General features: G+C 38.8%; 102 protein-coding genes and 1 tRNA gene (2 of these 103 only partly in view). 35 read left to right on the top strand and 68 right to left on the bottom strand.

Annotated features, from left to right (window positions below; genetic code table 11):
- From FFJ24_RS03430 to FFJ24_RS03410, 5 genes are all read right to left on the bottom strand, one after another.
- Nucleotides 1–802 carry the 5' portion of a SusE domain-containing protein gene (locus tag FFJ24_RS03430; protein WP_138822574.1) on the bottom strand. It extends 326 nt beyond the left edge of the window, so only the first 802 of its 1,128 coding nucleotides appear in the window; it begins with the start codon at nucleotides 800–802; its stop codon lies beyond the left edge, outside the window.
- Between the two features lie 13 nt (nucleotides 803–815).
- On the bottom strand, nucleotides 816–2,438 hold the full coding sequence (locus FFJ24_RS03425; RefSeq protein ID WP_138822572.1) for a RagB/SusD family nutrient uptake outer membrane protein: 1,623 nt from the start codon (nucleotides 2,436–2,438) through the stop codon (nucleotides 816–818).
- A 23-nt stretch (nucleotides 2,439–2,461) separates the two neighbouring features.
- Entirely contained in the window at nucleotides 2,462–5,614 is a 3,153-nt protein-coding gene (locus FFJ24_RS03420; RefSeq protein WP_168202373.1) for a TonB-dependent receptor, read from the bottom strand.
- Nucleotides 5,615–5,681: 67 nt separating this feature from the next.
- Nucleotides 5,682–7,100, bottom strand: coding sequence for a sugar porter family MFS transporter (locus tag FFJ24_RS03415; protein ID WP_138822570.1), 1,419 nt, complete (start codon nucleotides 7,098–7,100; stop codon nucleotides 5,682–5,684).
- 6 nt (nucleotides 7,101–7,106) lie between these two features.
- Nucleotides 7,107–8,882, bottom strand: a complete 1,776-nt coding sequence (locus FFJ24_RS03410) for a class I mannose-6-phosphate isomerase (RefSeq protein WP_138822568.1) — start codon at nucleotides 8,880–8,882, stop codon at nucleotides 7,107–7,109.
- 418 nt (nucleotides 8,883–9,300) lie between these two features.
- Between FFJ24_RS03410 and FFJ24_RS03405 the strand changes: the two genes are divergently transcribed.
- Entirely contained in the window at nucleotides 9,301–10,035 is a 735-nt protein-coding gene (locus FFJ24_RS03405) for a GntR family transcriptional regulator (protein ID WP_138822566.1), read from the top strand.
- 173 nt (nucleotides 10,036–10,208) lie between these two features.
- Here FFJ24_RS03405 and FFJ24_RS03400 read toward each other — a convergent pair whose 3' ends face one another.
- From FFJ24_RS03400 to FFJ24_RS03360, 9 genes are all read right to left on the bottom strand, one after another.
- Nucleotides 10,209–12,134: a TlpA disulfide reductase family protein gene (locus FFJ24_RS03400; RefSeq protein WP_138822564.1), complete on the bottom strand. Its 1,926-nt coding sequence runs from the start codon at nucleotides 12,132–12,134 to the stop codon at nucleotides 10,209–10,211.
- Nucleotides 12,135–12,143: 9 nt separating this feature from the next.
- A complete protein-coding gene (locus FFJ24_RS03395; protein WP_138822562.1) occupies nucleotides 12,144–13,595 on the bottom strand; it encodes a RagB/SusD family nutrient uptake outer membrane protein in 1,452 nt (483 codons plus the stop codon).
- 16 nt (nucleotides 13,596–13,611) lie between these two features.
- A complete protein-coding gene (locus tag FFJ24_RS03390) occupies nucleotides 13,612–16,929 on the bottom strand; it encodes a TonB-dependent receptor (protein WP_138822560.1) in 3,318 nt (1,105 codons plus the stop codon).
- Between the two features lie 136 nt (nucleotides 16,930–17,065).
- Complete coding sequence (locus FFJ24_RS03385; RefSeq protein ID WP_168202372.1) at nucleotides 17,066–18,067, bottom strand: FecR family protein; 1,002 nt, start codon at nucleotides 18,065–18,067, stop codon at nucleotides 17,066–17,068.
- Nucleotides 18,068–18,188: 121 nt separating this feature from the next.
- Nucleotides 18,189–18,761, bottom strand: a complete 573-nt coding sequence (locus FFJ24_RS03380; RefSeq protein ID WP_138822556.1) for an RNA polymerase sigma factor — start codon at nucleotides 18,759–18,761, stop codon at nucleotides 18,189–18,191.
- Nucleotides 18,762–19,470: 709 nt separating this feature from the next.
- A complete protein-coding gene (locus FFJ24_RS03375; RefSeq protein WP_138822554.1) occupies nucleotides 19,471–20,577 on the bottom strand; it encodes a glycoside hydrolase family 105 protein in 1,107 nt (368 codons plus the stop codon).
- A gap of 222 nt (nucleotides 20,578–20,799) precedes the next feature.
- Entirely contained in the window at nucleotides 20,800–22,467 is a 1,668-nt protein-coding gene (locus FFJ24_RS03370; protein ID WP_138822552.1) for a RagB/SusD family nutrient uptake outer membrane protein, read from the bottom strand.
- 9 nt (nucleotides 22,468–22,476) lie between these two features.
- Entirely contained in the window at nucleotides 22,477–25,542 is a 3,066-nt protein-coding gene (locus FFJ24_RS03365) for a TonB-dependent receptor (protein WP_138822550.1), read from the bottom strand.
- 217 nt (nucleotides 25,543–25,759) lie between these two features.
- Nucleotides 25,760–27,331, bottom strand: a complete 1,572-nt coding sequence (locus FFJ24_RS03360) for a family 43 glycosylhydrolase (protein ID WP_138822548.1) — start codon at nucleotides 27,329–27,331, stop codon at nucleotides 25,760–25,762.
- A gap of 261 nt (nucleotides 27,332–27,592) precedes the next feature.
- On the opposite strand from FFJ24_RS03360, the gene FFJ24_RS03355 reads away from it, so the two are divergent.
- Entirely contained in the window at nucleotides 27,593–30,787 is a 3,195-nt protein-coding gene (locus tag FFJ24_RS03355; RefSeq protein WP_246862730.1) for a two-component regulator propeller domain-containing protein, read from the top strand.
- Nucleotides 30,788–30,790: 3 nt separating this feature from the next.
- Nucleotides 30,791–31,582 (top strand): DNA-binding response regulator, encoded by a 792-nt coding sequence (locus tag FFJ24_RS03350; protein WP_138822546.1) that lies wholly within the window; start codon nucleotides 30,791–30,793, stop codon nucleotides 31,580–31,582.
- Nucleotides 31,583–31,842: 260 nt separating this feature from the next.
- On the opposite strand, the gene FFJ24_RS03345 is transcribed toward FFJ24_RS03350, so the two are convergent.
- Together FFJ24_RS03345 and FFJ24_RS03340 are read right to left on the bottom strand one after the other, a co-directional pair.
- On the bottom strand, nucleotides 31,843–33,198 hold the full coding sequence (locus FFJ24_RS03345) for a Gfo/Idh/MocA family protein (RefSeq protein WP_138822544.1): 1,356 nt from the start codon (nucleotides 33,196–33,198) through the stop codon (nucleotides 31,843–31,845).
- 8 nt (nucleotides 33,199–33,206) lie between these two features.
- Nucleotides 33,207–33,944 carry a DUF1080 domain-containing protein gene (locus tag FFJ24_RS03340; RefSeq protein ID WP_138822542.1) on the bottom strand — a complete coding sequence of 246 codons (738 nt, stop codon included), beginning with the start codon at nucleotides 33,942–33,944 and terminating at the stop codon, nucleotides 33,207–33,209.
- Between the two features lie 730 nt (nucleotides 33,945–34,674).
- On the opposite strand from FFJ24_RS03340, the gene FFJ24_RS03335 reads away from it, so the two are divergent.
- Nucleotides 34,675–36,186: a glycoside hydrolase family 43 protein gene (locus tag FFJ24_RS03335; protein ID WP_168202371.1), complete on the top strand. Its 1,512-nt coding sequence runs from the start codon at nucleotides 34,675–34,677 to the stop codon at nucleotides 36,184–36,186.
- Between the two features lie 151 nt (nucleotides 36,187–36,337).
- On the opposite strand, the gene FFJ24_RS03330 is transcribed toward FFJ24_RS03335, so the two are convergent.
- From FFJ24_RS03330 to FFJ24_RS03315, 4 genes are read right to left on the bottom strand one after another with little or no spacing between them, the layout of a single operon-like run.
- Nucleotides 36,338–37,339: a DUF4973 domain-containing protein gene (locus tag FFJ24_RS03330; RefSeq protein ID WP_138822538.1), complete on the bottom strand. Its 1,002-nt coding sequence runs from the start codon at nucleotides 37,337–37,339 to the stop codon at nucleotides 36,338–36,340.
- A gap of 17 nt (nucleotides 37,340–37,356) precedes the next feature.
- The gene (locus tag FFJ24_RS03325; protein ID WP_138822536.1) at nucleotides 37,357–39,444 is read right to left on the bottom strand and encodes a RagB/SusD family nutrient uptake outer membrane protein; all 2,088 of its coding nucleotides are present in this window, start codon (nucleotides 39,442–39,444) and stop codon (nucleotides 37,357–37,359) included.
- 3 nt (nucleotides 39,445–39,447) lie between these two features.
- Nucleotides 39,448–42,528, bottom strand: coding sequence for a TonB-dependent receptor (locus FFJ24_RS03320; RefSeq protein WP_138822534.1), 3,081 nt, complete (start codon nucleotides 42,526–42,528; stop codon nucleotides 39,448–39,450).
- Nucleotides 42,529–42,549: 21 nt separating this feature from the next.
- The gene (locus FFJ24_RS03315) at nucleotides 42,550–43,935 is read right to left on the bottom strand and encodes an IPT/TIG domain-containing protein (RefSeq protein ID WP_138822532.1); all 1,386 of its coding nucleotides are present in this window, start codon (nucleotides 43,933–43,935) and stop codon (nucleotides 42,550–42,552) included.
- A 118-nt stretch (nucleotides 43,936–44,053) separates the two neighbouring features.
- On the opposite strand from FFJ24_RS03315, the gene FFJ24_RS25955 reads away from it, so the two are divergent.
- Nucleotides 44,054–44,212, top strand: coding sequence for a hypothetical protein (locus FFJ24_RS25955; protein WP_168202370.1), 159 nt, complete (start codon nucleotides 44,054–44,056; stop codon nucleotides 44,210–44,212).
- Between the two features lie 762 nt (nucleotides 44,213–44,974).
- Here FFJ24_RS25955 and FFJ24_RS03310 read toward each other — a convergent pair.
- The 11 genes from FFJ24_RS03310 to FFJ24_RS25950 form a co-directional block, all read right to left on the bottom strand.
- Nucleotides 44,975–45,054 (bottom strand) — tRNA-Leu (locus FFJ24_RS03310).
- A gap of 88 nt (nucleotides 45,055–45,142) precedes the next feature.
- A complete protein-coding gene (locus FFJ24_RS03305) occupies nucleotides 45,143–45,436 on the bottom strand; it encodes a DUF3817 domain-containing protein (RefSeq protein ID WP_138822530.1) in 294 nt (97 codons plus the stop codon).
- A 220-nt stretch (nucleotides 45,437–45,656) separates the two neighbouring features.
- Nucleotides 45,657–46,196, bottom strand: a complete 540-nt coding sequence (locus tag FFJ24_RS03300; RefSeq protein WP_138822528.1) for an iron-sulfur cluster co-chaperone HscB C-terminal domain-containing protein — start codon at nucleotides 46,194–46,196, stop codon at nucleotides 45,657–45,659.
- An 83-nt stretch (nucleotides 46,197–46,279) separates the two neighbouring features.
- Nucleotides 46,280–47,668 carry an RIP metalloprotease RseP gene (gene rseP, locus FFJ24_RS03295; RefSeq protein WP_138822526.1) on the bottom strand — a complete coding sequence of 463 codons (1,389 nt, stop codon included), beginning with the start codon at nucleotides 47,666–47,668 and terminating at the stop codon, nucleotides 46,280–46,282.
- Between the two features lie 29 nt (nucleotides 47,669–47,697).
- The gene (locus tag FFJ24_RS03290) at nucleotides 47,698–48,885 is read right to left on the bottom strand and encodes a 1-deoxy-D-xylulose-5-phosphate reductoisomerase (RefSeq protein ID WP_246862729.1); all 1,188 of its coding nucleotides are present in this window, start codon (nucleotides 48,883–48,885) and stop codon (nucleotides 47,698–47,700) included.
- Nucleotides 48,886–48,935: 50 nt separating this feature from the next.
- Nucleotides 48,936–49,313 carry a four helix bundle protein gene (locus tag FFJ24_RS03285; protein WP_138822524.1) on the bottom strand — a complete coding sequence of 126 codons (378 nt, stop codon included), beginning with the start codon at nucleotides 49,311–49,313 and terminating at the stop codon, nucleotides 48,936–48,938.
- A 121-nt stretch (nucleotides 49,314–49,434) separates the two neighbouring features.
- A complete protein-coding gene (locus FFJ24_RS03280; RefSeq protein WP_138822522.1) occupies nucleotides 49,435–50,982 on the bottom strand; it encodes a GH3 auxin-responsive promoter family protein in 1,548 nt (515 codons plus the stop codon).
- A 40-nt stretch (nucleotides 50,983–51,022) separates the two neighbouring features.
- The gene (locus tag FFJ24_RS03275; RefSeq protein WP_138822520.1) at nucleotides 51,023–51,811 is read right to left on the bottom strand and encodes a hypothetical protein; all 789 of its coding nucleotides are present in this window, start codon (nucleotides 51,809–51,811) and stop codon (nucleotides 51,023–51,025) included.
- Complete coding sequence (locus tag FFJ24_RS03270) at nucleotides 51,808–52,776, bottom strand: glycosyltransferase family 2 protein (protein ID WP_138822518.1); 969 nt, start codon at nucleotides 52,774–52,776, stop codon at nucleotides 51,808–51,810. Before FFJ24_RS03270 ends, FFJ24_RS03275 begins: the two co-directional genes overlap by 4 nt.
- A 68-nt stretch (nucleotides 52,777–52,844) precedes the next feature.
- On the bottom strand, nucleotides 52,845–53,798 hold the full coding sequence (locus FFJ24_RS03265; protein ID WP_138822516.1) for a glycosyltransferase family 2 protein: 954 nt from the start codon (nucleotides 53,796–53,798) through the stop codon (nucleotides 52,845–52,847).
- 117 nt (nucleotides 53,799–53,915) lie between these two features.
- A complete protein-coding gene (locus FFJ24_RS25950; protein WP_168202369.1) occupies nucleotides 53,916–54,077 on the bottom strand; it encodes a hypothetical protein in 162 nt (53 codons plus the stop codon).
- Nucleotides 54,078–54,591: 514 nt separating this feature from the next.
- Here FFJ24_RS25950 and FFJ24_RS03260 point away from each other — a divergent pair.
- Nucleotides 54,592–55,614, top strand: coding sequence for an IS110 family transposase (locus tag FFJ24_RS03260; RefSeq protein ID WP_138817962.1), 1,023 nt, complete (start codon nucleotides 54,592–54,594; stop codon nucleotides 55,612–55,614).
- 231 nt (nucleotides 55,615–55,845) lie between these two features.
- Here FFJ24_RS03260 and FFJ24_RS03255 read toward each other — a convergent pair whose 3' ends face one another.
- From FFJ24_RS03255 to FFJ24_RS03180, 16 genes are all read right to left on the bottom strand, one after another.
- Nucleotides 55,846–56,367 carry a DUF4199 domain-containing protein gene (locus FFJ24_RS03255; RefSeq protein ID WP_246862728.1) on the bottom strand — a complete coding sequence of 174 codons (522 nt, stop codon included), beginning with the start codon at nucleotides 56,365–56,367 and terminating at the stop codon, nucleotides 55,846–55,848.
- Nucleotides 56,368–56,431: 64 nt separating this feature from the next.
- Nucleotides 56,432–57,100, bottom strand: coding sequence for a hypothetical protein (locus tag FFJ24_RS03250; protein WP_138822512.1), 669 nt, complete (start codon nucleotides 57,098–57,100; stop codon nucleotides 56,432–56,434).
- Nucleotides 57,101–57,314: 214 nt separating this feature from the next.
- Nucleotides 57,315–58,571 (bottom strand): dihydroorotase, encoded by a 1,257-nt coding sequence (locus FFJ24_RS03245; protein ID WP_138822510.1) that lies wholly within the window; start codon nucleotides 58,569–58,571, stop codon nucleotides 57,315–57,317.
- Complete coding sequence (locus tag FFJ24_RS03240; protein WP_138822508.1) at nucleotides 58,568–60,607, bottom strand: BatA domain-containing protein; 2,040 nt, start codon at nucleotides 60,605–60,607, stop codon at nucleotides 58,568–58,570. Before FFJ24_RS03240 ends, FFJ24_RS03245 begins: the two co-directional genes overlap by 4 nt.
- A 215-nt stretch (nucleotides 60,608–60,822) precedes the next feature.
- Nucleotides 60,823–61,074 (bottom strand): DUF6036 family nucleotidyltransferase, encoded by a 252-nt coding sequence (locus FFJ24_RS03235; protein ID WP_138822506.1) that lies wholly within the window; start codon nucleotides 61,072–61,074, stop codon nucleotides 60,823–60,825.
- Nucleotides 61,075–61,297: 223 nt separating this feature from the next.
- Complete coding sequence (locus FFJ24_RS03230) at nucleotides 61,298–61,702, bottom strand: hypothetical protein (protein ID WP_138822504.1); 405 nt, start codon at nucleotides 61,700–61,702, stop codon at nucleotides 61,298–61,300.
- Between the two features lie 141 nt (nucleotides 61,703–61,843).
- Entirely contained in the window at nucleotides 61,844–63,301 is a 1,458-nt protein-coding gene (locus tag FFJ24_RS03225) for a nicotinate phosphoribosyltransferase (protein WP_138822502.1), read from the bottom strand.
- 20 nt (nucleotides 63,302–63,321) lie between these two features.
- The gene (locus tag FFJ24_RS03220; protein ID WP_138822500.1) at nucleotides 63,322–64,053 is read right to left on the bottom strand and encodes a metallophosphoesterase family protein; all 732 of its coding nucleotides are present in this window, start codon (nucleotides 64,051–64,053) and stop codon (nucleotides 63,322–63,324) included.
- Between the two features lies 1 nt (nucleotide 64,054).
- Nucleotides 64,055–64,597, bottom strand: coding sequence for an RNA 2'-phosphotransferase (locus tag FFJ24_RS03215; RefSeq protein WP_138822498.1), 543 nt, complete (start codon nucleotides 64,595–64,597; stop codon nucleotides 64,055–64,057).
- Nucleotides 64,587–65,243, bottom strand: a complete 657-nt coding sequence (locus tag FFJ24_RS03210; protein WP_138822496.1) for a DUF4291 domain-containing protein — start codon at nucleotides 65,241–65,243, stop codon at nucleotides 64,587–64,589. The genes FFJ24_RS03215 and FFJ24_RS03210 overlap by 11 nt, the downstream gene beginning before the upstream one ends.
- A gap of 28 nt (nucleotides 65,244–65,271) precedes the next feature.
- The gene (locus FFJ24_RS03205; RefSeq protein WP_138822494.1) at nucleotides 65,272–65,790 is read right to left on the bottom strand and encodes an O-acetyl-ADP-ribose deacetylase; all 519 of its coding nucleotides are present in this window, start codon (nucleotides 65,788–65,790) and stop codon (nucleotides 65,272–65,274) included.
- 182 nt (nucleotides 65,791–65,972) lie between these two features.
- Nucleotides 65,973–66,527 carry an NADAR family protein gene (locus FFJ24_RS03200; RefSeq protein WP_138822492.1) on the bottom strand — a complete coding sequence of 185 codons (555 nt, stop codon included), beginning with the start codon at nucleotides 66,525–66,527 and terminating at the stop codon, nucleotides 65,973–65,975.
- A 25-nt stretch (nucleotides 66,528–66,552) separates the two neighbouring features.
- Complete coding sequence (locus tag FFJ24_RS03195; protein ID WP_138822490.1) at nucleotides 66,553–67,038, bottom strand: nucleoside 2-deoxyribosyltransferase domain-containing protein; 486 nt, start codon at nucleotides 67,036–67,038, stop codon at nucleotides 66,553–66,555.
- Nucleotides 67,039–67,044: 6 nt separating this feature from the next.
- Nucleotides 67,045–67,878 (bottom strand): ribose-phosphate diphosphokinase, encoded by an 834-nt coding sequence (gene prs / locus FFJ24_RS03190; protein WP_138822488.1) that lies wholly within the window; start codon nucleotides 67,876–67,878, stop codon nucleotides 67,045–67,047.
- Nucleotides 67,879–67,946: 68 nt separating this feature from the next.
- Nucleotides 67,947–68,639, bottom strand: a complete 693-nt coding sequence (locus FFJ24_RS03185) for an NUDIX domain-containing protein (RefSeq protein ID WP_210419448.1) — start codon at nucleotides 68,637–68,639, stop codon at nucleotides 67,947–67,949.
- Nucleotides 68,640–68,712: 73 nt separating this feature from the next.
- Nucleotides 68,713–70,275: a L,D-transpeptidase family protein gene (locus tag FFJ24_RS03180; protein ID WP_138822486.1), complete on the bottom strand. Its 1,563-nt coding sequence runs from the start codon at nucleotides 70,273–70,275 to the stop codon at nucleotides 68,713–68,715.
- A 274-nt stretch (nucleotides 70,276–70,549) separates the two neighbouring features.
- Here FFJ24_RS03180 and hisG point away from each other — a divergent pair, with 274 nt between their 5' ends.
- The 11 genes from hisG (at nucleotide 70,550) to FFJ24_RS03125 (ending at nucleotide 80,063) form a co-directional block, all read left to right on the top strand.
- Nucleotides 70,550–71,401: an ATP phosphoribosyltransferase gene (gene hisG, locus FFJ24_RS03175; RefSeq protein WP_138822484.1), complete on the top strand. Its 852-nt coding sequence runs from the start codon at nucleotides 70,550–70,552 to the stop codon at nucleotides 71,399–71,401.
- A gap of 49 nt (nucleotides 71,402–71,450) precedes the next feature.
- Nucleotides 71,451–72,746 carry a histidinol dehydrogenase gene (gene hisD, locus FFJ24_RS03170; protein WP_138822482.1) on the top strand — a complete coding sequence of 432 codons (1,296 nt, stop codon included), beginning with the start codon at nucleotides 71,451–71,453 and terminating at the stop codon, nucleotides 72,744–72,746.
- 60 nt (nucleotides 72,747–72,806) lie between these two features.
- The gene (gene hisC / locus FFJ24_RS03165; protein WP_138822480.1) at nucleotides 72,807–73,847 is read left to right on the top strand and encodes a histidinol-phosphate transaminase; all 1,041 of its coding nucleotides are present in this window, start codon (nucleotides 72,807–72,809) and stop codon (nucleotides 73,845–73,847) included.
- A 1-nt stretch (nucleotide 73,848) separates the two neighbouring features.
- Nucleotides 73,849–74,982: a bifunctional histidinol-phosphatase/imidazoleglycerol-phosphate dehydratase HisB gene (gene hisB, locus FFJ24_RS03160; protein ID WP_138822478.1), complete on the top strand. Its 1,134-nt coding sequence runs from the start codon at nucleotides 73,849–73,851 to the stop codon at nucleotides 74,980–74,982.
- A gap of 188 nt (nucleotides 74,983–75,170) precedes the next feature.
- Nucleotides 75,171–75,764: an imidazole glycerol phosphate synthase subunit HisH gene (gene hisH / locus FFJ24_RS03155; RefSeq protein ID WP_138822476.1), complete on the top strand. Its 594-nt coding sequence runs from the start codon at nucleotides 75,171–75,173 to the stop codon at nucleotides 75,762–75,764.
- 1 nt (nucleotide 75,765) lies between these two features.
- Nucleotides 75,766–76,515 carry a 1-(5-phosphoribosyl)-5-[(5-phosphoribosylamino)methylideneamino]imidazole-4-carboxamide isomerase gene (gene hisA / locus FFJ24_RS03150; protein WP_138822474.1) on the top strand — a complete coding sequence of 250 codons (750 nt, stop codon included), beginning with the start codon at nucleotides 75,766–75,768 and terminating at the stop codon, nucleotides 76,513–76,515.
- 91 nt (nucleotides 76,516–76,606) lie between these two features.
- Nucleotides 76,607–77,362 (top strand): imidazole glycerol phosphate synthase subunit HisF, encoded by a 756-nt coding sequence (gene hisF, locus FFJ24_RS03145; protein WP_138822472.1) that lies wholly within the window; start codon nucleotides 76,607–76,609, stop codon nucleotides 77,360–77,362.
- A gap of 60 nt (nucleotides 77,363–77,422) precedes the next feature.
- Entirely contained in the window at nucleotides 77,423–78,025 is a 603-nt protein-coding gene (gene hisIE / locus FFJ24_RS03140) for a bifunctional phosphoribosyl-AMP cyclohydrolase/phosphoribosyl-ATP diphosphatase HisIE (protein ID WP_138822470.1), read from the top strand.
- A gap of 91 nt (nucleotides 78,026–78,116) precedes the next feature.
- Nucleotides 78,117–78,479, top strand: a complete 363-nt coding sequence (locus FFJ24_RS03135; protein WP_138822468.1) for a hypothetical protein — start codon at nucleotides 78,117–78,119, stop codon at nucleotides 78,477–78,479.
- 56 nt (nucleotides 78,480–78,535) lie between these two features.
- Nucleotides 78,536–79,060, top strand: a complete 525-nt coding sequence (locus FFJ24_RS03130; protein ID WP_138822466.1) for a hypothetical protein — start codon at nucleotides 78,536–78,538, stop codon at nucleotides 79,058–79,060.
- A gap of 106 nt (nucleotides 79,061–79,166) precedes the next feature.
- Nucleotides 79,167–80,063, top strand: coding sequence for a WD40 repeat domain-containing protein (locus FFJ24_RS03125; RefSeq protein ID WP_138822464.1), 897 nt, complete (start codon nucleotides 79,167–79,169; stop codon nucleotides 80,061–80,063).
- Between the two features lie 7 nt (nucleotides 80,064–80,070).
- Here the strand turns inward: FFJ24_RS03125 and FFJ24_RS03120 are convergent, their stop codons facing one another.
- Nucleotides 80,071–80,793 carry a carboxypeptidase-like regulatory domain-containing protein gene (locus FFJ24_RS03120; protein ID WP_138822462.1) on the bottom strand — a complete coding sequence of 241 codons (723 nt, stop codon included), beginning with the start codon at nucleotides 80,791–80,793 and terminating at the stop codon, nucleotides 80,071–80,073.
- A gap of 38 nt (nucleotides 80,794–80,831) precedes the next feature.
- The gene (locus tag FFJ24_RS03115) at nucleotides 80,832–81,617 is read right to left on the bottom strand and encodes a C40 family peptidase (RefSeq protein ID WP_138822460.1); all 786 of its coding nucleotides are present in this window, start codon (nucleotides 81,615–81,617) and stop codon (nucleotides 80,832–80,834) included.
- Nucleotides 81,618–81,726: 109 nt separating this feature from the next.
- Here FFJ24_RS03115 and FFJ24_RS03110 point away from each other — a divergent pair, with 109 nt between their 5' ends.
- Entirely contained in the window at nucleotides 81,727–82,179 is a 453-nt protein-coding gene (locus FFJ24_RS03110) for a universal stress protein (RefSeq protein ID WP_138822458.1), read from the top strand.
- A 63-nt stretch (nucleotides 82,180–82,242) separates the two neighbouring features.
- On the opposite strand, the gene FFJ24_RS03105 is transcribed toward FFJ24_RS03110, so the two are convergent.
- Both FFJ24_RS03105 and FFJ24_RS03100 read right to left on the bottom strand, forming a co-directional pair.
- Complete coding sequence (locus tag FFJ24_RS03105; RefSeq protein WP_138822456.1) at nucleotides 82,243–82,674, bottom strand: GNAT family N-acetyltransferase; 432 nt, start codon at nucleotides 82,672–82,674, stop codon at nucleotides 82,243–82,245.
- Nucleotides 82,675–82,762: 88 nt separating this feature from the next.
- Nucleotides 82,763–83,113, bottom strand: coding sequence for a 4Fe-4S dicluster domain-containing protein (locus tag FFJ24_RS03100; RefSeq protein WP_025143125.1), 351 nt, complete (start codon nucleotides 83,111–83,113; stop codon nucleotides 82,763–82,765).
- Between the two features lie 79 nt (nucleotides 83,114–83,192).
- On the opposite strand from FFJ24_RS03100, the gene FFJ24_RS03095 reads away from it, so the two are divergent.
- The 8 genes from FFJ24_RS03095 to FFJ24_RS03060 all read left to right on the top strand — a co-directional run bounded on the left by FFJ24_RS03095 (nucleotide 83,193) and on the right by FFJ24_RS03060 (nucleotide 90,256).
- On the top strand, nucleotides 83,193–84,209 hold the full coding sequence (locus FFJ24_RS03095) for an acyl-CoA reductase (protein ID WP_138822454.1): 1,017 nt from the start codon (nucleotides 83,193–83,195) through the stop codon (nucleotides 84,207–84,209).
- A gap of 69 nt (nucleotides 84,210–84,278) precedes the next feature.
- On the top strand, nucleotides 84,279–84,482 hold the full coding sequence (locus FFJ24_RS03090) for a hypothetical protein (protein WP_025143129.1): 204 nt from the start codon (nucleotides 84,279–84,281) through the stop codon (nucleotides 84,480–84,482).
- 1 nt (nucleotide 84,483) lies between these two features.
- Nucleotides 84,484–85,167: a cell division ATP-binding protein FtsE gene (locus FFJ24_RS03085; RefSeq protein ID WP_025143130.1), complete on the top strand. Its 684-nt coding sequence runs from the start codon at nucleotides 84,484–84,486 to the stop codon at nucleotides 85,165–85,167.
- 128 nt (nucleotides 85,168–85,295) lie between these two features.
- Nucleotides 85,296–85,877 (top strand): nucleotide exchange factor GrpE, encoded by a 582-nt coding sequence (locus FFJ24_RS03080; RefSeq protein ID WP_138822452.1) that lies wholly within the window; start codon nucleotides 85,296–85,298, stop codon nucleotides 85,875–85,877.
- 90 nt (nucleotides 85,878–85,967) lie between these two features.
- Nucleotides 85,968–87,131: a molecular chaperone DnaJ gene (gene dnaJ, locus FFJ24_RS03075; RefSeq protein ID WP_138822450.1), complete on the top strand. Its 1,164-nt coding sequence runs from the start codon at nucleotides 85,968–85,970 to the stop codon at nucleotides 87,129–87,131.
- A gap of 430 nt (nucleotides 87,132–87,561) precedes the next feature.
- Complete coding sequence (locus tag FFJ24_RS03070) at nucleotides 87,562–87,855, top strand: hypothetical protein (protein ID WP_138822448.1); 294 nt, start codon at nucleotides 87,562–87,564, stop codon at nucleotides 87,853–87,855.
- A 36-nt stretch (nucleotides 87,856–87,891) separates the two neighbouring features.
- The gene (locus FFJ24_RS03065) at nucleotides 87,892–88,608 is read left to right on the top strand and encodes a DUF72 domain-containing protein (RefSeq protein WP_138822446.1); all 717 of its coding nucleotides are present in this window, start codon (nucleotides 87,892–87,894) and stop codon (nucleotides 88,606–88,608) included.
- A gap of 733 nt (nucleotides 88,609–89,341) precedes the next feature.
- Entirely contained in the window at nucleotides 89,342–90,256 is a 915-nt protein-coding gene (locus FFJ24_RS03060; protein ID WP_138822444.1) for an exopolyphosphatase, read from the top strand.
- Nucleotides 90,257–90,314: 58 nt separating this feature from the next.
- Here FFJ24_RS03060 and FFJ24_RS03055 read toward each other — a convergent pair whose 3' ends face one another.
- The 11 genes from FFJ24_RS03055 to FFJ24_RS03005 form a co-directional block, all read right to left on the bottom strand.
- Nucleotides 90,315–90,992 carry a carboxypeptidase-like regulatory domain-containing protein gene (locus FFJ24_RS03055; RefSeq protein WP_138822442.1) on the bottom strand — a complete coding sequence of 226 codons (678 nt, stop codon included), beginning with the start codon at nucleotides 90,990–90,992 and terminating at the stop codon, nucleotides 90,315–90,317.
- A 58-nt stretch (nucleotides 90,993–91,050) separates the two neighbouring features.
- Nucleotides 91,051–92,529 (bottom strand): hypothetical protein, encoded by a 1,479-nt coding sequence (locus FFJ24_RS03050; protein WP_138822440.1) that lies wholly within the window; start codon nucleotides 92,527–92,529, stop codon nucleotides 91,051–91,053.
- Between the two features lie 76 nt (nucleotides 92,530–92,605).
- Nucleotides 92,606–93,172 carry a nucleoside triphosphate pyrophosphatase gene (locus FFJ24_RS03045; protein ID WP_138822438.1) on the bottom strand — a complete coding sequence of 189 codons (567 nt, stop codon included), beginning with the start codon at nucleotides 93,170–93,172 and terminating at the stop codon, nucleotides 92,606–92,608.
- A gap of 67 nt (nucleotides 93,173–93,239) precedes the next feature.
- Nucleotides 93,240–93,629, bottom strand: coding sequence for a hypothetical protein (locus FFJ24_RS03040; RefSeq protein ID WP_132394872.1), 390 nt, complete (start codon nucleotides 93,627–93,629; stop codon nucleotides 93,240–93,242).
- Nucleotides 93,630–93,734: 105 nt separating this feature from the next.
- Entirely contained in the window at nucleotides 93,735–94,565 is an 831-nt protein-coding gene (locus FFJ24_RS03035; RefSeq protein ID WP_138822436.1) for a universal stress protein, read from the bottom strand.
- Nucleotides 94,566–95,057: 492 nt separating this feature from the next.
- Complete coding sequence (locus tag FFJ24_RS03030; RefSeq protein ID WP_138822434.1) at nucleotides 95,058–95,585, bottom strand: HAD family hydrolase; 528 nt, start codon at nucleotides 95,583–95,585, stop codon at nucleotides 95,058–95,060.
- Nucleotides 95,586–95,656: 71 nt separating this feature from the next.
- Nucleotides 95,657–95,899: a Fe-S cluster assembly protein IscX gene (gene iscX, locus FFJ24_RS03025; RefSeq protein ID WP_138822432.1), complete on the bottom strand. Its 243-nt coding sequence runs from the start codon at nucleotides 95,897–95,899 to the stop codon at nucleotides 95,657–95,659.
- 70 nt (nucleotides 95,900–95,969) lie between these two features.
- Nucleotides 95,970–96,302, bottom strand: a complete 333-nt coding sequence (locus FFJ24_RS03020) for a 2Fe-2S iron-sulfur cluster-binding protein (protein ID WP_029275355.1) — start codon at nucleotides 96,300–96,302, stop codon at nucleotides 95,970–95,972.
- 40 nt (nucleotides 96,303–96,342) lie between these two features.
- The gene (locus tag FFJ24_RS03015; RefSeq protein ID WP_138822430.1) at nucleotides 96,343–97,107 is read right to left on the bottom strand and encodes a Rossmann-like and DUF2520 domain-containing protein; all 765 of its coding nucleotides are present in this window, start codon (nucleotides 97,105–97,107) and stop codon (nucleotides 96,343–96,345) included.
- A gap of 3 nt (nucleotides 97,108–97,110) precedes the next feature.
- Nucleotides 97,111–99,576 carry a heme lyase CcmF/NrfE family subunit gene (locus FFJ24_RS03010; RefSeq protein WP_138822428.1) on the bottom strand — a complete coding sequence of 822 codons (2,466 nt, stop codon included), beginning with the start codon at nucleotides 99,574–99,576 and terminating at the stop codon, nucleotides 97,111–97,113.
- An 8-nt stretch (nucleotides 99,577–99,584) separates the two neighbouring features.
- Nucleotides 99,585–100,019: a cytochrome c maturation protein CcmE gene (locus FFJ24_RS03005; protein ID WP_138822426.1), complete on the bottom strand. Its 435-nt coding sequence runs from the start codon at nucleotides 100,017–100,019 to the stop codon at nucleotides 99,585–99,587.
- Between the two features lie 254 nt (nucleotides 100,020–100,273).
- Between FFJ24_RS03005 and FFJ24_RS03000 the strand changes: the two genes are divergently transcribed.
- The 3 genes from FFJ24_RS03000 to FFJ24_RS02990 all read left to right on the top strand — a co-directional run bounded on the left by FFJ24_RS03000 (nucleotide 100,274) and on the right by FFJ24_RS02990 (nucleotide 104,586).
- Nucleotides 100,274–100,954, top strand: a complete 681-nt coding sequence (locus FFJ24_RS03000; protein WP_138822424.1) for a hypothetical protein — start codon at nucleotides 100,274–100,276, stop codon at nucleotides 100,952–100,954.
- Nucleotides 100,955–101,017: 63 nt separating this feature from the next.
- On the top strand, nucleotides 101,018–103,048 hold the full coding sequence (locus FFJ24_RS02995; RefSeq protein ID WP_138822422.1) for a hypothetical protein: 2,031 nt from the start codon (nucleotides 101,018–101,020) through the stop codon (nucleotides 103,046–103,048).
- Between the two features lie 143 nt (nucleotides 103,049–103,191).
- Nucleotides 103,192–104,586 (top strand): hypothetical protein, encoded by a 1,395-nt coding sequence (locus tag FFJ24_RS02990; RefSeq protein WP_138822420.1) that lies wholly within the window; start codon nucleotides 103,192–103,194, stop codon nucleotides 104,584–104,586.
- An 832-nt stretch (nucleotides 104,587–105,418) separates the two neighbouring features.
- Here FFJ24_RS02990 and FFJ24_RS02985 read toward each other — a convergent pair.
- The 4 genes from FFJ24_RS02985 to FFJ24_RS02970 all read right to left on the bottom strand — a co-directional run bounded on the left by FFJ24_RS02985 (nucleotide 105,419) and on the right by FFJ24_RS02970 (nucleotide 108,979).
- Nucleotides 105,419–106,840: a Glu/Leu/Phe/Val dehydrogenase gene (locus FFJ24_RS02985; protein ID WP_138822418.1), complete on the bottom strand. Its 1,422-nt coding sequence runs from the start codon at nucleotides 106,838–106,840 to the stop codon at nucleotides 105,419–105,421.
- Between the two features lie 433 nt (nucleotides 106,841–107,273).
- A complete protein-coding gene (locus FFJ24_RS02980) occupies nucleotides 107,274–107,492 on the bottom strand; it encodes a CcmD family protein (protein WP_138822416.1) in 219 nt (72 codons plus the stop codon).
- 1 nt (nucleotide 107,493) lies between these two features.
- The gene (ccsA, locus tag FFJ24_RS02975) at nucleotides 107,494–108,243 is read right to left on the bottom strand and encodes a cytochrome c biogenesis protein CcsA (RefSeq protein WP_246862727.1); all 750 of its coding nucleotides are present in this window, start codon (nucleotides 108,241–108,243) and stop codon (nucleotides 107,494–107,496) included.
- Nucleotides 108,244–108,313: 70 nt separating this feature from the next.
- Complete coding sequence (locus FFJ24_RS02970) at nucleotides 108,314–108,979, bottom strand: heme exporter protein CcmB (RefSeq protein ID WP_121282627.1); 666 nt, start codon at nucleotides 108,977–108,979, stop codon at nucleotides 108,314–108,316.
- Nucleotides 108,980–109,354: 375 nt separating this feature from the next.
- Between FFJ24_RS02970 and FFJ24_RS02965 the strand changes: the two genes are divergently transcribed.
- The 3 genes from FFJ24_RS02965 (at nucleotide 109,355) to FFJ24_RS02955 (ending at nucleotide 110,810) form a co-directional block, all read left to right on the top strand.
- Nucleotides 109,355–109,834 carry a methylated-DNA--[protein]-cysteine S-methyltransferase gene (locus tag FFJ24_RS02965; protein ID WP_138822414.1) on the top strand — a complete coding sequence of 160 codons (480 nt, stop codon included), beginning with the start codon at nucleotides 109,355–109,357 and terminating at the stop codon, nucleotides 109,832–109,834.
- A 16-nt stretch (nucleotides 109,835–109,850) separates the two neighbouring features.
- Nucleotides 109,851–110,240 carry a hypothetical protein gene (locus FFJ24_RS02960; RefSeq protein ID WP_138822412.1) on the top strand — a complete coding sequence of 130 codons (390 nt, stop codon included), beginning with the start codon at nucleotides 109,851–109,853 and terminating at the stop codon, nucleotides 110,238–110,240.
- Between the two features lie 105 nt (nucleotides 110,241–110,345).
- The gene (locus FFJ24_RS02955; protein ID WP_246862726.1) at nucleotides 110,346–110,810 is read left to right on the top strand and encodes a lipocalin family protein; all 465 of its coding nucleotides are present in this window, start codon (nucleotides 110,346–110,348) and stop codon (nucleotides 110,808–110,810) included.
- A 66-nt stretch (nucleotides 110,811–110,876) separates the two neighbouring features.
- Here FFJ24_RS02955 and FFJ24_RS02950 read toward each other — a convergent pair whose 3' ends face one another.
- Nucleotides 110,877–111,617 (bottom strand): LytTR family DNA-binding domain-containing protein, encoded by a 741-nt coding sequence (locus tag FFJ24_RS02950; RefSeq protein ID WP_138822409.1) that lies wholly within the window; start codon nucleotides 111,615–111,617, stop codon nucleotides 110,877–110,879.
- Nucleotides 111,618–111,657: 40 nt separating this feature from the next.
- Nucleotides 111,658–113,565, bottom strand: coding sequence for a sensor histidine kinase (locus FFJ24_RS02945; RefSeq protein ID WP_168202368.1), 1,908 nt, complete (start codon nucleotides 113,563–113,565; stop codon nucleotides 111,658–111,660).
- Nucleotides 113,566–113,943: 378 nt separating this feature from the next.
- Between FFJ24_RS02945 and FFJ24_RS02940 the strand changes: the two genes are divergently transcribed.
- From FFJ24_RS02940 to FFJ24_RS02930, 3 genes are all read left to right on the top strand, one after another.
- The gene (locus FFJ24_RS02940; RefSeq protein ID WP_138822405.1) at nucleotides 113,944–114,510 is read left to right on the top strand and encodes a hypothetical protein; all 567 of its coding nucleotides are present in this window, start codon (nucleotides 113,944–113,946) and stop codon (nucleotides 114,508–114,510) included.
- Nucleotides 114,507–115,040: a hypothetical protein gene (locus FFJ24_RS02935; protein WP_138822403.1), complete on the top strand. Its 534-nt coding sequence runs from the start codon at nucleotides 114,507–114,509 to the stop codon at nucleotides 115,038–115,040. Before FFJ24_RS02940 ends, FFJ24_RS02935 begins: the two co-directional genes overlap by 4 nt.
- Before the next feature lie 70 nt (nucleotides 115,041–115,110).
- Nucleotides 115,111–115,343, top strand: partial view of a hypothetical protein gene (locus FFJ24_RS02930; RefSeq protein WP_138822401.1) — the 5' portion only. 727 nt of this gene lie beyond the right edge of the window; only the first 233 of its 960 coding nucleotides appear in the window; it begins with the start codon at nucleotides 115,111–115,113; the stop codon falls past the right edge of the window.

Raw genomic sequence — 115,343 nt, 5'->3', positions numbered from 1 at the left:
CGCTGGCATACGCAGACATGTAAAGCCCTAAGCTCTGAATTTCGCTAACCTCTACAACACTTGCTACATTAAAATCGTATTTTAGGTAATAGACTTTCGTATTGCCGGTAACGGTAATAGTTGAAGCGCCTTCTTTTAGCAAATTGCCTTCAGCGTAAAATTTTCTTCCTGCTGCAACTGGTTTGTTTGTAAGCTGATAAGTTCCGGCTTTTAAGGAAGTATACAGCTCATATACACCGTCTTCAAGCTTTTTAAACCTGATTGCTTTGCTTACATCATCACCATTCTCTGTTGCCGAACCTGTTAGGTAAAGGTCGGTTGGCACCTCAGCGAATCCTGCCGGGCGTTCGAGTTGAAGTGTTCTGGTTTCCTGATTGGTTTTCTTGTTGCTGGCTTTTGAAGCGATTACCGTCCAGTTGACTTTGCCGGTAGAAGAGGAGTTAATACCACATAATGCAGCAATTTTGGTTAAGTCTTTGTGCGATATGGTAACCTGGGGTTGTATGCCTCCACCATCAGAAAGCACTTTGAAAACCGGGTTGGAGAAATTTCCACCCTCCTTGTCAAAGACCACCTCGTAAAGTATAAGTCCTCCATCTTCGGGACTTGCCACAGTCCACTTGAATTGCTGTGAGGCAGATGCGTTAGACGGGGTGAGTTTTATGTTCGCCATATTTGCCGGCAGGCTTAATGCTGCAGTTGTGCTAATGTTTTCGTTGAGTGATTTCTCATCCTTTTTACAGGAGATTGCAGCGGTACATACAACGATTACCATGGCGAATAATGTTTTGAGATTTTTCATATTCTAATAAGGGTTAGTAACCAGGGTTTTGTGTTAAATTTTTGTTCAGGCTTACCTCGCTTGACGGAATTGCCCATAAGTAATCCCTTTGCGGATTGAACTTGCGTTGTTGTGTTCTGATGTAGCCACCATCTACGTTTTGGTCAGTTGCAAATTTTGCACCGTGGGCAAAGCCATTCATGGTAACTTCCGCCACTCTCCAGCGTCTGATGTCATCAGTTCTTAAACCTTCCATTGCAAGCTCAGCCCTACGTTCACGACGAATAACAGCGGTTAAATCTCCGGATGGAAAACTTAAGGCTGCTGCATCGGTAAAACCAGCTCTCGACCGGAGCGCACCAATTGTTTTTGCCCATACGGTGGCATCCATCTGCCCTAAAGCGTTTTTCGCTTCTGCATAAGTGAGCAATACCTCCGCATAACGGAAAAGGTGCAAATTATTTCCGGATACAAAACTTGATAAAGCAATTGGATCGAAGTATTTTCGCCAATAATAACCTGTAGCAGAAGCACTTTGCGAACCTGGCGAATATTCATCCAAGCCTGGCTGAACGGGGTCTGAACCTGGCCTGATGTAAATCGTTTTGGTGCTATTGTTTGGATTTACCCATGTATACCGATCGTAAACCACTGTTGCGGTGAGCCTTGGATCGCGGTTTACATAAGGGTTACTTTCCACATACCCTGAACCTGCTTCTTTGATTCCTTTTCCGTTGAGCATGATGTAGTCATCTACCAGCTCCTGTGTCGGAGCCATCGCACTCACTCTTCCGCCAACTGTTCTTGGAGCGAAATCCCAGAAATTCTGCCAGGTCCTGACTGTTGGAACATATTGAAGGGATAGTATACTTTCGCTATTGGTTTTGTTGGTTGCAGGGTCGCTAAATAAAGCACTGTAATTTGGGGTTAATGAATAGGTGCCGTAGGTTGCCTGATTGTTAATTAACTTTTCGCAAACCGCCACTACTTCAGCCATTTTGTTTCCCTGGTAAAGCAATGTTCTCATCTCCAGGGCAAGTGCCGCAGCTTTTGTAATCCTACCGTTTTCACTGGCCGGGAGCTGATCTTTACTTGGAAGATTGGGTATAGCAGATTCAAGCTGAGCAATAATGTAGTCGCTTACCGCCGCCTTTGAGGTACGCGGAATCACCTGAGCCTCCTCTGGTGTAAGATCATGATCCGGAAGGGGCACATCGCCATACCATTTACTCAGGTTAAACAATGCAAAAGCCCTCATAAACTGGTTTTCAGCTTTCATCCTGGCAATCGTAGCCGCTGGGAGGGTTTTGTTTTGGTCTACATTTTCTAAAAATATGTTGACTGATTTTATGGTTTTATAATAACTTGTCCAGTCTCCGGCAAACTTTGCGGTAAGGGAAGTTGCATTTCCGCTTGCAATGAGGTTGAGGTCGCCTGAAGGAGAGTAAGCATTATCAGAGAGTGCCTCCGGCTCAAAGTACAATGAGCTGTTGTAAAGCAAGCTGTAATTATTGTTAAGGGCACTGCTTACGTTTACATCAACGGTCCAGAATGTTAAATCCGAAAACCGGTCCGTTGGCGCAATATCGAGCTTTTTACACCCTGCAAAAGCAAGAAGACTGAAAGCAATGATGAGGTTTTTATTTAAAAATTTCATATAAGTAATTCTAGCCGTGAATATTAAAAGGTGATGTCCAGACCTGCTCCGTAAAAAATCGGTAACGGATACTGACGGGCACTGTTCGAGGCGGAACCGGTACTCAGGTTATTCCCGAATTCTGAAGTTTCCGGATCGATAAATTTAAGTTTTGAAAGCGTAAACAAATTCTGCCCGATAAGGGAAACTCTCAGGCGCTGAATACCTGCTTTTTGAGTGAGTGCCTGTGGCAAGGTATAGCCGATGTTTACATTCTTCAAGCGTGCATAAGCAGCATCATATTTGTAAAGGTCAGACCCCGTTCTCCAGTTATTCGTATTCGATGGCGATCCGATGTTGGCAAAAATCGGGTAACGTGCATCAGGATTTCCCGGGCTCCAGTAATCGGTCATGTGTTCATATACTGTAGCACCATAACCGTAATGGAAAGGCTCAACAAGCTCTCCGCGAAGGAAAGTTTCGCGTTTCCCCACACCTTGAATGAACAGCTGAAGATCAAAGCCTTTTACAGCCAGCCGGTAAGTAAATCCAAAAGTATATCTCGGGAAAGGGTTGCCCAATACAGTTTTATCTTTTGCATCAATTACGCCATCGTTGTTCAGATCCTTAAATTTTACATCTCCGGGCACAACTGCGTTTCCGGCAATTTTCGGAGAGTTGTTGATGTCTGCCTGATTTTGAAAAAATCCATTGGTTTGATATCCGTAATACTGCGTAATTGGTTCGCCAACACGTCTGAGCAATTGGAATACATCCTGATTAATGATCTGTTCGGTTGCTCCTCCTGATAATTTAAGCAGCTTGTTCTGGTTATCGGCAACGTTAAGGCTAAAACTTTGAGTTACATTTTTTCCACGCAGGTTATAAGTAACAGACGCTTCCCAGCCTTTGCTCCTCACTTTTGCCACGTTAAAATCAGGTGTTGCTGCACCAAAGATTGCTGGAATATCCTGCCTTGGCTGAAGAATATCTCTGGTTACTTTATTGAAGTAATCAAAAGTAGCTGTTAATGAATTGTCAAAAAACCCTGCTTCTAAACCGATATTTAAAGTAGCTGCTTTTTCCCAGGTCAAATCCCGGTTAGATAACAACGTACCCGCCCCACCTACCGGAATGTTATTGAAGCCGTATGCACTTGCATAGTTAAAATAGGTGGTTTGATACTGGAAGTTACCCACATTCTGATTTCCTAAAACACCATAAGAGGCACGAAGTTTCAGATTGCTTACCGTACGCTTCAAGGATTCCATAAAAGACTCCTGAGAGATCAGCCAACCTGCACTCACCGATGGAAAGAAACTGCCGCGGTTGCCCCTGGCAAACTTTGAGGAAGCATCGTAACGTGCTGTTGCTTCGAGTAAATAACGGTCTTTAAAGGAATAATTTAGCCTGCCAAATAAAGACTGCAAACTATTGGAATTAATGGCTAAGCTGTTATTGGAATTGATGGGATCGACGATAGTTCCTGTTGTTGGTGTACCCAGCAATTGATCTGTTAATGTTTTTTGAAGCTGAAAGCCTCGTTGTGAATAATTTTCGCTCGAAGCCCCCAACTGAACCTTAAAATCGTGTGCTAAAATCTTTTTCCCGTATTCGAGATAAACTTTGGTATTGAACAGCTGCGATTTGCTATTGGCATCCAAAACCGAGCGGTCATCTCCATAAACACCTGAAGGAAGATAGTTTACCTGGGTACGGCGGAAAAATGTGCCATTGTTTTGCAGTGTTCCACCGAATTCGCCAGTTAGTTTTAAGTCTTTCGTAATGTTAAACTGGCCATTAAATGATCCGAAGATCTCATCATTATCTGCCTGGTTAAATCCGCCTTTTTCCAATACGCCGTATTCATTGTACTGTGAAGCAAAAGGATTGGTCAGGTAGTTGCCATTTTCGTCTTGCCAGTTGAAATTATGAGGAACCCTGTTTGCATCGGCGAAAATATTGTTGTCGCCAACGCTGTTGGTTTTATTTCTGGTTTTGGTGTAAAGCAAAATGAAATTCGTTCTTAATTTTCCGATAACATTGGTCTGGTTTAATCTCAAATTGTATTTCTGATATCCAAATTTTGATCCCTCACCCCCGTTGCCAATAAAATTACTTTGCTGATCCTGGAAACCTGCCGAAACGTAGAAAGCACTTTTTTCTCCACCACCGGCAATGTTTACATTGTGCGACTGTTGTGGCGCGGTGCGCAAAAGGTGTTCTATATCCCAGGTACCATCTCCCTGATCTTTTAATTGCTGAATCTGATCCGGAGAATAAGCCGGGCTTAAACCTGAATTGACCAAAGATTCGTTTTTATAATAGGCGTTTTGCCAGGCCGGAACTTTATGAACCAGCACATTGGCATCCTGAATACCATAACTTCCATTATAAGAAACTGTAGTTTTTTGATTAAGCTTACCCGCTTTCGTTGTAATCAATATTACTCCGTTTGCTGCTCTTGAACCGTAAATTGCAGCAGAACCTGCATCTTTTAGTACGGAAACGCTGGCAATATCATTTGGATTAATTGTATTTAAATTCCCTCCGACAATGCCATCCACAACCACCAGAGGCGTATTGTCTCCCAGGGTTCCAACTCCTCTGATGTTCACTGTAACATCACTTCCCGGATTGAGGTTGGTTTGCTGAATGATCAGGTTTGGCGCTTCGCCCTGCAATGCCTGGTAAGCATTCAGTACAGGCTTATTTTCGATATTCTTTGCATCAATAGTACTCACTGAACCGGTTATAGATACCCGTTTTTGTGTACCATACCCCACAACCACCACATCATTCAATTCGTTTCCAGATGAAGGAAGCAGCTTTACATTAATTGTTTTTCGTGAGCCAATGGCGATCTCCTGCCCTGCATAACCAATATAGGAAAAAGAGAGGCTTCCCGATACCAGATTATCAGGAACTGAGATGCTGTAGTTACCGTTGGCATCTGTAACAGTGCCAACTGATGTGCCTTTGATTTGTACGCTCACCCCAGGAAGGCCGATACCCTTCTCGTCTGATACTTTTCCGCCTACAGTAATGTTTTTAAAACCCTGCTCCGATGGCCTCAAAGCAAAGGGTTTGGCGGAGAGGTAACCGGGCATAAAAGGCATCAGTACCGCTACCAGCAAGGCTAGCTGACTGCGGGAGAGTCGCTTAAGTTTTGTTGATTGGTAAATTTTGAGTCTCATAACATTTTGGTTGATTAGGATGCTTTTTGGCATCTGAAATATATGGTTAGGTTCTTTTAGTGTTAATTTATTTGGCGATACGGTGACTTCGCTGCCAGTGTTCATCAATTTCTTCAAGCGAGCGTCCTTTGGTTTCCGGGATCAGCTTCCAGGTGAGGAGCAGTGCCGGAGAACAACAGATGGCAAAAATCCAGAAGGTCCAGGACGATCCGAGTCCCTGAAGCATTACAGGTGTAAGCTGACCAACAAAGAAATTACCGATCCAAAGGGTAAGCGTAGCCAGAGACATGGCTTTGCCCCGGATGCCGTTAGGAAAAATCTCTCCGATAACAACCCAACATACCGGCCCGAAAGAGAAAGCAAAACAAGCAATGAAAGCGAGTATAAAAATGAGGATCCACGGCCCTGAGATTATGCCAAACTGAAAAAGCATGCCAATAATAATCAGCGAGATTACCGCCCCCCCTACACCAACATAGAGCAGGGGTTTACGCCCCCATTTATCAACCGTAAAAATGGCCACAAACGTGAATATCACATTTACTATACCGATAGTTACCTGCCCACCCAGGGCATTATTCAGCGTAAAGCCTGCTTGTTCTAATATTCTTGGACCATAATAAATTACGGCATTAATGCCACAAACCTGAGAGAGAAATGGAAGCAAAAGGCCGATCCAAAGTGCCTTACGGTATACCGGGTTAAAAAGTATTTTTAATGAACCCTCTTCACCAGAAATTTTCTGACTGGAAAAAGTCTCGAGTTCTTTCCTTGCAGCTGCTTCTCCATCAATTTTGATGAGTATCCGCTCTGCTAAATCTTTGCGCCCCCTGGTGAGCAGCCATCTTGGCGATTCCGGGACAACGAAGAGTGCCAAAAGAAAAATAAGTGCAGGAAGAGCGCCCAGACCAAGCATGGCACGCCATACTTCTGCAGACAATATTTTCTGTGACTCTGCACTCGAATGCGCTTCGCCGGTGTGATTTGCCAGGTATGCATTCGTAAAATAGGCCACAACAATCCCGATGGTTAGGGCAAGCTGGTAGAGCGAAACCATGGTTCCTCTCAGTCTTGAAGGCGCAAACTCTGAAATATAAAGTGGTGATACCATTGAGGCCACACCGATTCCGATACCGCCAATCAGCCTGAAGGTAATCAAAGAAGAGAAAGATCCTGCATACATGCAGCCCAAAGCAGAAGTTAGAAAAAGAAATGCCGAAAGGATAAGGACGATTTTCCTTCCAAATCTATCGCTAAGTTTGCCTGAAATAGCCACCCCAATGATGCAGCCCAGAAGGGCACAACTCACAAACCATCCTTCACTAACTGCATCAAGGCCAAAGTCTTTTGTAACCAGGCTAATTGTACCGGATATTACGGCAGTATCAAAACCGAACAAAAAGCCTCCCAGGGCAGCAACCAGGCATACCAGGTATAAGTAGGAACGATTTTTTTTGAGATCGATATGTTTTTCTTGTATCGTCATGGTGAGTTATTTTAAAAAGGCTTTAATTACTTTTGCCTGCCGGTCCGAGTTATTCACAATACTATAGCTTCCGGCTGCTGCAGGGATTACAAAAGTTTCAGCATATTGAAAATTCATGGTCGAACCATCGGCAGTGGTTACACTAACCGAATCGCCTTCAACAAGCATCAGCACATGGCAAACATTTTCTGTTTCAACTTCAACGAATGAATCGAAGTCTAGGCGGTGCACATCGTAAAAATGCTCTTTGTGGGTAGGTAGGTGAAGACATGTGCAGCCATCCTTTTCAAAAAGAATACTTGGTTTAGAAATCAATTCCTGTTGTACCTTACTTCCTTTTCGGGAAAAATCGAGATTTTTAAAAGCATGTTCAATGTTAATTGGGCGTGGTTTGCCATTTAGGTCTAGTCTCAACCAATCATACATCTTAAAAGTGAAAATATATGGTGTTGCACTAATTTCAAGCACCAAATTTTGTGCACCTGCACTGTGAATGGTGCCATTCGGAATCAGAAATAAATCGTGCTTTTTTGCTTTATGGCACTGTACGTATTGCTCAATTTCTACCGCTACACCATTTAGGTTACTATCTTCAAGCACCTGTTTGAAAGCAAGCGGATTGATATCTTCCTGAAAGCCCAGGTACACGCCCGCATCATCATTACAATCCAGAATATAATAGGTTTCATCTTGAGTGATATTTTCTCCGAACTGTTCTTTGATGTATTCAAGACCTGGATGGCATTGTATCGAAAGATTGCCACCATCAAACGTGTCGAGAAAATCAAATCTTATCGGAAATTCATTTCCAAACCGTTCAAAGTGTTTACCCAATACATTTCCTGCCTGTGCAAACATGAGCAGATCAAAAGAAACCTCTAAAAGCAGCCCATCACTTTCGAATACCAATCCGTTTTCCGGAACGATAAGTTCAAAAGACCATGCATAATTAATCTCATTCTGATCGAGTTGCGGCATGCGTTGTTTCATCCACTGCCCTCCCCAGGCACCCGGGGCAAACCATGGCCTTGCACGAAATACGGATGCAGACATTTTCTTAAGCCCATCCCGAACAGCATCACCGTAGCCCCAGTTGATGTCTTCATCCCACTGCGCATCAACAAAAACGTCTACATTTTTTGCCAGTTGCTCTTTGTGGGCATTGAGTACAACCCAGTCTACAAAATAAAAACGCTTATACATTTCGGTCTGCTCCTGCGGACCAGACTTACCCAGATTGCAGATTGCACCGGCACTCATTCGATGCTGTAATTCATTTTTGGGCAAATCCACATAAATTAGGGAGGCATCCCACTCACTTAATGAAGCGCCGCAACCTATAATCAGGTTTACATCGCAATCTTCATTAACTTCTGAAGCCTTTAAAGCTTCGAGATCAAAAAAATCACCTAAGTTTAGTGTGGTCTTTTTTCCCCAAACGGCATCCTTCTCGCCAAGAAACTCTTCAACCATTTCATCGATCAAGTCTTCGTCTTTTAGAAAAGAAGCTGTATCTATGATGTTAACTTGCAGCCCTCTGGAAACAAGTTCTTTCTTAAGCGAGCTGATCAAAAGATTCCAGTACACCCCCACATAACCATCAATAATGACAGTTTTTTGTAAGGTAATGTGATGAGCAAGAGTCGCGTAACCATTGAAAATTTGTTTTTCCCCCAGCGCAAAGTATGGGTAGATATCGTAACCCTGCGGTTTGCTGATTTCTTTCCTAAATGCCGGCATAATTTCCTGCTCGGTCTTTCGCATCGGTTCTTCTATTGACATATCGATATGAGGATTCTGATAAATTATATTTTGAATTTGGTTCATGTTCATACAATGTTCTTACATCAGCAGATTTTATAGATACAAAAAGAAATCTTTCTGTTCCGGTAAAGAGGCTCCTATTTTAATTATAGGCACACCATTATATCGAAAATTGATACAAAAGGTATCTAGAAAAAGTATCCGGCTCAACATCATGCATTTTTTTTGAAATCAACTAATTATCTGGTTAGATTATACATTCTATAATATGTACATACAAATGTATTATTAAATTAATTACTTCCAAATTTTTATTTTAATTATTTTTTGCGGTGTATGCTTTGATTCGAATTAAATAGTGCAATGATCACAGAAAACAACAGAATGTATGTACATGATGTAAATGAGACGAAATTTTTATATTATTGTATCGAGTATGAAACTAACAATAGACCATAAAAGTCAGGTGCCATTACATGTACAGGCGGAAGCATTGTTAAGGAAATTAATTGAAAACCCCGAATATGTTGGTGGCAAACTGCTTCCCAACGAAGTAGAGTTATCAAAAGAATTAGGCATATCACGCACTACTTTACGCCAGTCGATAAATAAACTGGTTTACGACGGCTTGCTTATACGCAAAAAAGGGGTCGGCACTAAGGTGGCCGCATCAAAATCGCTGAGTTCAAAATCGAAGAACTGGATGAGTTTTTCTCAGGAAATGAGTGCCAGGGGAATTCCGATCCGAAATTTCGAATTACATGTAAGCTGGGTATATCCCGATAAAAGACTGGCAAGTTTTTTCCAGATCAAGGAAGACAAAAAAGTTTTAAAATTGGTTAGGCTAAGGGGCCGCCCTGAGGGTCCGTTCGTATATTTTGAATCATACTTCCATCCAGGTGTGGGTCTAACTGGCGAAGAGGATTACAAAGCTCCCCTTTATGAAATGCTGGAAAAGGAACATTCGGTCGTTGCGATGATCTCCAAAGAGGAAATCAGTGCCTTGCTCGCGGATGAATTCATCGCAGCCAAACTGGAGGCGAATGTAGGCTCGCCTATCTTATTCAGGAAGCGTTTTGTGTATGATATTGACGAAAAACCAATCGAATACAACCTCGGATTTTATAAGGCAGATAGCTTCATCTATACGGTTGAAAGCAGAAGAGATTAGCTATAATTGAACGCTGTGCTTTGTTAAACGGAGATTTCGGAAACCCTCACCAAGTGATTGGGCAGCGAATTGACCATTCTTAAGCAAAAGCGATAGAACATTAAAAATAAAATTAAAACATAAAATGACCGGCATAAGATGCAAGAAAAGCCATCCAATGCCGGTCGGTATCTTTATTCACCCTTCTGCTTTCTTTCAAGCAGAACAGCGATTTCAACATCAAGTTTTTTCTGAAGGATCTCACCTTCAAACCCAATGGTCCTGAACTGCATTTTTCCCTGCTGATCTAAAACAGCGATAGTAGGAATTACCGTAAAGCCTACTTTTTCTCCTATATTTTTATCGTTGTTGAAATAAATCGGAAACTGATATTGCGGGTTCTGTTTTGCCCATTTTTTAGCATCTTCGAGGGTATTGTTGGAACCACTGTTGACCACCATAAACATGATCTCCTTATTGTTGCGGTATTTTTCGAAAACCTTATGGAAATAAGGCATTTCCTGCATACAGGGAACACACCAGGTTGCCCAGAAATCAAGGATTACAATCTTTCCCTTCATCATTTCTGCGGTAACCGGCCGCCCTTCGAGGTCCACCAGGCCCGATAATTCCGGTCCGGGCTTATTCATCATCGATAATGTGGTTTTAGCAGTTAGCCGGGCGATTTCCAAAGCTTCCAGCTCCGCTACCTTTGACCGGAAACTGGCTTCGGACTGGTTATATCTTAAAAAATTGATTTTTGCGCTTTTCAGTACCGTTGAATCTGTCGGATTTTTAATCAGCAGCTTCCAGAGGATATTAAAAGCCTTCTGATTTTCATTTAACCTTGCAGATACCTGGGCACTGTTAATCAACCCCTCTCTTCCATCCGAAAGTTTTACTGCCCGGTCTGCCAGCAGTCTTGCTGAATCGATTTGGTGCAGCTCAAAATAATTGAGTGCTTTGATAGAAAGCAGCGCAGACCTTGCCTCTGCTATGGCCTGTTTTCTTGTGGTATCCGGTACATAGGAAGGAATATAACCGAACTCAGGGAAATAACGGATAATCCCTACCGGCCAGGTACCGGAAATTTGCAACGATCTGTCTGCATAAGCAATAGCCGCTGATGGGGCGATTTTATTTTCGGTCAGCCTGGCTGCAATATCCTTAAGTGCCTGAGGTGTGTAAGGGCTAACTTTTATGTTCAGCTTGGAAGCATGAAACAATGCCCTGGTAGAATCCTTGACCGATGCATAATAATCAAATAGCATTTTATGAATACCTTCAGACCCTTCTTCACCAGGCTTATCGCTTTTCTTTAGCATCGCTTCCAGCTTTGCAATTTTGGTGGCAGTATCCTGCTCTTTAGCGATAACTGCGGCGCGGAAGTCTTTGGAGATATCTGCATCCGGGAAGCGCTGCATAATTACTTTGCGCACCGAATCGAGCCTGCTCTTTTCGCCGATCATCAGATAGCCCATCGTAACCAGGTTCACATTTCCCGGCAGCGTAGGATTTTCTTCAAATTTCGCTGCAATGATTTTCCTGGCCTGCTCCCTTAACCGCAGTTTTTCTTGAGGGCTTTTTGCCATAATCATCATGGTGTTGAGCTGTGCTACCTTAGCCTCATAATGATCAGGATTATTTTTTAGTTCTTCGCCGAGCAGAATCAGCTTTTTAGCCTGAAGATCAGGAGATTTTGGCATTTGGGCAGAAAGGCTATAAGATTCGTGCAAAAAGCTGCTTTTTACTCTCCTTTCCCCATCAAAAACACGCAAAACATAGTGTTGATCGGCAGCAGGTTGCTGTATCTGCTCTCCGCTCTGGAGATAAAAAGCCGCAAAGGTTGCAAACCTGCCGGCTACAAAAGATGCTGTCCATATTTTGCCCTTTTTTACCATTGGCATTTTCCAAGGCAGGTCGTAAAAAGTAGAATAGGTGAAAACGATCGTTACGGAGGGTGCGTCAGGTGTTATTTTAGCATAGATAGCTGTAGGGTCGTAACTGATGGTAACGGTATCTCCTCTCTTTATTTTTTCGGGCTTAATGGTTACGCTTTGCCCACGCACCTGCACAATGGCAAGCACGAGGAGCATATAACTGAATACTATTTTTTTCATAGGAATTAATTAATTGTAACCTGGATTCTGAACCATATTGGGATTGGTACGCATGGCCTCTACCGGAATAGGAAAAAGTACTGCGGTAGGTTTCCAGAATGGCTTGCTCAGTGGCAGAATATCATCTGCGCGGGATTTTAAAGGATCCCCCGACACACTTTTCCACCGTTTAAGATCGAACCAGCGGTGTCCCCATTCCGAAAACAGCTCTACCCTTCTTTCCTGTTCAACCTGCGCCATGGCAACTGCCTGGCTTGCTGCAACAGCCAGAGGCGTTAGTCCGGCACGGGCGCGAAGTACATTAAGGTCATCTTTGGCCTCAGAAAATCTGCCCAGTCCTACCCTGGCCTCCGCACGGATCAGGTAAGCTTCGGCAAAACGGAGTATCATTGAATATTCGCTTACCGCAGCACCTGCTGCTCCAACCCTCACCTTATATTTAAAAGGATAATAATGCGTTACAATAGGGGTTGTAGTAGTGCTGTAGCTACCAACCCAATTGCTGAACCGCTTATCTCCCGCTTCGAAACCTGTCTCCAGGCCGTATATTCCTTTGGTAAGCCTGTAAAATGGTGAGGCTGTTGGAATAAGGGTATTCCCTTCCCAAGTGTTTCTTCCGCCAAGCGTATTCACAACCTGAAGCTGCCAAACAGCTTCGTTTGAGTTTTTCAAAAAAGTCTTGGTCATGCTTGCGGCATCATTTAGATCAGCATTTTTTAAAATCGAGTACTGTGTTGTATTCGCGATTACCTCATTGGCTTCAGACTCTGCCAAAGCGTTGTTCCCGGTATATAGATAGGCTCTCGATAGCAAAAGTGTAGCTGCTGTTTTATTTGGACGTGTACGCTCGCCGGCTCCAGGGTAAGCGGCTACCAATAAACTTTTGGCATCTTTTAAATCCCGGATAATCGCAGCATAAACCTCAGCCTTAGGACTTCTGGCTTTATTGCTATTGTTCAATACATCAGTATTAAGGATGAGCGGTACATCACCAAAGAAATTTACCAGATAGAAATGGCAGAAGGCACGCATAAACTTAGCCTCACCCAATAACTGGTTCTTAACTGCTGGTGTAAGTGTATTAGAAGCCGAAACGCCTTCTATAACGGCATTAGATCGGTAAATAAAATTATAGGGCGAAGACCACATAATCCCCACATAGGTATTTCCGGAGGTTAGGGCATTGTTCTTGAATTCGTCAAAATTGGCCAGTACAGAAGCATACACGAACTCATCAGCGGCCATAGCACAAGTAAAGCTGGTGAGTACATTAGCAAACTGGTAATTAGAAGCATTCATATCGCTGTAAATACCCACCATTGCGGCAGTTGCAGTAGCATCGGTGGTAAAAACGGTTCCAGTAGCCAACTGATCTTTTGGATCTTCGATTTCTACATATTTTTTGCATGACAGACCTGCGCTGATCAAGGCAAAGGACAATATATAATAGATAATTTTCATCGGAATTAATTTTAAGTTAAAATGATACCTGTAAACCTGCGGTGTAAACACTTATTGGAGGCATTGAATATCCTTTTGTTTCAGGGTCAAAGCCATCGTATGAAGTGATCGTAAAGAGGTTCTGTCCCAGAACATACATGGTGATATTGTTGAATTTCCAGCTTTTGAGCAAGTCTTTGAAGTTGTATTTCAAAGAAACATTTTTCAGTCTGATAAATGAAGCATCGCCCCAAACCGCATTCGACAGCCGGTAATTATTCTGGTATGCAGTATAGATCGGTTTACCGGCAGTTGCACTTGCTCCAGGTATCATCGACGGAATGCCCGGCATTGTCCATCTTTCAAGCGCACTGATGTCCTTATTTCTAAGTGCAGAACCATTGGAATAACTCAGATAACCATAGTTTAACAGTGGCCCCTCCTGCTTTACAAATTGAAAAAAGAAATCAAGACTGAAGTTTTTGTAGGTAAAACTGTTCTGGATACCTCCATAGAATTTAGGCATCGTATTTCCTATCACGATAAGATCTGCCGGATCGGTGATGGCTTTATCTCCGTTAAGATCCCTGAATTCGGGAACACCAGTTTGTGGATTTATTCCCAGAAAATCGAAACCCATCACGATCGATAAGGGCTGGCCGATAACGTACTTAGCTGCATTCGCCGAGTTTTTCAGGTCAGGGTATTTCAGTAATTTGGTTTTGGCCAGGCTAAGGTTAAAGGAAGTGTTCCATGAAAAATCTTTCTTTTTGATATTGATCGAACTCAGCTCAAATTCCCAGCCTTTATTTTCTACTTGGGCCGGTAAATTGGCCTGGTAGCTGGTAAATCCAGACTGCGAGGAAAGTGTGCTCCCGATCAACTGATTGTCTGAGCGGTTGCGGTAGAAATTTGTAGTAAGTAGCAACCTTTCATTAAAAAAACCAAGGTCTAAACCTGCTTCCAGCTTCCTGTTCACTTCCCAGCTGTAATCAGGGTTCGGGAAACGGCTAGGTGATATTCCCCCAATTCCGCCGTATGGATAAGAGGTTGGTGTCCAGCTGTCCAGGAACTGATAATCACCGATCTGGTCATTCCCTACCGTACCAAAACTTCCCCTTAATTTACCAAAACTCAGGAAGGGAAGATTTTCTTTTATAAAATTCTCATTGCTAAACAGCCAGGCTGCACCTACAGCGCCAAAATTTCCGAAACGGTTATTCGGACCAAACTTAGAAGACCCATCCCTGCGGAAGGTACCGTTTACGATATATTTTTCATCCCAGTTATAGGTAAGCCTTCCAAAAACTGATGTATAGCGGTACTTGGTATAACTGTAACTTCTTGGCGTGATCAGTGTAGCTGCCTTAATGTTATCCAATTGCAGATCGCTGATATAACCGCTTCCGGTCACACCTTGTCCTTCTCTCAGGCTGTGCTGCCAGGTGCCACCCACTAAAGCAGCTAAACTGCCCTTGCCCAGTTTAACATTATAATTTAGCTGGGGTTCTACGATGTACGAATTTAAGTTACTGGTTCCATAGTTTGCGCTGCTCCCCGTGTAGCTGACCGGGTTGAAGCCCAATTTTGGAAGCGTTTGGGTCTGTTTCATATCCATCTTGTTAAAACCGGCACTTACTTTGGCGGTAAGGCCCGTCAAAAACTGATAGCTTAAAGTGGTATTCCCAAAAATATTGTTAGTATTGCTCACATTTGTACGTTCAAAATAAGCCATGGGGTTCTGCTCATTTCCGATCCAGTAATAATTCCCTTGCGCATCGTAGATCGGGAAATTTGGTGCAAGGTTAAAAAAGCTGGTTACATCACTTTGTAAGGTGTTATTTTCATCGAGTGTATATTTTAAAGAACTGGTAAACTGAAATTTTTGATCAACCGAGCTATGGTTAAGCGACATATTCAATGCTCCTCTTTTAAAACCTAAATCACCGGGTAAAACTATTTTCTCGTCCCGGTAGGTCCCGCTGATCAGGTATTTAGTCTGCTCTGTACCGCCACTGAGACCCAACTGAAGTTCAGAAAGATTGGCTGAATTACCGATCAGCAGATCCTGCCAGTTCTGATCAAGATTCTGGTCCCATAATAACAGATCCGGCGCCTGTGCATCTGTCGGGGTAACCGCGTCATTTGCATAGGCCTCGCGCCTCATGGCCAGGTATTCTGAACCATTAAGCATCTTTACGCGTTTACTTACCGTAGAAATTCCGGTGTATACATTCGCCGTAAACGCTGGTTTTCCTGATTTTCCTTTTTTAGTGGTAATCAAAATCACGCCGTTTGCTCCCCTGGAGCCATATATTGCCGTTGCATCTGCATCTTTTAAGATATCAATCTGCTCGATATCGGCGGGATTGATACTGGCTAGCGGACTTTGGTTCCCATTTGCCCCGGAAAACTGGCTCAGACTTTCTGATATAAAGGGTACACCATCAACAATATATAGAGGTGCGGTACCTGCGGTAATCGAATTTTGGCCCCTCAGGCGTACATTGTAAGCTGACCCCGGATAACCAGTTACCGAAGAAATATCAAGGCCAGCAACTCTGCCCTGCAAGGCCGCAATCGGATCTCCTACAGGCTGGTTGGCAATCTGTTTTGCGCCTACCGTGGTTACAGAACCGGTATTGGTTCTTCTGGTAGTGGTTCCATACCCGATTACCACAACGGCATCTAATGTTCCGCTTTGCGGCTCCAGGAATATATTCATTGGTTTAGCACTCTGCACAGGTCTCTCTATAGTAGAATAACCTATGTAACTAAAGATCAGGATATCATCTGCCGAGGCCTGGATCTTAAACGCGCCGTTGCCATCTGTTATGGCGGCAATGGTTTTGCCTTTCACCTTAACAGAAACACCAGGCATTTCATTACCCTTTTCATCTTTTACTACACCATTAATTTCTTCCCTGTAATTATTGACCGGTGTAAGGGGAACCGGAGCCTTAAAAATAATAATGCTATTATTGAGCAGCTTATAGTTTAATCCGCTGCCCTGTAAAAGCGCATCAAGGATTTGTTTTACGCTACGCTGCCTGGCCTCAAGTTGTGGTACTTTTACACCTGAGATGACCTCTTTTTTATAAGCAAAACGAAAATCGGTCTGCTGTTCGATTTTTGCAAAAGCCTCCTGTAAATTTCCTTTCGAAAAGCCTAAGGATACAGTTACTTCCTGCAGGCCCTGGGCAGAACTGTTAACAGCATATAGGCTACTGACGGCAAATAATGAGATAACCAATAAGATCGCATTTACTTTCATGAAAAATCTTAATTTTTGGATAATAGTGTAGTGATAAGTCAATAGGGATTGACTTGCATAAAGTGTATTTTTATAATACATTGCAATGGTTTTAGGTTGTTCGATATATAATTTAAAACTATTGTAAGCCCCGGTGGCCGCCGGGGTTTACTTAATTCCGCTCCTATATCATGTTGGTGATACTTTTTTCTTCATCAAATTTTATGTTTTTGTTGGTTTATAAATTTTCACACCCTTCACCGTCAATCAGAAGTTGGTTCCCTTTGCGTTCAAAAGAAGCTCCGGTAATCGCGCTAAGCACTTCTGTAACCTGACTGATATTATTCCTGTTTAAAAAAGCAGCGGTAAAGCGGCACTTCTTTACTTTATCGCTTTTAAATAAAACTTCTATGCCGTAACGCTTTGCAATCAGCTCCGAAGCCTGCAAAAGTGTAATATCATCCATAATCAGATCCTGCGACTTCCAGGCGGTAGCAGTTTCGGTATTTACAGTCTGCTTGCTTTGATATTCCTGGCCGATTTTCCAGCTCAATTGCTGGTTTGAAGTTAATACGGCCAAAGTTTTATCTGCACGCTGAACCAAAACCCTACCTCTGGTAACCGTTACAGTTACCGCTTTCTGATGATCATAGGCAGAAATATTAAACGCGGTCCCCAGCACAGTTGTCGTGATTTTGCCCGTATGAATGATAAAAGGATGTGCTGCATCGTGAGCCACATCGAAAAAAGCTTCCCCATATAAGGTTACCTCTCTTTTTTGCTTTCCTTTAAAATCCTGGTCATACACCAAACGGCTATCGTTGTTCAATTGCACAGAGGTTCCATCTGGTAACTTAATCCATTTATGCCCCCCTGTCTTTTCAGCAGGTTTATCTGTCTTGTTTTTTGCAACGATAACAGGCTTATTTACCGGTTTAAGTAAAAAATATGCGATTGCCGATATCAATAGCACAGATGCAGCATAGCCAATCCAATGCAATGGCTTTTTTACCGTTTTTAAAGTTGCACGTTTTTTTATTTTTTGAAAAAGTGCCTGCTGATCAGCCAGCTCAGTTTCTTCCTTTCCGGCTTCAAATTCATACTGAAATTCCGTCAAAGCCTGTGCCCACTCTTCCTGATAGTTATCATTCTTCATCATCAAGAGCACCTGATCATTTTCCTGCTGTGATGTCAGGTTCCGTATGTACTTTAAAAAAAGTTGCTTTATCGATTGTTCCAAAATAGTGCTGCGTTTTATATCATAACACATAAAGCGTATGGAACATTTACCCGGGAAGAAAATATTTTTTATTTTTCCCGTATCTGTTAATAGGGGAAAACACATTGAAATTTAAACTGGACTAAAAAAATAACGACAAAAGCGCCCCGTGCCTGACGAGGTATCTTTTGATCGAGCGGATGGCTTTAACCATTTGGCTGTTGATGGTTGCATCTTTTAAACCAAGTTCTTCAGCTGCCTGCTTATAGCTATAGCCAGATCCATGGCAAAGCTCGTAGATTTTTCTGCGCTGCGGGGGCAACAGCTGAACAGCACGGGAAACAAATTCCTTTGTTTGCCTATACTGGGCGAAAGCGAGTCCGTCATCACCCTGATCCAGAGCATATCTAGCTATCTCTTCAGTAATTATTGTTTCTTTAGCAGCTTTTCGAATCACATTCAAAGATAAATTTCTGGCTATGGTAAACAGATAAGACTGAAGGGGTAAGTTGGGTTCCAATTTAGGAGCGGTTTCCCATAATTTCACAAATACTTCCTGAACGATGTCTTCTGCGAGCGCAGGGGATTTTAAAATCTTCAGTGCAAATGTGTAAATCCTTTTTACATGCAGTTCATAAAGAAGAGAAAAAGCAGTTTGGCTGCCATTTTTCAACTTTAGCACCAGTTCCGCCTCTGAATCTTTGACAACATTCATAGTCTACAAAAATAGTAGATTTCATTAATAAACATAATATTTTGAATGCTGATTTCCAAATTTGGAAATTTCACTTTAAATCCGTGGCATTTTAATTAAGGTCATACTAAGATCTAAGGCACGTGATCAGATCCTCAAAGCTAAAACTATTTAATAAGACACTAAAACGAAATTCTTTATAATTTCTGCAAGCGCCAGGTATTTTTTCTACCTCAATAATTTGCAATCAGGTTTTAGAACATATTTATTTTCAAACTCTTCCTTTAATTCTCCGGGTGGAAATAAAAAATTTTAAACTGCCTGTGTCCCTATTTTGTGAGAAAAAGTTAGTTTTCTTGCATTGCCAAGCCAATAGCAGCTGCCTTCCTGCAATTATTTAAAATGCCTGCAACACAGTGATAGGTTAAAGACTGATAAACAACCTGTTAAGATCGAAGCGTTTATGCCGGAAGATGAGCCCAATGCAGGAGAAGACAATTAACCTTGTCCTTTTACCAAAAATATGCTGCTATCCGGAATAGACAAAACCTAAGTTCTTATTTTACTCCCATTTGCTGACAGAAAACTCAATAAAACAGCAAATTAACTCATAAGGGGAGAAACGATGTAGATAACCTGGGGACAACAATTCCCCAGGGTTATCAGTAGTGTGCGCCTACCGGCTGTATGAGAGTAGCCGGTGCAATACCAAATACGGCACACAAAAACGTTATTTCTCCAGAAGGGCGAAAGTGCACCATAAATATGGAGATTGCCCATGCGAATCGCCTACACTCCTTGGACGGTCATAATAATACTGTTTATCATTTTTCTTGTTTGTCCCGACACACACTTCTGCGACATCGCCTTTTTCGTTAATATAAGGTACCAATGCCAACCAGGCTTTACGGGCAACCGGTGCATATTCATGCTGATCCAGCCATCCCTGTTTCACCCCGCTGATCAGCGCGTACGTAAACATGGCTGATCCGGATGTCTCGGCCCAACAATCAGGCTCATCGATTAACTGGTTCCACATGCCGCTGGGCCGCTGAAAATCCTTCAAACTTTTCATCATCGTTTCATAACCCTTAAGGATACGCGGTCGATCCTTGTTATCTTTGGGCAGCAGGCGCAACAGTTCCGTCATGCCCGCAGCCATCCAGCCATTACCACGCCCCCAGTAAAACGGTACATCTGGCGCATGGTAGAACAGGCCGTTCGGCCTTTGCAGTTCATCAAGGTAAAGCACCATTTCACTTGCAGCACGTTCTATATATTTCGGGTTTCCGGTTGCTTTATAGGCCTGCGCCTGCACAATGGTGATCATATACATATCATCAATCCATAAGCGGGTTTGCCACGAAAATCCTTTATTGGCCCATTCTTTTTGCTTTTTATCAGCATTTTGCGGAACGTCCCATTGGGTATCTGCATAGGGAATACCCAGGTCAAAATAATGCTTGTTTTTAGTAATCTGATAAAGTTCAAGGGGCAGGCTGCCAAACATGTTCAAATCAACATGGTTCATGATCGGCAAGAGCTGTTTTTCCTGCGAAGTGAGTTTCTCAAACCTTTCTTCCAAAAGCGATAAGAGCTTTTTATCTTTTGTTAATTTAGCATACCGAAGCGCTCCTGTCCAATTAAAGGTTTCAGGATAGCTGATCCATTTGCCGGCATGGAGCATGTGTTTTCTATCGAGAAAGCGATAAGCTAAACGTTTTCCCACTTCCTTTGGACCAAATCCTTCCGGAAAATCTTTAAGCATATTTTTCTGGGCAAACAGAAACTGACAGGGAATTAAGAATAAAAATAAGGCAATTAATTTTCTACACATATTGATTTATAATTTGGTTAAAGTTCTTTCACAGGAACAATTTTTTCTTTAAAAAATAATCAGATACCACATTTAGTGTGGCCTGATGCTGCAGACTATTGGCTACCGAGAATTCCGTAGCCCGCAAGATCAATCAGAACTTCTACTTTTTCTAGCACTTTACCGATCATATTCCCATATTATTCTCCTTAATGGCATTTTTCTGAAATGAGCTTGCAATGATTAATAGCCAGGATTCTGTTCCAATCTTGCACCATTGTTACGCTCAATTTCGGAAGCAGGAATGGGCCACAGGTTGTAAGTAGCTAACACATCGTTGTAATAGGGATTACATTTTTTTACACGATCGTAAACCAGGCCGAGCCTCATCAGGGTAATCCGTCTTTTTTCTTCCGACCCCAGCTCTCGCATCCGCTCGTCTAAAATGTAATCAATGTTTACATTGGCCGGCTGCACTGGAGATGCATTAGACCTGCTGCGTACCACATTAATATCGGCTGCAGCTTTATCGGGCTGGGTTAAACCCAAATAGGCTTCGGCCCTTAGCAAATAAGTTTCTGCCAACCGAAACATATACTGATCAGCATAAGTTCCGCCTGCACTTGCTTTAAGCAGCAGCTGCGATTTATCCTGGAACATGCCATCAGGATGGTCGCCTGGAGTAGTTACTTTTGATTGAAAAGCATAGAAATCTCTTCTTGGCACGGTTATACCCGCCGGTGGATTGATGGTAGATATGGTTTGACCGAAGCGTGGATGTGCAGGATTGGTTACTTTAAATTCGCGTACAAAATTAAAGGGTGCATTTCTAAGGTCGTTATTAAAATCACTCTGCCAGATGACGTCCGAAAAATATTTGGTGGGTATTGCCCAACCGATTCCCCTGCCACCGGTATAATCGCTTATAGGGTATAAAAACGGTTGAACACTGCTGCCAGCAAGCCTGAAAGTGAGAAATTGTGGTGCAAAATGCCTTTCCATCTGATAAGAACCACCAATACCTGTAGAAACGGCGCCACCGCCCGGTACATCTGTTTCGAACTGGATTACCCACAGGGCTTCCCTGTTGGTACCGTTTTTTCTGTTCTGGTTACCTCTTTGAAAAAGATCCCAATATACATTTTTAGTAACATCTGTTGATTTCACCCCAAACCTGGTGGTCATCAGACCAACATTGGGGTTACTGATTACAGTAGAGGCAGCATCTGCCGCATTTTGAAACTGCCCCGCCGCCAGGTAAACTTCCGATAAAAGATGGTAGGCAGCCAGGTTATTTACTTCTCCATCCTGAACCATGTTAATGGCCGGAAGATTCGTTGCTGCAAATTTCAGGTCGCTGATAGCCTGCTGAAGCACAGCTATTTTGGTGGCCCTCGTATAATCTGTTTTAGGATTAACAGCCTCTGTGATATTCAGGGGTACACCACCATATAAATAGGCCAGTGTACGGTAGGCCAGGCCTCTGAAAAATTTCGCCCTGGCTTCCATTAATATCTTTTCGGGAGGAGTTAGTGACGAGCCCGGAATACGATCGATAATGGTGTTCGATTCTGCTACTATTTTGTATAATGAAGTCCAGTGAATTAACGGAATTTCTGTACTTAAGGGCGAATATGCAGCAACCATATTGGTATGCCTTGTAGTGGCTGGCTGACCATCAAAAACCAGATCGCAGCCAAACACATAATCGAAAGGACGTTGTTCTCCACTGTTATAAAATTCGCTTCTTACCCGGTTATATTGGTTATTCAAGGCCGCTTCGTAATCCTTTGCGGTGGTATAAGCATTATCTGTGATTAAGAAATCAAGTGGTTTTTCGTTCAGAAAATCCTTTTTACAGGAGATAAACGAAATGGCAATAGCCACTATAATGAAGGTAATTTTTTTCATCGGTTTAATTTAAAATGTAACATTTAAGCCCACAGCATATCCTTTAAATACAGGTCTTCCATCATTAGTGAGGCCCTGATTGGTCTCCGGGTCCCAGCCTTCCCAATTGGTCCAGGTGGCCAGGTTACGTCCGCTTACAAACACATTCAGGTTCTGAAGGTTCATCTTTTCAATCAGTTTTCCGCTGAATTTATAAGAGAGTGATACATCCTGCAAACGCACGAAACTGCGGTTCTGGAAAAGTGGCGGATTTAACGTGGCTGATACAAATGACCGCGGATATTTACCATTTGGATTATCCGGGGACCAAAAATCTATCCCACTCAGGTAATTATTCCTGACAGAGTTATCATCTCTGATGAGCCTTGGCGTATTTCCGGCGAGATAAGATTTATCTCCTCCCTGGACAGCATTTAAGAAAATGCTCAAAGTAAAGTTCTTATACTGAAAGTTGTTTAACAGGCTCAACCGGTATGCAGGTGCAGATGATCCCAAAATGGCCCTGTCACTGGCATTGATTACTCCATCGCCATTCTGATCGACAATGCGGTATGTGCCCGGCGAATAGCCTGTGGGTATCTTTTCACCGATCTGGTAAATCCCGTTCACCTGATAGTCATAAATTACCGCAGTCGGCTGCCCGATAAAAAGTCCGCTTTGTGGGAGGTCGTCTTCTACACCATCGCCATTAAGATCTCCCAAAAGCTTAACTATTTTATTGTTATTATGGGAAAAACTCAATGTAGAATTCCATTGAAAGCCACCACTATTGATGTTTTTTGAATTTAAAGAAAGTTCGATCCCCTTGTTATTCAGCTGTCCGATATTAGTTAGGATATTATTAAAACCTGTTATTACCGGAATATTGACAGAATAAAGCAGGTCGGTAGTTTTCGTATTGTAATACTCCACTACGCCTGATAGCCTGTTTTTCAGTATACTAAATTCTAGACCGAGGTTAGCACCGGTGGTACGTTCCCATCTTAAGTCAGGATTAGGCAATGAATTAACCTGCTGCCCCAGTTGGGTTGAACCGCCATCGCCAAAAACATACGAAGCCCCTAAACCAACAGCGGCCAGTGATGAGTAACGGGAAGTTTGGTTCCCGGCCACACCATATCCTACCCTCAGTTTTAGGTTATCAACCCAGTTAACCTTAAAAAATGATTCTTTAGAAATATCCCAACCAGCTGATACCGAAGGAAAAATACCATATTTATTGTTTTCTGCAAAACCAGAAAACCCATCTCTCCTAATGGTACCGGTGAACAGGTACTTACTGTCGAAATTATAATTTAAGCGGAACATCTGGTAATTCAGAGTCTCTTTCCATGCATTGGATATCGCAAAGCGGTTAGTGCCCTGTTGCAGGTTGTTATAACCAAGCGTTAATCTCGAGAAACCTGTTGAGTAAGCCCGGGTATAGCTGTTATCGCGCTCTATGGCGCCATAAAGTAAAGTTCCGGTAAAGCTGTGCTTGCCTATAACTTTATTATAGGTTAAAAGGTTATCAAACGTATAATCGTAATAAGTGGTATTTTCTTTTGAAGCCTGCCCGGTAAGGTTAGCATCATACATATTAGAAATGTTTTTAAAATCGAGACGGTAATTGTTACCGAAACTTATTTTATAGCTCAAGCCTTTAACAGGCAGCTGTAAATTACCGTAAACATTGGCAAAGAAATAGTTGTGACGGTCGTAATCATCAGCCTGATAGTTTAACAGCGGATTGGTTACATTCGTATTAAATGGATTGATTTTCAGGTTTCCATTATTATCCCAGGGAAGGATTAACGGAGACATTAAATTGATATCAACGAAATTTGGCTCTACCCCGTCCTCATTCACAAAAGTCCCGAACGATTGCAGGCCAATGGCAAGCCAATCTGTAGCTTTCGTTTCGATGTTTGCCCTGATGGTTTTTCTTTTAAAAACATCATTTTTGATAAATCCTGAGTTTCTGGTTAAGCTGCCGGATAACAGGTAATTGATCTTATCGGTTCCGCCCGAAACGCTAAGCTGGTTATCTGTAATTGCTCCGGTTTTAGTCGCTTCATCATACCAGCTAAAATCATTTGGCAGCAGTTTTCCCTGCGCATCTTTCATCGATGCATCAACTTTGCTCACCAGATCGAATGCCGGATTTGGTTGTGTAAAATCAGGCGCTAAAAAAGCCTGATCATAGTATAAATATTTAATATGATCCAAATATTCATCTCTGGCCATTGGTTTTAAATCGATATTTGGTTTTTGAGTAGCATACTGAGAAGAAAAAGAGATTCTGGTTCTACCAATGGCACCTTTTCTACTGGTAATGAGAATAACACCATTTGCCGCCTGCGCCCCATACACGGCCGTAGCACTTGCATCTTTCAGCACATCTATCGAGGCAATATCATCCGGATTAATTGAAGTTAACGAGCCATTGTATTGCACTCCATCCAAAATAATCAGTACGTTTTGGTTCCCACCCAGCGTATTTTGCCCCCTGATACTAATTCCTGGCGTTGCGCCGGCGCGGTTAACTTGCCCCACATTTAAACCCGGAACCGTTCCCTGTAAAAGATTGGCCACGTTGGTGGTGGGTGAATTTCTAAAATCATCGAGATTTGCCCTCACCACAGAACCTGTTACATCGGCTTTTTTCTGTGTTCCGTAGCCTACCACCACCACCTCATCGAGATTGGCCTGGGAAGATTTTAAAATTACATTAACGTTTTTTAGATTGCCTACCGCTACTTCCTGTACATCGTAACCGATATAAGAAAACAAAAGAACCGTTTGCTCATTAGGTACACTAATTTTGTACACACCATTTTCGTCGGTTACAGCAGTGGTGGTACCATTTTTAACCTTAACCGAAACCCCGGGTATAGGAGATTTTGTTTTTTCATCCGTTACTTTACCGGTTATGCTAATGTCAGCCTGGTTAATGCTTGTAAATCGAGGTTTTTTATTCAGCACCATAGTTGCATTACCATTATTGCCGGCGCACGCTGTTATGGAAATGACCAATATCACGACCTGCAAAAAAGTTAAGGTTATAATTCTTTTGAGTAGAATTCTATATTTCATATTTGGTTAAATTATTGGATGCGCGAAACCTTATCGTAAATCGGCATGATTGGCTAAGCAGAATTTGCAAAGCGGTAATGCAGGATTTTATATTTGGTTTCCTGGTATCAAAGTAAAAAAATGCGGTTTACAAATACTGTTCATTCCTTTGTCGTTTTATCTCAAATTGAAATGAATGGCTTAACACGTTAAGCAATTGTAAACGGCTGCAATCCCATCATTCGCCTACAGGCACGGGAATATTAAGCCCTGTTGCAACGGCAATTCCAAAATTAGGCGAGCCATCCGCATTCCAGCTCAGCTTTTGCATCCTCGGCGTTCTCGATCCATTGGCGGTATTGGCTACGCTACGGGCATGGTAAATAAACCAGTTTTCGCTATGGAATACTCCATTCGCATCGGTATAACTACTGGTAAAAAACCCATTGTGGCCGGGGCCATACACCCCATTGGCATCACTTTTAACAAACACCTGCTTTTTATTGATCCAGTCGCCGGGCACCATGGGGTCACCACCGTCTTTTAACTGTATCTGAGCCAAACAATAATTATCGCTGCTATAGCGGCTGGCAGAATAAATAATAAAGACCGGACTGCTGGCATCTTTTCTGAGCATAATCGGTCCTTCGTTAACACCCGCCCCCAGAGAGCCGCTTGGTTCATATTTTTCCCAACTGTTGGTGGGTGATGATATTTTTACCCTGTCGCTGCTTATTGTCCATGGGTTAGACATTTGAGCGATGTAGATGTACTGTTTGTATTTGGTAGCCACGTTCTCCCATCCAGACCAGATAAAATAGTTTGTGGTGCCTATGGTCAATACCGACCCATCAATGGCCCATTGATCGCTGGGATCGCTGATTTTCCCTTTAAACGTCCATGTACCGGTGGTAGGATCTGCATTCGGGTTTTCAAGCACAAACATGCGGTGGGTTACATCGCCCCCATTATTTGCGGCAAAGTAAAGGTACCATTTACCAGAAAGGAAATGTAATTCGGGCGCCCAGATATTAGAAGAATAAGCAGCACCTGCAGGCGGTGTCCATACCACTGTTTCTATTGCTGTAGAAAGCAGAGACATCGATTTCGTTTTTCTCAGCCCGATATTACTCCCGCGGGTATACATAAAATAATAATAGCCATCTTTTTGGGCAACATAGGGATCGGCCCTGCTGGCATTAATAAGGGGATTCTGGAAATTGGTATCATAAAAATTAAACATCCCCTGCGTACCTGTTAGCGTAGTTTTCTGCCTGATTTTAGCGCCAGGGCTACTGCTTTCAGGGTCAACGGACATTTTCATCCCGGTAGCCTTGTTGGTAAGGGTGTATACATTGTTGCTGCCCGTATAATCGATAGCCCATTGTTGCGTGTCGCTGCCATCATCGGTACCCTGTTGCAAAATATCACCCGATGTAGCTGATGGCGATTTAAGGCATTTATTGCTGGTAATATTGATCAGTTTATAGTATGTGGCATCGGTTTTTATTAGCTTCCATTTTTGGCCATTGTTAGGGAACCACGACCATTGCTGTATAGTTGCATTTTCTGCAGTGGAGTTACCTGTAACTTCCACCACCGGACCATTGGGTAAAGACGAAATCCCCCGGATCCGGTATATTGCACCATCTATCAAGGTGCCTAAGGGAGGCGCTGCAGCAATTACATTTAAAGCGGCCAGTTTTCCAATCTTATCTACCTCGATACTTTCGGTTGATGGTGCCTTTTGACAGGAACCTGTTAAAACTACCAAAGCAGTTGCCAGATAAATCAATAATTTGTTTCTCATATAAAAATACTAAAACTGCAAAGGCGTGGTAAGGCCGATAGAAGAATTTGCAGCAGGGTTATTAATTTGGTTAACTTCAGATCAAAGTAAAGGAATGATGTTTGTAAAATTTGTTCATCTTTTTGTCGATATGTCTCAAACCACTACTTCAAAATCACACAAAACATTGATAATCAACAATTAAAAAACCATCATTTTATAACCCGACTAAAAGGCACCAAAACATAGATTACACAATAATGCGATTTATATATATTTGATATGAACTTGAATATGCGTTTTGTATTATTTTTTCTGTTACTGAGCCATTTTTTTGCAGTTTATACCTGCGAAGGGCAATCCCATTATTTTAAGCAGTACCAGGCCGATGATGGTTTGGCACATAATTCGGTAAATACGGTTATACAGGATAAAAAAGGCATGATCTGGGTGGGCACCCGGGGCGGTTTAAACCGTTTCGATGGTTATACTTTTAAAACCTTTAAAGACGAAAAAAGCAGGTTCGGCAACATCGGTAATAACATTATTGTTAGCCTTGCCGAAGATAAAAAGGGCATGTTGTGGGTGGGTACAGGTCGCGGTATTTTTAAATATGACCCCGTTAAAGAGGTATTTACGCCCCTAGGCCCCAACCTCAAAAAATACATCAATTCTATTCTGGTAGATCATGAAAACAACCTGTTCTTTTTAGCGAACAGGGCGCTTTTTAAATACGTACAACGAGACAATAAGGTAATAGACCTAAAAATTAGTGCGGCTTGTATTGCCATTGATGAGCACAGGAATATTTTAATAGGGAATGATGATGGAGAGCTCGTTACCTACAACCCAGAGGAGGGATCTAAAACAAGTGTAAAAATAATCGGTAAAAATGTCCCTGCAAACCTACGGTCGATCAGTAAAATATTTCCAACGGGAAACGATAATATACTGGTGGGATGCTTTAAACGGGGTTTGAAAAGTTACAATACCAAAACTGGTCTGATCAAACCACTGATCCTTAAAAACAGCGACAATACGGATATTTATGTACGAGACATTACTGCGGGCGAAAACCATGAGTATTGGATTGCCACAGAATCTGGTATTTATATTTACAATTTGGCCACCAATGCCAAAATCAACTTGCGTAAACGGCCTGGCGATCCTTATTCGATTCCAGATAATGCCGTTTATACGGTTTGTAAGGATAATGAAGGCGGCATGTGGGCCGGCACTTATTTTGGCGGACTGAGTTATTTCTCTAAAAATAATGCCCGGTTCGAAAAATATTATCCGCTAATAGGCACCAACTCCATTTCTGGAAATGCGGTAAGAGAAATCTGTCCTGATAATAAAGGCAATTTATGGATCGGTACCGAAGATGCTGGTGTAAATAAATTCAACCCTAAAACCGGGCTTTTCACCAATTATACAGCCAATGGCAAAGCCGGGAATGTATCCTACCCCAATATTCATGGGTTGCTTGCATTGGACAATCAACTACTGGTAGGGCCATTTCTGCATGGTCTGGAAATTATGGATATCAACAAAGGTAAAGTGGTAGACCGTTTTAAAACCATTGGCGAAGAATATGAAGAGACCAGCGACTTTGTGCTTTCTATCCACCTTGCCAAAGACAGTACCATTTATGTGGGATCGGGCTATAATATGGGATCGGGTCTGTTTGTTTTTAATCAAAAGAAAAGAACGTTTAAACGGATTAAAGAAATTCCCGTCAACTCGTATGTTTATGATATCTGGGAAGATAGGTTCGGTAATATCTGGACAGGCAGCGTTTCACGCGGGGCATTTTATTACCACCCAAAAACCGGAAGACATGGCAACATCACCTTTGGCGACAAACTCAACAACAAGAGTGTCCATGAGTTTCCGGTATGTGGTATTATGGAAGACAGTGACAATGCGATGTGGTTTACCACTGAAGGCGGTGGCCTGATCAGGTTAAGTCCGGACAGGAAAGTACTAAAAAAATTTACGACCGAAAACGGATTGCCCACCAATATCCTCTTCCGTGCGCTGGAGGACAATTCAAAACATTTATGGATAAGCTCGCTTAAAGGTTTGATTTGTTTTGACATGCAGACCGAAAAGTTTAAAATCTATACCAAATCAAATGGATTGATTACCGATCAGTTTAACTTCAGTTCGGCCTATAAAGCACCAAACGGCAGAATGTATTTTGGATCGGTAAGGGGAATGATTTCTTTTGATCCAAAAGATTTTGAGCGGAAAGATAAAGCACCGCCCACCTTTATCACCGGTTTCCAGATCAACAATAAGGAAGTTCTTCCCAATACAGAAAACAGTTCGCTGATCAAATCCATTTCCTATACCGATACCATTGTACTTGCTCATAATCAGAATAATTTCAGTATCGAATTTGCGGCGCTCAATTATTCTTCTCCTGAAGTAACCAGGTACGAATATGTGATGAAAGGTGTAGATCAGGCTACCACCTATCTTAACAATAATAGAAAAGCCTATTTTACGGACTTATCGCCCGGTAATTACACTTTTCTGGTGAGGGCAAAAAGCAATGTAGAAAGCTGGAGTGGTAAAGAGCGAAGGCTATTTATTAAAATCCTTCCACCTTTTTGGAAAAGTATTACAGCTTACGTCTGTTACCTCTTGATGATTACGATAGTATTATTTCTCGCTATCCGCTATTATCACCGTTATAATGAGCGCAAAAATCTCAATAAGCTTCAGTTGTTCGAACACGAAAAGGAAAAAGAAATTTACCAGGCTAAAATTGAATTTTTTACCAATATCGCCCACGAGATACAGACTCCGCTGACGCTCATTTTAGGACCTGTTGAAATGATGCTGGAAGACGCAGAAGAACAGCCGCTTAAAAGCAGTCTACTAATGGTCGAAAAAAATGCGAACCGCCTGGCCAAACTGACCAATCAGCTGCTCGATTTCCGCAAGACCGAAATGCACCAGTTCGGCTTAAATTTTGTAAATACCAATATCAACAACCTTTTAAAAGAACAGGTGAATGCCTTTGAACAGGAAGCCCTAAAAAGTAACATCTTACTTGATCTTGAGCTGCCCGGGACGCATATCATTGCATTTGCCGATCGGGAAGCATTGATCAAGATCTTCAACAATTTAATTTCCAATGCCATAAAATACGGAACAAGCAAGGTAACTGTGCGCCTCGGCAGTGCTGAAGAAACGGAAGGCCGGTTTATCATTACTTTCACCAATGATGGAAAAGGAATCCCCCAGCAGTACCGTTCGCAAATTTTCGAACCATTTTTCAGGCTATATGGCAAAGATAAACCAGGTACAGGCATCGGGCTTTCGCTGGCAAAATCGTTAGCTGAACTGCATAATGGCTCATTGAGCTTACTGGAGGGAAGTGTGGATAAAGTAATTTTTGAGTTGATTTTACCAATACACCAAAAATTTGAATTCAAACTGAGTAGTTGGAAAAAGATAAAATAAAATATGATGGAGAGCATTTTAGTTATTGACGACAATGAAGATATCCTGGAGTTTTTAACGCAGGTATTCGGAAACACCTATAAATTGCATTTGGCAATTAATGGTGAAGTTGCCCAGGAAATTTTAGACAATGAAATCGTAGACCTGATTATTTCGGATATTATGATGCCCGGCATTGATGGTTTTGAGCTTTGCAGGCTCATCAAATCGAACGTAGAATATTGCCACATCCCCATTATCTTATTAACATCCAAAAACACTTACAAGGCACACATTGAAGGCCTGGAAGTGGGTGCAGATCTGTACATTAAAAAACCATTTTCCCCACAGTTATTACGTGTTCAGGTGACTAACCTGCTTCAGAACCGCTTAAAAATAAAGGCCCATTTTGCAAGTTCGCCATTCGAGGATGTACGCGTGGTGGCCAATTCTAAAATTGAAGAAGCTTTTTTAAAAAGGCTGGATGAATATGTCCGTAAAAACATTCAGGACCCTTACCTGGATATCGACCAGCTGGCCGAGCACATGCACATGAGCCGACCTACCCTTTACCGCAAGATAAAAGCCATTTCTGCCCTATCGCCGAAAGAACTTATTGACGTGACACGACTTAAAAAAGCAACCAGGCTGATTGCCCAAAATGAGTTTACTTTTTTTGAGATTGCAAAAATGGTGGGTTACAGCTCACAGAGCCTTTTTAATAAAAATTTCTTGAGGTATTTTAAAGTGTCGCCGCAGGAATACATGAATTCGCTGAGTAAGGAAACCGGCGGCTTAAATCAGGTAGCGGAGTGACCACAAAACATAAAGCTTTATGCGAAAGATCTTTGAGGGCACAGACCTTGGCACTCAGGTGAGTTTACTTGACTCAGGTGGTGATAAACCAAAAATACTTTCTTAAGCAAAAGTTTTGAGGACACAAACTTTTGTACACCATCTCACCCAATTTAAGAAATAAAAGAACATATAAGCTATATGCCCCTTAGTACCTTATGTGTGAAAAATAAAACCTGGTCTGTGTTCCCACAGACCAGGCACTTTGTTGTTTGAGGCTGTTAATATTTAAATACTTTTCCTTCTACCATTACTTCCTGGCGGGTGGCATCAAAGGTTGCTTTTCCACCGGTTCGCACTGCAGCATTGGTCATAATGTTTGCAATAGAATGCTGATAACCCGCTTCTACAGGGGCATTAGGCTCTTTTCTACTGCGGATACATTCCAGCCAGTTGCGCATATGGTTAGAGCTTAATACATCGGCTCCCGTATTGGCCGATGCCGCCGCGGCCGACGGCGCTGCGAGTTTAATTTCGGGCAAAAGATTCGGTTTCATTTTCATGGCCGCTGCTGCCCTCTCAGTTAACCCGCCATGTGGTGATATGGTGTTGGTAATCAGGTTCAGTTCCCCGCCGTTCGAATAATAAATCTCCGCAGGCTTTTCATCTCCATTGTGCATTCTGGAGGTAAAGACTACCTGAAAACCTTTCGTAAGGTCGTCAAATGGCCCATAATCAAAAACAGCAGTGGTGGTATCCCAGTTCCGGCGACCATCTTTCCATTGATAAATACCACCATTTGCGGTTACGCTTCTGGGGTGTGATAAATCGGCAAACCAATGCACGGTATCAATCTGGTGGCTCATCCATTGCCCGGGCATACCCGAAGAATAGGGCCAGAAAAGACGGTACTCCAGATAAATCCTCGGATCAAAGGCTTCATACGGGCGGTTCAGCAAAAAACGTTTCCAATCGGTATCTTCTTGTTTCAGTCTGGCGACCAGATCAGGACGGCGCCAGCGGCCCGGCTGGTTCACATTCCAGCTTAACTCCACCATGGTAATATCGCCAAATTTACCCTCTTTAATGAAATCGGCAGCTGCTTTATAATTCTGTCCACTGCGGCGCTGTGAGCCGATCTGCAGAATCTGTTTAGAAGACCTTACCGCTTTTAAAGCAGCACGTGCATCTTCCATGGTTTCGGCGAAAGGTTTTTCGCAATATACATCCTTTTTATTTTTAACCGCTTCGATGGCGTGAGATGCATGTGCAAAATCGGGCGTACTGATGATTACCGCATCAAGATCTTTCAGGGCATAAAGTTCATCATTGTTTTTACAGGAGGTAATGCCATGGCCAATTTTGTTTTTAATATGTTCAGCACCTAGAGTACGGCGGTAATTCCAAAGGTCGGAAAGTGCAATAACATCAAAATTCAGTTCTTTATTGTGGTTCAAAAAGCATGGGAAAAGTGTATCCTTAAAACGGTCTGAAAAGCCCACTATGCCAACCCTTACCCGATCGTTGGCACCAATAATATTCGCATAACTTTTTGCCGACATTCCAAAACTGCCTACATAGGTACCAGCCGCAGCAATTGCCGCCTTTTTTATAAAGTCTCTTCTCGATTCTTCCATCGTGCCAGTTATTTAAGTGTTTTTATTTTAAGGTTCCGGTACGAAACATTGTTACCATGATCCTGTATCAGAATATGTCCTTTTTTAGCCTCCCCGAAGTTTTTCCATGTTTTATATTTACTTCCGGCTACTAATTTTCTGAAATCATCCGATCCACGCTCATATTCTACTACCTTTACGCCGTTCAACCAGTGCTCTACGTGATTGTTGGGATAAACACGCACTTCGCCACTGTTCCATTCGCCAATTGGTTTAATTACCGAAGCGGGTTTGTTGGATGGAATGAGATCGTACAAAGAGGCCAGTTTGCGGTTACCGTTTTTGCCCAGTTTAGCATCCGGATGCTTTTCATCATCCAATACCTGAAACTCGAGACCAATGCCCGATAGGTTGGTTTTTTCTTCTTCGGTTACAAAGTATTTTATGCCGCTGTTGGCACCTGGACTAAGTTTAAAATCGAACTTTAAAATAAAGGCCGAAAATTCATCCCGGGTTACAATATCGCCACCAGAGCCCTGCTCCTGTCCGTTTGAGGCCAGTACCGTTAGCACCCCATCTTTCATTTCCCAGCCTTTGGCAGGAAACTGCTCTTTGAATATCGCGCGCCATCCAGTGGCATCCTTACCATTCCATAGCATCTTAAATCCGTCTTTTTTCTCGATTTTGCTAAGTGTATTTTGAGCATAAGTTAGGTTTACGGCAAAAATGCTCAATAATAGCATATAAAATAACCTGTAGTTTTTCATTGAATTTAATTTATAGTAATTGTTATGTGTTTAAAAAATGTAGTTTTCAGGTGGTACCAGGTGTTTAAGCCGGATAGAGGGAATCTGGTTTCATAAATATCTCCATGCTGATAACATTTGCATTTGATGTGCTTAACAAGTTTATAATTGGTTGATATGCCAAAGTAAGCCAATGAACCTTGTAAAATATGTTCAATTTATTGTTGATTTGTCTCATTTTACCTGCTCAAAAAGCAGAAAAGACGCAGAATCTCCTATCTGAAAAACAGTTACAAAAAAATATAATAAGATCTAAAAACGTAAAAACAACACACTAAAAATCAACAAATTACAACAGACAAAACCAACAGAATAGAAGCTAAAAAGGAACAGATTGGGCCGTTGTAAGCAGTCATAAACGATACATTTAAGCCTAGCCATCCGGCATCAACAGCCCTTCCTCTCTGTATATAATTGTTTATTTTCGGACAAATAACCAGCCGGCAAAAAGACAATTTACACCTTGAAATACATGATTAATTTTCGATTATCTACATTTTTTAACCAATTTTTAAATGGCGTTCAGCTTATAAAAAATCAAAAAAAGTCAGTCGCACAAAAGCCTCTGACAGCACCAAAAAAACCATTAGCAATTTGCTTATTTGCATTGCTGATCAGCTTGTGCCTCTATTCCTGTGGGTTAAAAAAAACACAGTCTGTAAATTCAAATACAGAGGATATTGCCCCTTTATTGGTAAACCCAGCCCTACCGGGCGATAATCCGGATCCTTCTATCATCAGGGTTGGAAAGGTTTATTATGCCACTTCTACCACAAACGAATGGGCTCCTTATTTCACCATTTATAAATCAAAAGACCTTAAAAACTGGAAGCTGATCAATCATGTTTTCCCGGATGGATTTAAGGATATGAAAAACCAGTGGGGCGAGAATAACTTTTGGGCATCGGAACTGGTTTACGATCAAAAGCAAAACCGGATTTATGCTTATTATACAGCCCATAACTGGGCTACAAAAGGTAATCCTGGTTTACAGTGCGGTACGGCCTGGATTGATGCTGATAAAATTGAAAATGGTAAATTTACCGACAATGGCCCGGTAATTATAGAAGATGAATGTGGTGCCATAGATGCATTTGAGTTACAGCAAAATGGTAAAATTTATGCGTTCTGGAAAAACGACGGCAATGGCTGTGGCAAAGAAAGCTGGATCTGGAAACAGGAAATTAACGACAGCCGTACGAAATTGCTCGGGCAAAAAAGCAAGGTATTTACCAATAGTCAGCCATGGGAAACGGGACTTGTAGAAGGGGCCTGTTTCTTTACTTTGGGAGAATATGTCTACAGTCTCTATTCAGTTGGTGGTTGCTGCGATGCCAAGTGCAATTATAAAACCGGAATTGCGAGGACGAAAGACCTGAATAGTGGCGTATGGGAAAAATATAGCAACAATCCGATTATGGTGAGCAATGATAAATGGAACTGCCCGGGCCATGGCACGGTGGTAAAAACTGCGGATGACAGAATGTTTATGCTTTACCATGCTTTTAACAAAAAATACGATGTTTTTGTAGGTCGTGAAGGCATTATAGAGGAGTTGATGGTTGGCGCTGATGGCTGGCCGGTATTGCATAATGCAACCCTTCCCAACCGGCCAAAAGCCGATCTCAATTTCACCGATAATTTTGAGCAGGATCAAAAACTGGATCTTGCCTGGCAGTGGCCATCTAAATCGCAAAGACCGCCGATGTTTTTTGATAAAGGCTTAAAATTGGCCGCATCTGACGAAAACCATGCGCTTGGCACCTTTTTAGGTCAGTACATTAAATCCGTAAACTTTAGCATTAGTGCAGAAGTAAATCCTGGCCCAGCTAAAACAGGCATTTGTTTGGGAGGAGCGATTTTTAAAAGTAAGTGGCCTGGAGAGCTTGGCGGCATAGGGATTACGGCTTCGAAAAATGGTTTAACTGTTTTTGATAATTTTGAAGACACATACAGGGTTCATAAAACATCAACAGAAAGTTTGACCGCTCCAGTGCAATTGAAAATGCTGATTAGCGACGATGGCAAACAGATCGAATTTTTCTATAAAAAACAGGGAACAGAATGGCTTAGTTTTTATCGTACAGATTTTTTAGCAGCCAAATACGTGCCCTGGGGAATGGGATATAGGGCAGGCGTTGTGGTAAAGGGAAATCCATCGGAAACAGGAAATTTTAGTAGTTTTAAGTTGATGAATAATTAATTTTTATATAGTTATCATATTATTTTTATGATGGTCGGTGGGAAGACGACAATCAGGTTACCTTATTAAGGTATCGATTGGAGTAAAAAGCCTGATGTCGAACTTTTAACGATGGTCGATGAGACACCGACCATCAGAGGGAGTAATTCATTTACCACTGAATCTGTTGATCTTCATCCGGTATCAGCGTGTTCATATCGCGCTGCATGGATAAAGTACCTTCAACTTTATATTTCAGTCTTTGTCCGGGTACGGTGGTATAATCTTCAAACTCGTATGACAGGTAAAGGGTGGTGTAAACATGTTTTAAATAAGGAAGTTTTGGATCCATAGCCTCATCCCTGGTGTAATAAGATTGTGTTGTTCCCACCTTAAATTTATTATTACCTGCATTATCGCTCCAGATTTCCAGTTTCTTCTTCTGAAGGTCGATTTTCTCGTCGGTAAATTTTATAAATACTTTATAGTTCTTGCGGTCCAGGTAATCGATATCCCTTATCCCCGCATAAAGAAAAATGGTTTTATCATCCACCACAAAAGTTCTGTGGGTATTTAAAGTCAAAGGTTCGGTATCCCCTTCTAAAAATATCTTGTATAGGGTACCGCCGTATTCGCCAGAGTAATCGTTAAAAGGAGTAATGCGCAGCATCGTCCGGCGGAAATATTTGTTTGGATTCGCCTGGTAATCATAAGACGGATCGCTTAAAATCTGCAAGGGCAAGACCCACTTATCTGCCTGGTCGAGGTCGCCGAGGGTAAAATCAACCGGTATGGTAACCATGCTCACACCTGCAGGAGCCTCTATACTTGGGGGCATGGTATAATATTTTTTATCCAGCTGCCTGAAATACAGTTCCTGCCTGTGCCCATATTGTTCCTGGTTTAATTTTGCCAGGGTATCAGGATCTAAACCGATGTGGATGGTGCGGTTTTTAACATTGGGGGTAGAACCGCTGATGATAACCGGCAGGTTAAACCGTAATTTCCCCTGGGCATTATAACGGATGTAACACCAGGTTACGCCCTGCGCTGTCGGGTTTGATTTAAATGATGCCATCTGGACAAACTGTTCTTTTTTCCATTCATCATTACAGGATACAAAGCATATTGCTGTTGTGACTATTAAAAATAGTAGATATATTTTTTTTTTCATTGTTGTAAATGTTAATCTTATTCAGGATTTGTCCAGCCAGGGTTTTGGGTGAGGTATTTATTGCGTTTTAATTCGTCATAATGTATGGGCCAGAACCACATTTTAAGGGTAAAAATGGAAGGCAAAGAAGGTGTTTCTACCACGGTATGGAAAAGATCGGCCTGTGCATTGGTGGCATAGGCATTATATCCATAAACCGGAGCCGATTCTTCTGACGGCGCATCCGTCCAACGGCGCAGATCGAAATAACGCTGTCCTTCTGCAAAAAGCTCAATCTGCCGTTCTCTTTTTAATTTAATGCGGAACTTGTTCGGATCAGCATATACATCACCCGCATAATCAGCCAGCCCGGCACGGATGCGGATGGGCTGAATTCCCCTTTTCATCTCTGAAATATTGCGTGATATGGCATGCGTCCTGCTCCCGTCCCACGAAGGGATATTGTAAGAACCATTTAATTCGTTTAGGGCCTCTGCGTAAATGAGCAATACTTCAGCATAGCGAATGGCAGGATCTACTTTTTGTTTCATCCTGGTTTGATCGTAAGCGGTAACGGCTACATTGCTAATATCATCCGGGTGGACATATTTTTTGATACCTACACCCGTACGAGGCCAGTAAGAGGTATTTTTATAGCCATTAGGGTCGCCCCGGTAATAAAATATCTGCACATTACTCTTTTCATCCTTTACAGTTTCAGCATTCAATAAATTCCAGGTAGAGCCATTGTAAGAAACCGAAGCATAAAAACGGGGTTCGCGGCGTGCGAATTGTTTATTTACCCCTACACCCATGGGTCCCAATTCCGGATAACTGGCCAATTCTTCTTGTTTTACATAACCTGTTGCCCGCGGTGCCGAATTGAAACGGCCTTCGTAACCCTGCCTCCCCGCATACATGCTGTTCATGCCGGGTGCATCGCTACCGTTGTTCATGTAATAGGCGTCTACCTGCTTCTGCGTCATACCGTGCGAGTTATAACCTTTACCTTCTAGCCGGGGCAGCTGATGCAATACCAGCACATTAATCCCTTCCCCACCCTGGTTTTGACCATGGGTAAAAATCAGTTCCGGATTTTGGTAAGCCGGTACCGTACCGTTGAACAAAGCACGGTAAGATTCGAAAGGATCAATATCGCTCCAGCCAGAAGGCCAGGCACTGTTAGAAAAATTACTGTCGAAAGGTGGTGTTACCGTGGCCGGATAAGCGGCATCGCCCGTTGCTTTTTTATAGGCCACATACAAGCGGTACTGCCCTAAATCTATTACATCTTTTGCAGCAGCAGCTGCCCTCGCCCATTTCGATTCATCATAGGTGCGGGAAAGCAAGGGCTTTCCATCTTTGGTTACCATGGCTGCTGCAACTTCTGCGGGCGCTTTTCCATTAGCCAGCGGACTTGCCGCATATAACAATATCCTCGCCCTCAGCGCCAAAGCCGCACCCCGGGTTGGTCTTGCAACTTGTTGTATACCTTGTTGGATAGATAAGCCTTTGGCCGCCTCAGCAAGCTCATTAGCAAGGTAAACGGCACATTCTTCATAGGAATTACGCGGCTGGGCAATGTCATCATATTCTTTGGTATAATCTATACCTTCGTTGGGTACAATGGGCACAGGACCATAGGTACGCAACAATATCCAATAAAAATAAGCCCTTAAAAAGCGGGCCTGCCCTTTTAAATCGGCAATTTCTTTTGCAGTAAATCTGGTATTGATATCAATGTTATTGATGAAAACAGAAGCCTGCCTGATACCCTTGTAAGCAGTATTCCAGATTTCTTTGCTCTCACCGTTCAGACCATTTTCGGTGTATTGTCCGTTTTTCCATCTTTTGTATCCGTCACTTTCGTCACCATAATACATATCATCCGCAAAATTAAAGGGTACCGATTTTTTGCTACTTACCTCCTGCATATAATTACTGCCCAAAAAAGAGTAGGCTTGTGCCAGCCACCTGTTTGCATAATCGGGATTGGTAAATACCTCTTCTGTGGTTAACCTTTCATCAAAAAGATAATCGGAATCGAGAAATTTCTTACACCCATTGATGATTATAACTGTGCCTAGAATACCTAAAACCACCACTGTTTTTTTCAAATTCTTCATTGCTTATAAATTAACTGATACGCCTATTGATAATGTTTTGCTAAGCGGGTATACTTTCCCTGTTGAGCTTCCTAACTCCGGATCCCAAAGCTTAAACTTACTGAAAGTAAGCAGGTTAGTACCGATTAAAAAGAAACGGACATTGTTTAAATGTGCCCTGTTTACCAGGCTTTTGGGTAAAGAATAACCGATATCCAAAGTTTTTAAACGCAGATAAGAACCATCCCTGAGCCAAAAGGTTGATGCCCTGTAGTTATTATCATTCGGGCCATAGGTTAAACGTGGATAATCCGCATTGGGATCTTCATTAACACCCAAAGTCCAGCGATTGCTGTTAGCAATATCAGTTAAGATATTCCCCCAGTTCTGTCCTAAACTGAACATGTAAACTGAAGAGCCGTTTATAAAATATGTCGATTTGCCTACACCCTGAAAATGCACATTGATATCAAGGCCCTTCCAGCTTGCGGACATCCCAAAGCCATAAGTAAAATTGGGTCGGGTTGTTGCCCCAATAGCCACAATGTCGTTATCATCAATAACCCCATCTCCGTTAATATCTTTGTATTTGATATCGCCCGGCATCACCGTGCCAAAACTTTGCCTCGGACTGTTACGGATATCATCATAATCTTTAAACAGGCCCAAATCAATCAGCCCCCTGGCCTGGTCTACCCGGTGCCCTTCCTGCAGTTTATAGCTATAAATGGTATTTTCTTCATCCCGTTCAATAATTTCGTTCTTGCTATAAGTGGCATTGCCCCGCAGGGTAAAATCGACTTTATTGATTTGCTGCTTAAAGGTAAAACTACCGTCAAAGCCATGTGCTTTTACCTCACCCACATTGGCTGATGGATTGTTCTCGAGGCCTACAAATCCGGGTAGAAAATTCCGGCTCATGTAAATGCCGTCCCGCCTTTCCTTGAAGTAATCTACCGAACCGCTGATCTTATCGTGGAATAAAGAGTAATCGATCCCCAAATCCTGCTTGGTGGCCACTTCCCAGGTTACATTTGGCGACGCTACCGAAGAGTAACGGATCCCCGTCCAGGGATTTGAAGAATCGAAATCCCCGAAATTATAACCGCCTGCCGCCGTCTGTTCTAAACTGTAGAGGTAAGGGAACCTGATATTGCCTAAATTATCGTTACCGGTTTTCCCATACGAATAGCGGACTTTAAACATATCTACCCATCCCAGTTTCTTCACAAGCGGTTCTTCGCCCACATTCCATGCGCCCGAAATGGCCGGAAAAAACCCAAAGCGGTAATCTTTATGGAAATTTTCTGAACCGGTGTAGCCGAAATTAAAATCAAGATAGTAGCGCGAGTTCCAGTTATAATTAACACGTCCAGCCAATCCCTGGTTGCGTCGGGCAATTCCGTTTTTAAGATCGGTACCAATATTCTGGGTAAAAACTTTGGAAGCCTGGCTGTATTTGATCACCGCACCGAAATTATGTGCAGCGATACTGCGGTTATAATGGGTTTCCCATTCGAAAAACTCATTTTTATTACCATCCGAACCGGATGACTGCGTCATTTTTTGTTCTTCTTTAATGCGCTTAAATATCAGTTCACCTGCGGTATTGCGGTATCGGTTAGCACTCCACAATTCTGGAAATTTGTAACGTTTAATGTAATTGTTGTTGTAGGTGTCGTATCCGAAACGTCCTACAAAGCGGAGTCCCGGGGTAATGAAATCGAGGCCCTGATTCAGGTTCAAGGTGGTTTGGATATTGTTGCTCCAGCTTTCGTTATAACCCGTCATAGTGCCCTGCACCCATGGATTAAAACGGTCCATATCATTATCCGGATTATTGTCTCCATCATCACTTGCAGGGATTTTTCCGTCCGAGTACCTTAATGGCGAGGTAATGGCATTGTAGCCCATCAGGGCGGTCCAGATGGCATCACTGCCTACCCCAGGATCATTTTGTTTACGCAAGGAGCCCGATACCCCAACGGTTAACAGGGTAGATTTCGTAATATCCATATCCACGCTTAAACGATAGGTATATTTATTGAAACTGGCATTGGTATTATAATCTTTTAAGGCATCATCAACCTTATACATCCCCTGTTGGTTCTGGTAACTGCCTGATAAATAATAGCGGGCCGTTTTTCCACCTCCGCTCAGGTTGAGCATACTGCGTTGGCTTTTTGCCGCATCGCGTAGCACTACATCCATCCAATCTACATTGGGGAACAAATCCGGATCAAGCCCCAGACGCAGTACTTCAAGCTCGGGACGGGAGAAAAGTGGCTCCTGATTGCGGACAATTTTTGCCTCATTGGCCATGGAGGCATAGGTATAACCATCTACAAACTGCGGCAGTTTGGTAAGTGTGTTGTAAAACCCTTCCACCTTGGCGTTAATATTTACCTTTCCTTCTTTACCCCTTTTGGTTTTGATCAGGATTACTCCGTTGGCACCTCTGCTGCCGTACATAGCGGTTGCAGAAGCATCCTTTAGTAAGGAAAAGGATTCTATATCTTCCACATTGATTTCGTTCATGTCCCGTTCGAAACCATCAATCAGCACCAAGGCCGCATTACTGGCACCAAAAGTAGAAATACTGCGCACCCAGAATTCTGAAATACTACCGGGCCGTCCCGAAGTTTGCATGGCCTGTATACCCGGTACTACCCCGGCAAGGGCATCGGCAATGGAGGTGGATGGATTGGATTTAAGCTGATCCACATTTACCGTCGTAATTGCACCAGTAATGGCTATCTTTTTTTCGGCTCCGGTGGCGGTGACCACCACCTCATTAAGTACGCTGGCATCCGATTCTTTTAAGGTAACATTAACTACGCGCTGTTCTTTTACCAAAACTTCTTTCTTTTCGTAACCCACATAAGAAAATACGAGGGTTTGGTAGGCGGGCATTTTTATACTGTATTTACCTTCTCCATCTGTGATGGCCCCCAAACCTGGCAGATTGCTCACCGATATACTCACCCCTGGTATGGGTAGATTTTTCTCGTCAGTTACCGTCCCTTTAACAGTCACCTCCTGTGCCCGGATAGTAAAGGAAATTCCAAGCACCATGAGGCAGGTAAGTAAAATAAATCTCATCATTATATTTTGCGTGTTTATAAATTATTCTTCTTTAGCTATTTTGCGGATAAGCCAGTTGCCAGTATCGCCGACGTAAAAACACTTCCTGGTTTCATCATAGGTAATGGCCTGTGGACTATTAAAACGGGCTTCGGTACGTAAATCACCATCGGCATAACCGCTTGTACCATTATTGCCACGCCCGGCAAAGGTACTTACCCTTCCTTGCGGTGTTAAGGTGCGGATGGCATGGTTGGCCTTATCGCAGAAATAGAAATCGTACTGGTCTCCTCCCGCAGCTTCATAGTCAGGATTTTTAACAAAAACGCCTTGTACAGGGCTATTTAACCTGGCATTGGTACCAATACCATCGGCATAACCCGCATTACCCGCAGCCCCGCAAATGGTATAAGGTGTTTTGAAGGTTTTTGTAGCACGATCATAATCGGTACGCATAATAAAATGCTTTTCATATTCAATCAGATAGGCGTAATCGCCCGAGGGGTGCATCACCATATAAACGGCTACGGCACTATAAGGGTTAGAAAATACCAGTTTATCCTCCCTGGTATTAAAATCGTACCTTCGGATATCGCCTGCCCGATACCTGGAATAATATAGTTCCCCGTTTTGCGGGTGCACCATAGTGCCGTTTACCCCACGGGCATAAACTTCAATTGCTTTCTTTTGCAGAAAATTGGATTCACGGGTAAATATGTAATTGCCGTTTTTGGTATCGCTGGAGTGGTTGTGCGAAACAATCATGTCCTGGTTGCCATCAATTCTCCAATTGATGATGGATACCCTGTCCAGGTCTGTTCTGAAATAACTTACATATTTTTTTTCGAAATCGATCAAACGGCAACTGTTAATATCTGCTGAAAAATAGAGGTGATTTGGATTTTTTGGATCGAGTGTAAGCCAGGTGACTCCTTTAAAGGCGCCACAATCATTAAACGGCCCCTCTTTTTCTTCAAAATTGGAAGCCACCTGATAATATTTACCTAAAAATGTAGAAACGAGCAGTTTTCGTGTATAAGAAAAGGCTTCTTTTGAGATTGCCTTTGCAAGTTGCTGGTTGTTGCCGTCAACTATGGTTATTTTGATATTGCCATCGTAAGCTTCCTCCGGAATAATACAATAAAGGCTATTGTTTTTGACCCCGATAATTTTGGCTGGTTTTCCACCAATGGTTACTTTTATTTTAGAGATATCATTCCCGAAATTATCGCCATAAATAATCAGGTTATTGCCTACACCGCCCTGTCTGGGGTAAAAATCAGTGATCATCACTTCTTTAGAGGGATCGTAACCATCCTCTTGCTGCAATTTTTCCTGTTTACACTGTGTTAAAGAAAGTGCAATCAGCGCAAGCAATATCCAATGGATCTGCCAGCGCAAGGTTTTAACATCGTTGTTTGTTTTCATATACACATACGTTTTTTCCGGTTCTGGCCCGGATTACATGATTTTAACTGTTACCCACTGGTTGTACGTTATAAACCAATGGTATTCTTTAGAACCCGGGGATTTTTAACAGGCTGTTATGGTACTACAGGAAGCAAGCAAAAACACTCCCAAATTTTGGACAAAGGAATTCCCTTTCGGCCTTATAAACGTAATGCCGGTTGCAGGTATCGGCCAAACCAACCCTTATTGCGTAAAAATGATTGCTAACTTTAAGCTGGATACCCAAAAACACTAAAACGTTTTTACGGTAAAACAATATTTAATGGAATACAAAAACATTAAATGCCAACCACATCGCTGTAAAAAGCTACAGCTAATGTTGCGCCGACTCAGCGATGATTTCAGAAAATTGTTTGTAAACCGTAAATGACACAGGTTTTATTCCTTGCGCATTAGTGTAGTTCTGATACGGCCGGTAGTACAAGAAATATATTCGGAACAGATGAGTAATTATTGAGCATCATATAAATTTAGTTTTAATTTCCCTGGTTAGTTGATTTTTGATACGGCACTGATGATCAGCTGTCTGAAATAAATATCTGTTTTCTCATAATAAAATTTGACACTGCAAAAAGCATGGTGTTGCCTGTTGAAGAAATTGCAGTAAGGTTTGTTATTTGGTTAATTGAAATCAAAGTAAAGAAATAGTGATTTTATTATCTGTTCAATATTTTGTCGATTCGTCTCAACTTTGATATCGTTCTGATCATAACACACTGCTTTTGACATAGACTTAACAATAGGTAAACAACACTTCAGATAATCTTTTTCCTATATGCGGTGAGAGATATGGTTCATGGCAGAAAAACTCTACACTTCTATCGTACTAATACATTTTTGCTGAGATGCCCAACAAGAGGGGCAAAGATAATCTGGTATAGGGTGAGATATGTTTGGAACAGCTTTTATTGACCCAACGATAACATGCTGAAGGTCAAACAAAAAGGGTTGCTTTTTAAAGAGCAACCCTTTAAGGTTTTGGGCTTGGGCCCAGTTGTACCCGGAGCCGGAGTCGAACCGGCACGGTTTCCCACAGGTGTTTGAGACCAGCGCGTCTACCAATTCCGCCATCCGGGCATTCGTATTGGACGGGGTTGCAAATGTAGATAACGAAAGCCTAAATCACAAAATTATTTTCAATTAATTTTAACTCATTGAGAAACAATTATTTTGGCCTTTCGTCTTTTAATTTCCGATCAACCACAAAGGGCATAAATGGTAAAAGTGATGCTAAAAAAATCAAAACAGTTTTACCAAACTTCCATTTTTGCTCTTGCCAGGCCAAAATTAAGGTAGCAGCATATAATACAAATAACAGGCCATGTGCCCATCCGGTATACTTTACATACAAAGGTAATCCGGCGAAGTATTTTAATGGCATGGCTACAAATAGTAAAAGCAGGTACGATATTCCTTCTGCTACGGCTACTTTACGGAAAATAGAAAGGGAGCTATTCATTGATCTGATTGTTTTCTCCTAAAGTAGAGCAAAGCTTTTGCCTGACAAAAACTAAAAAATGATTTTACAATCGGGTGTTCATATTTTTTGCCACGGAAGAATGCGGTGCAAGATCCTGAAATAAATCCGATAGCTATCGATTCAGGATGACGATCGAGATGGAATGTTATACTTTGGTGCAGAGAACCTATTCCATACATTTTCCATCTCCTATTATTTATCATTGCTTGGACAAACGCTCTCTTAGTCTGCTAATGTATTTTTGCCTGTAAAAAATGTCTTTAATCAAAGGTAATGTTTGATCAGATTCTGATGGGTTTTCATCAAATTTTTTAACCAGTTCGCTTAATTCATCATTCAATTGTTTTTCAATCGAATTCACATCATTATTTACTTGAAGTAATTTTTCGGTATCTGGCTCAAACTCCAAGTCCATTAAAGCCTCATTTACATCCATCATTTCCATTAGAAAAGATTGTGGCAGTTGATAACCTTCATCTGTTTCTACTATCCCTTTTAATTCGAGCACATATTTTAAGCGTTTTTTAGCATTGCTCAATATTTGGTAGGCCTTATTATTCAAAGTTGACAGATCGAGTACCTCCTGCTGTTTCTCTTCACTTTCATTGGCATAAAAATCGGGGTGAAACTGTTTGCTTAAAGCATAGAACTTTGTTTTTACCGCATTTTGATCTGGATTAAACTGAATCGGTAAATCGTAAAATTCGAAATAATTGATAGCTGGTTTCGCTTCGCTCATGTTGTGTATTAAATTAAAAAGCCGCAGATGTACAGATCGACTGGTCAAATCTGCGCATCTGCGGCAATGATATAAATTTGGTTTTACTTACCGAAAGATTTTAGAATATCATTACCAAAAGCAAACACCATTAAACAGATCAGGATTACAAAACCCACAATCTGTGCCTTCTCCAGCACTTTTTCGCTTACAGGCTTACGTTGTACCATCTCGATTAAAAGAAACACTACATGCCCTCCGTCTAAGCCTGGAATAGGTAATAAATTCATAAATGCCAGGGCCATCGAAATCAATCCGGTTAAAGTCCAGAATTTAACCCAGTCGAAAGTACTGCCATAAACTTTTGCAATACCAATCGGACTGCTAATATTACGCGCACTTAATTTACCTGTAATCATTTTACCAATACCTTTTGCATTATCTACAAAAGTACTCCAGGCCATGGTTGCCCCAACTGGTAACGACTCAATAAAACCAAAATCTACATGTGCAGTTTCAGGCATCTTTAAGTTAGGAATAATTCCAATTGTTCCATCTTTACTTACTTTAAGATCGAATGTTACTTCTTTTCCCTTACGCAATGCCTTAATGGTAACGGGTTTTAACTTATTTGTAGAAACCTCTTCTTTAAACTGATCAAAAAAAGTGATCTGTTTTCCATTAACAGATAAAATACTATCGCCTGGTTTAATACCGGCAGCATAAGCAGGATACACAGGTTTCTCGAACTTTCTGCCAAATAACTTATCAAAAAATGATGGCTTATCCACTTTTTCATCAGGTGCGCTTACCTTATCTACACGCTCCATAATATATCGTGGTGAGATAAAATTCTCTTTATCGTTTTTCGATATTTTGTTTAGAATGGTATCTGGAACAGAGATATAAAGGGTTTTATTCTCCCTTAAAATGGTTAATTGTGCCCCATCAAACAGTACTTTGCTCGAAATCGCATCTTCAAAACGGATTAATTTATTGCCATTGATAGCTAAAATTTTATCTCCATTTTTTAAACCGATTTCTTTACCAATAGTACCTACAGAAATACCATCGTTTAGTTTACTGTTAACGGTGTAATTTTGTCCGATGTTGAAGGTTAATATCCAGAAGATAAAAATACCTACAATTACGTTTACGATAATACCACCAAGCATTACAATCAAACGTTGCCAGGCCGGTTTAGAACGGAATTCCCAAGGTTGAGCAGGTTGAGCCATTTGCTCAGTATCCATACTCTCATCAATCATTCCGGCAATTTTTACATAACCGCCAAGTGGCAACCACCCCACCCCATATTCAACATCACCTTTTTTGAAACTAAAAAGTTTGAAACCCCAGGCATCAAAAAATAAATAAAATTTTTCTACTTTAATACCAAATGCTCTGGCCGCCAGGAAATGCCCTAATTCGTGTAATATTACCAATAAAGACAATCCGAGCAACAGCTGCCCCGCCATAATCAATCCGTTCATATTCGCTTATAAAATTTTTATGTTAGATGTTACAATATACTTTTTGTTACTAATTCGCCGGCTAAGATACGGCTATGTTTGTCAGTTTCTAAATAATCACTCAATTGTGGTTTTTCAATAAAACCAATTTCTTCCATACACTGTTCTATAACCTCACTCATCCGCAGGAAACCGATTTTATCTTTCAAAAATGCTTCCACAACAATTTCATTTGCCGCATTTAAAATACAAGGCATATTCCCCCCTTTTCGTAAAGAAGTAAATGCCAGATCCAAATTCCTAAAGGTTTCCATATCTGCTTTCAAGAAGCTAAAGTTTGGATATTCCAAGAAGTTAAAACGTTTAAAATTGTTTTTTAGCCTGTCGGGATAATTTAAAGCATACTGAATGGGCAATTTCATGTCAGGAACCCCCATTTGTGCTTTCATTGAACCATCGTTAAACTGAACAATGGAATGGATGATAGATTGAGGATGAACGATAACATCAATCTGGTCTACATCGAGGCTAAACAGCCATTTTGCCTCAATTACTTCTAAACCTTTATTCATTAAGGAAGCAGAATCAATGGTGATTTTTGCACCCATCACCCAGTTAGGATGTTTTAAGGCCTCCTCTTTTTTTACTGTAGAAAGAAAATCTTTTGTTTTGCCCAAAAATGGCCCGCCGGAAGCCGTGAGGTAAATTTTCTCGATCCGATTTTGCTCTTCCCCTACCAAACACTGGAATATGGCCGAATGCTCTGAATCAACCGGTAAAATTTTAACCTGGTGTTCAGTTGCCAATTGTGTAATCAGTTCGCCTGCAACCACCAAAGTTTCCTTATTGGCTAAAGCGATGTTTTTCCCTGCTTTTATCGCTGCAACAGTTGGTTTTAAACCAACCGATCCCATTAATGCAGTAAGCACTACATCGCTATCAGCATAAGCAGCTACTTCTGATAAGGCCGCTTCTCCGGCCAAAATTTTTATATCAAGGCCAAACAAAGCATCTTTAACTTCGCTGTATTTGCTTTCATCACAGATTACAACAATTGCCGGTTTAAATTCCTTTGCCTGTTGAATGAGTAATGCTGAATTCTTCAGTGCAGATAATACGGCAACTTTAAAAACCGTAGGATGATCCCTAACCACTTCAAGTGCTTGTGTACCTATGCTCCCTGTAGAACCTAATATGGTTATTCTTTTTACAGATTGCTGTATTGTTATATTGTTCAATTGTTTTCTTTCTCTCGTATTAAAAATTTAACTGTTTTAATAGCATTCGATTAAATTTTCAATTTTTCGTTTGTAAATTTTATCAGTTGATGAATTTCTTTCGGCAAAGTTTCCAAAGTTGCAAAAATCTTTGAATACGTTTCCTCATTTACCAACTTTCGAACTCTTGCTTTTTCGTTCCAGTCTAAACATTCCTTAACCGAACCAAATCTATAATAATAAAACTTGATCTTATCTTTCTTATGATAACGACCAAAGCCTTCAGCAATATTAGCTGAAATAGAATCAACAGCATCAACAAACTGTTGCCCGATGGTATACTTTGCAAAGCTATCCCAACCAGATACCAAATCCCATACAAAATTGCTAAGATGAAACGATTTTGTATATGCCGTTATATGATTCAATTGTAAATAATTCTTTTCCATGTGCTGAACCGTTAATTACTAACAACAATTTAGCAATTTTCATCTGCACAATGTTAAACAATCCAACAATATTCTACCGCCATGTTTAAGGCGCCAGTACAACAATTCAACAATGTAGCAATTAAACAATATATTTCTCCAACCCATCTGCCAATTTCCTATCATTACTCAACCGCGGAACCTTATTCTGTCCGCCTAACTTCCCTTCACTTTTCATATAGTTTACAAAGGCATCTTTTTGCAAAGTACGTATAATCAATGGCTGAAGGATGTTTCCCTCAATTAGGTCAAAATAATAAATATTTTTCTTTTGCAAAGCTTCATCAACCTTTTTACTAAAAGCAGCCAGATCTTTTGGCGCTGATGAAAACTCCACAAACCACTCATGGTAAGGCAATTGATCAGCTGCCGGATTAACCTGCGGTGCCACTGTAAATTCTGTAATTTCTACCTGCTCTTCATTTGCTACCGTTAAAATTGCTTGTTCTACCTCTTCTCCTATTACATGTTCGCCAAAAGCAGAAATGAAATGTTTAATCCGCCCTGTAACTACAATTTTATATGGATTTTTCGAAACAAATTTCACAGTATCGCCAATACTGTAACCCCATAAGCCTGCATTGGTATTTAAAATCAATGCATAGTTGATATCAAGCTCAACCTCGCCAAGTGATAACCGTGTTGGATGATCATTGTAATATTGATCAGCGGGGACAAATTCGTAAAAAATTCCCGCATCAGCCAATAATAGTAAGCCTTTATCTTTTTGCGAATCCTGATAGGCAATAAACCCTTCTGAAGCCGGATAGGTTTCAATGGCATCAATTTTTTTCCCGATGCTCTGTTCAATTTTTGCGCGATAAGGTTCGAAATTTACCCCTCCATAAATAAACAGGCTAAAATTCCTGAAAATTTCAGCGATTTTCTTTCCTCCTGATTTCTCTGAAAGTTTATCGAAATACATTTGTACCCAAGGTGGAATACCAGAAATCAAGGTCATGTTTTCATTGATCGTCTCCTCCACAATGGCATCCACTTTCTGCTCCCAATCTTCGATGATATTGGTTTCGTAAGAAGGTAGGCGGTTTTTTTGCAAATAAGCTGGCACGTGGTGGGCTACAATCCCTGATAAGCGCCCCACATTGATCCCATTTTTCACACTCAAAACCGGACTTCCTTGCAGAAAGATCATCTTTCCATTAACGAAACCGGCCTTACCTGTTTCATTAATATAAGTTAAAATGGCATTCCGTGCAGCTTTAATGTGCTCAGGCATCGACTCTTTAGAAAGCGGGATGTATTTTACGCCCGAAGTGGTGCCTGATGTTTTGGCGAAATAAAGCGGTTTTCCTTTCCAAAGCACATCAGCTTCGCCTGCCACCACACGATCTACATAAGGTTTTAAACCTTCATAATCCTGAACAGGAACATGCTTTTTAAAATCTGTATAGTTTTTGATCTCAGAGAAATGATGGTCTTTACCAAAAACAGTATATTTAGCTTCATCAACAAGCTTTTTCAGCATGTTATTTTGAGCATTTACGGCATTATACTTCCATTTGTTGATTTGCCAAACTGCAAATGCCGCAAAGGGTTTACTTAACGCTGCTTTAAGCCCCCAACCCCCTGAAGGGGACTTTTCCCTTCTACCGTTCTTTTCTTTTTCCATAAATTTTAATCTGATTTTTAACTCCCCTTCAGGGCTGGGGTTAGACTATATTATGTAAAATATCCGGATGTTTGTCGCCTTTATATTCGCTCGAAATTTTACGGTATGCAACCGTTAAAGCTACACTGGAAAGCGGAACGATAATAAATGAACTTAAAATATTGACAATGAAAGCGATTAAGGGCCATTGCAGATAGTTTAACAACAGATAAATTAAATATCCTCCACCTAAAACAACCAATAACAATAAGATCTTGGTGAAATTTCCTTTAGTTGTAGCCAAGCTTAACTTTATAGAATCGAATGGTGTTGCTCCTTTATCAATAATAAAAAATGGGAAGAAAGAAATTCTTAACCAGGTAATGAAAATAGCAATAATACCTACTGATATGGCTACATTTTTAACAATCGAGACATTGATCCCAGTATAAATAAAAGGAAAGGCAACTAAGATCACTACCAGGTAAACACCTAAAATGCAGCCAACGAAATATAGCGTAGCAACCAAAAACCTGATGATCTGCTGCCTGGTTGGTAGGGTATCCACAATTTTAACATCACTTTCTTCATCGTCCATTAAATGGAAAATATACTTAAACAGTGAAAGATTAATGGTAAAATAGAGTAAAACGAAAATAATCACCATGATAATGCTTAAAGCCTTGCTAACGTCTTTAATAAAAAAGGCCATCAAACTTGATGCGCTAGCGGTGATAAACATTAAAAAACATAATGTAGCAATCGAGAAATAATGTTTCTTAGTAATGCCCCATGCTTTTTGCATTACATCGTTAACGGCGAACGTACTTTCTTTTAGATAATTGATCATTGTTGTTTGAATACCACACGTTTAAATAAATCCTGTATAAATCCTAAACCATAAGCGGTTAATTGGATAAACGAAGATATAATGCTCAAAAATGCAACTTTTAAAGATTTATTTACTGACCAGGAGTGAAAAAATATCAACATAAAGTAAATCAATAAGAAGAAGTTACAAACATACGCCAATGGCGGATAGATAAAGTTACATAAAATCGTGAAACCAAATCCTAAAGTAAATAAGGCAGGAAAAAAGTGAACCGGCTTTAATTCTTTCGGGAAATGTTTATAAATATTGATTCTTGCCCTACCGAAAAAGTGTAATTGTTTATAAAACTGGCTGAAACTCGTTCTGCGTTTATGGTAAACCTTTGCATCTGGGATCAAGCCGATTTTGAAACCATTTTCATGGATACGGATGCTGTATTCAATATCCTCTCCCAAACGGGTTAAAATAAAGCCCCCTACCTTTTCCCAGGCCTGACGGGAAACGCCCATATTAAAACTACGTGGATGAAACTGCCCTACATGTTGCTTATTACCACGAATACCACCGGTGGTGAATGGCGATGTCATGGCGTAACTGATTGCTTTTTGCACCGGCGTGAAACTATCATGCGCCGCATCCGGACCTCCATAGGCATCCAAATGATGTTCATAAAGGTAATTTCTAACAATTTCGAGATAATCGGCCGGAACCAGGATATCGGAATCAAAAATGATAAAATAATCTCCCTTAGCCCTTTCAAAACCAAAATTACGGGCAAACCCTTGTCCCGCATTCTCCTTGAAATAATATTTAATATCCAGTTTATCGGCATAAGAAGCCACAATTGCCTTTGCATCGTTTTTCGAACCATCTTCAATAACCAAAACTTCAAACTGTAAATAAGTCTGTTTAGTTAAGGTATGTAAAAGCTCGTCAATTTCCTGAGGACGATTGTAAAGGGGGATTATGATGGAGAAAAACATGTCTTGAAGCTGAAAGCTGAAAGACTAAAGATAAAAGCGCTTTAAGCTTTAAGCTTTAGTCTCCGAACTTATTTAAGTTCTTTTTCTATTAAATATTGATTTCTTTCTGGTGCATTTCGAGTAACCAATTCGGCTACAAAACCAGTTAAAAACATTTGAGATCCAACAATTATTGCAACCAAGGCAATATAAAATAAAGGTTGATCGGTAATTTCTCTTTTATAAGGAATTTCTGCTGCTATATGATAAAGCTTCACTCCTATCATCCAAAGAGCCATAAATGTTCCTAGTAAGAAACTCAACACGCCTAATGAACCAAAAAAGTGCATCGGGCGTTTGCCGAATTTACCCACAAAGAAAATAGAAAGTAAATCTAAAAAGCCATTGATAAACCTGCTGAAACCAAATTTTGTCGTGCCATATTTACGTGCACGATGCTCTACCACCTGCTCGGCTATTTTACTAAATCCAGCCCATTTAGCAATTACCGGGATATAACGGTGCATTTCGCCATAAACTTCAATTGTCTTAATAACATCGCTCCGGTAAGCTTTCAGGCCACAGTTAAAATCGTTCAGTTCTATACCGCTCATTTTGCGGGTAGCTGCGTTAAAGAGTTTAGTAGGTATCGTTTTTGTAATCGGATCGTAACGTTTCTTTTTCCAGCCTGATATAATATCGAGTTTTTCTTCTTTAATTCGACGGTATAATTCAGGAATTTCATCCGGACTATCCTGTAAATCGGCATCCATCGTAATCACAACATTGCCTTTCGTGGCTTCGAAACCAACGTTTAATGCCGCAGATTTACCATAGTTACGTCTAAATTTAATGCCTTTTATAGCAAGATTCTGAGATCTTAATTCTTCAATCACCTCCCAGGATCTATCAGTACTACCATCATCAACCAAAATAATTTCATAGCTGAAATTATTGTCGATCATCACTTTATCAATCCAGGCCGTTAATTCTGGCAAAGATTCATCTTCATTAAATAAGGGTACTACAACTGATATATCCATTTTTTAAGCATAAACCCCACAGGTTTTAAAAACCGGCGAGGTTTGTTTAAATTAAAACGTGCAAATTTCATCAAATTAAATGATAGAACCTGCACGTTCAAAATTTTTGATTTTATATTATAATTTTATGTCTTTGGCTCTTACTTTCACAATTTTTCCTTGATTGGAAAAAACTAAAACACCATCGTTCTTAGCTTTGTAAGTAACCAGCTTTTTGAAAGCTAAGCTAAGACCTAAACGTATCTTTTCTCTTAATTCGACATTATCCTTATTTTCCATTTGGCAAGAAGTTAAATTTTGACCAAGTATTTTGTTCAAAGATAGTTATTTCATTTTTTAAATTGCCTTCGGCAATAAATTGTAAATCGCTATACTCCCAATATCGTCCTTTAGATTTGTTTTGATATTTTATTTAAAGATACCAAGTACTTACTTTGCTTAAATTATAAATCAGATTACCTAAAACGGTAGCGGCACATTAAAATTCGTCAAGGTTTTTATGCCTATGAAATGATTCAATCCGTTACCGTTTTTTCCCTTAGTGCTTTAGATTTGTTTTGATATTTTATTTAAAGATACCAAGTACTTACTTTGCTTAAATTATAAATCAGATTACCTAAAACGGTAGCGGCACATTAAAATTCGTCAAGGTTTTTATGCCTATGAAATGATTCAATCCGTTACCGTTTTTTCCCTTAGTGACCAGATAACAATTAGGGTAATACCCATTATTAAGGACTAGGATCGATGGGGTAAAACTTAGGTAACCATTACAAACATAAAAAATAGCAGGATGATTGCCACTACAAAATTTTTTATCGGTATTGATATTTCCAAACCGCACTTCGATGTTGCATTAATGGCCGTTGTGAACCATGTAAAACAGGAAATAGCCACCGCACGGTTTGATAACACCGCTCCAGGTATAAAGCTATTTGAGAAGTGGTTGAAATCTCAGAAAACCACATTCAATGGGGACTCCCTGGTTGTCATGGAAAATACGGGGATCTATCATCGTTTAATATGGACTTTCTGCAGCAACAGAAATCTGCCCATCCATATTGGCAATGCCGCCCATATCAAATGGAGTTTTGGGATAGCAAGGGGCAAAAATGATAAAATAGACAGTATCCGTTTATGCAACTATGCCTTTAAGGAAGCGGATGACCTAAAGGCTACAGCTGCCCTGGATCCCGAACTGATGCTCCTGAAAGATCTGATATCAGCGAGGACAAAGCTGCTCAAACAAAGGTCCGGCATTAGCGTTTCGGTAAAAGAACTTGGCAATGTCAATGGTAAAGAACATCAGAAACTGATTGAAAAAGCACTTAAAAATGCAATTGAGGGTATCGCAAAGTCAATCAGGAACCTCGAAGATCAGATCAAAAAAATTATCACAGGAAACCAGGGTTTCAAGCAGAACTACAAACTATTGCTCAGTATCCCTGGGATAGGACATGTTACCGCAGTATACCTGATTGGCTGCACTGGAAATTTTGCAGGGCGCCCCAGCGGAAAAGAACTGGCCTGTTATGCAGGGGTTGTACCATTTGAACACAGCAGTGGTATAAGTATCAAAGGTAAAACAAGAGTACACCGGATGGCCAATAAAGAGCTTAAAAGATTGCTGCATATGTGTGCATTATCTTTGATTCAACATAATCAGGAATTCAAAACATATTACAATAGAAAAAAGGATGAAGGGAAGCACAGCATGAGCATAATTAATGCCGTTAGAAACAAGATAGCATTAAGAGTTGCTGCTGTTATAAAAAATCAAGCCAGCTATAAAAATAACTATAAAATAGCTGCTTAAAATTTGTTTTTATCATAACAATCATTTCGAGCGGAGTGCAACGAAGTCGAGAAATCTAATTCAATGGATCTCTCCATTCCGCTACGCTTCAGTCGAGATGACGACTTTTCTTTCTGAATCAGTCTAAGATAAGCGGGATATAATGTATTCGAGATCGAGAAAAACAAACAAACGTGCAACCTTACCAAACTAAATGATAAAACCTGCACGTTCAAAATTTTATAAAAGAAATTAAACTTCTTGAGGAAACGAGTCGAATCTTACAGGTTCCTTTTTCTTTAAAATCGCTGAAAGGATTAGAGACAGAACGCCATATAATGCAAGTGAAACTCCAAAACTGGTAAATATATTTTTGAAAGTCGGCTCAAGTTTCTCCTGCATATTGCCAGCTTTAGCGATAGCTTCGTCAATTTGTTCGCTAGCCATTCCAAATTTCTCCATCATCGCCCTTTGTGCTGTTTCGATGGCAGCTGCAGCCTTCGCCGGAAGATCAGGATCAATAATTTTCATCAATACTACATTGTAAAGTGTCGCAGTAAATGCAAGGATTAATGAAACAATTAAAAAAGCTTTAAAAGCTTCTCCAAATGTCCAAAAACCACCAATTTCTTTACGAATGTTAATCCCTACCGCTACCAACAAGGCAATAAATAAAACAAATATTGCTATCTGCGCCACAAAGCTAGTGTAAATTAATACAGGATCAATAAAGTATAGGGTTAATGATAAAATGATTGAAACCGCAGCCAGCATTAATCCATTTTTTAAAGCCAGTTTGGAAATAAGAGCACTCTTGTCCATTTTTTTTAAATTTTAGTTAATTATTAATTGTTGTAATTAATACATAAGTAGCAGAATCGAACGATTTGTTACTGCTAAATTGAATTATTTCTTTCGTGGTTTCTGCACTTCCTTCAACATCAAGGAAAAAAGCCATAAACGGCACAAACAATTCCTGCATTTCTTCGCTGATATTTAATTTTTCAGCCGTTTTACATATCTCTTCTACACTGCTCTCTGCCAATTGCTGGTTGCTGATCAGTTCCTCGTAAATCTCAAATTCATCCTGAAACTCATCATCTTCTACCAATAAAAATTCTTTTAAGAAATCTCCCAATTCAGGATCGAGGTCTTCATCTTTACATTCTTTAATGTAAAGCAACAAGTTTAACAGTTCAGTCCCCCTATCGATGGTTTCCTCTTCAATATTTGCCCATTCTTCACTTTCCAAATAATCGTCTTCCAATTTCTGCACATCACTGCTAAAGAAATTCACCATCAATAAATCGAAAAATACTTCACGTAATTCTTCAAATTTCGGATGAGAATCGAAAACCGCATCAAAAGCCTCTGCTTTATCTAAAAAGTTAACATCAAGTTCAAAAGCAGCCATTAATTCCGTTTCAAAACCTTCTACATTAATAGCCGAAACCTCAGCATACTTGTTAATGGCTGCACTCAGTGCTTTTTTTACTCTATTATCCATAGGATTAAGATTTTTAAGATTGCAGGTACAGGATCATTTGCTTTAAACAGCAAGTTTATTACTTCCTGTTTATGTATTTTAATCCATCAGCCTGTTTTATTGTATAATACTATTTTCGAATTCTATTTTTTTTGTTTGGCGCAAAAACCTTCCACATTCTACCTTTTAATTATGCTCTGGCAAGAAAACCTTATACCTTCCGCCCTTTAGCTTTCTACCTCAGAGAGTATTGATTATTATTATAAACCAAATTAACCTTACCAGTAAGTTCGGTACCCAGCAATGGGCTATTTGCCGATTTTGAATGGTTGCTTGCCGAATTATACAACCACTTTTCTGCGGTGTTAAAAACCGTAAAGTTGGCTTTGGCACCTTCTTCAATTACCGGAAGAGTTAAATTTAACAATTTACGTGGATTAATGGCCAATTTCTCTACGATTAAAGCAATATCCAGTCCTGCCTTTAATAATAACGACAGTACGGTTTGCAAAGCAATAATTCCATAATGGGCAATTTCGAACTCTACATTTTTAAATTCGATTTCCTCTGGACGGTGCTGGGAAGTAATGGCATCAATGGTTCCATCTTTTAAACCAGCAATTAATGCTTTAACATCAGCTTTTCCACGTAATGGTGGCTTAACCTTATAATTACTATCAAAATCGCTTAAAAGTTCCTCTGTAAATACCAGGTGATGAGCAGTTACATCGCATGAAACCTGAACACCATCCTTCTTTGCCTTACGGATCAAAGCCACAGCCCCTGCTGTTGAAATATTGCTGATGTGGATTTTGGTTTCGTTGTAAGAAGCCAGGAAGATATCGCGTGCGATATGCATTTCTTCTGCCAATGCCGGCAAACCTTTCATACCCAAAAGCACAGAATTTTTGCTCTCGTTAATCTGCGATTTACCTGCGATCGATTTATTTTCGGGATAAACCATTAACAGCGCATTAAAACCATTGGCATATTGTAAAGCACGGCTCATAAAACCATCATCCTGCAAAGCTTTATCTCCATCAGAGAAGGCAACTGCACCGGCTTGTTGCATATCAAACAATTCGGCAAGTTCTTTTGCTTCACGGTTCTGACTAATGGCCCCTACCGGCAAAACATCAACCAGGTTATTTTTCGCCCTGTTAATAATGTATTCTACCTGAGATTTTGACTGCACCACCGGATTGGTTTGTGGCAAAAGAGCCAGACCTGTAAATCCGCCTGCCTTTGCCGTTTCGGTAAGCGTTTGGATATCTTCCTTGGTTTCGAAACCCGGATCGCCGGCTACGCAGTTTAAATCGAAAAAACCAGGCGTTAAGAAAGCGCCCTGGGCATCAAAAATAGCTTCGTTTTTATCGGCAGTTAATTTACCTATGTTTTTAATTGTACCATCTTCAACCCGAACATCGCATTGTTGGTTGTTAAATTTACTCTGCGGATCGGCAATGGTTACATTTTTAACCAGGAGATTCATATTATTCTTTTTGTGTTGTTAAAAAATCGGATGAGCAAAATTTCTGCTGCAATAAAAATCAGCGACAAAATTAGACAAAGTTTCCATAATGTTTGTCCGATTTTATTGTCGCCAGCAATTAATTTAACGGCATCTTTATCCGTGTCGAATATTTTCAGGTTGCTTTTATCTGCCAATTGCTCTAGTTCTGCTTTGCTTAAATAATGCATGTCAGATTCTGTTCTCCCACTATTGAAACTATAAACAGCGAGTAAAGAATCGGCAAGATTTAAGTTGTAAAAACCTGCATTTTTAATCTGGTCGGCAATATAAATCAATGTTTTTCCATCTGCCTGGCGGATTTCAGGAATGGCTTCGAAATGGTCGGCGGTAATTTTTAAAGTCTGGTTTTTACCTAAAGTAATCTTTTTACTGGCCAGCGCATTATCATTGCCCAGATTGTAATACAATGGAGTTTCATTTCCGCCGCTCAGTGCCAACCGGTAAAGTAATGGAACAAAAACCGGATGACGGGCCAAATTACCATCATTTGTATTTAAACCGGAAGCAGATAAATACACCTGGCCATTACCTACACCATATTTAGAGAAAAAAGATTTCCTGCCAGGCAAAGACATGATTTCTTCTTTATTGGAGCTATTTTTTTCTATAAAGGAATAATAACGAGAAACTGAGGGAAGATCTAAATTTTTAGGGATTTCCTCAAAAACAGTTTTAAAAATCGGATTTTGAAGGTCAATTTGGTCGACTTTTGTAGCGGTGATATTGAGCGACTGAACTGTTGGAAGCGATAATGCACTTAAAAATGAGTTGTATACCTGGATATCGGCATCGAGATCAGGAAAAAGCACTACTGTGCCACCTGCACTAAGATATGTTTTAAGTTGTTGCGCCAATCCGGTTGAAGGGCTTTTCAATCCATTTAATACAATCAAGCCATAATTAGCGAAATTACTATAATTTACATTGCTTTCGGCATTTTCAGCAAGCTTGTAGTAGCTATCGGCAGCAAAGAGCGCTTTGATATAATTCCCTGCATTAGCGCCGTTAATACTTAAAACCGGAAAACTTTCATCCACTTTAAAACTGAAAGATAACGTATCATCAAAGGTTACCGGAAAATCTTTAATGGTAACCATCCCTTTTTGCCAGCCTGCTGCCAGTCCGGAAAAATTTAAGGTATCCTTAACTGTTTTTCCTCCTGGAATGGTTACAGCGCCTAATCCTTTTTGCTTGTTGTTGATACTGAGTTTTAATGGGACATTTTTGGCTTCTTCTCCGGAATAATTCTTTAATTGTACCACTAAACGCTCATTTGCGCCAGGCTGATGATTTGGCGAAAGTACCCAAACGCTATCAACCGCTACATTAGGTAGGGTATTGGCGTTGAGTTTCAAAAATGAATATTGAATATCGGCCCTTGTTTCGAGTTTATTGGTAGCGGAGATATTTTTTTGAAAATCAGAAATCAAGAAGCTATACCTGTTTCCTGCACCGGTTAAAACATTGGCCTGTCTGTTCAAAATCTGTTGGAGATTACGGTTTGCAGCCGAGATTTTTACATCATCCAATGCTTTCAAAAATGCCTCTTCGTTTAATAATCGCTGGTGCTTCCCTTCGAAATCGTTTGTTAAAAGCTGAAAACGGTCGTTAATACCGAAACCTTTTACCAATTCTTTTGCCCTACGCTTGGCTTCATCGAGCAGACTACCATCTTTATTAATGGCTTCCATACTGTAAGAATTATCGATATAAATGCTTACAACATTATTTAAAGCAGTAGTTTTTTGGTCGTGCGCCGGAATGTAGGGTTGAGCAAATGCCAAGACCAAAAAAATAATCGCTAAGATTCGAGAAAAGAGAATGAGCAGGTTTTTAAGCTTTTCCTTTGATGAATTTTGTTGTTCTACTTCTTTTAAAAGCTGAACATTAGAGAAATAGATTTTTTTAAATTTTCTGAAATTGAATAAATGAATGATAACCGGAATGGCAACCGATATGAGTGCAAAAAGAAAGCCCGGATAAAGGAAATTCATTAAAAACCAAAGATAGAAAAATTATGGAATTGGGGATAATATTCCTTATTTATTATTATCAATGTTACTTTTTAATAACAGGTTTTACATTATCCCAAAATTTATATAATGATTCATTATCGATCAACATTTGATACAATCTTTCGCTCGGAGTTTTTGATAGCCACAGTTTAAGTTGTAGTTCTTTAATTTCGTCTGAAGTATCTTTCATTTCTTTAAAAAAGATTAAATGTTGCAAGCTTAAGTTCTTTAACCCATTTATTAATGTATTCCCAATCTAAAGTATCTAATTCAGCAAGATTTTTTATATCTTGAATTTGGATAGCAGATTGCAGAACTTGAATCCAGATTAATTTAGATATCAATAAATCCTCAACCGTAACCAAATATACTGATTTCCCTAGGTATTCCATCTCAACCCTTCTATTAAATTCTTCTTGTCTGAAATTCTCGTTTTTTAAAATCACAAAATCAGCCTTATATCCTGATTCATGATCAATTATATTAAATAAACTTTGTTGTTTAACTGCATTACCGAATTAATATTACAATAATAGCCATCCTTAAAATTTGCGACAAAACCATCGATATCCTCCTGTTGAAGATGAATAATAAAATCAAAATCGCGCGTAGCTCTTGGCACTATATATACTCCCATCGCAATACTTCCTGAAAGCATGTAAAAATTAATCAATAACTAAACCCCGGAAATTCGATATTTACAATTTTCCAACTGCCATTATATAACGCGAAATACAGCTTAAAAGGTCCGCTTACAATTTTGGATTGTTTTTGAAGAACATCCCGATAACCGGCAACACCTTCAACAAAGCCCATCCCTTTGCCACCATCAAACAATTCGAAGTTGACATCAATAATATCGTAACGCCCGCCAACATACTCATCAGATTGTCCGAAAACACCTTTTAACCTCCCAATAATGACATCTTTGCCGATAATTTTATTACCTGGAAGCATAAAAAAATCATTTAATTCGTCGGTAATCGCCTTCGATTGTTTAAACCATGCAATTATAAATCTGATGGCACTATTTACAATATCGGCTTGATGGTTAAATGTGGAATTGTTCTGCATGGTATCTTACATTAAATGAGGTGTGTCATAAATAAATCTAAATCTGTCACATTGAGCCTGTCGAAATGCTTAAGTATGTCCTTCAACAGGCTCAGGATGACAATTCCATATTAATGATACCACTTCAAAAACTTGGCGAAGTTAACTATTCTTTAGCCTTTCTCTAATGTCGGCAAGAGAATAATCGATCAATAAGCTTCCATCCCTGAAAACTTCCTTCAATTCGCCTTGTGCTTCTTCTTCCCAGCTGCATTGATCTTTGAGTTCATATTCTCCACTCGCATTTTTAAAAATCTGCAATAAACCTTTAGCCGATTTTTTGGTTCCATCGTCGGTAATGGGATCTTTAAATATCTCACGGCCAACGCCATCTACCTCGCCATAAGTGGCTTTCATGGCAAAACCAAAAGTATCTCGTGTATTGTATTGATAGGTGAAAGACCCAATACCAAAAACCACGTTGGTTGAGGCAAAGCCTTTCGCTTTTAAACGTTCGCAGATTTGTACAGCCCTTTCGGTAGTGATGCTATCGCCATAAATGGCACCAATTTGCGGAACCAGCTCTTTAAATCCTTTATCGTTGGTTTTTCCACCGAAAACATCCCAAAGCAGTTCGATCACACCTTTTTTCTCATTTTCGTTTTTGCCATTAGGATTTCCACAGATAATATCAACCGGATCTCCAGAATCTGGCCTGATTACTACTTTTCCCTCCCTGGCGATGATATCATCTTTTAAAACAGGCAGGTATTCAGTCAATACTTTCCATAAATCCCAGGTATCGGAAACAATGGATACAATTCCTTTTGGATAAACTTCGAGAATCAACCTTTTAAATGTTTCGAGTTCTCCGGTATTGGTTCCCATACACATTACCGAATGTTCTGTAGCGGCTACGGAGCCACCGATCAGCTCTTTATCTGAATCTGCGTTATAATATTCTTCTAAAAAATCGATGGCTGGAATGGTATCAGTTCCGGTGAAACTCAATAAATGTCCAGCTGCCGAAGTTACTGCAGCTTCTATCCCACCCATACCGCGCATAGAGAAATCATGTCCTTGCCAGTCTACAAATTCTGGTACCGATGAGGTTTCTGCTGCATAATGATCCAGAATGGTGCGGTATTGTTTTGCAATAGTAGCCGAATTACATGGTAACCAAACTACTGCAGAAAGCAATGTTTCGAAATAATTGGTCAGCCAGAAAAACTCGGGTTTGGTATTGTACATGGTGAACATCGGCACGCGCAAAGGAACTTCAGCCCCTTCAGGAAGCGATTTAAAAACCATAGGGATATAACCCAGATCGTGCAAATCGGCAATGTGCTGTGTTCCTACCAGATTTTCGCCCAGGTAATTATTGATCCTGCGTGCATATTTCTTTAAAATTTCTTCTTTTGGTTGTTTAAAGAAATTCTGGTTAAAATCTTCAATAATGTATTTTTTGATAAAATACTGTAAGCCAAAAAGTACCACGCGATTTACGTTTTCTAACCTGCTTTTTCTAGGCGTCCAGTTAGAATAAACTAATGTGGTATTTTCAGGGTATTGCCTGCGGTGGTCAACTTTATAACCGTCTGTTAATAATAATGGATTCATGGTTTTGATGTATTTAACTTTTATTGATTTCTTCCTTTTTCTTGGGGATAGAGGCTTTTTAAGGTATCGCTCTGCCAAAATGCTTTGGTTTCGATATCCAAACAGGTTAATTTTCCGGTAAATGCAGCACCGGTATCGATATTCCAAACATTGCAGCCCTGCATGGGCACATTAACATTGTAATAGAGCGTTGGCGTATGGCCGATGTAGATTTCGTGATAGAGCAATAAACGTTTCGGATAAATTTCCGAATCTTTTTTAATCCGATTATCCATGGTCAGGGCCATTTCCCAAAGCGTTCTGTCCCAGGAATAATTGGAAGAGTAACGTTCTTTTTCAGGCCCATGCATGGAAGAAAAACCGGCATGGATAAAGAGATTGTTCTGCCCGTCCACATAATAATCGCGCATCCGTTCAAAAAAGTTCAGATGTTCCCGTCTGGTCGCACCAGATAAATCTTGATAACTCTCCATGGTTAATTTACCGCCGTGGACAAACCAAACATCATCTATAATACCTTTATCAAGCCAATCTATGCACCAGGCATCGTGATTACCTTTGATAAAAATGCATTGATGGCTTTCTTCCAACAACATCAGGTAATCAATCACCTGGGCCGACTCACTCCATCCGTCAACGTAATCACCAAGAAAAATGAGCTTATCTTCGGTTGATACTTCTGCACGCTCGAATAGCTGGATCAGGCCTTTTAATCCGCCGTGTATATCGCCAATTACTAATGTTCTGCCCATGTTAAAATTCTATATATTCAGCAGGCACAACATCTGTAAGCCACACGTTGTTGGCCGATAAGTAAAATTTATATCCTTCCCTGTGCATCGCCCCGCTGTTAACGATTAGGATAACCGGTTTTCCTCTCCTGCCACCCACTTTATTAGCGGTTTCTTTATCGGCGCTTAAGTGCACATGCTGTCTGCTCAATTTTTGCAGTCCCTGCGCTTTAATATCTGGCAGGAACTTTTCAACCGTACCATGATACAGGTATTCCAAAGGTTCGGTTTCATTTAAGTTTAATTCAACAGCAATGGAGTGCCCCTGGTTTGCCCTGATCCTGGTTTTATCTTCGTTAAAGGAAAATCTTTTTTTGTCGTTATTTTCAACAACGTATTGAAGTAGCTCTAAATCTAATGTTAGATTATAAAGGTCGAATTTGGCAATCAGCTCGTTCACATCTGCCCAACCATTTTCATCAAGCTTTAGCTTTATGGTTTCCGGCGAATGCCTCAAAATATAGCTCAGCAATTTGCTTATGCCTTTTGTTATTTTAGTGTCCATGAGCGTATTCATTTTTGATTTTCAATTTTTTGTTCAGTGCTTCATCTTTAAACACGAAAGGTTTTTCTGCAGGTACAGTTAAATTTTCCAGTTGTCTGTTTTGAACAAATTCATATTGTTCTTTTACAAACTGACTGATATCTTCAATTAACAAAATATCATCTTTTGCAAAAGACCTGATAAAATTATCCCTTAATCCGATCTGTATGGCTCTTCTTTCCTGTTTTACACCATAAGCGTCGTGGTCCGGATCCCATTGCAACCTGATATTTGAATTTTCCAGTTCATTTCTCCATTCGTCGTGAGAAATACCTTCTGTTTGATCGAAAGAAGTATAAACCGCATGTTGAAGATACTTATGAAAGGCTGTAATTTTGAGGTAGATCGCCAGCGTAACTTCCTGACCTTCTTTAGTTCCCCAACCACTTCGGTACATCATCCATAAAAAGTTAGGTTTTATCCAGGTCATCCTATTTAAACTGAACTCACCTCCGAAAAATTGATTTTTGACTGCAAACTCACCGATTTCTTTTCGATAAGCCTGATAAACTATTATTCTCTCATCGTCATACTGGGCCATGATATGGCATCCTGATTTTGGCCATTCTAATAGTTGTTCATTATATTTTTTTACTATTATTTTCATTTTGTAATACTGTTAATCACTCATATCACTAGTTAATGCGATTGAGTTTTTCTTCATAGAGCATGTAATTTTCATCATCGAAACAAACAAAGATTACCTTTTCTATTTTTTCTTTTCCAGCGAAATTATTTACCGTTGTAATGGCAATATCTGCTGCCTTATCTTTAGGGAAATGATAAATCCCGGTACTGATATTTGGGAAAGCAATAATTTTAACCTCATTTTCAACCGCTAAGGCTAAACTGTTACGGTAGCAATCTGCAAGCAAAGCCTTATTTTTTTCACTTTCTCCGTTCCAAACCGGCCCAACCGTATGGATCACATATTTTGCAGGTAAGTTGCCTGCCGTAGTGATTACTGCATTTCCCGTCTTGCATTTTCCTTGTTTATTCCTGATGGCTACACAAGCCTCTAAAATTGCTTTACCACCTGTTCTGTGAATGGCACCATCAACTCCACCGCCACCTAATAAGGAACTGTTTGCTGCATTAACAATGGCATCGGCTTTAATTGTTGTTATATCGGCTTTGATTAGTTCCAAAATCATTTTTTGAATTTTTATTTATAAACTGTTCCAACACAAATTTTCTTAAAAACATTCTCATTTCGAGCGTAGTGCAACGCAGTCAAGAACCACCATGTGCTCAGCGAAGCTAAATCTATCTAAATAGATCTCTACATTCCGCTGCGCTTCAGTCGAGATGACGGTCGATTAAAAACATTTCATCATTAATTTTTATTAGTTGATATCTTATCCCTAACTTCCATCAATGCGAACCCTAATAGGTTTAACCCCTTCCAATGCTTTGGTATTTTTGCATCTACATGATCTTCTGCCAAACAGATCCCCCAAATTCCATCAACCGGACTGGCCTCTACCAGTATTTTACTTTTGGTTTGCAAAAGGAACGATTTCAATGCCTCATTTTGAGAAAACTTAAGCAAATTTCCCTGTTTTACTATATCATATTTATGAGCATCCCACTTTGCACCATCAAAGTTTTTAATCTGTCGCCCTAGGTCTTTTACATCATTCGGCGAATTTTTTGTTAATATTTTTTCAAAAATTTCCTGATCACTAAACAACAGCGCTTTTTGTGCCATCATGTAATGCTCTGCTGTTTGATAGGTGATATCATTTTCAACAAATGGAGATGACCACCACTGGCTCATGCAGGTTTTAATAATAGATCCATCTTTACTTCTCTGATGCCCCCAGAACAATAAAAAGTCAACTTCTTTTTCATCTACCGTTTTGAGTAACCAATTTATATCATACATCATAACCAATTGTTCTTAAAATCAATTTCTATTTACTTTCTACCAACTTTTTAAGCTTTGCAATTACAGCAGCGCTAAGCTCATCGAAAGTATCGTACTGGTCAATGCTTTTTCTTTTACAAACAATATCAATATTGCCTTTTCTCCAAAATCCTTCCTCACAACAAACCATTAACTTACCAGAATCAGCAAATAACCCCAGTTCCATCATTGAAATGGGTGACTTAGAATTACTTTCCAAGAACAACAAGATCACATCTGCGTTCTCCATCGTATCCAGTTCCCAGTTAACCTGCTCGCTAAACTGCACGTTGTCGATCGACTGCGTCCAGCTTTGATCCCAGGATTTTCTTCGTGGATTGAAAACGACTACACCATCTAAAGTTTCTTCTTTATTTGCCTGATCGATAATTTTTTGTTGCCAATCGATCGAATTTCCCATATCAATGGTTCCGGCCAAAAACACCGAAACATCGGATGGAGTAATAATCTGTGGAGGAAGTATCGTTCTCATATTATTTTATAAAATGTCCATTAATTTTATCTGCGTTACGCCGGCATGATCAACTTCTTTAATGGAATCGGTAGTAAAAATCTGTTCGAAATATTTGCCTAATTCATCAAAGCCTTTGCTAAATATGCCATGGCTAATCGCTAAATAAAGTTTCCCTGCATTTTTAGCCTTTAATGCCTCGGCCAGACCGATAAATGTACCACCACCATCACAGATATCATCTACGATTAAACAATCGGCATCACCCAGATCATCGCTGTATACTTTAAACCCTGAAAGTTTCCCTGTTTTTACATCACGGCTTTTTGAGCACTCTACCACTTCAGCACCTCCTAAAAACTCAGAAACTTTATAAATTTTCTTTAAAGCCCCACCATCAGGAGAAATGAGTTTTACATCGTTTCCAATTTTCTCGATAACCTGTTTTATAAATTCGTGATTAGAAATGGCAACACAGTTATTGAGCAATGCCGGGGTTACTTCGCTATGTGGATCGAAAATGGTTACACTTTCCAAAGTCATTGCATTGATGATATCGGCATAAATTTTTACAGATAAAGGTTCGCCTGGAATCATCACCCTATCCTGCCTTGCTGCTGGAAAATATGGAATAAAAAGATTAATTTCCTTCACACCCATTCTTTTCAAAGCATCAACGGTAATGCAGATCATGCCTAAATCATTAAAAGAATTTATTCGGTGTGTAATGGTAACCGGAAGACTGACATCAAAATGATTTGAAATTTTAATGTGTGGTTCGCCCCCTGCGAATAAGAAAGATTTGTATTCGATTAAGTTATTTTCGCCTAGCGGAGTAAAACTTGGATTTAGATTCAACATATATTTGCGTATTATTTACACAAATATAAAAATGATTTTTAAAATGCAAAGAATAATTTGCGTTTATTTTACGCAAACCTAATATCAAACTGGAAATTTTCCTTTAAAAGCTGATTGTATTTAGCTTTGTCAAAGGTAAAAAGTTTGCCTGGCCGCCCGCTGGAGCCTATTTTAATAACTTTATCAGTTTCTGTAACAATTCCAAAACTTAATATCTTTTTTCTGAAATTTCTTCTATCAATATCCCTTTCCAAAATGGAACAGTATAAATTTTCGAGATCGGAGAAGAGGAATTCCTGATCCAAAAGGTCAAATCCGATGGGCTGATAAGTGAGTTTGCTTTTTAACCGCAGACGTGCAAAGTTAACCATTTCATTATGGTCGTACCCTAATCGTGGAATTTCATTAATAGGAAACCATTTGGCATCTTTTGCATCGGTATCGGCTTTTAACACAAAATTTTTCGGATTTACCAATGCAAAATAGGCTACAGAAATTACCCTGAAACGTTCATCGCGTTTAATATCATCGCCAAAAGTACTCAACTGTTCGAGGTAATTTACAGTTATCCCGGCCTCTTCCTTAAGCTCACGCTCTACTGCGGTTATTAAAGGTTCATCATCCAAAATAAAACCACCGGGCAACACCCAACGATCGGCCAGTTTACCAAAGCGCTGCTGAACAGCCAATACATAAAGCGTCCCTTTTTCGTAGCCAAAAACAATGGCATCGACAGCGATTTTGATATTTTGATCGATCATTCCTTAATTTGTGTAAAAACAACACAAAGTTAACTCTTTTAACAAGAAAGACCGAATGCTACTGATTAATTTTTTACCTAAACTTCTTCATCGCAGCCCAAAGTTTCTCATCCATGCCATACACATCTGGTCGATATTCAATCTTATCATTTTGCGACCAGGCTGTAATGTATGTGATAATTAATGGAACGGCTTTTTTCGGTCCGAACCACGCTGGTTTTAACTGAAAAGTTTTCGTAGTATCTGCCTTTTGGGCCATGCGTTTTTTATACCATTTTACATGCGTACTATCTATTGGTGGTAAATCAACTTCCGCTCTTAACTTGTCATAAGTGTAAGAATCTTTTACCAGAAGTTCGGCAAATTCAAGCGGTTTTTCAATCCGCACACAACCATGACTAATGGCCCGATTGGTTAGGTTAAATCCGTTCTTGTTATTGGTATCGTGCAGGTAAATACTCGAGCTATTATCGAAGATAAATTTGAACTTTCCTAAGGCATTTCCGCCACCCGATCCCTGTTTAAATTTGAATGGTAATTTATCCCTTGAATACTTGTTCCAATTGATGGTATCAGGCTCACCAATTAGCTTATCTTTATAGTAAACTTTAATGTTACTGTTCGACAAATAAAAGGGGTCTTTTCTTGCCATCCAATAGATTTCACTTTGGGCAATACTTACCGGAATATTCCAGATGGGATTGGCCTGAATGGAATTGATTTTACTGAACAATAAAGGTGTTTCATGATTCTTCGGTTTATCATCTAAATTACCCGATTTTGCAAAGGCCTTAAGCTTCTCTTCGTAACCATTTTCGCGCTTGCCACCAACACAAACTTTCATCGTAATTACGGTATCTGTTTTATCAAGCCAGGTCAATCTAAAATCAGGAATATTTACCTGCACATAATTGTCTCCAGTCTCTGGCATTTTCCAACGGAAACGTTCCATATTCAATAATAAAATCCGCTTCTCACTTTCAGAATCTGTATTCAAATAGGCGCGCTGTAAAGCTTTATATTGAACCGACTTTGGCTGAACAGCTCTTAAAGTATCCAACATGTTTTTACTGTTCAAAAGATTAAGCATTCCAACGCTGTCCGGACGCCTCACTTTTATGTAATACCGTGAGAAAATAGAACGGGGATTTATCACGCCATATTTCAGGTAGTTGTTATAATTCAGATAAGCATTTGCCGATAACAGTTCTAGTTTGGCAATTACCGGATAACTTTCCTCCACTTTTTTAAATTTATTGGTAGTTAATTCGTCCAACAGGGCTTTAATTTCGTCTCCTTTAAAAATCTTGGGATTAAAGCCATGCACCTTGCTTTGATCTAAATAACTCACTAATGAATCCAGTTCTCCATTAATATAGAATTGCGTAACCAATTTAGGCTGAGCATTATTATTGGCATAAAATGCTTTTATAGTTTTAGGGTTAACAAATTTACTTGAAAGACTGTCTATTGTTTTCACAAAAACACTATCATAAGCTACAGTATCAAAATCTTTATAAATTTTATTTTTGAAATGCTCAGACAGTACTTTGCCGATCTCTGGTGGGCTTTTAAACCATCCACAGGCTGAAACAAATAAAATAAAGGGTAGTATTAGAAAGCGAAACTTTTTCAAACTTGTAAAATTTTAATATAAATAATGGTTATTGGGAACAAAAACAGCATAATGACAAATTAAGTGCCATTATTTTTTGTTTTCCCATTTCAAACACTATATTTGCCAGCGCTTATCAGCTAAAGCATTGATACTGGCAGAAATAATTTATGAATTTAACTTTGAACCATCACTTACATTTACACCATCGCCGATAGGCGATATGATATGTTTGTTTTGTACTTCAAAACTTTTTTCCGTAAAATAATTTCTTGTTCACTCTATATTCAATACTTTGAAAACACTTAAAATTGCTATCCAAAAGTCGGGTAGATTAAACGAAAAATCTGTAGAAATACTTAAAAACTGTGGTTTATCTTTCGAAAACTACAAAAGTTCACTTATCTCAACCGTTACCAATTTCCCTTTAGAAATTCTTTTCCTTCGTGACGATGATATTCCGGAATACGTGCAGGATGGCATTGCCGACTTAGGTATTGTTGGTGAAAATGTAATCGTAGAAACCAAAGCCGAAGTAGACTATCTACAAAAATTAGGTTTCGGAAAATGCACTTTAAAAATTGCTGTTCAGGCCACCAGTAATATCCAAAAACTGGAAGAGTTAAACGGTAAAGCAATTGCTACTTCTTACCCTGTAATCCTCGAAAGATTCTTACAGGAAAAAGGCATCAAGTCGGATATCAGAACCATCTCAGGGTCCGTAGAAATTGGTCCGGGTTTAGGTTTAAGTGATGCCATTTTTGATATCGTTTCAACTGGTGGAACATTAAAAAGCAATGGCCTGAAACCTTTCGCGGATGTGATGCAATCTGAAGCAGTTTTAATCGGAAACAAATCGATAGCCGACAATCCCGAAGTTGCAGAATTGCTTCAACGCATCCGCTCTGTGCTCAGCGCAAAATCGAACAAATACGTGGTGCTAAATGTATCAAAAGATAACCTTCAAAAAGTAGTCGATTTACTTCCGGGTGTTAAAAGTCCGACGGTAGTTCCACTCTTCGAACCGAACTGGGTAGCCGTTCATTCTGTAATTGCCGAGGAAGATTTCTGGGATAAAATAAACAGTTTAAAAGCAGCAGGTGCTGAAGGCATTTTGGTAATGCCCATCGAGAAAATAATCAAGTAAAATCGTTTAAACCCACATTAACTATTAGTTAATTTTAAATTATAAAACATTGAAAATCTACAATTATACAGATTTATCTAAATCAAAAATTGAAGAACTTTGTTCAAGGCAGATTGAAGACGATAAATTGGTTGAAGAACGGGTAATTGACATCATCAGCACGGTGAAAAAAGATGGCGACCAGGCACTTTTCAACTTCGCAAAAGCGTTTGATAAAGTTGATTTGCAGAAGCTGTTTCTAGATGTTGAAGAATTGCAAGCAATTGCATCTACCATTCCGGCTGAAGCAAAAAAAGCCATTGATACAGCTTACCAGAACATCAAAACTTTTCACCAGTCGCAGTTAAAAACTGAAGATAAAATAGAAACGATGCCAGGCGTTGTATGCTGGCGCGAGTTTAGAGCAATTGAAAAAGTAGGACTTTATATCCCCGGTGGAACGGCTGTTTTACCGAGTACTTTTTTAATGCTCGCAACCCCTGCAATCATTGCAGGCTGTAAAGAAATTGTGGTATGCTCTCCCCCGCAAAGTGATGGAAAAACCAATTGTTATCTGGCTTATTGTGCGGTGCTATTGGGTATCGAAAAAGTATTCCTGATCGGAGGTGCACAAGCAGTAGCTGCTATGGCTTTCGGAACGGAAAGTGTACCACAGGTGTATAAGATCTTTGGCCCCGGCAACCGCTATGTAACAACGGCAAAAACGATGGTTCAAAATAAAGTAGCTATTGATATGCCTGCCGGACCATCGGAAGTATTGGTTATTGCTGATGAGACTGCCAATCCGTCATTTGTTGCTGCTGACCTACTTGCACAGGCAGAACATGGAGCTGATAGTCAGGCTATTTTACTGTCTAATTCTAGTCATATCATCGCTGAAACATTAAAAGAAGTTGAAAAACAGATGATTATTCTTCCACGGAAAAATATTGCAGCCAAAGCAATCGCCAATTCTTATGCGGTTTTAGCAGAAAATCTGGAGCAAGCGATGCAATTCTCTAACGAATATGCACCTGAGCACCTAATATTGGCTACAGAGCAGTTTCAGAGCCTTATTCCTTTGATTATCAATGCAGGATCGGTGTTTTTGGGTAACTTTACGCCAGAAAGTGTCGGCGACTATGCCTCGGGAACCAACCATACTTTACCAACCAGCGGCTTTGCAAAAGCTTATTCAGGCGTATCTACGGATGCTTTCCTTAAAAAGATCACTTTTCAGCAATTATCACGTGAAGGCTTAGATAATATTGGTAAAACGGTTGAGATCCTTGCAGAAGCAGAAGGCCTGGGAGCACATAAAAATGCAATTACAATTAGATTAAAAACTGTGGAAGGAATAAGATAGAAGATTAAGGCAACATGCCAATCCCTTTTACCTTTTACCTTTTACCTTTTACCTTAAAAAATGGACATTAACGATTTAGTAAGAGAAAATATAAAAAACCTTCGCCCCTACTCTACTGCCAGGGACGAATTTAAAGGCCAGGCATCTGTTTTTTTAGATGCGAACGAGAACAGTTATGGTTCGCCATTACCGGCAAATTACAACCGCTACCCAGATCCCTTGCAACTGGATTTGAAAGATGCAATTAGTAAAATAAAAGGTGTGCCAATTGAAAATACTTTTTTAGGAAATGGTAGCGATGAAGCGATAGATTTATTATTCCGCGCTTTCTGTAATCCCGGAAAAGACAACGTAATTGTACTGCCTCCAACTTACGGAATGTACGAAGTATCGGCTAATATAAACGATGTAGAAATACGCAAAGTAAGCCTGCTTACCAACTTTCAGTTGGACATGGAAAAGATCGCCGAAACGATCGATAAAAACACCAAATTAATTTTCATTTGTTCACCAAATAATCCAACCGGAAATTCGATAAACCGTGAAGATATTGAAACCATTTTAGCCAACTTTAACGGCATCGTTGTAGTAGACGAAGCGTATATAAATTACGCCCGTCAGAAGACCTTTATACAGGAGTTAACCGAGTACGGAAACCTCGTTGTTTTGCAAACTTTTTCGAAGGCCTGGGGACTTGCCGCTTTACGTTTGGGCATGGCTTTTTCTTCAACAAAAGTGATCGATGTTTTGAACAAAATTAAGCCACCTTACAACATCAATCAGGCTACTCAGGATTTAGCTTTCGAAGCCTTAAAAAATATTGCCCAGGTGAACGATTGGATTAAAGAATCTGTTGCAGAAAGACAGCGTTTATCAATCGCATTAAACAGTATAAATACAGTAACAAAAGTATATCCATCTGATGCAAATTTTATACTCGTAGAAGTTACCAACGCCTTGAAGATTTATGATACTTTGGTAGATGAGGGCATCATTGTACGCGACCGTTCTAAAGTAACTTTATGCGAAGGTTGTTTAAGGATTACTGTTGGCACGAAAGAAGAAAACGACAAACTATTAACTGTTTTAGAAAAATTTTAAAATGAAGAAAGTACTATTTATCGACCGCGATGGAACCTTAAATATTGAGCCTGATGATGAACAGGTAGATAGTTTTGCAAAGCTTAAATTTTATCCGCGATCGTTATATTATTTATCGAAAATTGCAGCCGAGCTGGATTACGAACTGGTGATGGTAACCAACCAGGATGGACTGGGAACATTGTCAAATCCTGAAGAAAATTTCTGGCCAATCCATAATTTCATGTTGGATACTTTTGAAGGAGAAGGCGTTCATTTTAGCGAGATTGTAATAGATAGAACTTTTGCAAAAGACAATGCCCCTACCCGTAAACCCGGCACGGCTTTATTAACAAAATATTTCAGCGAAGATTACGATCTGAAAAATTCTTTTGTGATCGGCGATCGTTTAAATGATGTGGTTTTAGCCAAAAATCTTGGTGCCAAAGCCATTTTCATACGTCAGAATGATGCATTGGGCTCTACAGAGGCATTGGATAAACATGAAACGCTTTTAGATATTATCATTTTAGAAACGAAAAAATGGGAAGATATCTATAACTTGCTCAAAGCAGGAAGCAGAAAAATTCACCATGAGCGCAAAACGCACGAAACCGATATTACCATTAACCTTGATCTGGACGGAACAGGAAAAGCAAAAATCGAAACCGGATTGAACTTTTTCGATCACATGCTTGATCAGATTGCCAGACATGGAAGTGTAGATTTAGAGGTGATTGCAAAAGGTGACTTGCACATCGATGAGCACCACACCATAGAAGACACCGGAATTGCATTAGGTGAAGCTTTTGCCAAAGGTTTAGGCAATAAACTAGGCATCGAAAGGTATGGTTTTTGCTTACCAATGGACGATTGCCTGGCACAGGTTGCCATTGATTTTGGTGGAAGAAACTGGATTGTCTGGGATGCGGAGTTTAAACGCGAAAAAGTGGGCGATATGCCTACAGAAATGTTTTACCACTTTTTTAAATCTTTCAGTGATGCCGCAAAATGCAATTTGAACATAAAAGCTGAGGGCGATAACGAACATCATAAAATTGAGGCTATTTTTAAAGCTTTCGCCAAAGCCATTAAAATGGCCATTAAACGTGATGCTGAGAAAATGGTATTGCCAAGCACAAAGGGAATGTTGTAAGAAAGGTGAAAGGATGAAAGGCTTAAGGCGGAGGGTTTTGAAGCTAACCCGCTGTTAAATAAACCCGATAGCAGTGGAAAGCTCCCGATTCTTCATCGGGACTTGAAACGAATAGCGGGAATACAGTACCCATGAAAAACTGACATTCATTTTCAAACCTATAAAAGAGAAATCTGAACTATTAAACTATGGTTGGAATTATAAATTACGGAGCAGGCAACATTTTCTCCCTTACCGCAGCACTAGACCGCTTAAATGTGACCTACGGCATGGTAAATACAGAAGATGACCTCGAAAAATATAGCCACATCATTATCCCTGGTGTTGGCCATGCGGGGGCCGCCATGGAAAAATTAAAAGGCACCGGCCTTGTTGAAGCCATTAAAAAACTGACCAAACCCGTGCTTGGCATCTGTGTGGGTATGCAGCTCATTACCGGGTATTCGGAAGAGGGCGATGCGACTCTTTTAGATATCGTTCCTGTGAAAACCAAAAAATTCGATAAGTCACTGAATATCAAAATACCACACATGGGCTGGAATGCGGTGAGCACAAAAAACAATCCGCTATTTACTGGTGTTGAAGATAATACACAATTTTACTTTGTGCATTCGTACTTTATTGAATATAACCCTACTTTTGACATCGCATCTGCTGACTATGGTTTAAAGTTTTCGGCTGCGGTACAAAAAGACAATTTTTACGGCGTTCAGTTCCATCCTGAGAAATCGGGAAAAGCCGGCGAATTAGTATTAAAAAATTTTTCAAACTTAAGCTTATAAAATGTACATAATACCTGCTATTGATATTTTGGATGGAAAAGTAGTCCGTCTGCGTGAAGGCGATTACAACCAAAAAACAGAGTACGATGTTTCTATTGCCGAAATGATAGAAAAATACCGCTCAAATGGTACAGATTTTATCCATATTATTGATTTAAATGGAGCAAAAGGCGATTTTAGTAACCAAAAATCACTTTTCGAGATCATTAAAAAAACCGAGATGAAAGTGCAGTACGGCGGTGGGATCAGAACCATTGAGCAGGTAACTAACCTGCTTGATGCCGGAATCCACCGTGTAATTGTAGGTACGCAGGCCATTACCAATCCTGATTTTTTACCTCAACTAAGTGAAGCTTTTGCTAAAAAAGACGATTATGCAAACCGCATTGTCATCGCAATCGACGTTTTGGATGAAGTAATTAAATATTCCGGCTGGATGGAAAGCTCGCCGATTAAACTGATGGATTATGTGGATAAATGCCTTTCACTTGGTTTTTTCCGTTTCTTATGCACCGATATCAGTAAGGATGGAAAATTAGGTGGTGCAGCTGTTGAGTTGTACAAAAAACTGCTCGAACACTCTCCAATGATTAAATTAATTGCTTCTGGCGGAGTGAGTTCGATGGAAGATATTTACGAATTGGCCAAATACCCAATCAGAAGTGTAGTAGTCGGAAAAGCAATTTACGAAGACCGGATAACTATTGAAGAGATTAAGGATTGGAATTTGAAGGCTTTGAGTTCGATTTAATTCCATAAATATTTATGTCATCCTGAAGAATGAAGGATCTGCACCCGATGAAAAAGATACTTCGTTCCTCAGCATGACAACCAAATAAAATATGCTTTCAAAAAGAATAATTCCTTGTTTAGACGTTAAAGATGGCCGCACGGTAAAAGGTGTAAACTTTGTTGATTTACGCGATGCAGGTGACCCTGTCGAACTGGCGGCCCAATACGCACAACAAGGTGCCGACGAGTTAGTTTTCCTGGATATCACGGCCACACATGAACGTCGTAAAACGATGATCGAAATGGTTAAATCGGTTGCCAGGCAATTAAATATTCCTTTTACCATTGGTGGTGGAATAACAGAAATTGCAGATGCTGATGCCCTTTTAAATGCAGGTGCAGATAAAATAAGTATTAATTCTGCAGCCGTACGTAACCCTAAACTGATTGAAGACCTTGCCAAAACCTTCGGGGTACAATTTGTGGTTTTAGCAGTCGATACTAAACATGTAAACGACAAAAACATGGTCCACTTAAATGGCGGCAGATTAATTACCGAGCTGGAAACCGAAAACTGGATCAAACAGGCGGAAGATTTAGGTGCAGGAGAAATTTTGTTAACTTCTATGGATCACGATGGCACCAAAGCGGGTTTCGATTGTGGATTGTTAGGCAAAATAAACCAAATGATCAATATCCCGATTATTGCATCGGGTGGAGCAGGTAGCATGGAACATTTTACAGAGGTTTTCCAAAAAGCCAATGTTGATGCCGCACTTGCAGCCTCGGTATTTCATTATGGCGAAATTCTGATCCCTGATTTAAAACAAGAATTAAAAAGGAATCACATTCCGGTAAGAATATAAATAAGTCCGGAGCCGGCAGTCCAGAGTCATGGGTCTGTCTTTCCGAAATAAAAAAATAAAATGACAATCAATACCAGTTCCCTTGATTGGGAGAAAACAGAGGGTTTAATTCCCGTAATTATTCAGGATTATAAAACTTTAGAGGTTTTGATGCTGGGCTATATGAATGCTGAAGCACTGGAGAAAACGCAGGCAAAAGGCAAAGTAACTTTCTTTTCGCGTTCTAAAAACCGCCTTTGGACAAAAGGTGAAACCAGCAATAACTTTTTGTTTGTTAAAGAACTTTTTGTTGATTGTGATAATGACACCATTCTGATCAAGGCTGATGCCGTTGGCCCAACCTGCCATACCGGAAGCCGCAACTGTTTTAAGACAGATTTCAATCAGAATTTCATTTTCGAACTCGAAAACATTATTAATGATCGATATGAAAATCCGGTTGAGGGTTCTTACATCAACAAAATGCGCAACAAAGGTTTAAATAAAATTGCGCAAAAAGTTGGCGAAGAAGGTGTAGAAACTGTAATTGCTGCGCTTGCTGAAACAGAAGAAGAACTTATTGGAGAAGCATCAGATCTTGTTTTTCACTTATTATTTTTATTGAAAGAAAAAGGTTTATCTATCCAGGATATCGCTAAAAATTTAGAGAAAAGACATCAATAAAGGTAGAAGGCTGGAGGGTTGAGGGTGTAAGGTTTTAAATGCTAAAGCCCCACTTTAAATCTAAAATAAAAGATACAAATAATAAAAAATATTGGATAAAATTAATGCGATCATAAAGTCAAAAATTTTGATCTGGCATTTTTTATTGGTCATTACCGGAGCTTTTTTTATTTGTGCTTTACTTTACGTTTTAATTATTCCAATTGTATTTTGGATGGCTTTAGGAGAAAGTGCAGAATCTGATAAAATTGCAAGTTTACCATTCAATATGTTTATGGGAGAATGGGTAGCGTTAATCTTAACTATTCTACTCTGCGCGATTTTAGCATTAATAAATTTAAAGAAGTTAAACTTCCCAAGGGCAAAATCTTATCTATTAACTTCAGTAATAATTTCTATATTATATTTGTTCAGGACTAAAATTAGTGACTTTCCATTTGAAGTTTTTCAGTAGTAACTATTAATTGAGTTAATATTGTAACTAAAAGAAACAGATAAATAAAATCTATATTGAAAACAAATATTAATTTCGATGATCTAAATATATTTGTAAGGAATAAAATCCCTACAAATTATTACTTAAAGATATTTTTGTTCGTTTTTAATACTGTTGCGATCTTTGGCTTATTCTGGTTTGCCATTAGCTTGCAAGATGAAAAACCTAATATGTTTCCGTTTTTATTACCAATTGTATATTTTTTCACTTTAGGTAGGTATTTACTCTGGAATACTTTTGGAGAAGAGTTTTATGTCATTAGTACAAGCCATATTTCATATCAACATAATTATGGCTTTTGGAAAACTAAACTTAAAACATCAAAATATTATTCCATTAATCAGGCTACGGATATAACAAGTGAAACTATAAATTTGATTTTTATTGATTATACCGAAGAGAAATTACTAGTTGAAGTGTTTAGTACAGCCATTGAAATTTCGATTTCAGATTCAGAAAGAATTTTTAACCGACTAAACGAAATGAAATTTGATGAATTTGGCGAAGAAATAAATTTCCCAAAGATATTTGCAAATTAACCTAATTCTGATTTAGAAAAAAGATACAAATGAGGTAAAAGGCCGAAAGGTAAGGGTTTAAATATCCTTCAACCCTCCAACCTTCCCTCCTTCCAACCTTCCCCACATGCTCAAACATCTACACACCTTACCCGGACATCAAAACCCTGTTTACGCTTTAGCCAACGCTGACGAAGATGGCATATTTTTTAGCGCTGGAAATGATAAGGGCGTAGTAGAATGGTCGCTACTTAACATGTCTTTTGTGAAGGTTAAAATGCCGGTACAAAGTTCTGTTTATTGCCTTCATTACTACAATGAGCAATTGTTTGTTGGAGAACGGAGCGGTGCTTTTAGTGTTTACGACCTAAAAGAACAAAAGGTAATTTTAAGGATTAATGCGCATACTAAACCTATTTTCGATATACAAACGGTAAAAAGTAAAAATGAGCTTTTAACCACAGGTGAGGATGGCACTGTTGCGGTTTGGTCTTTAAATGATTTTAAGGAAATTTACCGTTTCCAGGTAGCTTACGATACCGTGAGGGCCATTGCAATTGCACCAAATGAAAATGAATTGGCTTTCGGCTGTAAAGATCACCTGATCAGGATTTATAACCTTGCCGATTATAGTTTAAAACAATCCCTCGAAGGTCATTCATTACCTGTAACATCTCTGGCTTATCACCCTACAGGCAAATACCTGATTTCGGGAAGCAGGGATGCCCAGTTAAAAGTATGGAATCTCCCCAATTATACATTGAGGGAAACGGTTCCGGCACATATGTTTACTGTTTACGATATTGCCTTTCATCCTACCCTTCCGTATTTTGCTACAAGCAGTCAGGATAAAAGCATTAAACTTTGGGATGCAGAAAATTTTAAATTATATAAAATTTTAAGCTTAGAAAAGGCAGGTATTGGCCATAGCCATTCCATCAATAAAATTATCTGGAGCCGTGATGGCAAATATCTGATTTCTACAGGAGATGACAGGCAGGTAATAGTTTGGGAGATGGAGTAGATTTAACCTAGCCATTTAGCAATTGACTTATTCGCTCTAAAAATGTAGGTTGCTTAATAATGGCCAACCCTCCTAAAACATAACTATCCATCTTCATTTTTATAAAAACCACTTTATCTTTCTCTAGCTTTACCTTTACATGTTTAATTTCATATCCAATATATCTTAGATCCAGAAAAATATTATTCTTAAATTCCTTTCTGTTCAGCCTAAACTCGAATTTTCCATTTCGATCTGTAACTGTTCTAATTTTCGAGCCTTTAATCATTATAGCTGCACCTATAATTGGGAGTTTATTATCTCCATCTATAACTTTTCCTTGTACCGTAACAAATCCATCTTCACAAGATCTTTCTAAAATAACTTCTTTTAAAGATTTTATATTGTCCGTCTGAAAGGTTGGATATGATAATGAAATATTTGCATTAGCCAATTTCGGAAAGCTCAAAAAAGCTATTAAAGATGCTGTAATTAAGCTTGGTTTAAATCTACTGAATGTATAGCTCTCTTTCACATTGATTAAACGGTCAAGCTGCTCTGGTTTAAATCTCCCACAGCTACTCCCCTGATTTTCATTAAACCAGTGTTTCAGCGCTTCATCTGTGAAGTGAGTAAAGTCTGTTACAGCTTTTTGGCAGGAACCGCAAAATTTACCATTTACATTGGGTTGCATGCTCTCCCATTCTTCATGGCAAGGTTTGGCAATCTGGATTTTAAATTTAGATGGCATAAAAAATGTATCTTTTATATAGGATACATTTTTGGCTACTATTCCACAAAACGTTTAATAATTCTCAATTTATGCGAATATTTCCCCAATTCTTTACTAAAAATCCCCTGATCATCAATCGGATCAATTTTTACCTTTGCTGAGGAATGGATAATTTCATTTGAGCTCAGCATGATACCAACGTGAGTGATTCTGCCTTCATCATTATCAAAAAAAGCTACATCACCTGCCTTACACTCCGCCAAAAAGCCTACCAGTTCGCCCTGCTCTGCTTGTTGCGAGGCATCGCGGTTTAATTTAATGCCCAACATTTTAAATACGGTTTGCGTAAAACCTGAGCAATCCAGACCAAATAAATGTCTGCCACCCCATAGATATGGGATATTCTGAAAAAATTTAGCTGTTTCGGTAACCCGATCGGTAAAATTTACAGCATGATTATCGTATGCTTCGAAATTCAGCTTAAATTTTTCTTCTCCGACATAACAATATCCATCTTTTAAAAAAGGAAGATTACTTGCCGGACTTAAATGATAGGAACTACCATCAGTTGCAGTTAACACATTACTGAAACTTAATGGAGCCAATAATTTACAATCGTGCATTTCTACAAATTGATCCTGACTGATTGATGCTAACTGCCTGAAATCCATCCAGCCTTCATAACCATCGTAACCATTCTGGATCAGCCACCAACGCTCTTCCTTTTGAATAATTTCTACATGATCACCGAATAAAAGATGCGAAACAATTTCTGCTTTATCTGATGCATCTGCTCTTAAAGGCGCTACAGCAACCCTACAAATACCGTATTGATTTTCCATTAAACTTGCCCGTTAAACTATTGTAAAACTAATAAAATACATCCATTGCCTAACATTTTACCTTGAAATTTGTTATTTTTACAATGATCACCTTTTAAATATGCTCGCCATGAATTTTAAAAAAATATTAATTGCCGTTGATAACAGTACCTGCTCAGAAAAAGCGGCAAAAGCCGGTTACGACATGGCTGAAAAATTTGGTTCAGAAGTAGCGTTAGTCAACATTATCGAGCCCGTTCCAGCTAATGTAAATCCCGATTTAACTCTTGCACCGGTGTTTTTAGAAACTTATGATAACAGCGAAGAAAACAGCCATATTCTATTGAAAGAAATGGAAACAAAATATGGTAAGGGCATTACAACAACTTATTTAAGCATAGTAGACACCGCAGCGCACGGCATTATCCAACAATCAGACGAATGGGGATCTGATTTAATTGTAATTGGCACTTATGGTCGTACAGGTTTGTACCACTTTTTAATGGGAAGCGTTGCTGAGCATGTAGCGAGAAAATCTGCTTGCCCTGTTTTGATTATCCCTAATAAATTTGAAATAGATTAGTTAGGGTTTAGGGGAAACCAAAGACCATAATAATAGTTTTCAGAAGATATATCAGCCACTAGTTTAAAAGTCTAATCTTTTCGAAAAGTAAATTCTTTTGTACCCTTTAGGAAAGTTTTGTATCTCTCCGATTGGCATGTATCCATTCTTTAAATAAAATTCTTCTGCCTGAAAGTCAAAAGTATCAAGCATAGCAACTGTTGCTCCTTTTGACTTAGCAATGTCTTCAATATATTTTAAAATGTAGGTACCTATTCCTTTTTTTCTATAGTCATCTTTTACCCAAAGAATGTTGATTTCTAACCCATTCCAATAACCTATACCAGCAAGAACACCTCCTATTTCTTCTCCATTCTCATTTTTTGCAGTATATTCCAATGGTGTCCACATATCGGAAAGAGCAGATACCTTATCCAAATTATATTGATTAATTCCATCAACAATTTTGACTATACTTCCCTTTTCACAAGGAACTATTGTGATTTTATCGGTCATGATTACATTTTTGGTCAATAAAAAACTTCCTATAACTAAAAAAGTCTCACTTTAAGCGAGACTTTCCTTATAATATTTTTTTTGAAGCTTATCCTTCCTGATGTAACCAGGCTTTCTTAGCCAGTAATTCTTCTTCCGTTTCGCGGATATCTTCGTCATCTACACAACAATCAACCGGGCAAACTGCCGCACACTGAGGCTCGTCATGAAAGCCTTTACACTCTGTACACTTATCGGACACAATGTAATATACTTCATCCGAAACTGCTTCCTGAGCAGCATCTGCTTCAATTTGTTGATTACCAAAATCAATGATACCATTTAAGTTTGTACCATCAGAAAAACGCCATGCAGTACCGGCATCGTAAATTGCGTTATTTGGACATTCCGGTTCGCAAGCCCCACAATTTATACACTCATCTGTTATTTTAATCGCCATGTTTTCGTCTAATTCTTTTGCTTAGTTTACCTTTGCGCTTGCAAATATAATATATAATCACTTAATAATAATTCTAAATATGTCAGCATTAACTCAAGAAAAAGTAATTAGCGCCTTTAACAAACTAGGCATATTGCTTACAAACCCTACTGACATACTAGGAAATACAATTTATAACGCCGAAAATGCCAATGCATGGTTCACCTTAGAAAACGTAAAAAAATCTGTTTTATCTTTTGCTGAGATGTTAAACGAGGCAGATTTAACCATTTGGTTTAAATCAATAGGCTTTAGCCAATCGCCTAAAAAGGTGGGACTGATCCTGGCAGGCAACATTCCGATGGTGGGTTTACATGATGTTTTATGTGTATTGGCTACCGGAAATATTGCATTAATCAAACTTTCTTCAGCTGATGAAAAATTGATTAAAGCTGTGCTTGCCGAATTGATTAAAATAGAGCCTGCATTTGAGGCCAGAATTGAATATGTAGAGCGTTTGAAAGATTTTGAAGCGGTTATTGCCACAGGGAGCAACAATTCATCCCGTTATTTTGATTTCTATTTCAGTAAAGTACCCAATATTATCAGGAAAAACAGAAATAGTGTAGCAGTTTTAAATGGTACCGAAAGTTTTGAAGATATACAGCATTTAGGTGCCGATATATTTGATTATTTTGGATTGGGCTGTAGAAATGTATCTAAAATCTATTTCCCTAAAGATTACGACATTGCAAATTTTTACGAAGGGATTGAAAGTTTCCAGCCCATTATCAACCATTTTAAATACAATAACAACTACGATTATAATAAATCTATCTATCTGGTTAATGCCGCTAAACACTTCGACAATGGCTTTTTGTTATTAAAAGAAGATGAAAGCTTAACTTCTCCCTTAGCTGTACTTTTTTATGAAGAGTATGATAACCTACAAGAAGTAGAAGATAAACTAAGGGAAAATGCAGAGAAAATTCAGTGTATCATCACCAAATCGCCGTTAAACGTTAACACTTTTGATTTTGGCCAAAGCCAGCATCCAAAACTTTGGGATTATGCCGATAACGTGAATACAGTTGAGTTCTTAAACCACCTAAATTAGAATTTCTCAACTTTAGTCTTTCAGCTTTCTCCTTTGGTGTTTCAGCTTAAATAGCTACTTTTGGACACAATGTATATCGTTAAAGTTAAAGGCATAGCCAAAATTCCGGATTACGTACAGTTAAGAGATGATAAGTTTACGCTCTTGGCTTACTTTAGGGTGGATAGACCTGACAAATCGCTGGAAAAACTCGGACTTGGTGACAAGCAGGATTACATTATGGAAATGGTTAAAGGTTTGCCTTTCGGGCAGATTGCAAAATTGGAAATATAATATGGCAGGCAACTCAGTAATTCATTTAAGCAATGTTGATGTTTTTCAACAAAAACATCTAGTCCTCTCAAACGTAAATTTACACATCGAAAAAGACGAATTTGTGTTCCTGATCGGTCAAACAGGTTCAGGTAAGAGTAGCTTGCTTAAAATATTATATGGCGACTTACATATTGGCAATGGCGAAGGTAATATTGCTGGTTTCGACCTTAAAAACCTGAAAGAAAGCCAGGTGCCATTTTTACGCCGTAAGTTAGGCGTTGTTTTTCAGGATTTCCAACTGCTTACCGATAGAACTATTGAAAAAAACCTCGAATTTGTACTCAAAGCAACAGGTTGGAAAGATGAAAAACTAATTAACGAACGCATTAAAGATGTTTTAGATAAAGTTGGTTTGCGGTCTAAAATTAAAAAAATGCCACACGAAATTTCTGGTGGTGAGCAGCAACGTATTGTTATTGCAAGAGCTTTGTTAAATGACCCGGAAATTATTCTTGCTGATGAGCCTACCGGAAATTTAGACCCGGAAACATCTGAAGAAATTGTAACCCTGTTAAAGCAAATCAGCCAGGCCGGAACTGCCGTTTTAATGGCTACGCATGATTACCACATCATCCGTACTTTCCCTTCCCGCATTATCAAATGTGAAAGCGGGGTGGTACATGAAGATGCACAAATCGTATAAAAAATTCTGACATCCGTCAGCTAATCAGCCAATCTGTTCAGATAAATACAAATAAATCTGACAGCTTGGCTGATTTCTGTTTATGGCAAAATAGTTGAGATTAACACAAAAAAATTCAGCCCAGTATTATGTTTAATAAGAAGAAAAATAACGATAAAGAAGAAAATATAATGAATCCTGAAAACACATCAGAAAATACTGCTGAGAATGTAGAGAATACTGATGCTCCTGCTGCTGAAACTGAGCAGGCACCTGAATTATCTGCAGAAGAAAAATTGCAAGCAGAGGTTCAACAACTTAACGACAAATATTTACGCTTATATGCTGAGTTCGATAATTATAAACGTCGTACGCAAAAAGAACGTGTAGAACTATTGCAAACTGCAGGTAAAGATGTAATTGTTTCACTTTTACCTGTTTTAGATGATTTTGACCGCGCATTAAAAGCAATGGAAACTGCTACTGAAGTAGCTCCGGTTAAAGAAGGTATATTATTGGTAAGCACAAAACTGAAAAATACCTTAGCACAAAAAGGGTTGAAAGATGTAGAAAGCATTAGCCAACCTTTCAATACCGATTTCCACGAAGCAATTACCAATATCCCTGCTCCTAGTGATGACCTTAAAGGGAAAGTGATCGATGAGGTGGAAAAAGGTTATACCTTAAATGATAATGTAATCCGCTTTGCTAAAGTTGTAGTTGGAGCGTAAGAAATAATTATTGAATGATTGAATTTTGAATGATTGAATTGATATTCTTTCATTCCATCACGCAATCATTCGATCATTTTATAAAGAAAGATGAGTAAAAGAGATTATTACGACGTATTAGGCGTAACCAGGGGCGCAACTGCTGATGAGATAAAGAAAGCTTATCGCAAGATGGCGATTAAATATCATCCGGATAAAAACCCGGGAGATAAAGCAGCTGAAGATAAATTTAAGGAAGCTGCCGAAGCTTACGAAGTTTTAAGCAGTGCCGATAAAAAACAACGTTATGATCAATATGGTCATGCGGGTGTTGGAGGCGCGAGTGGCGGCGGTTATGGCGGTGGCGGAATGAACATGGACGATATTTTCAGCAATTTCGGAGATGTATTTGGAGGTCAAAATCCTTTCGAAAGTTTTTTTGGTGGTGGCGGTGGCGGCCAGCAACGTGGAGGCAGGCGTGTAGCCAAAGGCACTAACCTACGTATAAAGGTTAAATTAACATTGGAAGAAATTGCACATGGTGCAGAAAAGAAAATCAAGGTTAATAAATTAATTGTTTGTAAAACCTGCGATGGCTCTGGTGCAAAAGATAAATCATCGGTAAGTACCTGTGGCACCTGCGGTGGTAGCGGCCAGGTGCGTAGAGTAACCAATACTATTTTGGGTCAGATGCAAACGGCATCAACCTGCCCTACCTGTAACGGTAGCGGTCAGCAAATTACCTCAAAATGTACAGTTTGTCATGGAGACGGTGTTGTACGTGGTGAAGAAACCATTACCATCAATATCCCCGCAGGTGTAAGTGAAGGCATGCAATTAAGCATGAGTGGAAAAGGAAATGCAGCACCTAATGGCGGCATCCCTGGCGATTTAATTATTTTAATTGAAGAAACACCTCACGAAACGCTAAAACGTGAAGGCAATAACATTGTTTACGATTTACATTTAAGCTTTGTTGATGCTGCTTTAGGGATGAGCATCGAAGTACCAACAATTGATGGTAAAGCAAAAATAAAAATTGAACCAGGTACCCAAAGTGGAAAATTATTGCGTTTAAAAGGTAAAGGTTTGCCTGAAGTGAATTCTTATCACAGAGGCGATGAGATTATCCACATCAACATCTGGACACCAAAAGCTTTAAGTAGCGACGAACGTAATGCTTTGGAGAAATTACGTGAATCGCCGAACTTTAAGCCTCAACCGGGTAAAAATGATAAGAGTTTCTTCGAAAGGATGAAAGAATACTTTGAGTAATTAATTAAATATCAATTGGAAAACCGATGTCGCAAGCATCGGTTTTTTTGTTTTACAGCAAATCGTCAGGCTGATCCGGTTTTATGAAGCCAGATGTTACCATCTGACTATTACAACCATACCAGTAAATTTTGATAATTAATTTTTCGCCGTATCAGATGGTAACATCTGACACTATGGGTATTCATTTGTAACCTTAAATTCTTGCATTTGCATAAAATATTGACCACCTAAGTCACCTGAGGTCAACTAAGCATAAATTATTTTGTGAAGTCAGATGTTACCATCTGACTATAAAAACCAGATAAGTAAAATAAATATTTGATTTTTCGCATTATTAGATGGTAACATTGGACATCACGGGCATCTGGGCATAAATTGCTAATTTTTCGGGTTACCATATCGATAAAATAAGCATTAATTATAAAATATGGACGAACTCAGTACTGCTTTCAGAAAAAATCCCATTGTATCGGTAATATTTGCATTGTATTTAATTGGATGGATTTCACCAATCTTAATGGAGATTTTATTTGCGCCGGCAAAAAATGAAACACAATTAAAGAATCATCATTCGCCATTTACCGGATTTTTAATAGGCTCAATGCTTTATTTATTAACTATGGTGGTATTAGGCTTTCTAAATAAAAAAGGAAACATTTACTTAAAACTATCAGGTTACATTGGCATCTCGTTGATTATTTTCGCCGCCATTTATAACTGATAATAAACCTTTCTATTTATATCCTGTTTTCTATAGATGAAATGGAGAATTGGTTGTTCAGGCTTCTATTACCGCGAATGGAAAGAGGTTTTCTACCCAAAAGGTTTGGCACAAAAAGATTGGTTCAGGTATTATTGCGAACATTTTAATACAATAGAGATCAATTCTACTTTCTATAAAATGCCAACTCAAAAATCGTTCGATAAATGGTACAATGAAAGTCCGGATGATTTTTTATTTACGATTAAGGCACCGCGACTGATTACACATTATAGACAGTTGAATGAATGCGAACAACTTATCAACGATTTTTACGTGGCTATTCAAACCGGACTAAAGGAGAAATTGGGTTGTGTACTTTTTCAGTTTCCACCGAAATTCGATTATAATACTGAGCGGTTAAATCTATTGATCGAAAATTTAAGACCAGATTTAAAAAACGTGGTAGAGTTTCGACACATCAGTTGGTTTGACGAAGAAATTTACAAAAAATTAGGCAAAAACAATATCACTTTCAGCGGACAAAGCTATCCATCTGCCCTACCCGATAATGTAATTCAAAATACAGCACCTGTTTATTACCGTTTTCACGGGAAGCCTGTATTGTATAAATCCGAATATGACATAAATACAATTACAGACTTCAAAAATCAGATTAAAGACGGTGTTAATGAAGTTTTTGTTTATTTTAATAATACCTGGGGCATTGGGGCATTACATAATGCGAAACAATTGCAGGGTTTAGTGAAATAGGATTGGAAAATCAATGACAGTGGTATATTTTAATATTAGTTGGGCTATACGCTGTAGCTCTGATTAAAAAAAATCTGAGGCTGCCGCTGCTATCCCGTTTATTAACAGTGGCTGGTACTACTATTTTGGATAGCAGAACCATATTGGTGCAGTAAGATGTTACCATCTGACTGCTCGGAGCATCTTAACAAAATGTCAGATGGTAACATCAGACACCATGGGGATTTTCCTGGCCGTTCGCTATTTTGCCAAAAGCTACTAACGTGAAAAAATAAACCTGATAGCAATGATATTTCGCTGAACTAACTTTAATTTATCACCAACATTAACGAAATTTAATGGATAGCAGGACTACAGCTCCCGAAGAAATACTGCTTCTGCTTTCCAAAAAAAGAAAGTAACACCAAATATTTCGGCCTTTTGAAAAGCAGTTGCAGTGGTGTTTGTTAATGTTAGTCGGGCTATACGCTATAGCTCAGATTGAAAAAATCTGAGGCTGCTGCTACTATCCCGTTTATTAACAGTAGCTGGCACTACTATTTATGGAAAAACCCTAAGCATCTTGCATTTTTGCCGAAGTACTACAGACCTGAAAAAATAAACCTGATAACAATGATATTTCGGTGAACTAGCTTTAATTTAGCACCAACATTAACGAAATTTAACGGATAGCAGGACTGCAACCCCGAAGAAATACCGCTTCTGCTTTCCAAAAAAAATATAAAATAAAAATATGCGCGTTGCCATTATCGATCTTGGAACAAATACTTTCCACTTACTTATTGCTGAAAAAGCAGGTAAAGAATTGGAAATTCTCTACAAAGCCAATGTTCCCGTTAAATTGGGTGAAGGAAGAATTAACGATAACATTATTATTCCGGCAGCATTTGAAAGAGGGATAAATTGTCTTAAAGATTTTAGTGAAATTATTGCTGATTACCAGGTTGATAAAATCAGGGCTACGGCGACATCTGCCATTAGGAGTTCAGAAAACGGGAAAGATTTCATTGATGTGGTGAAGGAAAGAACTGGAATAAGCATTGAAACGATTAGCGGTGATGAAGAAGCTGAATTAATTTACCAGGGTGTAAAACTCAGTGGAGCCATAACTGGTCTTTCGCTGATTATGGATATTGGCGGCGGTAGCGTAGAATTTATTCTTTGCGATACTGAAAAACTAATCTGGAAAAGAAGTTATAACATCGGTGCAGCACGTTTAATGCAGCAGTTTTTTAAATCAGACCCCATAAATGATGGTGACAAAAATGCCATTTTATTTCATATTCAAGATCAATTGTCCGACCTATTCGAAATCTGCGAAAAATACCAGCCTAAGGTGCTGATCGGATCGGCTGGTGCATTTGAAACCTTTGCAGAGCTCACGATCAGAAAAAACAACCTGAAAACAGATATAACTACCATCAAAACTTTCGAATTTAACTTTGAATACTATATCGAAATTGCAGGTAAATTATTGAATTCTACCCACCAAGAGAGATCAGCAATGCCTGGAATAATCCCATTAAGGGTTGATATGATTGTAATTGCGGTTTTAATTGCGAACTATGTTTTAGGCAGATGTAAAATAAATCGCTTAACGCTTTCCACTTACGATTTGAAAATGGGTGTATTGGCCAGTCTGATATAAAAAATGATCCATCATGAGCAGATGGATCACCGAGAGTTTAGCGTATATTAATTTAGGACTATTTCCTTTTTGGCGCAATTAGTACTCTACCCATAATCATGGGTTCAGCTTTTTTGAGCTTGAGGTTATTTTGTTTTTCTTTAGAAAAATCGAGTGTTAAAAAGGCTGAATAACGGATGCTTTCAACCATCAGCTGGTTTTTACTGAAATCAAACTTATTATCCAAAAGAATTTCATAGCGACCGTTTTTATCAGTCAAAGTGGCATATTTGGTATCGAGAATCGATAACCTTATCCCAGCAAGTGGCTTATTATCGGCCCCGACAACATAACCATATACTTTTTTGGGTACAACTGGCTTTTTATTATCCGTTTTGTTATTTATGCTTCTGGTTATTTCAACAGGTTCTTTTAAATTTTCTGCCCTGGCATCCATCACAAAAATGCTCATGCCTATAGCCAGCACACCAAGGTACTTCATCCAGTTTCTATTGTTTGTTGGAACAATAGCCAAATGATAATTGAGCTGGTTTAATTGGCTTTGACTCATGCGACCGCATACAGAAGAACCTGCATTTGCCAATACATTGATGATTTCGGCATTGGTGTAACCCGAAAAATCGATTACATTTTTACTACAGGCTGTACAGAAACTAAAACCTGCACCTTTTTCCATTTCATCCCAGTTTTGTGTACAGGGTTCTGTTATAGTAACTTCGTTAATTCTCGTTTTCATTGTAGTTATTTTTAGCATGATGACAGGAAATCATAAAATCCATAAGGATAAAAGGTATTTATTTACTTTTTTCTCCTGCGGCCAATTTATTTGCAAGATAATTTGGTAATGTTTTAACTGCCAGATTTAACTTTTTGTCGTTTAAAGCTTGAATATGTTTGTCATTTAAATTGTAATTATAATTTAAAAACAAATAGTAAATTAAAATCCGGTTATAATCATCCAATTTAGGATCAACCACCATGCTCAACATTTTTTCTTCAATCAAAGTCCTATCCTTTGTTTCAGCTAATGCCCTGCCTAAACGGCCAATATTACCGTAATAATGATTGTTACTTGTATTTTCTGCCCTTAAACTGATTCCTAATAATAACTCCAAAACGTTTATATCTAAAACTTCTAATTCTTTGATGTAAGTTTTCCTTCCAGATTGCGCATAACTACCGTCACTCATCCGATCGAATCTATCGTTCATGATATCAAGATGGGCGCGTAGAAAAACTTCCCAGTTTGCAGTTTCGGCTGATAATTTCGCAATATTCATTGCATGTATCCTAGGACTATCATCCATACTGCACCCGCCGACTACGATTCTGTTGCGTTTTAATTCAAGGGCTGTTTTCTTTGTATAATATAATCCTACAAGCTCTTCAAAATCATCGTTTCCTCCACCTTTTTCTATTACTTCTTTCACTGCTTCTTTAAATAATGAAATAAAGTATGAGTCCTTTTTATACAAACTATCAATTTTTATTCCTCTAATTGTTCTCCATTCACTCATTTTCTTATAAAAAACCTCATCATTTTCACTTCTATCATAGGTTGGTCTTAATGTTTTTTGAGCGATATAATTTTCTACTTCCTCTATTTTTTTATTATTATCAATAGAAAATCTTACACCAGTTTTTACTGCTTTTTGATAAAATATCTGTGTAGCTGTATCGATCATGCACTCTGAGTACTGAAGCAGTTTGGCATAGTTTAATGGCAATACATTTTCTTTAAAATTACCGGTAAAAAAGAATGCGCTGATAGATGCTTCATTGTATTGTGTAGCAGATTGATGGTTTAAAACCCACGAATATTTGGATGGCTTCTCGTAATTGGCAAAATTATCCCGGAACGTAATATTATAATTGTATTTATTGTTTAACTCTACGCTATTAAAGGCTAAAACGTCAGCATTATTGTAGTCTTTATATTTAAATTTTACGATCAGCAGATCTTTATTAACCGTAGCTGCAGGATATTTTCTGATAAAATCATCAAATGAGATGTTTTTTTCAATATCGTTTTTGGCCTCCTTTGCCCTGGTACCGGAAAGAAAAATGTAATTGCCTTTTACCTGCGCCTTAGCTCTGTAAACTTTATCGAGATCGCAGGTTTTAAACTTAAGATTTAAGGAGTCGACAATAAATTTTAACTGTTTTATAGTATGATCTGAATAGATCAGTTCATTGTTTTTGGGGCTAAATTCGTTTTGGGCGGAGCAGCTGACCGAAAAAACCGAAAAAAGAAAAATAAAGATTTGTTTCATAATGACTACGTTTTAGGTTAAGCATTTGAAACAGATGATGAGATATGGCCTTATTTTCCATACATCATCCCATAAATTAAATAAATTTTAACAGCTCGTTATGGAGCTTTTCTGTTGGCAAGCCCATTACGTTTGTATAAGAGCCTTCGATGCGTTCTACTACCACAATACCCCACCAATCTTGCACGCCGTAACTACCGGCCTTATCGAATGGTTTGTAATTATCGATATAGAAATCAATTTCATCTGCTGTAACAGCCCTACAGTAGACAACAGTACGATCATAAAATGAATGCATTTGATCTCCCTTAACAAGGGTTACACCTGTAAAAACCTCATGTTTACTGCCCGAGAGTTTTTTCAACATTTCTTGTGCATGTGCCCTATCTTCTGGTTTACCTAAAATCTCCCCGTTTAAGGCAACAATAGTATCCGCTGTAATCACTATTTCGCCATCAGCAGTAAAAGCCCTGGCCTTCTGTTCCGAAATGTAAATGGCAATTTCTGCTGGATTTAAATCCGAAGGATAACTTTCATCAACATCTTTTAGTTCAACTTTAAAATCTAAGCCCATAAGCGTTAAAAGTTCTTGTCTTCGAGGCGATTTAGAGGCTAAAATGATAGGAGGAGAATTTACAGGCATATTTAATTTTTTGCTAAAATAATAAAAGCGGCATAAAGCCGCTTTTATTATTTGATATTTAATAAGATTAGTTGTTTCCACCACCTTGTCTACGTTTTTCCATTTCAGCCCGTTGCTCCTTTTGCCAGGCTTCGTAAGCTTTTTTCTGATCGTCAGTTAATACCGCAGTAACTTTTGCGTCATTATCAGCACGCATTTTTTGCATTTTCTCTCTCATCGCATCTCTATCCCCGCCACCTTGCATTTCTTCACGCATTTTTTTCATGGTTTCAGCCTGCTCGGTAAAAACAGTAGTTAACTTTGTTTTCTGATCATCAGATAACTTTAATTTTTCGTCAAGCAATTTTACCCTTTCTTCAGGTTTCATCATCATTCTGCCTTGTCCGCCACCCTGTTGCGCGTTAGCGAAACCAGCTATACCTAGCATTAATCCGCAAATCATCATTAATTTTTTCATGTTGTTCTTTTGTTGTTTTTGGTCCAAATTGAATTTATTGGAGTGTAAAAGAAAATGAAAGTTTAAAGACGCTATGTAACTAAGCTGTTGCAAAATAAGTATGTATCAATCTTTCAACAACAATACCGGCACATGGGATTTAATAGTTAACCTTTGAGATACACTTTCGTGCAGCAAACTTTCAAAAAAACTATACTTCTTTGGAAGTGCGATAATTAACTGAGCTTCTTCGCTTTTGGCAAATTTTACGATTCCTTTAATAGTATCGGGATGATCAGCATAATGATATGCCGGCGAAAAGTCTTTAAGCATTTCGTGTAAAAAATGTTCTTCCTGCGAATCGATCGTATGACCGGAATTGATGTTGAGCACCAAAAGTTCGAGGGCATGTTTGCTCAGGATATTTTTTAAGGCGTGCATCGGGATTACTTCCTTAACCTTTTTAAAATCGCAGGCTAAAATGGCTTTACGGATCGATTGATAATCTGCCTTAGGCGGAACAACCAAAACCGGAACCGGACTTGATTTAGAAATTTTAATCGCATTAGAACCAATATCGCTTTCATCTTTCGCTTTTTTACCGTTACTTCCGATAATAATGAGTTCGATCTCTTCCCTATTTACCCAATCGATGATTGATCTTAATAAGGTTTCCCTTGTTAAAAAAACCTCTATTTCGGCCTTAGGATTAATCTCCAGCATTTTTGATTTCAGTTTTTCGAGTGCTTCGAGCCTTATCGTAATTTCGTCGGCGATATGTTCATCGGTAGTAATGATCATATCGGGCGTAGGAAGAATGCTCTCGTATTCAGAAACGTAATAAGCATTAAGCAGGATGATTTTCGCATTTTCCATTGCAAAACTCAACCTGGCAGCATATTTGGCAGCATGATCTGCTGTTTTAGAAAAATCTACAGGTACAAGGTATGTGCTCATGATATTAAAATTAACGTTTTTTACATTGATAAATTAATCAATCGATTGATTAATTTATCAATGTAAATTTCGGATATAATCTTATTGTATGCAAATTTTAGAGTTGAAGATTTATAACGGGAGCGTCATTCTGGTATGGAGTATGTAGCCAAGATCCTTCGACTACGCTCAGGATGACAATCGCGGGTAAGCAAATGACCAATATTCAATTTGAAATGACTATTGCAATTCCACAGGTGGAGAAATCCACTACTAAATTATTTCTTAGAAATACTTGTAAAGAGCTCCTTCACCTACGCTCGGGATGATAATCGCGGTAAGCAAATGACCAATGTTCAATTTGCAATGACCAGGTGGGGAAATCCACGATTAAATTCTTAAAAATACTTGTAAAGATCCTTCGACTACGATCAGGATGGCAAGTGCGGAAGGGTAATGAATAATGTTCAACTAGCAATTACCAATGAACTAATGACAAGTGAACCAATAAACTTATTTCCCCGAATCGGCAGCATTTGGATTTTCATCATGCCATCTGCCCTGAACTTTCATTACTTTTTCGATAATATCGCGGACAGCGGTTTTGCCTCCATTGTAAGGAGAAATGAATGTAGCTATCGCTTTTATTTCTTCTACGGCATCAGCCGGGCAGGTTGGAAGCCCTACGAGTTTCATTACTTTTAAATCAGGGATATCGTCGCCCATATAAAGCACTTCTCCTGCTGTAATATCCTTATTTTGAATATATTGATTGAAAATAGCCACCTTATCTCCTGTTCCTAAGAAAACATCAGTTACACCAAGGTTGAAGAAACGTTTGCCCATGGCAATACCATCTCCACCAGATATAATGCAAATATTATAACCTCTTTTAACAGCCAATTGCATCGCATAGCCATCTTTAATGTTAAAAGTGCGCAACGACTGACCATTATCAGTAACCTGAACTGATCCATCGGTAAGCACCCCATCTACATCGAAAATGAAAGTGGTGATCTCTTTTAATTTCTGTAAAAACATTCGTGCGTTTGGCGTTTAGGATTAAGCGCTCGGTGCTGACTCTGGACCAAGGACACCGAACTCAAAACTAATTATTGATTATCTCTCCATTCGTAAACCCAGGCAGATTGAATTTGCTCTAAATGGCCTTCACTACTTTCTTCACGGGTTCCTTTAAAGTTGGGCAATGATAAAACCCAATCTAAAAGTTCGGTAAAACGGACACGGTAGATTTTGGCTTCTGTAAAATCATCACCAAATTTCTCATATAAAGACATTGCTATATCTTCGTAATCATTCCAATAAAAAGGTAAAGCAAATTTATCGTTGTTCATGTTTTGTTATAGGTTAATTGTTTGAATTGGTTAATCGACTCCCAACTAAGGACTCTAGACTCCGAACTAATTAGTGTCCCATAAAGTCAGACTGATCTGGAATGGTCACTTCAATATCTCCATTAATTACCACACATTGGCAACCCAGGCGGGAAGTAATTTTCGGACGTACAGCCCTATCAATAAAGTCTTCTTCTTTATCAGAAATCTCTTCGATATTATCCATGCCCTTTGTTACGTACACATGGCAGGTACTGCAACCACAAACACCACCACAGTTGTGTTGTAATTCGATTCCATTATCCAGGCAAACATCTAAGACAGATTCGCCAGCTGCTATTGGTAATTCAATAGATTCGTGATCTGCTTCTTCAAAGTTTATTTTTAGTTTAAAAATGCTCATAATTATTTTGCAAAAGTAATAAGCAAAAGCCGAAATTATGCTATTTAAGCATTAATTTTATGCTATTGCTCAATGTTTGATAAATGTTCTGCAATTCCGGCATATTGTGTAATATGCTCAAATGCTTATTTAAAGTGTTTTCATCGGCTCTTATCGCTGGCCCGGTTTGGACATTTTCAGGTAAATTATGCATTACCTTATCGGCCGTTTCAGCAATTAATGGCCTGATGATTTCAAAATCCAAATCGTTTTGCCTGAGAATCTGATTGGCTAAAGCATATAAATGATTTGGAAAATTACAGGCGAATACTGCAGCAAGATGCAATACTTTTCTCTTCTCCCCGTCCAGCTCATAAACCTGAGTGCTGATTTTGGCTGCAAGTCCTTTTAAAATAGCCAACTGATCTACATCACTTGCTTCGATACAGAGCGGGATATTTTCAAATGAAACTTCTCCATCTTTTGAAAAAGTTTGTAATGGATAAAAAACACCAGCGTTAGTAACTTGTGATGATAAAATATGAATATCTGTAGTCCCAGAGGTATGTACCACTAAGCCCTTCACATTTTTCAATGATTTAGCAACGCTTTCAATCGCATCATCTTTTACAGAGATGATATATAAATCAGCATTTTCGTCAATTTCAGTAAGTTCGTTTACTCCTTCAGCTTCAATCGTACCCGCCAATAATTTTGCATGATTTAAATTTGGGCTGTACACCTGTACCACATCTTCACCTGTAGCTTTTAGTACTTTTGCTAAGTGTGTGGCAACGTTTCCCGAACCCAATAAAACGATCTTCATGATTTATGCGGTTTTGGCCTCTTTTCTCCTTCTGAAAATTGAAAGTAAAAAACCAATAACCATTACAATGGTACCAGCCCAATATAAATTGATGAAAGGAAATTCTATCGCTTTGAAAACAACCCAATCTTTAGCCTGTTGTGGTTTCTCAAAAATTTGAAGTTCTACTTTTTTCTCATCCGGCAATACTCTGGAGAAACGGAATTTCAAATCCAATTCATCTATTTTACGTGCAAAATCGAAAGTATTATTTCCTTTGATTAAGAAAATCGGCTCTGTGTTATAAACTTTTCCGGCAGCATTTACCTCTAGTGGCAAACCCACAGCATAATCGCCTTGCGCAAGTGCTAAATCTTTGGCAGTGGGTTTTCTATCTAAATCTTTCACCGTAACCACACCACTTGAGGTATGAATGGTATCGCCTACCGAAACCTTAACAATACGTGGTGCCTTATAATTTTCATCATCAGAATGTCCTTCGTGATCATCGTGCAAGGATTGCTTAATTGCTGCACTGGTAATATGCGTATATACATCATACGTAAGGTAATGTTTGGTATCAGGGGAAGCGATTAAACCCATTTTCTCATTATCCTGAGTATGAGGATGTAAATTAAAATCTTCTTTAACCTTCCCGTCTTTATCTACAACTTTAAAGTTAAGTGTGTAAAAAGTATTCGGGGCCTGAGTAGTGTCACTTACATAAGTTACGGTGTACTTGCCCATTTGTTTAGGCTCGTTTTTGTACAACATAATGTTTTCGCCAGGTTTCTCTGTTTTTTCAAAATCTTTAACAGGAATAAATTTATTGGCATTAATGGAAAGTGGCTTATTCGTAGCCGCCGATATTAATGCGCCTAAAACAAGTAGCGCAAAACCAATGTGTGCAATTGCTGATCCGGCCAACTTAGCCTTGCCACCGAAAGCCTGATATAATACCGCAGCGTTAGAAAGTACCGCAAACAAGCAACTGAAAGTAATCAGTATGTACATGGTATTGGTATAAATCTCCGCAACATATACCAAACCAGCTGTTAATACTGTCGAAAAAATAATTGCCGATACCAGACTGCTATAAAATTTACGTGGATCAGTCCTTTTATATTTTAAATATTGGGAGAAACCAGAAATCAAGGTAATCAGTACCGCAAAAGGCGCCTGCCATTGATTGTAATATTTTACCGCATCAATTGGAGGCGTAAAGTTTGTTCCAAAGGCTTTGTTAAATACAGGAACCGATGTGGAAAATATGACCTGGATACAAGCAATGGTTACCACTAAAGCGCCAATAAACATCCAGAATTCGCGCGAATAGGTTTCTTCATCTTTGGTGGTGATTGGCAATTCTTTCCATCTTATTACAATCAGTACAATTGCTAAAACAGCAAACACCACATTGTATAAAATCAAGTGTCCAAACATGCCCATATCGGTGAATGAGTGTACAGATGTATCGCCCAAAATGCCACTACGGGTTAAGAATGATGCATAAAGCACCAATAAGAAACTTAAGAATACTAAAGCGATTGCGGTAAAATAAGCATGACCTGTGTTTTTATAGGCAATCATGACGTGTACCGCCCCGATTAGGGTTAACCATGGAATTAAAGAAGCGTTTTCAACCGGATCCCATGCCCAGAAACCCCCAAAGTTTAATGCTTCGTAAGCCCAGAAAGAACCCATAATAATACCGGTACCCAGAACCATTACCGCAAAAAGCGTCCATGGCATAGCTGGTTTAATCCATTCTTTATATCTTTTTTGCCATAAAGCCGCAATACCATAAGCAAAAGGAACCACCATACTAGCGAAACCTAAAAATAAAGTTGGTGGGTGGATCACCATCCAATAGTTTTGTAACAATGGATTTAATCCTTTTCCATCGGTTATGAACTTAAGGTAATTTTTGTAATTTTCCGGATTTGCAAAAACAACAGGTGCCTGTGCTTTTAAATCCATCGCATCTCTTAAAAGTATAAAAGGTGAACTTCCGATGCGCTCTCCAAAAATCTCAACGCCTAAAAGCATTGAGGTTAAAAATACCTGAGAAAAGGCTATTACTGTCATTACAGGGCTTTCCCATGATTTTGCTTTCCAAATCAACAATGTGCCCAGAAATGATTGCCAGAAAGCCCAAAGCCAAAAACTACCTTCCTGTCCTTCCCAGAAAGAAGATATAATATAGTATACAGGAAGTTGTTTTGAAGAGTGAGATTGAACGTAATAGTATTCAAAATAGTGACCAAGAACCAGGTAGAACAAAATTGCTCCAATGCTTATAATGCTGGCAAAATTAACCAGATATCCAATCCGGCCTAAGTTTCTCCAGGATTTTTCTTCTAAATTTTTATCGCGACTGGCAAAAAAATACGATATAGTTGATAGTAATGATGCACTAAATGCCAGAACAATAAAAAACTGTCCGATTTTACCTGGTAACAGGTGCTCGCCTACAAATTGAATATCCATTAAATAAATTAGTTATATTTTTTCCCGCCGTCTTTACTTACTTCTTCGACTTTGCCGTCCTTATTGACCTCTACCATATTATCGTTATACTTAGAAGGACATTTCATTAAAATTTTTGATGCGTAGAATTTGTCCTTATCCATTTTACCAATAAGCACTAATTTTTCTGATTTTTCGAAATCCTGCGGTTTGGTACCAGCATAAATTACCTCTCTCACTTCTCCCTTTTCATCTTTCATGTGGAATGAAAAATGGTTCGCATCTTTTACGGCGTCGTAGTAAGTGCCCATTGATTTTACCCAATAGCCCATAACATGTTCTTCTTTCTCAGAAAGAGCTGCCTGTTTGAAATTAGAGTAGGTGTCAGTATTTGCGTTTAAGCTAAATAAAATTCCTACGGAAATTGCGATGGTAATCAGTCCAATGATTGCACTTTTCTTCATGGTTATACTTGTTGTAAAAGCTGGCAACAAAGATAGAAAAATAGGCTTAGCCAGCATTCTTTTACATTTTTCTTGTCTTTATATTGACAATCATCTGATTTTTCAAACGAAATATTTTTTCAGCAGCCCATATTTATAACTGATCTTAATGAATATCTTAAAACGTTTAAAAGTTTGGACTGAATTTATTAAGTTTGGACACTCAGATAGTCATTCCTTTTTGCATTCCACAGTAAAATATAAACCGGATTAATATGAATTTGAAACAGTTTTATAAGTTTTTGTTATTTATCGTATTGATACCCATTTTAAGCTCCTGCTTTGAGGTAATTGAAGAAATTTCGATGAAAAACGATGGTACTGGTGATGTTGTGCTCACCATAAACCTGAGTCAGAGTAAAACAAAGGTAGCTTCTGTAATGCTGTTGGATAGCGTACAAGGTTATAAAGTTCCCAGTAAACAGAAAATTCAGCAGGAATTAAATGAAGCAGTAGCTTATTTGAGAAAGTCGGAAGGAATATCGAATGTAAAAAGCACGAGTGATTTTAACAATTACATCGCAACCATCAGCTTCTCTTTTAAAGATGTTTCGAATATCAATAGCATCACCAAAAACATTCTTGCTCAGCAAAAAATTAAGGCGACCAATACCTCATCCTATACCTTTAACAAAGCTACTAAAACCTTTAGCCGAAAATATCAGGCAATCGGTACCGCTAAAACGGAATTCAATAAATTAAAAGCAAAAGATAAGGCAGTTTTTAATGGCGCAACCTATACAAGTATTTATCGTTTCGAATCTCCTGTAACAAGTAGCACCAACCCGGCATCAAATGTATCGAAATCAAAAAAAGCAGTAATGCTAAAAAGCAATATCATGGATTTAATTAACGGAAAAATTAACGTATCTAATACTATCCAACTATCTAAATAAAATCACCCTTGTCTTTTGTCGCATGGACAAGACACGAGGCTTATCTCTAAAAAATCTATCTAAATGAAAAAAATTCTAGTTGCCATCTCCCTCTTTTTATCATTCAATTTGGCTCAGGCGCAAGATCTGGTCAAAAAAATCCCTTCAAATGCTTTCACAGTAGCCACCATTAAAGGCGATAATGTTTTTAAACTCATGTTTGTAAAAGATTTTAACGAATCTTTTGTAGGCAAGAAATTATTGACGGAAACCTCTAAATCTCTGGATAAAAAATTCACAAGTATCGAAGATTTCGGCATCAACCTGGAGAAAAACATGTATTACTTTAACCAGTTAAGCGATAGCATTACCTACAACTGTTTTTTAATCCCTATAAAGGATGCTAAGAGATTTGAAAGTTTAATTGAAAACAAAGAGAAAAAATTTACCCAACAGGGCGATATCCGTACGATGGTTTTACCAGATAGCACGAGCATCATCAAATGGAACAACAACATGCTTTATTTTGTAACAGGAAGCATCAAGGGTTCATTTTTTGCAGATTCGGTTAAATCTGCCCGTTATGGGATAAAAGATATCAGGTTTCAGAATAATTATGATGATGTAGCCATTGCAGATAGTAGTGTTGTAGTTACAGATTCTACCTACACAACTACGGCCGAACCTATGGTAGAGGTAGTTGAAGCCCCGGTTATTGAAAAAGCAAAAGTTCAGAAAAAACCGACGGTAAAAAAGAATACTAAAAAAACTGTTGCTGCGAAAAAAACCGGCAAAAAGAAAAACACCAAAAAATCTAAAAAAATCACTAAAATCAATACAGATTTTGATCAGTCAGAAGAACTCGCAATTGACACGGCAAGCGGCATGACTCCAGTTCATGGCATTGTTGATGAACAATACGACACCTATCAGCAGGAACGTGCAGAACAAGATGCCAAGAAAAAAAGACTGGCTTTTACCTGGATGACCGTTCAGGCTGATCAGATTTTTAATGGCACTTATGAATCTATTGAGACGAATAAATCTTATACCACAAGTTTGGATAACAAAGCCATTGCAGAGCTTTGGGTATCGAGCTTACAGGATGTCTACAATTCAATTGCGCCTGAATTTGGCACTTATGGTAAAGCAGGCTTAATGAAAGGTTATGGCAGTTTAAATGCTAAACTTTTTATGGATAACAAAAGTTTCCGTATTTCTACCGGTTTAGAAATGGCCCAGGAACAGGCTGACGCTTATAAAAAAATCATGAACAGGAAATTGAACAAAAAGTTCCTGAATTATGTAAACAGCGAGAAAGCACTTGGTTTTATGAGCTATTCTATTGATACTAAAGCTTATTTAGAAGAATTTCCGAAGTTAATGAAACAAACTTACGGTTCTTTTTTAGGCGGTAAAATGGACGAAGAGGTTGAATTGGGAACTGATCTGTTTTCTCTTTTATTGGATGAAGAAGCGGTAAGCAAGGTAATTAAAGGTGATGCACTATTCGTAATCAATGGATTAAAAACCAAAGAAGTTACTTATACCACTTATGAGTATGACGATGATTACAAACAAAAAGAGGTAACAAAAACCAAAAATGAAACCTTACCTGATTTTCTTTTCATGTTTTCATCTGAAGACACCAGATTGATCGAAAAATTGATCAAATATGGTATCCATAAAAACATGGTAACAGTTGAGAACAATATTTATAAAATCCAGGAGAAGAAAAGCCCTATCGATATTTACTTTATGATTAAAGACAGAATTGTATTTTTTGGCAATTCGTTAAGCGAGATGCAAAGCATCAGTAATAATCAATACAATAACAAAATCAGCAAACTGCACAAAGACCTGTTGAGCAAAAATAATTTCAGCTTTTTGTTTAATGCTAAAAACCTGGTAGGCAAAGTGCCTGATTCGGAGATTGGCGGTGAAGAAACCGCTAAGAAATTTAACAGTACTTTAGAAAAAATGGGCAATGTATATATGAAATCGAATCCGATTAAGGGCAGATTGGTTTCAGCAGACATTAGCGCCGAAATTCCGAATGGGCATGAAAATGCTTTAAAATATTTGTTCTCGCTTATTGAGAATGCAGCTAAGTAGTTTAGTTGGCAATTATCAGTTGGTAGTTTACAGTTAACCGGTTTAAACAGTTTAACCAATACTAACAATTAGCTTTCAGTTTCAAGCTGGCAGTTTGCAATAACCAATGAACGAATGACAAATGAACCAATGAACCATTCTCTATGAAGAAATTTTTAAAAATAACAGCAGCGATAGTCATATTGCTGCTTGTTTTTTATTTTGGCTTTTTTAAATACAGGCAAATCCAGGCCAACAAAATATTAATTCCTCTTACTACCGAGACTTTGTTTAAAATAAATGTAGATGAACTATACAAAACCATTGCGGTTAGTTATATTAAACATCCCGGTCAATATTCCGGAGGAGACAAAAAAGGCATAAAAGAAAAGATAGCTGATTTAAATACAGGTTTAACAATACCCGCAAACATTTACATATACACTTTAAAAGGAAAAGCTGAAAATACTTTTTTCACGCGTTTAGAAATAGCCGATAGTTTGGCATTTAACCGTTTTATGCTGAAAAAGCTTGCATTAATAAAAAAGGAAGCTCATTTTTTCCAGTCCGCAGACTCAACATTTTCCCTGCTGTTTAACAAAACTACTGTAAGCTTAGCATTTACTACGAAAAAGGAGCTGGTAAAAAACATACTGGAAGAAATACAGGATCAGAAAAACATGATTAAAATTAACGATAGCAAGTTTGAACATATAGCCAACCTTTCCGATCACCTATCTTTTCAAAATGCAGAAAATTTGAGTAAGATTAATTTTACGGATGGAAAAATTGATTTTAGCAGTGAATTGGTGAATAGATGGATAGAACCTGCTGCCGAACCCAAGCATCGGATTCTAAATCCCGAAAGTACAATGAGTATGTGGTTAAACGGAAAAATTAAATCGGATTTAATTAAAAAAAATCATACGGTAAGTCCTTCTCTATTTTCAAAAGATAGTTTTTTCAGGTTTTACAAAGATTATGCGGATTTTGAATGGACAAAAACGATTACGCAGGTAGATACCATTGTGGGTTATGAATACAATGATGACTTTGAGCAGGTAGAGAAAAAAATACTTCAGGATCGAAAGATTCCTTCGATTGCTATAAATCTAAGTGCCGACGATAAAGCAGTGAGTGATTATCTCCAATCGCTAGGTGCATTGGATCAATCTACCGGAAAGATTAGCAGTTTGATGATTCCATTGTACCAGGTTTACTTTAAAGGCAATAACGGTAATGTTTTATTAAGTACAGTTCAAGGTGCTAAACCTGATTTAAAAAGGGCATCATCAGATGATTTCTTTTATTTTAAAGTAGATTTTAAAAAGTTGATTAAACAAACATCAATACCCTTAATTGCAGATAAACTGGGTACTTTTAATCAATTAGAAATTAAGGCAAAAAGCATAGGAAAGGACAAAATTAAACTTGAATCGGAACTTTTATTTTTAAACGGGGATGCTAATGCCCTCATCCAACTTTTAAATACGTTTAAAAATGGCTTCAACAGCTCCCTGGATTTTAATCTATCTGTTGATATTCCGGCAAGCAAATAATTATTTACAGTAGAGGCATGGTGATTTAAGAAATCCCGTTCTGCGGACACCCTATACAACAGGGAAATTAGAAACAGACCTTTGTACCTAAACCTGATGGGATGGATGCCAATTCCTTCAATTGGCAGGAGGTACAGCAGGGCCAACCCACCCCTATGTAATACAGGCCATTCATTTCCAAAAAAACAACTGAAATATGCGCTGTTATATTTTTTTCCCGATGATTTAAGATGATTTACGCAGATTAAAATTTCTGCAAATTTGCAGGGGGTGAATAAAAAGGCCTTGCAGTTATTAAATCTGCAAAGCTATATTCCATTTGGTTTGGTAAGCCACCAAACATGGATTTTGTAGAGGCAAGGTAGTTTAAAAAAACCGTTCTGTGGACAACCTATACAACAGGGAAATTAGAAACAGACCTTTGTACCTAAACCTGATGGGACGGATGCCAATTCCTTCAATTGGCAGGAGGTACAGCAGGGCCAACCCACCCCTATGCAATACAGGACATTCATTTCCAAAAAAACAACTGAAATATGCGCTGTTATATTTACTCCGCTGATTTAAGATGATTTACACAGATTAAAATTTCTGCAAATCTGCAAGGGGGGGGGTAAATAAAAAGGTCTTACAGTTATTAAAGAGGGAAATCTATCTGGATAGATTATCTCGACTCCATTGCCCTCCGCTCGAAACGATTATTCCATAAAAAAGCCCTGCAATTTTAAATTCTGCAAGGCTTTATTTCCTTTTGTTTGGTGAGCCACCAAACAAAGATTTTAATTACTTCATCCCGATGAAAAGCCGGAATGAAGCAATGACGATTATTCGGTTACGGCCAAACGCCTAAGTTCATATAAGAAACCGCAATTTTATCGATTGAATTTACAAAAGCAGCAGTTCTTAAGGTTTGCGTACCTGGTTTGTTCATTCTGGTTTCACGAATTTCGTGGTAAGAATGAATCATGGTATCTTCTAAACCAGAGTTTACCAATTCCATTTCAGATGCGCCTTTAACAATCATTAAACGGTGCTCCGGAAGAATTGTTTTACCAGTTAAGTTCTCTAAAGTATTGATCAGATTGGCATTTGAGTTAGCGGCATAACGGTTTTCCATACGGCCAAAGGCCACGTGCGATAGATTTTTCAACCACTCGAAATAAGAAACCGTAACACCACCTGCATTACAATACATATCAGGAATGATAATACCACCCATTTCGGTAAAAATGGCTTCAGCTTCTGGCGTAGTTGGTCCGTTTGCACCTTCAGCAATAATTTTTGCTTTAATATTACGGATGTTAAGTTCGGTAAACTGGTTTTCTAAAGCTGCCGGAACAATGATATCGCAATCTTGCTCTAAACCTTCCATCGAATTTTTAAAGCTGGTAGCACCAGGGAAACCTAAAATTGAACCTGTATTTTTACGGTGTGCAAAAACCTCATCAACGTTTAATCCATTAGGGTTATAAATGGCACCTTCAAACTCACAAAGACCAACAATTGTAGCACCAAATTCTGCTAAGAATTTAGCCGAGTGGTAGCCCACGTTACCTAAACCTTGTACAATTACTCTTTTATCGCCTAAACCAGCCTTAAAACCAATTTTTGCCATATCTTCTGCAACTTCCACACATTCGCGAACGGCATAAGCCACACCACGGCCGGTAGCTTCTTTACGACCACGAATACCATGTAAGGCAATTGGTTTACCAGTTACACAGCCTAAAGCGTCTAACTGACCAGGGTTCATAGTCATATAAGTATCGGCAATCCAGCTCATTTCGCGTTCGCCAGATCCATAATCTGGAGCAGGAACATCAATACCAGGGCCAATAAAGTTTTTCTTAATTAATTCTGTAGTATAGCGGCGGGTGATGGTTTCCAATTCGGCAACACTGTATTGTTTAGTGTTAATTTTAATACCACCTTTTGCACCACCAAATGGAACGTTAACAATGGCACATTTGTAAGTCATTAAGGCAGCAAGTGCCATAACCTCATCTTCGTTTACCATTTCACTGTAACGAATCCCTCCTTTAGTAGGGCTCATGTGGTGAGAGTGTTCTACGCGCCAGGCATCAATTACTTCAAAACCGTTTCCACGGCGAATTGGGAACTGGAAACGATATACACTATTACATGTTTTAATCTGGTTCAATAAACCTTCCGGATGATTGGTGAATTGAGCCGCACTGTCAAAGTTTTTACAAACATCTGCAAAGAACTTGTTCTCGTCTGCTAGATTAGCCATTATTTATTTTTTATATTGAATAAGTTTTCGGTGCAAAATTGCCTAAAAAAACTGCACATATCCAAATGCAAAAATACTTAGTGTATAGCTAACACCACCCTATTCAGGCTTTGAAACAGGTTTTATACCGTTTATGCAAAACTGTTCAAAAACAATATTTAAACCGGTTTAAACAGGGATATGTTGACTCCTCAACCTGGTTAAAACGACTATTTTCATAGGTTTTATGATTGTTTATTCTGACGAAAAAAAATTATAAAAAAAATATCCACAAGGCTATTTTATTACGATACTAATTAATCGACAACCAAAAACACGACAATAATTGCGAATATCATAAATTTTGCATCAGAAATAAGACATAAAAAAGGAGATCAATATCGTTTTGATCTCCTTTTAAAATTAATCCGGACTATCGTAATTACGACGCGTTTTATTTATTGATGTGGTTTTCTTTTTCAATTTTCTTCAATCTCTTATCAATAGAGAAAAGATAGGCAAGCAGTCCTACCAGGATAATTACGATACATATCACCACAACATATATCTTTCCATTGCTGCGAAGGCCATCAGCCATTTCTACGCCATTATCTTGTGCAAATAACTGCATGGTGGCCATCATTAATATCAGGGAGAAAAATATCTTCTTCATTTTAGTTATGTTGTTGTTTGTTTTCGTTTGTTGTTGATTGATTTTCAATGGTAACAAAGCTATTATGAACACCTTTTACTTCGTCATGAGTAGGTGTGTTCATAATGGTTTCAATATTGCGAATTCTGAAACGGATGGTATATACCCAGTAGCCGATTAATATCCAGCCTAAACATGCCGGATAAAATACCATGCGCATGCGGCTGTCTAAATCGTAACTGTTAAAACCAGGATTGCCGCCGTTGCCCGGGTGTAATGAATCTTTTAAACGGGGCAATACAAAAAGCAACACCACCATCATTGGAAAGGCAAAAATATTGTAAATGGCCGAAATCTTAGCTCTTTTCTGTTCTTCGTCTATCGCATTGCGGAGAATGAGATACGCAAAGTATAATAAAACAGAAATAGCGGCAAAATTTTGTTTGGGATCAAAACTCCAAAATTCTCCCCAGCAGTATTTAGCCCAAATTGCACCAGTAACCAAACCTAAAAGGCCAAAAATAATTCCAGCATTTACACTCTCCACAGCCTTCATATCGTCGATTTCACTTTTACTACTCAACGATTTTACACTATAAAAAACTGAGATCGAAAAAAGTACAATCATCGAAAACCACATGGGTACGTGGAAATACAGATTTCTTATTGTTTCATTTAAAATAGGTAAACGAGGTACGTGAAGTAATAATCCTGCAATTGCAGTATAAATTACCAGAACTGAACCTAAAATTTTCCACCAGGTTTTATGCATATTTATATTTAATTATTGAATGATTGAGTATTGAATGTAGATTCCATCATCCGTTTTCCATCTTCCATATTTAGTCTCTCCAAAGGTAAGGAAATAACAATAAAGAGGTTGCCACCATCAGCACATTCACCACCAGCAACATCGCAATTTCATCATAACTATTCTCCCATGGCAGGCCATCAACCGCATTTTTAGCCAGTTTGATCAAAAGGATCAATACCGGAATAATGATCGGAAAACTTAATATCGCCATTAACATACCACCATTACCAGCCTTACTCGCAATGGCCGAAACCATGGTAAACACGGTAGAGAAACTCATGCTGCCCAATACCACGGCAACGTAATACAATAGCATATCGGGCGGTGTAAAGGAATCAAAAACCAAAGTATAAAAGCCCAATGCGATGGTGGTAAGCACCAGCATCAAAAGGGTATTATAAACTGTTTTAGAAATCAAAACCGCAGCCGGGCTTGCCAGAATGTAACTGTAAAGTTGTTGCCCCTTTGTTTCCTGTAAAAAACTCTTTGAAACACCATTGATGGAGGCAAAAAGCATAATTATCCAGAAAAGTGCGTTCCAGGTTAATTTATCGCCAAGGCTTACAAATGACAGATAACAGGTAAAAATAGTAGAAACCACATAAAGCAACACACCGTTAATGGTATATTTGGAGCGCCACTCTAACAATACTTCCTTGTGAATTAAATATTTAACCTCTTTGGCCAATTGCATAACCGCAAAGATACTTTTATTGATAAATATTGCATGCTTAAATTGTTGTATTGTTGTAATTTTGTTTGGCAAATAATTTAGTCACAGGGACGCAGAGAAAGATTTAACCACAGATAAAAAGGATAAACACGGATGGTATTTTATAGCAGTATAACCGGGATTACAGGCATTTTAAATTAGTTGGCCACCGAGACACAGAGAAAGACCATTAACCACGGATAATGATAGAGAAAGATGCTATTCTTTCGAAGTAGCATAAACGAGGTTAAAGGCATTTAAAATTTAATTGGGCATGGAGGCACAAAAAACACTAAGAAAACCCAATACGCACAAAAATCTGTGTTCATCTGTGTAAATCTGTGGTAAAATAGAAATATGAACTACGCATCAGTTATAGAAACGCCTATTGGCAGATTAAGCATCCTGGCTGATGAGGATTTTGTGCATGCCGTTACTTTTGAAGAAAAGGATATTGCTGATCTGACAGCAAACGAACTCACCATAAAAGTTGCCAATCAATTAAAAGAATATTTTAATGGAAATCTTCAGGATTTCGATTTCCCGATGAAACAGAAAGGAACCGGTTTTCAACAGGAAGTATGGCAGAATTTGTTGACCATACCTTTTGGCGAAACTACTTCTTACGCTAAATTTTCGGCGCATAAACCATTAGCTATCCGTGCAATCGCTTCTGCAAATGGCAAAAACAATATTGCCATTGTAGTACCATGTCACAGGGTAATTGGCAGCAACGGCAAACTGGTTGGCTATGCAGGAGGACTGTGGCGTAAACAGTGGCTGCTACAACATGAACGTGAGGTTGCCCAAAAAGGACAAACTGAATTAAAATTTTAAACCATATTTTCCACAGATGAATACAGATAAAGCCGGAACACCAAATAATTATCTAAAAGCAATTCGTTTAATTAATATTGAAGAAAACAAATGTGCATTCGAAATTGGAAAAATCCCTATTCGTCAGCATATTAATGCCAATTATTTTTTTGCCCAAACTGATGTATCAACTTTAGAAAAAATTCCCCACCCTGCGCCTAGGAGGCAATATGTGATTACACTGAAAGGTAAACTCCGTTTTACAGTAAGCAATGGTGATACTTTTATCATCGAACCAGGAATTGTACTGATTGCCAACGATACAGCTGGCGAAGGGCACACCTGGGAAATAGTGGGTGGCAATGAATGGGAAAGAATCTATATTCCATTAGAGGATAATACCAACGATTATTTTATGGCGGATTAAGATCTTCAAAACCAGGATCAGGTCAATTGCGTAAATCATATCAAAACTGATGATATGATGAAAACGGTCTGCTCCCTCCTTCTTGTTCTCTTTACCTATTTGCCGATGGAAAAAAATGTTCCGGTGACTAAGCTAGACCTAAAAAAATATTCGGGAACGTGGTATTCTTTATATTCTATTCCGACGATTTTTGACAAGGGCAGTCGAGAAACCACTACTAAATATACCTTAAATAAGGATGGCTATTACAATGTTCTCACCACCTATAAAAAACCAGGCGGTGATAAAGTTTATTCCAGAAGTTCTAAAATGTTTCCATCAGAAGATGGCGATAAAGGGGAGTTACAAGCACAATTTATCTGGCCGATAAAAGTAGATTACTGGATTATCGAACTTGCAGACGATTATTCTTATGTAGTGGTGGGGCATCCCGATCATAAATTTTTGTTCATCATGAGCCGTTATCAGACAATGCCTAAGAAAACCCATGATGAAATTGTAGCCAGATGTAAGGCAAAGGGATATGAGGTAGCTAAATTAACCTCGCAGCAGCATTCAAGTGGCAGTTAACAGTTCGCAATTGGCAGTTTGCAGTTAACTGATTTAAACAATTAACTTGATTAAAATTAACAAATCCTATACGGCTCCAAATTTCTCTATCAGTTTATCTTTCTGTATCCTTGCTACCTGTAACTGTTTGTTATTTTCCAATGTCAGCAAACAATCATTCTTGTTAAAAAATTTCACTTTGTTTAAATTGATGATATACTGCCGGTGTATCCTGAAGAAATTTCTGTCCTCCAATATTTCCTGAACATCTTTTAGCGTTTTTGAAATAATCACCTTCTCGCCATTCAGTAAGACCAGAATAGAGTAATTGCTACTGGCTTCAACATACAGAATATCGTCGAGGTTAATAAAAACAATACCTGAAAGCGAACTTACGGCAATTTTATTTACGCGTTCCATATTCATTTGCCGATGAAAATGATTGAGTTGTTTATCAGAAAAATTATTTTTAATTACAGCCCTGTTAACGGCTTCAACCAGATCTTTTATATCAACAGGCTTAACCAGATAATCTAAGGCGCTAAACCTAAAGGCCTTGATGGCAAACTCATTATAAGCTGTGGTAAAGACCACTTTGAAGCTGATCGGCATTAATTTCTCCAAAAGCTGAAAGCCATTTAATTCTGGCATCTCAATATCCAAAAAAACCAAATCCGGATTTAAGCTTTCTATCTCCTGTAATGCTTTAATTGGGCTGTTAAACGAATAAATGGCTCCAACTTGCCCGCAATGTTTTTTTAACTGTATACGCAGTAAACTTATACTATCTTCTTCATCATCTATAATTACAATATTGAGCGCTTTCATATTTTAGATTTATTTTGATTGATGATATATTAGGTTGTTTTTAAATTAAATGGATACTGATTAAAACCCTGGTCCCTTTGGCTTCGTTATTTGCGCCATAAAGATCCTCGATATGGATCTGTGTATTGGTATTAAATTCCCTATTAAAATTAGCAATACGCTCGCCGGTTATCAATGTTCCATACGATTTTTCTTTCTCGGCAGCCTTACTATTCAGCTCCGATGCTTTTACCCTCCCTATTCCATCGTCCTCAATGATTACGAGTAAAATCTGCTGTGTAAAATCCTGAGAAATTTTAATCAGGATTTCACCACCAACATTTTTATGCATCAGGCCATGCCAAATGGCATTTTCGATATAGGGCTGCACCAACATCGGTGGTATTTCTATAAAATCGGCGTCAACATGATCATCAATGTCAAAAATATATTTCAGTTTACCTTTAAAACGCATGGTTTCCATTTCTAGGTACAACTTTATAGTTTTGATTTCTTCTGCTAATACGATTTTATCTTTCCTCGAGTGCGAAAGGGATAAGCGCATTAACTGAGAGAATTTACTCAGATAATCAGATGCTAATACACTGTTATTCTGTTCGATATATAAATTTATTGAATTTAAACAGTTAAAAATAAAGTGTGGATTCATTTGCAACCTTAAAATCTTATGTTCGTTCTCTGCATTTTTAATTTTTAAGTCAATTCGTTCCAGCTCGTCAAGGCGGTCTCTGTATGCCAACGCTGTTAAAAACAAAACGGCATCTATTGCAAAAGCCAGTGTTACTAAATCTACGTAATTGTTAATAGCGTAGTACCAACTTGGCAAATGGTTATAGATATCCAGCCATTTAGGCGCCAAAACAAATAATAACGAAAATGATATGGCGGCCAAGCCTGTAAATGCAAACCGCAAATAGCCTTTGTTTGGTTTTGGCCGGGCATAATAACTGAGCAAAACGGTAAGGATAAAAAATGGCAAAGAATTATAAATCCAAAATATTTTTGTAATCGGGCTAAGTTCGGGCCGTAAATAATGTACAATCATTACTACAATCATTAAAACCCATTGGCATAAACAAAATTTTAAAAATAAGTTAAGGTATCTGTTGTTTTTAACCTGTAAAAATTCGCCCAAAAAAAGAATATAAAAAAAAGTTTGGGGAATAAAAGAGAGTAGAAATATAAAATCATTATTTATCGGTAGCCAATTCACTTCTAAAAGAATGGCATCTACCTGTAACGAATACCTAAAAAACATACATAATGATGCTAACGCATAATACAGATACGCTCTATCTCTCCGCTGAAGAAAATATTTTAAACAACAATAAATAAAAACGGCGAAATAAAAACCTGCAACCCACAATTTAACATGTCTAAAACTTAACGGAAACAAAACCAGTTCTCTGTTCTTTTCCCTGTAGGCGGTATCATAGGTTTCTATTTGCGGATATTGTGGAACAATGTTGTATAGGTATTTTTGAATGAGCACATAAAAATATTGTGTTTCTTTTTGTTTTAAGGTCAAATGTATCCGCCAATAATCAGTAGCTATCGAGAGATTTGAAATTTTAGCACCAAAACCCGTTTGCCCAACCAGTACCAATCGATTTCCTACACGCTCATACAATTGAGTTTGTTGCATTTTACTGTCTAATTTCAACAGTAAGCTGGTATCCCTATCAAAAGTACTGCGAATACTAAAATTGATCCAACATTGTAAAACCGTATCTGGAAACTCTTTTTGTGCTGCTATGTTACTGTCCAAAAAGTGCCAATCTAGTTCCTGGAGTTGGGCATAAGTTTTATTGTTTTTTTTCGATAGCGTATAATATGCCTGGTTTAAAAGACTAACGTTTTTGCTTTGCTGAGTGATATTTATCGGCTTAATATTCTCTTGCGCAACCGCATTAAGACTGTTGCCCATCAAGACAAAGTCTAAAAGCATTAAACATTTAAAAAATTTGCTTTTTATAACCATTCCAGTGAAACCAAAAAAGGTGTTACTAAAGATAATTAGAAAAGGAGCAAAAAAGCTTAAAAATGCGTGAGATGCGGGTTTACCAATGCGAAGTATGTTGTTTTTTGTTTAGCGTAGCTCAAAATGCCCAAAATTTCGTTCAGGTTTCCGCTTTATTTTTCACTACACAGCCTATTACCTACAGCTCATAGCAAAAAGAAGATACTTCACTCAATTGCCAACCCCAAAGAAAAATGGAAACTTAAATTTGATATGTAAATTAAAACTTACTAAAAATTCATGGTTTAGAATGACTGAAGAGAGATTATGGATAACAACAAAAGTATAAATCAAACGAAAAACGATATGAAGAAAATATTAACATTATTAATATCCATGTTGTGTTACTCTGCTGGGTATTGCCAAGATGGAACATTCAGTTATATCGGTTTAGCAAACAACAATGCCGAAATAAAAACAATTGCAGATACCACGCATAAAACCTTATTTATAGCAGGAAATAAAGTGTATAGCATAGGTGGCGACTGCATTTGCCGATTATTAGACGGCGATGGAAACGACAGGGACGATGATGGAGACAATAGCAGCCGTTTGAATGATGGTAATACTGGTAACAGAAAAAGTGGTGGAGAAATTGCTGACCGCAGTACGAAGGGAAAAAGAAGCAAAAGGGATAAAAACGGGGATAAAAACAATAGAGATAAAGATGGGGATGAAAACGATAGAGATACCGATGGCGACATTAATAATCGTAATGCAGATGGTAGCACAATGGAGGGTACCAGGTGCAGTTGTTCTAAAAGAGGAAGAATTTTATTGTATACCAGAGAAAAAATAAAAAGCACTAATGCGAAGATATATTATCAGGGTAAATATTTTTCAAACAAACATTTTAAAATTATACAATTATGAAAAAACTAATATTTTCTATGTGTACTGCGGTGATGGGCCTCACAATTATAAGTTCTTGTGGCACATCCTTAAAAATACCAATTAACAGGGGTAAAATAGATGGAGATTTTACCATACAATTTACCGAAAAAAATGCGGTTGTAAAGCCTAATCAATTTTTCACGCTGGCCGAATTAAATATTGAGCCAAACAAAGGTCAGATTTCAAAAACTACAATCAATTCCACCAATATAAAAACAGCATTAAAAATATTTAAAAAGCAAAAAATTAAAAACTATGCCATTACCATCACCAAGCCGGGCTATGCAAAACCCTATTATGGTAAAATAGCTTTTTTTAATACCAATAAAATAAATGAAGCCGATGCCGTAGCCAGGTATTACGAAATCGATATTGCGAATAGTTATTTTGCAAGTGCAACCCGTGGCCGGATGGCAATTATTTATGAGTATTCAGATTTGCGCATCGGCATAGCTACAACATCTAAAATACCAACATGGATCGTATTAATAAGCGACGAGCCATTTTAAAAATAATACAATAATAAACGGACGCGCCGAACACCGCATTACAAAGTAGGCGAAAAAACAAATCGACCAAATGAACATACAAGAATTAACATTTGATAATCTCAATGAAGCATTGCCAAAAGAGGTAATGACTTTAATTAACGATACTGCTATTATAAACAGCATCTTTCCAGTAAATATTGGAGAAATCTTTAATGGACAGATTTTAAAAGCGAACGAAATTATTTTTCAACCTAACGCTACTTTGACTTTCACAAACATTAATGTGCCCTTTTGGATAATATATTGTGACAAACTTAAATT

The sequence above is a fragment of the Pedobacter sp. KBS0701 genome (genome assembly GCF_005938645.2).
Taxonomy (GTDB): Bacteria; Bacteroidota; Bacteroidia; order Sphingobacteriales; family Sphingobacteriaceae; genus Pedobacter.
This window is presented reverse-complemented; position numbering and strand designations above follow the sequence as displayed.

Bases quoted from the DNA above. Each gene is read 5' to 3' on its own strand.
- FFJ24_RS03120 (WP_138822462.1), bottom strand. From the start codon at position 80,793: ATGCCATCTAAATTTAAAATCCAGATTGCCAAACCTTGCCATGAAGAA.
- FFJ24_RS03320 (WP_138822534.1), bottom strand. From the start codon at position 42,528: ATGATGAGATTTATTTTACTTACCTGCCTCATGGTGCTTGGAATTTCC.
- FFJ24_RS03300 (WP_138822528.1), bottom strand. From the start codon at position 46,196: ATGAGCGAAGCGAAACCAGCTATCAATTATTTCGAATTTTACGATTTA.
- FFJ24_RS02970 (WP_121282627.1), bottom strand. From the start codon at position 108,979: ATGCAATTGGCCAAAGAGGTTAAATATTTAATTCACAAGGAAGTATTG.
- FFJ24_RS03365 (WP_138822550.1), bottom strand. From the start codon at position 25,542: ATGAAATATAGAATTCTACTCAAAAGAATTATAACCTTAACTTTTTTG.
- hisF (WP_138822472.1), top strand. From the start codon at position 76,607: ATGCTTTCAAAAAGAATAATTCCTTGTTTAGACGTTAAAGATGGCCGC.
- FFJ24_RS03340 (WP_138822542.1), bottom strand. From the start codon at position 33,944: ATGAAAAACTACAGGTTATTTTATATGCTATTATTGAGCATTTTTGCC.
- hisA (WP_138822474.1), top strand. From the start codon at position 75,766: ATGTACATAATACCTGCTATTGATATTTTGGATGGAAAAGTAGTCCGT.
- FFJ24_RS03010 (WP_138822428.1), bottom strand. From the start codon at position 99,576: ATGGATATTCAATTTGTAGGCGAGCACCTGTTACCAGGTAAAATCGGA.
- ccsA (WP_246862727.1), bottom strand. From the start codon at position 108,243: ATGCATAAAACCTGGTGGAAAATTTTAGGTTCAGTTCTGGTAATTTAT.
- FFJ24_RS03070 (WP_138822448.1), top strand. From the start codon at position 87,562: ATGGACGAACTCAGTACTGCTTTCAGAAAAAATCCCATTGTATCGGTA.
- FFJ24_RS03330 (WP_138822538.1), bottom strand. From the start codon at position 37,339: ATGAAAAAAAAAATATATCTACTATTTTTAATAGTCACAACAGCAATA.
- FFJ24_RS03080 (WP_138822452.1), top strand. From the start codon at position 85,296: ATGTTTAATAAGAAGAAAAATAACGATAAAGAAGAAAATATAATGAAT.
- FFJ24_RS03020 (WP_029275355.1), bottom strand. From the start codon at position 96,302: ATGAGCATTTTTAAACTAAAAATAAACTTTGAAGAAGCAGATCACGAA.
- FFJ24_RS02955 (WP_246862726.1), top strand. From the start codon at position 110,346: ATGGAAAAAAATGTTCCGGTGACTAAGCTAGACCTAAAAAAATATTCG.
- FFJ24_RS03220 (WP_138822500.1), bottom strand. From the start codon at position 64,053: ATGGGCAGAACATTAGTAATTGGCGATATACACGGCGGATTAAAAGGC.
- FFJ24_RS25955 (WP_168202370.1), top strand. From the start codon at position 44,054: ATGGTACTACAGGAAGCAAGCAAAAACACTCCCAAATTTTGGACAAAG.
- FFJ24_RS02960 (WP_138822412.1), top strand. From the start codon at position 109,851: ATGAATACAGATAAAGCCGGAACACCAAATAATTATCTAAAAGCAATT.
- FFJ24_RS03405 (WP_138822566.1), top strand. From the start codon at position 9,301: ATGAAACTAACAATAGACCATAAAAGTCAGGTGCCATTACATGTACAG.
- FFJ24_RS03105 (WP_138822456.1), bottom strand. From the start codon at position 82,674: ATGACCGATAAAATCACAATAGTTCCTTGTGAAAAGGGAAGTATAGTC.
- FFJ24_RS03065 (WP_138822446.1), top strand. From the start codon at position 87,892: ATGAAATGGAGAATTGGTTGTTCAGGCTTCTATTACCGCGAATGGAAA.
- FFJ24_RS03035 (WP_138822436.1), bottom strand. From the start codon at position 94,565: ATGAGCACATACCTTGTACCTGTAGATTTTTCTAAAACAGCAGATCAT.
- FFJ24_RS02985 (WP_138822418.1), bottom strand. From the start codon at position 106,840: ATGGCTAATCTAGCAGACGAGAACAAGTTCTTTGCAGATGTTTGTAAA.
- prs (WP_138822488.1), bottom strand. From the start codon at position 67,878: ATGTTGAATCTAAATCCAAGTTTTACTCCGCTAGGCGAAAATAACTTA.
- FFJ24_RS03375 (WP_138822554.1), bottom strand. From the start codon at position 20,577: ATGTGTAGAAAATTAATTGCCTTATTTTTATTCTTAATTCCCTGTCAG.
- hisB (WP_138822478.1), top strand. From the start codon at position 73,849: ATGAAGAAAGTACTATTTATCGACCGCGATGGAACCTTAAATATTGAG.
- FFJ24_RS03050 (WP_138822440.1), bottom strand. From the start codon at position 92,529: ATGAAACAAATCTTTATTTTTCTTTTTTCGGTTTTTTCGGTCAGCTGC.
- FFJ24_RS03200 (WP_138822492.1), bottom strand. From the start codon at position 66,527: ATGATGTATGATATAAATTGGTTACTCAAAACGGTAGATGAAAAAGAA.
- FFJ24_RS03205 (WP_138822494.1), bottom strand. From the start codon at position 65,790: ATGATTTTGGAACTAATCAAAGCCGATATAACAACAATTAAAGCCGAT.
- FFJ24_RS03425 (WP_138822572.1), bottom strand. From the start codon at position 2,438: ATGAAATTTTTAAATAAAAACCTCATCATTGCTTTCAGTCTTCTTGCT.
- FFJ24_RS02990 (WP_138822420.1), top strand. From the start codon at position 103,192: ATGAAGAAATTTTTAAAAATAACAGCAGCGATAGTCATATTGCTGCTT.
- FFJ24_RS03015 (WP_138822430.1), bottom strand. From the start codon at position 97,107: ATGAAGATCGTTTTATTGGGTTCGGGAAACGTTGCCACACACTTAGCA.
- FFJ24_RS03345 (WP_138822544.1), bottom strand. From the start codon at position 33,198: ATGGAAGAATCGAGAAGAGACTTTATAAAAAAGGCGGCAATTGCTGCG.
- FFJ24_RS03185 (WP_210419448.1), bottom strand. From the start codon at position 68,639: ATGATCGATCAAAATATCAAAATCGCTGTCGATGCCATTGTTTTTGGC.
- FFJ24_RS03270 (WP_138822518.1), bottom strand. From the start codon at position 52,776: ATGTTTTTCTCCATCATAATCCCCCTTTACAATCGTCCTCAGGAAATT.
- FFJ24_RS03380 (WP_138822556.1), bottom strand. From the start codon at position 18,761: ATGAATGTTGTCAAAGATTCAGAGGCGGAACTGGTGCTAAAGTTGAAA.
- FFJ24_RS03350 (WP_138822546.1), top strand. From the start codon at position 30,791: ATGATGGAGAGCATTTTAGTTATTGACGACAATGAAGATATCCTGGAG.
- rseP (WP_138822526.1), bottom strand. From the start codon at position 47,668: ATGAACGGATTGATTATGGCGGGGCAGCTGTTGCTCGGATTGTCTTTA.
- FFJ24_RS03260 (WP_138817962.1), top strand. From the start codon at position 54,592: ATGATTGCCACTACAAAATTTTTTATCGGTATTGATATTTCCAAACCG.
- FFJ24_RS02965 (WP_138822414.1), top strand. From the start codon at position 109,355: ATGAACTACGCATCAGTTATAGAAACGCCTATTGGCAGATTAAGCATC.
- hisH (WP_138822476.1), top strand. From the start codon at position 75,171: ATGGTTGGAATTATAAATTACGGAGCAGGCAACATTTTCTCCCTTACC.
- FFJ24_RS03420 (WP_168202373.1), bottom strand. From the start codon at position 5,614: ATGAGACTCAAAATTTACCAATCAACAAAACTTAAGCGACTCTCCCGC.
- FFJ24_RS03110 (WP_138822458.1), top strand. From the start codon at position 81,727: ATGAATTTTAAAAAAATATTAATTGCCGTTGATAACAGTACCTGCTCA.
- FFJ24_RS03240 (WP_138822508.1), bottom strand. From the start codon at position 60,607: ATGAATTTCCTTTATCCGGGCTTTCTTTTTGCACTCATATCGGTTGCC.
- FFJ24_RS03225 (WP_138822502.1), bottom strand. From the start codon at position 63,301: ATGAATCCATTATTATTAACAGACGGTTATAAAGTTGACCACCGCAGG.
- FFJ24_RS03090 (WP_025143129.1), top strand. From the start codon at position 84,279: ATGTATATCGTTAAAGTTAAAGGCATAGCCAAAATTCCGGATTACGTA.
- hisIE (WP_138822470.1), top strand. From the start codon at position 77,423: ATGACAATCAATACCAGTTCCCTTGATTGGGAGAAAACAGAGGGTTTA.
- FFJ24_RS03085 (WP_025143130.1), top strand. From the start codon at position 84,484: ATGGCAGGCAACTCAGTAATTCATTTAAGCAATGTTGATGTTTTTCAA.
- FFJ24_RS03415 (WP_138822570.1), bottom strand. From the start codon at position 7,100: ATGACGATACAAGAAAAACATATCGATCTCAAAAAAAATCGTTCCTAC.
- FFJ24_RS02995 (WP_138822422.1), top strand. From the start codon at position 101,018: ATGAAAAAAATTCTAGTTGCCATCTCCCTCTTTTTATCATTCAATTTG.
- FFJ24_RS03305 (WP_138822530.1), bottom strand. From the start codon at position 45,436: ATGAATAGCTCCCTTTCTATTTTCCGTAAAGTAGCCGTAGCAGAAGGA.
- FFJ24_RS03265 (WP_138822516.1), bottom strand. From the start codon at position 53,798: ATGGATATATCAGTTGTAGTACCCTTATTTAATGAAGATGAATCTTTG.
- FFJ24_RS02980 (WP_138822416.1), bottom strand. From the start codon at position 107,492: ATGAAGAAGATATTTTTCTCCCTGATATTAATGATGGCCACCATGCAG.
- FFJ24_RS03275 (WP_138822520.1), bottom strand. From the start codon at position 51,811: ATGATCAATTATCTAAAAGAAAGTACGTTCGCCGTTAACGATGTAATG.
- FFJ24_RS03395 (WP_138822562.1), bottom strand. From the start codon at position 13,595: ATGAAAATTATCTATTATATATTGTCCTTTGCCTTGATCAGCGCAGGT.
- FFJ24_RS03125 (WP_138822464.1), top strand. From the start codon at position 79,167: ATGCTCAAACATCTACACACCTTACCCGGACATCAAAACCCTGTTTAC.
- FFJ24_RS03005 (WP_138822426.1), bottom strand. From the start codon at position 100,019: ATGAAGAAAAGTGCAATCATTGGACTGATTACCATCGCAATTTCCGTA.
- hisC (WP_138822480.1), top strand. From the start codon at position 72,807: ATGGACATTAACGATTTAGTAAGAGAAAATATAAAAAACCTTCGCCCC.
- FFJ24_RS03040 (WP_132394872.1), bottom strand. From the start codon at position 93,629: ATGAAAAAATTAATGATGATTTGCGGATTAATGCTAGGTATAGCTGGT.
- FFJ24_RS03390 (WP_138822560.1), bottom strand. From the start codon at position 16,929: ATGTATTATAAAAATACACTTTATGCAAGTCAATCCCTATTGACTTAT.
- FFJ24_RS03000 (WP_138822424.1), top strand. From the start codon at position 100,274: ATGAATTTGAAACAGTTTTATAAGTTTTTGTTATTTATCGTATTGATA.
- FFJ24_RS03400 (WP_138822564.1), bottom strand. From the start codon at position 12,134: ATGAAAAAAATAGTATTCAGTTATATGCTCCTCGTGCTTGCCATTGTG.
- FFJ24_RS03030 (WP_138822434.1), bottom strand. From the start codon at position 95,585: ATGTTTTTACAGAAATTAAAAGAGATCACCACTTTCATTTTCGATGTA.
- FFJ24_RS03100 (WP_025143125.1), bottom strand. From the start codon at position 83,113: ATGGCGATTAAAATAACAGATGAGTGTATAAATTGTGGGGCTTGCGAA.
- FFJ24_RS03315 (WP_138822532.1), bottom strand. From the start codon at position 43,935: ATGAAAACAAACAACGATGTTAAAACCTTGCGCTGGCAGATCCATTGG.
- FFJ24_RS03370 (WP_138822552.1), bottom strand. From the start codon at position 22,467: ATGAAAAAAATTACCTTCATTATAGTGGCTATTGCCATTTCGTTTATC.
- FFJ24_RS02940 (WP_138822405.1), top strand. From the start codon at position 113,944: ATGAAGAAAATATTAACATTATTAATATCCATGTTGTGTTACTCTGCT.
- dnaJ (WP_138822450.1), top strand. From the start codon at position 85,968: ATGAGTAAAAGAGATTATTACGACGTATTAGGCGTAACCAGGGGCGCA.
- FFJ24_RS03060 (WP_138822444.1), top strand. From the start codon at position 89,342: ATGCGCGTTGCCATTATCGATCTTGGAACAAATACTTTCCACTTACTT.
- FFJ24_RS02935 (WP_138822403.1), top strand. From the start codon at position 114,507: ATGAAAAAACTAATATTTTCTATGTGTACTGCGGTGATGGGCCTCACA.
- FFJ24_RS03095 (WP_138822454.1), top strand. From the start codon at position 83,193: ATGTCAGCATTAACTCAAGAAAAAGTAATTAGCGCCTTTAACAAACTA.
- FFJ24_RS03280 (WP_138822522.1), bottom strand. From the start codon at position 50,982: ATGGAAAAAGAAAAGAACGGTAGAAGGGAAAAGTCCCCTTCAGGGGGT.
- FFJ24_RS03355 (WP_246862730.1), top strand. From the start codon at position 27,593: ATGAACTTGAATATGCGTTTTGTATTATTTTTTCTGTTACTGAGCCAT.
- iscX (WP_138822432.1), bottom strand. From the start codon at position 95,899: ATGAACAACGATAAATTTGCTTTACCTTTTTATTGGAATGATTACGAA.
- FFJ24_RS02950 (WP_138822409.1), bottom strand. From the start codon at position 111,617: ATGAAAGCGCTCAATATTGTAATTATAGATGATGAAGAAGATAGTATA.
- FFJ24_RS03210 (WP_138822496.1), bottom strand. From the start codon at position 65,243: ATGAAAATAATAGTAAAAAAATATAATGAACAACTATTAGAATGGCCA.
- FFJ24_RS03115 (WP_138822460.1), bottom strand. From the start codon at position 81,617: ATGGAAAATCAATACGGTATTTGTAGGGTTGCTGTAGCGCCTTTAAGA.
- FFJ24_RS03360 (WP_138822548.1), bottom strand. From the start codon at position 27,331: ATGAGAAACAAATTATTGATTTATCTGGCAACTGCTTTGGTAGTTTTA.
- FFJ24_RS03285 (WP_138822524.1), bottom strand. From the start codon at position 49,313: ATGGAAAAGAATTATTTACAATTGAATCATATAACGGCATATACAAAA.
- FFJ24_RS03045 (WP_138822438.1), bottom strand. From the start codon at position 93,172: ATGCCTGTAAATTCTCCTCCTATCATTTTAGCCTCTAAATCGCCTCGA.
- FFJ24_RS03215 (WP_138822498.1), bottom strand. From the start codon at position 64,597: ATGGACACTAAAATAACAAAAGGCATAAGCAAATTGCTGAGCTATATT.
- FFJ24_RS02945 (WP_168202368.1), bottom strand. From the start codon at position 113,565: ATGCTTTTAGACTTTGTCTTGATGGGCAACAGTCTTAATGCGGTTGCG.
- FFJ24_RS03245 (WP_138822510.1), bottom strand. From the start codon at position 58,571: ATGAATCTCCTGGTTAAAAATGTAACCATTGCCGATCCGCAGAGTAAA.
- FFJ24_RS03230 (WP_138822504.1), bottom strand. From the start codon at position 61,702: ATGCAGAACAATTCCACATTTAACCATCAAGCCGATATTGTAAATAGT.
- FFJ24_RS03255 (WP_246862728.1), bottom strand. From the start codon at position 56,367: ATGCTGGCTGCGGTTTCAATCATTTTATCATTAACCCTATACTTTATT.
- FFJ24_RS03195 (WP_138822490.1), bottom strand. From the start codon at position 67,038: ATGAGAACGATACTTCCTCCACAGATTATTACTCCATCCGATGTTTCG.
- FFJ24_RS03410 (WP_138822568.1), bottom strand. From the start codon at position 8,882: ATGTCAATAGAAGAACCGATGCGAAAGACCGAGCAGGAAATTATGCCG.
- FFJ24_RS25950 (WP_168202369.1), bottom strand. From the start codon at position 54,077: ATGGAAAATAAGGATAATGTCGAATTAAGAGAAAAGATACGTTTAGGT.
- FFJ24_RS03250 (WP_138822512.1), bottom strand. From the start codon at position 57,100: ATGGATAATAGAGTAAAAAAAGCACTGAGTGCAGCCATTAACAAGTAT.
- FFJ24_RS03325 (WP_138822536.1), bottom strand. From the start codon at position 39,444: ATGAAGAATTTGAAAAAAACAGTGGTGGTTTTAGGTATTCTAGGCACA.
- FFJ24_RS03055 (WP_138822442.1), bottom strand. From the start codon at position 90,992: ATGAAAACGAGAATTAACGAAGTTACTATAACAGAACCCTGTACACAA.